Origin of the sequence: Psychrobacter sp. Rd 27.2 (genome assembly GCF_001921755.1) — a bacterium.
Lineage (GTDB): Bacteria > Pseudomonadota > Gammaproteobacteria > Pseudomonadales > Moraxellaceae > Psychrobacter > Psychrobacter celer.
In genome coordinates this window covers 57,672-139,210 of record NZ_MRYB01000008.1, presented here as the reverse complement: position 1 = coordinate 139,210, position 81,539 = coordinate 57,672, and the positions used below count along the sequence as shown (strand labels likewise).

Annotated in this window: 68 protein-coding genes and 1 pseudogene (1 of these 69 only partly in view); 37 read left to right on the top strand and 32 right to left on the bottom strand. The window is 45.2% G+C overall.

The window, feature by feature from the left end; all coding sequences use genetic code 11:
* Positions 1–744: 744 nt before the first annotated feature.
* Positions 745–1,407, bottom strand: a complete 663-nt coding sequence (locus BTV99_RS08650) for a DNA glycosylase (RefSeq protein WP_075101977.1) — start codon at positions 1,405–1,407, stop codon at positions 745–747.
* A 457-nt stretch (positions 1,408–1,864) separates the two neighbouring features.
* Between BTV99_RS08650 and upp the strand changes: the two genes are divergently transcribed.
* Positions 1,865–2,512 (top strand): uracil phosphoribosyltransferase, encoded by a 648-nt coding sequence (gene upp, locus BTV99_RS08645; RefSeq protein WP_075101966.1) that lies wholly within the window; start codon positions 1,865–1,867, stop codon positions 2,510–2,512.
* A gap of 74 nt (positions 2,513–2,586) precedes the next feature.
* Positions 2,587–3,333: an SDR family NAD(P)-dependent oxidoreductase gene (locus BTV99_RS08640; protein ID WP_075101965.1), complete on the top strand. Its 747-nt coding sequence runs from the start codon at positions 2,587–2,589 to the stop codon at positions 3,331–3,333.
* A gap of 71 nt (positions 3,334–3,404) precedes the next feature.
* On the opposite strand, the gene BTV99_RS08635 is transcribed toward BTV99_RS08640, so the two are convergent.
* Complete coding sequence (locus BTV99_RS08635; protein WP_075101976.1) at positions 3,405–4,061, bottom strand: hypothetical protein; 657 nt, start codon at positions 4,059–4,061, stop codon at positions 3,405–3,407.
* A 187-nt stretch (positions 4,062–4,248) separates the two neighbouring features.
* Between BTV99_RS08635 and BTV99_RS08630 the strand changes: the two genes are divergently transcribed.
* A complete protein-coding gene (locus BTV99_RS08630) occupies positions 4,249–5,226 on the top strand; it encodes an alpha/beta fold hydrolase (protein ID WP_075101964.1) in 978 nt (325 codons plus the stop codon).
* A 94-nt stretch (positions 5,227–5,320) separates the two neighbouring features.
* Here the strand turns inward: BTV99_RS08630 and BTV99_RS08625 are convergent, their stop codons facing one another.
* Both BTV99_RS08625 and tyrS read right to left on the bottom strand, forming a co-directional pair.
* Positions 5,321–5,551, bottom strand: a complete 231-nt coding sequence (locus tag BTV99_RS08625; RefSeq protein ID WP_075101963.1) for a DUF1653 domain-containing protein — start codon at positions 5,549–5,551, stop codon at positions 5,321–5,323.
* Positions 5,552–5,815: 264 nt separating this feature from the next.
* Positions 5,816–7,027, bottom strand: a complete 1,212-nt coding sequence (gene tyrS / locus BTV99_RS08620; protein ID WP_075101962.1) for a tyrosine--tRNA ligase — start codon at positions 7,025–7,027, stop codon at positions 5,816–5,818.
* 240 nt (positions 7,028–7,267) lie between these two features.
* Here tyrS and BTV99_RS08615 point away from each other — a divergent pair, with 240 nt between their 5' ends.
* From BTV99_RS08615 to BTV99_RS08605, 3 genes are all read left to right on the top strand, one after another.
* Positions 7,268–8,653 carry an anhydro-N-acetylmuramic acid kinase gene (locus BTV99_RS08615; protein WP_075101961.1) on the top strand — a complete coding sequence of 462 codons (1,386 nt, stop codon included), beginning with the start codon at positions 7,268–7,270 and terminating at the stop codon, positions 8,651–8,653.
* A gap of 203 nt (positions 8,654–8,856) precedes the next feature.
* Entirely contained in the window at positions 8,857–10,128 is a 1,272-nt protein-coding gene (fabF, locus tag BTV99_RS08610; protein ID WP_075101975.1) for a beta-ketoacyl-ACP synthase II, read from the top strand.
* 124 nt (positions 10,129–10,252) lie between these two features.
* Positions 10,253–11,098 (top strand): hypothetical protein, encoded by an 846-nt coding sequence (locus tag BTV99_RS08605; RefSeq protein WP_241900766.1) that lies wholly within the window; start codon positions 10,253–10,255, stop codon positions 11,096–11,098.
* Positions 11,099–11,528: 430 nt separating this feature from the next.
* On the opposite strand, the gene BTV99_RS08600 is transcribed toward BTV99_RS08605, so the two are convergent.
* The 5 genes from BTV99_RS08600 to BTV99_RS08580 form a co-directional block, all read right to left on the bottom strand.
* Entirely contained in the window at positions 11,529–13,346 is a 1,818-nt protein-coding gene (locus tag BTV99_RS08600) for an aminopeptidase P family protein (RefSeq protein WP_075101959.1), read from the bottom strand.
* 418 nt (positions 13,347–13,764) lie between these two features.
* Positions 13,765–15,327, bottom strand: a complete 1,563-nt coding sequence (locus tag BTV99_RS08595) for a peptide MFS transporter (protein WP_075101958.1) — start codon at positions 15,325–15,327, stop codon at positions 13,765–13,767.
* 271 nt (positions 15,328–15,598) lie between these two features.
* Positions 15,599–16,030: a hypothetical protein gene (locus BTV99_RS08590; RefSeq protein WP_075101957.1), complete on the bottom strand. Its 432-nt coding sequence runs from the start codon at positions 16,028–16,030 to the stop codon at positions 15,599–15,601.
* A gap of 180 nt (positions 16,031–16,210) precedes the next feature.
* Positions 16,211–17,785 carry an apolipoprotein N-acyltransferase gene (lnt, locus tag BTV99_RS08585; protein ID WP_075101956.1) on the bottom strand — a complete coding sequence of 525 codons (1,575 nt, stop codon included), beginning with the start codon at positions 17,783–17,785 and terminating at the stop codon, positions 16,211–16,213.
* A 349-nt stretch (positions 17,786–18,134) separates the two neighbouring features.
* A complete protein-coding gene (locus tag BTV99_RS08580) occupies positions 18,135–19,034 on the bottom strand; it encodes an HlyC/CorC family transporter (RefSeq protein WP_075101955.1) in 900 nt (299 codons plus the stop codon).
* A gap of 355 nt (positions 19,035–19,389) precedes the next feature.
* On the opposite strand from BTV99_RS08580, the gene BTV99_RS08575 reads away from it, so the two are divergent.
* Entirely contained in the window at positions 19,390–20,568 is a 1,179-nt protein-coding gene (locus tag BTV99_RS08575; protein WP_241900767.1) for a DUF4105 domain-containing protein, read from the top strand.
* 47 nt (positions 20,569–20,615) lie between these two features.
* On the opposite strand, the gene BTV99_RS08570 is transcribed toward BTV99_RS08575, so the two are convergent.
* The gene (locus tag BTV99_RS08570) at positions 20,616–21,089 is read right to left on the bottom strand and encodes a YcgN family cysteine cluster protein (RefSeq protein ID WP_241900769.1); all 474 of its coding nucleotides are present in this window, start codon (positions 21,087–21,089) and stop codon (positions 20,616–20,618) included.
* Between the two features lie 267 nt (positions 21,090–21,356).
* Here BTV99_RS08570 and BTV99_RS08565 point away from each other — a divergent pair, with 267 nt between their 5' ends.
* The 4 genes from BTV99_RS08565 (at position 21,357) to mutY (ending at position 27,969) form a co-directional block, all read left to right on the top strand.
* Complete coding sequence (locus BTV99_RS08565) at positions 21,357–22,094, top strand: dienelactone hydrolase family protein (RefSeq protein ID WP_075101954.1); 738 nt, start codon at positions 21,357–21,359, stop codon at positions 22,092–22,094.
* A 184-nt stretch (positions 22,095–22,278) separates the two neighbouring features.
* The gene (locus tag BTV99_RS08560) at positions 22,279–25,338 is read left to right on the top strand and encodes a DUF2339 domain-containing protein (protein WP_075101953.1); all 3,060 of its coding nucleotides are present in this window, start codon (positions 22,279–22,281) and stop codon (positions 25,336–25,338) included.
* A 220-nt stretch (positions 25,339–25,558) separates the two neighbouring features.
* Positions 25,559–26,515 carry a ribosome biogenesis GTPase YlqF gene (ylqF, locus tag BTV99_RS08555; RefSeq protein WP_075101952.1) on the top strand — a complete coding sequence of 319 codons (957 nt, stop codon included), beginning with the start codon at positions 25,559–25,561 and terminating at the stop codon, positions 26,513–26,515.
* 218 nt (positions 26,516–26,733) lie between these two features.
* Positions 26,734–27,969: an A/G-specific adenine glycosylase gene (gene mutY / locus BTV99_RS08550; RefSeq protein ID WP_075101951.1), complete on the top strand. Its 1,236-nt coding sequence runs from the start codon at positions 26,734–26,736 to the stop codon at positions 27,967–27,969.
* Positions 27,970–28,103: 134 nt separating this feature from the next.
* On the opposite strand, the gene BTV99_RS08545 is transcribed toward mutY, so the two are convergent.
* Together BTV99_RS08545 and rapA are read right to left on the bottom strand one after the other, a co-directional pair.
* Positions 28,104–29,006 carry an acyl-CoA thioesterase II gene (locus tag BTV99_RS08545; RefSeq protein ID WP_075101950.1) on the bottom strand — a complete coding sequence of 301 codons (903 nt, stop codon included), beginning with the start codon at positions 29,004–29,006 and terminating at the stop codon, positions 28,104–28,106.
* Positions 29,007–29,444: 438 nt separating this feature from the next.
* Complete coding sequence (rapA, locus tag BTV99_RS08540) at positions 29,445–32,333, bottom strand: RNA polymerase-associated protein RapA (protein WP_075101949.1); 2,889 nt, start codon at positions 32,331–32,333, stop codon at positions 29,445–29,447.
* A 311-nt stretch (positions 32,334–32,644) separates the two neighbouring features.
* On the opposite strand from rapA, the gene BTV99_RS08535 reads away from it, so the two are divergent.
* On the top strand, positions 32,645–33,595 hold the full coding sequence (locus tag BTV99_RS08535; RefSeq protein ID WP_075101948.1) for a D-2-hydroxyacid dehydrogenase: 951 nt from the start codon (positions 32,645–32,647) through the stop codon (positions 33,593–33,595).
* 193 nt (positions 33,596–33,788) lie between these two features.
* On the opposite strand, the gene BTV99_RS08530 is transcribed toward BTV99_RS08535, so the two are convergent.
* A complete protein-coding gene (locus tag BTV99_RS08530; protein ID WP_075101947.1) occupies positions 33,789–34,502 on the bottom strand; it encodes an RluA family pseudouridine synthase in 714 nt (237 codons plus the stop codon).
* 288 nt (positions 34,503–34,790) lie between these two features.
* On the opposite strand from BTV99_RS08530, the gene trxA reads away from it, so the two are divergent.
* The 3 genes from trxA (at position 34,791) to BTV99_RS08515 (ending at position 37,833) form a co-directional block, all read left to right on the top strand.
* Complete coding sequence (trxA, locus tag BTV99_RS08525) at positions 34,791–35,156, top strand: thioredoxin (protein ID WP_256713761.1); 366 nt, start codon at positions 34,791–34,793, stop codon at positions 35,154–35,156.
* A 551-nt stretch (positions 35,157–35,707) separates the two neighbouring features.
* Positions 35,708–36,976, top strand: coding sequence for a transcription termination factor Rho (gene rho / locus BTV99_RS08520; RefSeq protein WP_075101945.1), 1,269 nt, complete (start codon positions 35,708–35,710; stop codon positions 36,974–36,976).
* 617 nt (positions 36,977–37,593) lie between these two features.
* The gene (locus BTV99_RS08515; protein ID WP_075101944.1) at positions 37,594–37,833 is read left to right on the top strand and encodes a hypothetical protein; all 240 of its coding nucleotides are present in this window, start codon (positions 37,594–37,596) and stop codon (positions 37,831–37,833) included.
* Between the two features lie 465 nt (positions 37,834–38,298).
* Here the strand turns inward: BTV99_RS08515 and BTV99_RS08510 are convergent, their stop codons facing one another.
* Complete coding sequence (locus BTV99_RS08510; protein WP_075101943.1) at positions 38,299–39,186, bottom strand: neutral zinc metallopeptidase; 888 nt, start codon at positions 39,184–39,186, stop codon at positions 38,299–38,301.
* A 589-nt stretch (positions 39,187–39,775) separates the two neighbouring features.
* On the opposite strand from BTV99_RS08510, the gene BTV99_RS08505 reads away from it, so the two are divergent.
* Positions 39,776–40,135 carry a hypothetical protein gene (locus tag BTV99_RS08505; protein WP_075101942.1) on the top strand — a complete coding sequence of 120 codons (360 nt, stop codon included), beginning with the start codon at positions 39,776–39,778 and terminating at the stop codon, positions 40,133–40,135.
* A 223-nt stretch (positions 40,136–40,358) separates the two neighbouring features.
* On the opposite strand, the gene BTV99_RS08500 is transcribed toward BTV99_RS08505, so the two are convergent.
* The 5 genes from BTV99_RS08500 to rpmI form a co-directional block, all read right to left on the bottom strand.
* Positions 40,359–40,658: an integration host factor subunit alpha gene (locus BTV99_RS08500; RefSeq protein ID WP_075101941.1), complete on the bottom strand. Its 300-nt coding sequence runs from the start codon at positions 40,656–40,658 to the stop codon at positions 40,359–40,361.
* Between the two features lie 245 nt (positions 40,659–40,903).
* On the bottom strand, positions 40,904–43,321 hold the full coding sequence (gene pheT, locus BTV99_RS08495) for a phenylalanine--tRNA ligase subunit beta (RefSeq protein ID WP_075101940.1): 2,418 nt from the start codon (positions 43,319–43,321) through the stop codon (positions 40,904–40,906).
* Between the two features lie 102 nt (positions 43,322–43,423).
* Positions 43,424–44,479 carry a phenylalanine--tRNA ligase subunit alpha gene (gene pheS / locus BTV99_RS08490; protein WP_075101939.1) on the bottom strand — a complete coding sequence of 352 codons (1,056 nt, stop codon included), beginning with the start codon at positions 44,477–44,479 and terminating at the stop codon, positions 43,424–43,426.
* A 340-nt stretch (positions 44,480–44,819) separates the two neighbouring features.
* Positions 44,820–45,176 (bottom strand): 50S ribosomal protein L20, encoded by a 357-nt coding sequence (gene rplT / locus BTV99_RS08485; RefSeq protein ID WP_075101938.1) that lies wholly within the window; start codon positions 45,174–45,176, stop codon positions 44,820–44,822.
* A 131-nt stretch (positions 45,177–45,307) separates the two neighbouring features.
* On the bottom strand, positions 45,308–45,505 hold the full coding sequence (gene rpmI / locus BTV99_RS08480) for a 50S ribosomal protein L35 (protein ID WP_011281253.1): 198 nt from the start codon (positions 45,503–45,505) through the stop codon (positions 45,308–45,310).
* A gap of 511 nt (positions 45,506–46,016) precedes the next feature.
* On the opposite strand from rpmI, the gene BTV99_RS08475 reads away from it, so the two are divergent.
* The 7 genes from BTV99_RS08475 (at position 46,017) to BTV99_RS08445 (ending at position 52,526) form a co-directional block, all read left to right on the top strand.
* Positions 46,017–46,448 (top strand): thioesterase family protein, encoded by a 432-nt coding sequence (locus BTV99_RS08475; RefSeq protein ID WP_075101937.1) that lies wholly within the window; start codon positions 46,017–46,019, stop codon positions 46,446–46,448.
* Positions 46,449–46,573: 125 nt separating this feature from the next.
* Complete coding sequence (hisIE, locus tag BTV99_RS08470; protein WP_075101936.1) at positions 46,574–47,416, top strand: bifunctional phosphoribosyl-AMP cyclohydrolase/phosphoribosyl-ATP diphosphatase HisIE; 843 nt, start codon at positions 46,574–46,576, stop codon at positions 47,414–47,416.
* Positions 47,417–47,815: 399 nt separating this feature from the next.
* Positions 47,816–48,082 (top strand): Sec-independent protein translocase subunit TatA, encoded by a 267-nt coding sequence (tatA, locus tag BTV99_RS08465; RefSeq protein ID WP_075101935.1) that lies wholly within the window; start codon positions 47,816–47,818, stop codon positions 48,080–48,082.
* A gap of 62 nt (positions 48,083–48,144) precedes the next feature.
* Positions 48,145–48,789: a Sec-independent protein translocase protein TatB gene (gene tatB, locus BTV99_RS08460; protein WP_075101934.1), complete on the top strand. Its 645-nt coding sequence runs from the start codon at positions 48,145–48,147 to the stop codon at positions 48,787–48,789.
* Positions 48,789–49,661, top strand: a complete 873-nt coding sequence (gene tatC, locus BTV99_RS08455; RefSeq protein WP_075101933.1) for a twin-arginine translocase subunit TatC — start codon at positions 48,789–48,791, stop codon at positions 49,659–49,661. The genes tatB and tatC overlap by 1 nt, the downstream gene beginning before the upstream one ends.
* A 253-nt stretch (positions 49,662–49,914) precedes the next feature.
* Complete coding sequence (locus BTV99_RS08450) at positions 49,915–51,414, top strand: UvrD-helicase domain-containing protein (protein WP_075101932.1); 1,500 nt, start codon at positions 49,915–49,917, stop codon at positions 51,412–51,414.
* 59 nt (positions 51,415–51,473) lie between these two features.
* Positions 51,474–52,526: a tRNA-dihydrouridine synthase gene (locus BTV99_RS08445; RefSeq protein ID WP_075101931.1), complete on the top strand. Its 1,053-nt coding sequence runs from the start codon at positions 51,474–51,476 to the stop codon at positions 52,524–52,526.
* Between the two features lie 80 nt (positions 52,527–52,606).
* Here BTV99_RS08445 and BTV99_RS08440 read toward each other — a convergent pair whose 3' ends face one another.
* Positions 52,607–53,032: an MAPEG family protein gene (locus BTV99_RS08440; RefSeq protein ID WP_075101930.1), complete on the bottom strand. Its 426-nt coding sequence runs from the start codon at positions 53,030–53,032 to the stop codon at positions 52,607–52,609.
* A 14-nt stretch (positions 53,033–53,046) separates the two neighbouring features.
* Positions 53,047–53,460, bottom strand: coding sequence for an OsmC family protein (locus BTV99_RS08435; RefSeq protein ID WP_075101929.1), 414 nt, complete (start codon positions 53,458–53,460; stop codon positions 53,047–53,049).
* 469 nt (positions 53,461–53,929) lie between these two features.
* Between BTV99_RS08435 and BTV99_RS08430 the strand changes: the two genes are divergently transcribed.
* A complete protein-coding gene (locus tag BTV99_RS08430; RefSeq protein WP_075101928.1) occupies positions 53,930–54,448 on the top strand; it encodes an RNA pyrophosphohydrolase in 519 nt (172 codons plus the stop codon).
* A 110-nt stretch (positions 54,449–54,558) separates the two neighbouring features.
* On the opposite strand, the gene BTV99_RS08425 is transcribed toward BTV99_RS08430, so the two are convergent.
* Positions 54,559–55,389 carry an NRDE family protein gene (locus BTV99_RS08425; RefSeq protein ID WP_075101927.1) on the bottom strand — a complete coding sequence of 277 codons (831 nt, stop codon included), beginning with the start codon at positions 55,387–55,389 and terminating at the stop codon, positions 54,559–54,561.
* 113 nt (positions 55,390–55,502) lie between these two features.
* Positions 55,503–57,137 carry a DUF4139 domain-containing protein gene (locus tag BTV99_RS08420; protein ID WP_075101926.1) on the bottom strand — a complete coding sequence of 545 codons (1,635 nt, stop codon included), beginning with the start codon at positions 57,135–57,137 and terminating at the stop codon, positions 55,503–55,505.
* Positions 57,138–57,406: 269 nt separating this feature from the next.
* Here BTV99_RS08420 and lgt point away from each other — a divergent pair, with 269 nt between their 5' ends.
* The 6 genes and pseudogenes from lgt (at position 57,407) to BTV99_RS08390 (ending at position 65,800) form a co-directional block, all read left to right on the top strand.
* The gene (gene lgt / locus BTV99_RS08415) at positions 57,407–58,291 is read left to right on the top strand and encodes a prolipoprotein diacylglyceryl transferase (RefSeq protein ID WP_075101925.1); all 885 of its coding nucleotides are present in this window, start codon (positions 57,407–57,409) and stop codon (positions 58,289–58,291) included.
* A gap of 81 nt (positions 58,292–58,372) precedes the next feature.
* A pseudogene (gene thyA / locus BTV99_RS08410) lies at positions 58,373–58,999 on the top strand (thymidylate synthase); the annotation flags it as partial.
* Positions 59,000–59,098: 99 nt separating this feature from the next.
* Entirely contained in the window at positions 59,099–60,334 is a 1,236-nt protein-coding gene (locus BTV99_RS08405) for a tyrosine-type recombinase/integrase (RefSeq protein WP_075101923.1), read from the top strand.
* Positions 60,331–63,189, top strand: coding sequence for a tyrosine-type recombinase/integrase (locus BTV99_RS08400; RefSeq protein WP_075101922.1), 2,859 nt, complete (start codon positions 60,331–60,333; stop codon positions 63,187–63,189). The genes BTV99_RS08405 and BTV99_RS08400 overlap by 4 nt, the downstream gene beginning before the upstream one ends.
* Positions 63,189–65,297, top strand: a complete 2,109-nt coding sequence (locus BTV99_RS08395) for a site-specific integrase (RefSeq protein WP_075101921.1) — start codon at positions 63,189–63,191, stop codon at positions 65,295–65,297. Before BTV99_RS08400 ends, BTV99_RS08395 begins: the two co-directional genes overlap by 1 nt.
* Positions 65,294–65,800 carry a hypothetical protein gene (locus BTV99_RS08390; protein WP_075101920.1) on the top strand — a complete coding sequence of 169 codons (507 nt, stop codon included), beginning with the start codon at positions 65,294–65,296 and terminating at the stop codon, positions 65,798–65,800. Before BTV99_RS08395 ends, BTV99_RS08390 begins: the two co-directional genes overlap by 4 nt.
* 171 nt (positions 65,801–65,971) lie before the next feature.
* On the opposite strand, the gene BTV99_RS08385 is transcribed toward BTV99_RS08390, so the two are convergent.
* Entirely contained in the window at positions 65,972–66,823 is an 852-nt protein-coding gene (locus BTV99_RS08385) for a thymidylate synthase (RefSeq protein WP_075101919.1), read from the bottom strand.
* A gap of 342 nt (positions 66,824–67,165) precedes the next feature.
* On the bottom strand, positions 67,166–68,197 hold the full coding sequence (locus tag BTV99_RS08380) for a hypothetical protein (protein WP_075101918.1): 1,032 nt from the start codon (positions 68,195–68,197) through the stop codon (positions 67,166–67,168).
* A 110-nt stretch (positions 68,198–68,307) separates the two neighbouring features.
* On the opposite strand from BTV99_RS08380, the gene BTV99_RS08375 reads away from it, so the two are divergent.
* Positions 68,308–69,216, top strand: coding sequence for a competence protein CoiA family protein (locus BTV99_RS08375; RefSeq protein ID WP_075101917.1), 909 nt, complete (start codon positions 68,308–68,310; stop codon positions 69,214–69,216).
* Between the two features lie 695 nt (positions 69,217–69,911).
* Here BTV99_RS08375 and BTV99_RS08365 read toward each other — a convergent pair.
* On the bottom strand, positions 69,912–70,136 hold the full coding sequence (locus BTV99_RS08365; protein WP_075101915.1) for a hypothetical protein: 225 nt from the start codon (positions 70,134–70,136) through the stop codon (positions 69,912–69,914).
* 233 nt (positions 70,137–70,369) lie between these two features.
* On the bottom strand, positions 70,370–71,263 hold the full coding sequence (locus BTV99_RS08360) for a LysR family transcriptional regulator (protein ID WP_075101914.1): 894 nt from the start codon (positions 71,261–71,263) through the stop codon (positions 70,370–70,372).
* A gap of 168 nt (positions 71,264–71,431) precedes the next feature.
* On the opposite strand from BTV99_RS08360, the gene BTV99_RS08355 reads away from it, so the two are divergent.
* Entirely contained in the window at positions 71,432–72,409 is a 978-nt protein-coding gene (locus tag BTV99_RS08355) for a zinc-dependent alcohol dehydrogenase family protein (protein WP_075101913.1), read from the top strand.
* 259 nt (positions 72,410–72,668) lie between these two features.
* Here the strand turns inward: BTV99_RS08355 and BTV99_RS08350 are convergent, their stop codons facing one another.
* From BTV99_RS08350 to BTV99_RS08340, 3 genes are all read right to left on the bottom strand, one after another.
* Positions 72,669–73,232 carry a TetR/AcrR family transcriptional regulator gene (locus BTV99_RS08350; protein WP_143507109.1) on the bottom strand — a complete coding sequence of 188 codons (564 nt, stop codon included), beginning with the start codon at positions 73,230–73,232 and terminating at the stop codon, positions 72,669–72,671.
* A 52-nt stretch (positions 73,233–73,284) separates the two neighbouring features.
* Positions 73,285–74,664: an NAD(P)/FAD-dependent oxidoreductase gene (locus tag BTV99_RS08345; RefSeq protein WP_075101911.1), complete on the bottom strand. Its 1,380-nt coding sequence runs from the start codon at positions 74,662–74,664 to the stop codon at positions 73,285–73,287.
* 377 nt (positions 74,665–75,041) lie between these two features.
* A complete protein-coding gene (locus tag BTV99_RS08340) occupies positions 75,042–75,659 on the bottom strand; it encodes a trimeric intracellular cation channel family protein (protein ID WP_075101910.1) in 618 nt (205 codons plus the stop codon).
* 428 nt (positions 75,660–76,087) lie between these two features.
* On the opposite strand from BTV99_RS08340, the gene BTV99_RS08335 reads away from it, so the two are divergent.
* Together BTV99_RS08335 and BTV99_RS08330 are read left to right on the top strand one after the other, a co-directional pair.
* Positions 76,088–77,074: a hypothetical protein gene (locus tag BTV99_RS08335; protein WP_075101909.1), complete on the top strand. Its 987-nt coding sequence runs from the start codon at positions 76,088–76,090 to the stop codon at positions 77,072–77,074.
* A gap of 39 nt (positions 77,075–77,113) precedes the next feature.
* Positions 77,114–77,641 carry a hypothetical protein gene (locus tag BTV99_RS08330; RefSeq protein WP_075101908.1) on the top strand — a complete coding sequence of 176 codons (528 nt, stop codon included), beginning with the start codon at positions 77,114–77,116 and terminating at the stop codon, positions 77,639–77,641.
* 299 nt (positions 77,642–77,940) lie between these two features.
* Here BTV99_RS08330 and BTV99_RS08320 read toward each other — a convergent pair whose 3' ends face one another.
* The gene (locus tag BTV99_RS08320) at positions 77,941–78,858 is read right to left on the bottom strand and encodes a DMT family transporter (RefSeq protein ID WP_256713760.1); all 918 of its coding nucleotides are present in this window, start codon (positions 78,856–78,858) and stop codon (positions 77,941–77,943) included.
* A 148-nt stretch (positions 78,859–79,006) separates the two neighbouring features.
* Between BTV99_RS08320 and BTV99_RS08315 the strand changes: the two genes are divergently transcribed.
* From BTV99_RS08315 to BTV99_RS08305, 3 genes are all read left to right on the top strand, one after another.
* Positions 79,007–79,462, top strand: a complete 456-nt coding sequence (locus tag BTV99_RS08315; RefSeq protein ID WP_075101906.1) for an Lrp/AsnC family transcriptional regulator — start codon at positions 79,007–79,009, stop codon at positions 79,460–79,462.
* Positions 79,463–79,732: 270 nt separating this feature from the next.
* The gene (locus BTV99_RS08310; RefSeq protein WP_075101905.1) at positions 79,733–80,572 is read left to right on the top strand and encodes a DUF3658 domain-containing protein; all 840 of its coding nucleotides are present in this window, start codon (positions 79,733–79,735) and stop codon (positions 80,570–80,572) included.
* A 35-nt stretch (positions 80,573–80,607) separates the two neighbouring features.
* A complete protein-coding gene (locus tag BTV99_RS08305; protein WP_075101904.1) occupies positions 80,608–81,270 on the top strand; it encodes a hypothetical protein in 663 nt (220 codons plus the stop codon).
* Between the two features lie 226 nt (positions 81,271–81,496).
* Here BTV99_RS08305 and BTV99_RS08300 read toward each other — a convergent pair whose 3' ends face one another.
* Positions 81,497–81,539, bottom strand: partial view of a helix-turn-helix domain-containing protein gene (locus tag BTV99_RS08300; RefSeq protein ID WP_011512377.1) — the 3' portion only. It continues 260 nt past the right edge of the window; only the last 43 of its 303 coding nucleotides appear in the window; the start codon falls outside the window, past its right edge; its stop codon occupies positions 81,497–81,499.

Here is an 81,539-nt window from a genome sequence, read left to right as displayed (position 1 = left end):
AATCGCTTAAAATTATGTTCGTAATGAATTAACTTTGAGTTTTTCTGCTGAGTAAATGATAATTTTTATAGTTAGAATTAACTCCCGAAAAGAAGTCAAAACCAACTTTATTTTTTAGCATTCTATATCAGCAAAAATCCACACAAGTTGTTCTTTAGTTGTGCTTTTAAATAGTGTCTCTTCACTGTCGTCCAGTTAAAGAGTTATATATCTAATAACCAAGCAATGTGCTTATCGTTATTAGCGAGCCGACTATCATATCATAACGATTTGGTTTGTCAAGCTTTTTTATTTAATTTGTTTCTCAAGGTTCGCTGCGTTGTTACTATGTAATTTACCCTAGTAATGCTTGGCTCGTCCTGATGAGGTGCGTATTATAGACGTTTTAAATAAGTTGTCAAGAGATAAATTATCTTATTTTAAATTAATTTAGTAGGCTAGATAATTACTTAATAGCTGCGCTATTAATGTGTTAGTCAGTGGAAAACCACTTTCTGATCCGCCTTCCCTTTCGACTGGGTGGCATTATACGCGTATTTGGGTGGGGGTCAAGGGGCCAGACTTATTAATTAAGAGATTATTTGGCATGATGATTGATACTTGATATATATCAAACAGTTAACAGGGGAAATAATTTACCGCTAATCTCAATTTCTCTACTTTAATCTCAATTACTCTGCTTTAGCGTTTAGCCCTCTTGGTTCTCAGACGACGTTATTCTATCTATGCTTCTTTATGCATCCTTTATAGCTTGCCCATTTTTTCAAAAAAAGCTTTATAGGCGGCGATTTTTTTGTCTAGCGCCAAAGGATAAGCGCGTGAGGTGGAGGGCAGACGATATAAGGTCAGCTCTTTGACGGCAGGGTCTTTGTCATGATGCTGCCAATGATAAGGATACTGCATGCTTTGATTGGTCTTCGGATGCTTGGATTTGGCGGGTGGCTCCACTAGTAGGCTTAGCAAGACCTCAGTTGCTTTGCCGCCAGTGGTAAAGAGCGTCTTAACCTTTGGTACTTGCAGCAAGATATTATCTAAATCCACTGGGGTAACGACGGTTAGGTGTTTGTCCGACGCATTTCCGGTCTCACGAATGGCTTGCTTCACCGTCGGGCACGAGGCAATACCGCGATCAAACATAAAGTCACGAATACGCTCAGGATCAAAACGCTTTTCGCCCTCTACTCTAAAGTAATCAATATCGTCAAAAAACACGCCGCCATAAATACGCCACATATCATTATAAAAGTTTGGATAGTGAAAACGCATTGCCCATTTATCAGCGGTCGGTGGAAACGTGCCCATCATCATTACATTGGCATTTGCAGGCAGTACTGGGGCAAACGGATGGGTTTCTACTTCTAAAGCATCGTCTTTTGACAATGCTGCGTCGATTTCTGTATGAGACATGGGGTGCTGGTTGCTAGTTGGTTGATTGGTCATAAGATTCTTCATCAAAAAAGCGGTTTTTTTGGTATCATAGCAGGCCTAAACACTACTTCACCGACCCTGACGTCATATAGTCATCCATAATAGTAAAACATAGTCGATTTAATACAACATAGCATCCTCATTGATGCGCTCAATACGTGGCCGCTTACCATAACAATTCAACTTTGTTGATAATATTTTGCGCGGTAAGCATGTTGTGATAACTCTATATATGTCGCCATTTATGTAGTCAAAGAGAATCGTGCTGTCAAGAGATAAAAGCTCTAGGCGCGGTTGTTAGGCAGGCTAAGCTTACTGTGGATGCGCTAAAGGCGGGGTAACGTGTGGTAAGTGTTTGTATCTTTTATACTAATGGCAACCGCAGCGACTGCGCAAGCATCAGACCCAAAACCAAGCCAAAACCAAGAGAGTACTTATGAGTGACTTAAAAATTACTGTAATCGATCATCCGCTAGTCCGTCATAAACTCAGCCTAATGCGCGAAAAAGACTGTAGCACTTATAAATTTCGTACATTAACCAAAGAGCTTGCGCGCTTGATGGCGTACGAAGCAAGCCGTGATTTTGAAATTGAGACCTTCCCAATGGAAGGCTGGTGTGGTGAAATCACAGGTGAGCAAATCATCGGTAAGACGGCAACCATCGTACCTATCTTACGTGCCGGCATTGGCATGCTAGATGGTGTACTCGACCTGATTCCAACCGCTAAAATCTCGGTCGTCGGTCTACAACGTGACGAAGAGACTCTGCAGCCTGTGCCTTTCTTTGAAAAGTTCGTCAGCCACATGGACAAGCGCCCTGCCCTAATCATTGATCCAATGCTAGCCACAGGCGGTTCGATGGTCGCAACCATTGAGATGCTAAAGAAAAACGGCTGTACCAATATCAAGGCGTTGGTATTGGTAGCGGCTCCTGAAGGGGTGCGTTTGGTCAACGAAGCACATCCTGATGTGACCATCTTTACAGCGGCGCTAGACAGCCATTTAGATGAGCACGGCTATATCATCCCAGGTCTTGGCGATGCTGGCGATAAAATCTTTGGTAAACAGCTATTTAATAGATAAGCGCAAGCTGCCACAAAACAGCGCACCATTCATATCACAAAAGCCACATACGATATCACTTATAAGGACATAACATGAACGTATTGATCACAGGAGCAAGTGCAGGGTTTGGTAAGGCGCTGGCAGAGCGTTTGGTCGCAGGCGGTCACCAAGTGATCGGTTGTGCCAGACGCCGCGATAAGCTTGATGCACTGGCAGCTACATTGGGCGAGGCGTTTTTGCCGGTGGTCATGGATGTCAGTGATACAGCGTCTATCCCGCAAATCATTGCTGACTTGCCGGCTGGCTTTCAGCACATCGATGTTTTGGTAAATAACGCTGGGCTAGCGCTCGGCACTGAGCCTGCCCATGAGGCAGATCTCAATGACTGGATGCGTATGCTCGATACCAATATCAAAGGTCTGGTGGCGCTGACCCACGCTGTACTACCTGCGATGGTGGCACGCGACAGCGGTTATGTCATCAATGTCGGCTCTATCGCTGGCAGTTGGCCATATTTTGGCGGTAATGTCTATGGCGCGACCAAAGCCTTTGTCAAACAGTTTAGCTTAAATCTGCGCGCGGACTTAGTCGGTACGCAGGTGCGCGTCACCAATCTTGAACCAGGTAATGTCGCGGGCACTGAGTTTTCGAACGTGCGCTATCATGGCGATGATAAGAAAGCGGCCAAAGTCTATGACGGCTTTAAAACCATGACCGGTGAGGATATCGGCGATATTTTATTGTGGTTAATTGGATCGCCCGCCCATATCAATGTCAATCGCTTGGAAGTGATGCCAGTGGCGCAAACTTATAATGGTTTGACGATTGCTAAAGACTGACTATAAAAGACTAACTATAAAAAGTAAGCCTGCAAGCTCAAGCGATGTCAAAATAGCCGTAATTATTGTAGTTAGCGTAATTCATAATAACGAAGCAATATAGTCTCGGCTATATTGCTTTTTTTTATCTCGCTTGTCTCGATTACCTCTTCATTCACCAAGCGCAAATCTCTAAAATCCAGTATGAGCACTTCATTACGGGTGCGCTCGCTGGTACGCTTATTATGGCGTATCGGAAAGCCCATAACTTGCTTGCCTACTATAGTTAGCTGATTGACTACCGTCTGTGCAGGTTGCTCAGCACGGCTACTTGGCTGCGCATCGATGATAGCAGTCGCAGGATTGACCGTGGTGGTTAGCAACTTGGTTTGTCGTACCCGCTTTGGCATATCACCTGCAAAAAACAGCACTTGCCCCAGCGGTAAATACTGCGCATGCCGCGTCAGCTCACGGCGAAATAATGCGGGCATATCGGTATTAAAGCTGTCCTCGTTTTGCCGATAAAAAGCGGTAAAGTTCCGATGCAAATAGCGGCCAAACACACTGCTATTAATCCAGTCCTGATACACCTCATTGGCTAATAACTGTTGAGTAAAATCCCGAGCATCAGGCCTGCTCTCTGCGCTTAGCATCGCAACTAGTAGCGCCTGCGGGGTCGCAAAAGTTTGCTGCTGCCAGCGCTGTGGATACAAACTACTATCAAGCAAGGCTAACGTCGATTTGCTCACACACTCTCCCTTTATGTCATTGATAATCATTGATCGGCCGCTCATCCCTTAACCTGCTCGCCGCTATTACCGCTAGGCATTTTTTATGCTATGGTCAGTTTAATTGTTTTAATATAGCAGGGTTTTATCAGTGGCAAAACGTTTGCGTCAGCGCGATGCCCTGCTCTGCAACAAGGTATCATACCTGATGAAAACCAACCTATTTGCTGTGCCGCGCCCTGCTTTGTTCAATCAGTATCAGCTGCATACAAAAAACATCGAGGTGGCAAAAGGCACGCTGCTACCCATGTCAGTTATCGGCCACGGCAAGCCGGTGCTCCTGCTCCATGCGTACGGGATGGATGCACGTGAGTTTTTGCCATTTATCCTGCCTTTGCTCGGTCACTATACGTTTTATCTGCCACATTTACGCGGGTTTGGTGCCGCAAAGGATATCGAGCTGAGTGAGTTTGATTTTTTGCGGCAATACGCCGATGATCTCCATGTCGTCATTGAGCAAATTTGTTTGGCACGCAACATAGACGCATTGCCCGTCGCCGCCATCTCGATGGGTGCACAAGTGATGTGGGCGTATTTTTCGCGTTATGGCAGCGCAAGAGTCAGTCGTTATTTAAACATCGACCAAAGCCCTGCGATTCATAACCAGCCTGACTGGCAAGGCGGTTTGTTTGGTACGCGGCAGCGCGAGGTGTTTGCAGTCTTTCATGAGGTGGTGAATATGACGCTGCCGTATATTCAGCTCGAGAGTTTTACCCACCTGCCCTTTGCGCTCAAGCGCCGCGTCACTGATGTCGAGCGACAGTTTTCCTTACTATCCGTCAACCGCAGACGCTCAAAAGCGTTTATACAAGCGATGACTTATAAGAACGATCCTAAGCTTGCTCTCTATGATCACCGCATTTGGCAGCATAAGATGTGCTGTTTGCAAGCATACTTAAATCTGGAGTACGATTTTCGGGCGGTGATAGAAAAAGTCACCATTCCAGTCGTGAACTTAATCGGCGGTCGCTCACAGCTCTATGACGCTAAGTGGCAGCAGCAGGTGACGCAGATGCTACCCAACGCCACAGAAATCATATTGCCGCACTCTGGTCATGCGGTACCGATGGATGAGCCGATTGGCTTTTATAAAGCATTGAAGGGATTTTTGGAAAATGAGCTATAGGCGATATGGTAAAAATCTGGGTCAAAAACCCAGCCCACGACAGCGTCTCTTAAGCTTCTACTCAAGAGCTTCTATTCAGCCTTTCTATTTCGAACTAATCAGCTAACGCTTTCATCAGCTCAAATCTAGCTACTTCCTTACCATCAACTTCAACAGTTTCAGTAAACATCGCTAATGGTCGTACCCACACGCCATACTCACCGTACAGACAACGATAAATCACTAGTAGCTCTTCGGTTTCTGAATGCTGCGCCGTATGCAAGACTTGGTAGAGATTGCCTTTATAATGACGGTAGATGCCTTGAGGGATTTTATTGTCTGTCATCTGCATGTCCTAGTATGTCGCCAAACTATCTTAACAAAAAAATAAGGCCGACCATCATGTCGACCTTGTTTTAAATATCAATAGTTTATCCCAGTGCCTTGTTTTCAGTGACTTGTTTCCAGCCACTTATAGTCAGTTGAAAACAAAACTGTCATAATTTCCAAAGCGCTACTGGGATGAATGTTGCGCAGCCTCTGTGTATACAGCACGCAAGGAAAATTTATACCAGTAGCGCTATAACATTTTTAAATTGAATCTACTATATTAGGCCACCGTCACTTTTGCATAGGCTTTTTTGCCCGCTTGGATAACCACTGTCTGACCTGAGGTTAAGCTAAAGCCTGCATCGACCACTTCGCCATCTACTTTTACTGCGCCGCGTTTGACCATGTCTTTGGCTGCTGAGTTGTTTTTGGCAAGGGCTGCTTGGTTCAATATTTGCGTGATAAATAACGCATCCGCGCCTTCTAACTCCAACGTCACCTCTGGCAGGTCAACTGGCAGCTCGCCATCAGCAAGTACGTTGCCCGCTGACTTGTGCGCATTAGCAGCAGCGTCGGCATCATGGAAGCGCTCGATCAGCTCTTCAGCAAGGATACGTTTGATCTCTTGTGGATTGCGACCGTTTTCCATCTCTGTCATCAATGCTTCGACTTCTTCCATCGGCTTAAAGCTTAAAAACTCAAAGTAGCGGCGGATTAAGGTATCTGGCATCGACAGCAGTTTTTGGTACATGGTACCTGGGGCATCATAGATACCGACGTAGTTGCCAAGAGATTTTGACATTTTATTGACGCCGTCTAGCCCTTCTAAAATCGGCACCGTGATACACACTTGCGGCTCTTGACCATAGCGACCTTGCAGGGTGCGACCCATTAGGATATTAAAGGTTTGGTCGGTACCGCCCAGCTCGACGTCGGCTTTGAGCGCGATTGAGTCATAGCCTTGCACCAATGGGTACAAAAACTCATGGATGGCAATCGGCGTTTGCGCCGCGTAGCGTTTGGAAAAATCATCACGCTCTAGCATACGCGAGACTGTCAACTGGCTTGATAGCTGAATCATGTCCCCCGCCGACATGTCGTTAAACCACTCAGAGTTAAAGACAATCTTGGTTTTTTCTTTATCCAAAATCTTAAAGACTTGCTCAGCATAGGTCTGGGCGTTGATTTTGATTTGCTCATCACTGAGCGGCGGACGCGTGGTGTTTTTACCAGAGGGGTCACCAATCTTGGCGGTATAATCCCCGATGAGAAAATAAATCTCATGACCCAAGTCTTGGAAATGCTTGAGTTTATTAATCAATACCGTATGCCCCAAATGCAGGTCAGGCGCGGTAGGATCAAAACCGGCTTTGATACGCAGCGGACGACCCAGTTTTAGCTTGGCAACCAAGTCCTCTTCTGAAAGGATTTCTTGCGTACCGCGCTGAATCAGGGCCAGTTGTTCTTCTAGAGTGTGGGTTTGAGTGGTCATGATGCTCTCTTTATTGTCTTTATTAAAAGGGTAACGCGTTTGGGCGAATGCTCCCGAGTGCCAAAATACGATTAGCAGCGTCAAATTCGTTTAGTCTACTAGATATAGCATCTGCTCTATATTAGTACCTGCACTTGTTTTTCTTGCTACTCTATTTTTGCAAACGGGATTGGCGTTTCGTAGCCAGTAAAAGATGTTAGAATTTGAGGGATATACTAGCGTTTTTTAAGGTAAATTGCCATGGCCAACCCTGTCCAGACCACGAATGATCCAGAAAGTAATCAGATTTTAGCAGCTGACCCTTTAGCAGCTGACGAAAATGCCCATTATGCATCGCTCACTGATGCGTTAGAGCAAACGGTGTTTGAAAGCTTTGATGACGGTCTATATATCGGCATGATGTCTGGCACCAGCTTGGATGGGATGGACGCGGTGCTTTGTCAGTTTGCCGCCGACATGAGTCATGAAGAGCAGCCGATGCAGCTTTTAGCCACTTATAGCCAAGACTTCCCGCCGCGCCTGCGCGAAGTGCTGCTCGCTCTGTGTCAGCCTAATGGTATTCAAGCATTGACGCCGAGCGCTGGTGAGCCAAACAACCAGCCAAATAGCGAGCTGGACTGGTTTGGCTGGGCAAGCAAAACCTATGGCGAGTTTGCCAGCGAGGTGGTCAATAATTTATTGCAGCAGTCAAATACCGATAGCGAGTCGGTATTGGCGATTGGCTGTCATGGCCAGACGGTACGCCATCGCCCACAAATGGGTTTTAGCCTGCAATTGGTCGATGCCAATATCATCGCTGAGCGTACGGGCATCAGTGTGATCAGCGACTTTCGTCGCCGTGATATGGCAGTTGGCGGGCAAGGCGCGCCCTTGGTGCCAGCGTTTCATCAGGCATTATTTGCTGATCCTGATAGTACGCGCGTGTTATTAAACTTAGGCGGTATTGCCAATATTACCGTCTTGCCCGCCAGTAATCATGCTGACAACGATCATGCTGCCAATGATTATACTGATAGTGATACTCCTGATACTCATAGCCATGTCGTTGGCTATGACACTGGCCCTGCCAACTTATTACTTGATGCGTGGACCGCGCTGCATACCGACAATGACTATGACGCAGGCGGTGCTTGGGCTCAGTCTGGCCAAGTAATAGAGCCACTCCTAAATCAGCTGCTAGAGCATCCGTTTTTTGCCAGATCTTATCCTAAGAGCACAGGGCGTGAGGAGTTCAACCTAGAGTGGCTACAAGAGGAGCTACAAAGGTTTGATCAAGCATCGGCGCATATTCGTTACTCATCCGCTGATGTACAAGCGACCTTAACCGAGCTGACCGCCATTAGCGCCGGCGCGCAGATTCATCTGTTTGTACAGTCTCATAAAAACAGCGCGGTGTATGTCTGTGGCGGCGGCGCGCTAAATGACTACCTGATGACGCGGCTACAAGCACACCTGCCCCATTGTCATGTCACCACGACCGCAAGCTTAGGACTGCATCCAGCTTGGGTCGAAGCCGTTGCCTTTGCTTGGCTGGCGCGGCAAACCTTGATGGGCGAAACCGGCAATCTACCTGCGGTAACAGGCGCCAAAAAGGGCGTGGTATTGGGTCAGGTATGTTTTGCCTAGTCGGTCAAATTTTAGTTTACATACGTACACTTATGTGTTTTATAATGACGGTTAAAATACCTTCTTTTTAGGATCGCACGTACAGGATATATCGCATGAGCCAACATAGCAGTTCACCGAACACGCAAGCCGCCCCTTCTAATGCTGGCACTACCCAGCAAACACCGCGCCAAAAGCCGCCGCATTACCAGCGCCCAGATGAGATGCGTGTCGTGGTCACGGGTATGGGCGCTATCACGCCACTTGGCCTCGATGTCGATAGCTCATGGGCCAAGCTCATCAATGGCGAGAGTGGTATTACCCCTATCAGCCATTTTGATGCCACTGATTACCGTGCGCAAATCGCTGGGGTGATTAAAGACTTCGATGCCAAACAATACATGAACGCCAAAGATGCGCGCCGCTATGATGAGTTTATGCATTATGGTGTGGCGGCCTCAGCCATGGCGTTAAAGGATGCGGGGTTCATCGATGAGGTGAGCGCGGCCGATGCGCCGGTACAAGGCGTCGACGCTGAGCGATTTGGTATCATCTTAGGCTCAGGCATCGGTGGTATTCAGACCATCGAAAACAGCCGCGACACCCTACGCGAAAAAGGCGCTGGGAGAGTATCGCCCTTTATTATTCCAGGCTCGATCGTCAATATGGCCGCAGGATTGGTTGCGATCAAACATACCCTAAAAGGCCCAAACCTCGCCACTTCGACTGCGTGTACCACTGCCACGCATGCGATGGGACTCGCGGCACGCTTGATCGCTTATGGCGATGCGGATGTGATGCTCGCTGGAGGTAGCGAAAAAGGCTCAAGTCCACTTGGCATGGCAGGGTTTGGGGCGATGCATGCGCTCTCTACACGCAATGACGAACCAACCAAAGCCTCACGGCCATTTGATAAAGACCGTGATGGCTTTGTGCTCGGCGATGGCGCAGGGGTGGTGGTACTCGAAAGCCTCGCCCACGCCAAAACGCGCGGCGCTACGATATTGGCCGAGCTGGTCGGTTTTGGCATGAGCGACGATGCCAGCCATATCACCGCGCCCCCAGAAGACGGTAGCGGTGCCGCTCGCGCAATGAAAAACGCACTCAATGACGCGGGCATCGAGCCTGACGCAGTGGGCTATGTCAATGCTCATGGCACCAGCACCCCCGCCGGCGATGTCGCGGAGTCCATCGCTATCGAAACCGTCTTTGCGCCTGTCAAAGACAGCATCTTGGTCAGCTCAACCAAATCAATGACAGGGCATCTACTGGGCGCAGCTGGAGGTATTGAGGCCATCTTTACCGTTCGCGCGCTGCAGCAACAGCATGTACCGCCCACCATCAACCTAGACAATGTCGAGGACAACTGTAACCTCGATTATGTCGCGCACCAATCCCGAAAAGTGGAAAATTTACAATATGCCGTGTCCAACAGCTTTGGCTTTGGCGGTACCAATGGCTCTTTGATATTTGCCCGCTGGCCTATCACCGCCTAAATACGACCGTCTAATACGGCGCGTTGTAACTTTGGTGTCAGATTTGCTACGTTTGTGCACTTGCAGCCCCTTATCGTACTTGCGTATGATAAGGGGTAATTTTTGTACATTTATGGAAGATACCATGTCAAGCTACTCATTTTCTCATCAGTTTTATCAGCGCTGGACGTGTGCTCCTGAGCCTGTACGCGCCGCCATCACCCAAGAGCTAAAAGACATCATCACCCTGCTACAGACCCAGACGCCGTTTGAAAGCTTTGTATTTAGCACGCCTGATCTAGACACTCATGTCGATGAGCTCTACGACAACCACGATGCCGAGCAGGCCATTGCAAAAGCCATCGCCGATAAGCAAGCGCAAGCGGATGCCAAAGCAAAACAAGAAAAAATAAAAGCAGCAGAGGACGCAAAGCGACAAGAAGAAATAGCCTCAAAAGCACAAGCCGCACAAAAACAACCACCGCATAAGCCAGCAGCAACTGATGATAAAGAAAATAGTACCCATCCAGCCGCCCGTCAAGAGCCCCACCAAAGCACCAAATCAGACGCGCCTGACACCGATAGTAAAACTGACACAGCACAAGCTGGCATAGCAAAAACACAAAGTAATAAAGACGCTACCACCAGCGGCCAGCCGCAGACCGTCCGTGCCCCTGAACGCAGCGGTGAGGAAGCGCAAACGGCTGATCAGCAAACCACTCATGATAAAAACCATGATGCCAATGTCAACAAAGCGGTCAAAGCCATCAAAGATAAGGCCAGTACAGCCATCAAGCTGACACTAAAAGAGGAGCCATCTAGCGCCGCGCATCTAGCGCTCATCCGTGAGCTTGAGATGCAGATCGATGACTATCTCAGTGAACAGATGATGCTGATATCAGAAAACCTCAAATCATGGCTCCATGCTGAGGTGGCACAGCAATTGGGTGAGACAGAGGCTTTAGATCAGCCTATCGTTAACCCTCAATAAAAAGAGCACGGCTATGCCAGCGTGTTACTGGCTTGGTTTTATAGTGGTTTGGGTATTGGATATTGAATGTTGGTTATATGCCCAATAAAGACAGCCAAAAACTATAGATATCGGCTGATAATTTCAACAAATAAGCCCCGTAAACATTTACGGGGCTTATTTATTGGGCGTCTACTAGGGCGTGTCTTCATTTCAAAAAATGGTGATAAAAATGAGATAAATTGCAGTTAAACAAGGAAAATAGCGCCGTTAATATCGGGATATTGACCAGCTATTTGACACCGTTTGGCTAGATTTAGCCATTTTTAGCCCATTTAGATAACTATCGAGTGAATTGAAGACACGCCCTAGCGTGTGCTCATTTCAGAAATAAAGACACGCCCTAGCGTGTGCTCATTTCAGAAATAAAGACACGCCCTAAGGCTTTCGATTAAATCGATTGAGTACGCTCAGTCAGCCAATCAAGCGCTGCACCAGCAACGCGATCTTTTAGCTCAGCATAAACTTGACGATGGTAGTCGTTTAGCCACTCGATCTCTACTTGATTAAGCAATGATTTATCAAGCAAACGGGTATCAATTGGGCAATAAGTGACGGTTTCGAAGTGTAAAAATTCACCAAATTCACTCTCGGTAGGGTTCGCAACTGGGGTGTTGACCACCAAGTTTTCGATACGAATGCCCCATTTACCTTCGCGGTATAGACCCGGCTCGTTACTGGAGATCATACCTGCTTTCATGGCGCGCTCTTTTGGCGTACTGGCACTATAAGCAATGACTTGCGGGCCTTCATGGACGTTTAGGAAGTAACCGACGCCATGCCCTGTACCATGACCGTAGTCCATCTGTGCTTGCCACAATGGCGCACGGCAGATCGCATCAATGAGTGGTGAGGCGATACCATCAGGGAAGCTTGCACGCGCTAAAGCAATATGGGCTTTTAGTACTGTGGTAAAGTCGCGTTTGTGTTCATCGCTGACTTGGCCAATACCGACCACGCGAGTGATATCGGTGGTGCCGTTTTGGTACTGCGCCCCTGAGTCGATCAGCAACAATCCACCCTCACCCTCAGCGACATCAAGGTAGCTGAATTTTTCTGGCGTCGCACGGTAATGCGGCAATGCACCGTTTTCATTAAAGCCTGCAATCGTTGGAAAGCTTGGCGATACATAATGTGGCTGCTGACTACGCACCTCAATCAGCATACTATCAACGTCCAGCTCACTCAGACGCTCGCCGTTTGCTAAACGCTGCTCAAACGTGGCAAAAAACTCACACAAGGCCGCACCATCTTGGCGCATGGCTTCACGGACATGCTCGATATCGGCGTCAGACTTGACAGATTTGAGTAACGTGCTGGGAGCGATTTGCTCGATAAAGCCCACATCATCGGCCATCTTTGATAGCGTACCCACTGCGACTTTACTTGGATCTAATAACAATAAATCCTCTGGCGTCAACGCACTCAAGGCGTCTTGTACTGCATCATAATCAGCAAGCGCGATACCGCTGTCCTCTAAGGCTTTTGCGATATCGCTGCTGACTTTGCTGTTATCGACAAATAATGTCGCACTGTCTGCACTGATGAGCATATGCGCCAAAAACACGGGATTATAATCGACATCGCTGCCGCGCAGATTGGTCAACCATGCAATATCATCTAAGCTTGAAAGCAGATGATGAGTCGCGCCAGCCTCCTGCATCCCTGAGCGTACCGCAGCAAGCTTGTCGGTCGCAGACTGCGCCACAAACTGTGCATCATGCTGATATAACTTTGCTGATGGCAGCGCTGGACGATCTGCCCATATCTCGGTCAGTACATCACGCTCAGTAATTAAGGTAATATCGTTGGCATCAAAAGCGTCTAGTAATTTATCTTGCTCAGCGATAGACAACACATTACCATCGACCGCCACATTATCGCCTTCTGCTAAATGCGTCGCCAACCAATCGATATGGTTTGGCTGAGCTGGTGCCAGTTTTTCTAAGCTGATACCTGTACCCTCCAGCTGGGCGGCGGCATGTACCCAATAGCGGCTGTCCGTCCACAGACCCGCAAAATCGGCGGTGACCACTAGAGTACCGACAGAGCCTGTAAACCCTGACAACCACAAACGCGCCTGCCAATACTCTGGTAGATACTCTGATAAATGCGGATCCGCTGACGGTACGATGATGGCCGTTAGATCTTGGGCGGCCATGCGCTCCCGTAAACTTGCAATACGATCATGAATGTGTTGTTTATTCATTAAAATTTTCCTTATTGGTTTTGAAGACAGTGGGCAAGCGAGGTTGTATTAAAAAATACGACGACGCGGCGACTATGGATAGTCGTCTTATTGGCGCGGGTAAATGAGTAAGCGCGCATTGAATCGTATTGAATGGTCAATAGCCATTGATGCAAATACTGACCATGCAGAAGTGATAAATAGCCAGATATTATTAAGATGTTTGGGCAGATAACAAGCTTTCAATGCTGGAATAAAAAAATGCTTGAACAAAAATATGTCATGGCTTGAGCAAGATTGGTCACGGATAAAAACGATAAGACGTGCTACCAACCATGGTAACACGTCTCATCATCAGCCTATTTATTGATGCACAAAATTAGTACTTGGCTATCCTGACCATTTACTCAAACGCATCCGCTAACTTTTTGGGTGTCGTTTAGCTAACATGATCAGCCTGTTCGCTGTTTTTGAGCATGGTGCTGATGGGCTTGGCCAATAGCAACAAGATAACCGCCGTCACTACCAAAAAGACGGTCATGGTCGTAAATAGCGTTGGCAACCCTTCAATCTTGTCCGCTGAGACATGTCCACCGAAAAACGCGGCAACCAAGTTACCCATGGCGACAGAAGCAAAGAACAGCCCCATCATCTGACCTTGCATACCTTTTGGCGCAAGTTTGGTCATCGATGACAATCCTACTGGACTCAGTGCCAGCTCACCAAGCGTCAACAGCAACAAGCTACCGACCAGCCATAAAGGGGATGCTAGGCCAGTCTCATTGGTCAAAATGTTTTTTGAGGCAATAATCATCAAGCCAAAACCTGCCGCAGTAATCAACATACCAAGCGCAAACTTGACCATACTGTTTGGCTCGATACCTCTATTACCCAGCTTGACCCAAAGAATACTGACAATAGGAGCGAGTAATAAAATAAACAGCGGGTTTAGCGACTGAAACCAAATACTTGGTATCTCAAACCCTAAGACATTAAGGTCGGTATAGCGATCAGCAAATAAGTTAAATGAGGTCGGCTGCTGCTCAAAGCTTGACCAAAACAGCGTCGAGCCGATAATCAAAATAAAGCAAATCAATAAACGCAGCTTATCGGTTTTATCAAGGCGCGGTGAGACAAACATCACGGCAAAATAGCCAATCACCACGGCAGCGATGATATAGGTCATATACTCTGCGACCATGCTTGCCTCAAACGGCATGATACCGGTGGCGACCAGCACAATCACAGCCACCAATAATGCCACAAATCCTGCGACCCAGCGTCCGACATTATGATAGCGGTCGTTAGAGCGCTCCCACTCAGCACTGATGCCTTTGGCTTTGGCATAATGGGTCAATGTTTTTTGGGCAGAAAAACGATAGATAAGTAGCGAGATGAGCATCCCCAAACCACCGACCCCAAAGCCGACATGCCACATGCCCTTTTCTTTAAATATCCCAACGATCAGCGCGGCCAATAACGCGCCGATATTGATACCCATATAAAACAAGGTAAAACCACTATCGCGGCGTACATCACCTTTGGTATACAGCGCCCCGACCATCACCGAGATACAGGTCTTAAATAACCCTGAGCCCAAAACAATACAAATCAAACCGACAAAAAACAGCGTCATACCAAACATCGCCGAAAGCGCGATACATAAGTGACCAAGGGCAATAATGATACTGCCCCACCACAGCGCGCGCTCTTGTCCGAGCCAGTTGTCTGCCAGCCAGCCGCCAGGGACGGCTGCCAAATATAATGAGCCAGCAAAGATACCATAGATAGCAGAAGCGGTGACTTCATCAAACCCAAAACCACCACTGCCTACCGTCGCCACCATAAACAACACCAATAGCGGGCGAATACTATAATAAGAAAACCGCTCCCACATCTCCGTAAAAAATAGCGGACGCAGCGGCTTTGGATGCCCCATAAAACCGTTTTCTAGCGATTCTAATTCAGCGGCACTCACCCCTGAACTTGCTTCTTTGCTCATAAGATTATTCCTTTAAAGACCACTTTAACAATGACCAAACCCCTATTTATTCAGATAAGCGGTCATATAGGAGCAATATTGTTTCACCTGTCTATCGGCAAGTAAAGAATTAATTGGTCAATAATTACACAGTGGCTCACAAAAAAAATCGCCCTCATTAGCTGAGAGCGAGTATTTGTGGCATTGCCAAAAGACAAATATCAGTCACTATGACAAGATAACGATCCTGTCATAATGAGAAAAAAACAGCCCGTATCTAAGCAAGAACACCTTATTGTGCGGCAGTTTCACCCGCTTCCACGTCGCCATCCGCTTGCTCTGCGGTCAAATCAGCATCGGCAACCGCCGCTTGGTTGACCGTACCAGCGGCAGTGGCGGTGCCTGCTTCTGCTGCTACCACGGCACTATCTGCATCCGCTGGCATCACAGTCGCATCTGTCGCTGGCGTAGGTTCGGCCGCTTCTGCTGTTTCCGCTGGGGCTGCATCGTCCTTAGCCTCTGCACTGGCCGCCGCTACTGGCGCGGTCGCTGCTTCATCAGCGGCGACTACAGCTTCGGTCGTCTCAGCAGTGATATGCTCGCCCGCTGGACGCAAAAATCCAGAAATACCGATAAGTAAGACAATACCTAAAAACAAGGCTGTGCCGACTAGAGCATATAACAGCTCTTTTTTTGGGTTGTTATTGACGATACCTTCTGACATATCTTATCCACCTTGCACAAAATATTTGAAATATTGACCCATTATATCGCAATTTATAGCGATTTGTTAAAACCCTTAAGTATTTAAAGGATTTATTATGGGCAGTTTTTTTCATGACTTGAGCACCTTAGCGTTATTATTTGCTTTAAATGGCGCATCGACGACGGAGCAACAGCAAAACTACTTACCCAAGCGCGCTCTTGTCGTTGCCCGTTTGCCCAGATAACTCAATAACAGCAGCAGCGCCACCACAAACAAGACAGGATAATGACCAACACGCATAAACGGCGTGTTGCCTGTCCGCGCTTGTACATCACCGCGCAATACGGTGCGCTCAAACTGCGGGGCGCGCTCAACGATACGGCCTTTGTGATCGATGATGGCGGTGACACCGGTGTTGGTCGCACGCATAAACCAGCGGCCATTTTCGAGCGCGCGCATTTGTACCATCTGTAGATGTTGTAGCGGGCCTGCCGAGGTGCCAAACCACGCATCGTTTGAGATGGTCAATAAAAAGTCTGTACCGATGGCGTTTTTGCGCGTGGTATCAGGATAGGCCACTTCATAGCAGATGGCAGCACCCAAATTGTGCCCACGCACCTGTAGCGGCGACTGCGCCTCACTGCCGCGACTATAGCTCATAATCTCTTGACTACCTGCAAGGTTTGGCAAAATATCGAGCAGCCCTTCAAATGGAATATACTCACCAAATGGCACCAAGCGCTGTTTTTTGTACAGTCCCTCTGCCTCTGCACCCAGCGCAATCACACTGTTATAAAATGGCGGATACTTATCCTGAGCTTCATCAAATGCCGCTTCATCCTTATAAGGAATGCCGGTCACCCACGTGGTATTGGTGGCTTTGGCCATTTTGACCATCTCATTGATAAAGCCGATCGCATCGGTCTGAAACATCGGAATCGACGACTCAGGCCACAAAATAATATCACGCCCCCACTCACTGCGGGTCAACGTGGCATAAATCTTGAGCGTCTCTATTTGATACTCGGTCAGCCATTTTAAATCTTGCGGAATATTACCCTGAATCAATGACACCGACACATCAGGGGTGCCTTTGGGTTTGGTCCACTGCGGATTTAGTAGCCACAATAGTGTGCTGAGCGCTAGCAGGGCAATCGAAGCCACCATATAGCCTGCGCGGCGACGCAGTAGCTCGACTAAACTGGCTGCCAATAATACCGCCACAAAAGACACTGCAAACACACCCGCCACTGGCGCAAGTGACGATAGCCAATACTGCTCTGTAAAGGCGTAACCGACAAACAACCAAGGAAAGCCAGTAAATAACCACGTCTTCATCCACTCTTGCAGCACCCAAAGCGCGGCAAAAGACAGTGGCTGCTTGCCGACCATCTTATTAAACACCAGCCCCAAAAAGCCATGGAACAAGCCCATGCCCAGACCCATCAGCGCAATCATAATCAAAGCAAGCCACGCTGGCGTATCGCCGTACACATGAATAGAGGTGTAGAGCCAAAACGCCCCCACGCACCACAAGCCTGTACCGTAAGCTTGACCGATCAAAAACGCCCGTTTGCCGCTCATCTGTGGCATCAATAAGGCGTACAATATCGCAGGCGATAGCAGTGCTAGCGGCCAGATGTTATAAGGCGCAAGTGCAAAGATAAACACGGCCCCTGCCAACCACGCAATCAATACTGTCGGTGCCACGGGTAAGCCCTTTGGCTTATCGGCATTGAGACGTTTTTGCAAATCATGAGTAGACAGGCGCATAGCAGTTATCCAGAACCATATTTTTAAAATAGTAAGCATTCACTTAGCGACGCTTAAATAAAAAGATAAAAAACCAAGCTCAGACAAAGACCAAGCTCGATAAGCGTTCAGTAAAGACTCAGTAAATAAACCCGCCCATGATACCAGTCTACAGCAATTAATGGGTAAAGTTGCGTAGCAAAAGCCCACGGCAAGACACAAAAAAACACGACCGCAATCGTGTTTTTTTATCTATAGACTGGTATGAGGCGGTGCAGCGGTGCTGTCAAAAGCCTCCGAGGAGCACGTCTCACTTTATAGCCATTTTATTATAAACTGACTATATACCGATGAAGCGGCTCATCATCGATCAATGACTGCCAATCAATACCTGCTGATCGGCGTTCATATTGGTCAGCTCTAAACTATGAATAAAACGCCCTTCGACATCGGTAATGGTGATTTTCCAGTCATCTATCATTACGCTCTCGCCTTCTAAGTCGCCCACATAGCCGAGCGCCTGCATGACAAGACCGCCCATGGTATCGACATCGGTATCATCAAAATGAGTGCCAAGCTCATCATTACAGTCTTCGATGACCGTCGAGGCCTGTACACGCCAAGTATGTGGCTTATCAGGATCAGCGATAATATTATTGATATCACTGTCTTCATCAAAGTCATCATGCTCATCGACGATATCGCCGACGATCTCCTCGAGTAAATCCTCCATGGTGACCACCCCTGCAAAGTTGCCAAACTCATCGACGACGATTGCCATGTGCACTTGGGTGCGCTGCAGTGAGCGCAGCAGCGTATCTGAGCGCGCCGTTTCGCTGATATATAGCGGCTGCCGCACCAGATCTCTGAGGCGCTTGCTGTCGATTTTGTCTTCTTGGTCGCGCACCATGTGCACTAAGATAGGAATCAAGTCTTTGGCAAGCAAGATACCGATGACCGCATCATCGTCTTGGCTATCAAATACTGGGTAACGCGAGTGGGTGGTGTCGAGGATGATATCCATCACCTCAGCCAGACTTGCGCTTTCGTGCAGGCCGATCACTTGCGGGCGTGGCGTCATAATCTCGCGGACTTGAGTGGCAGGCAGATCGAGCACGCCTTCTAACATATCGACAGTATCAGGCTCTAAAAACTGACGAGAGTCCTGTACCAAACGAATCAATTCATCACGGGTTTCGGGGGCGGTCGATAGCCAGCGTTTTAAGCCGCGCATCGACCAACTACTCGGGCTGGGAGTGTCGTCAGACATGATGATGTGGTTTAACCTCTTTAGTTAATAACAATGAGAACAGCAAAAAACCTAGATGGGGATAGAAATAACAAATAAAACAGCCGTTTTATGATTAGGCCATCACAACCACGGCCAAATAATACCTATAAATAGACCAGCCTAAATTAGCTTCACTTTATCGCATGGCTCACCGACATTCAACGATAAATTCACGCAAATTGTATTGTCAGTGTGTTATAAACTTTGCTATGGTCAAAGCCTTTATTTATCAATAATAAACGCCATGTCCTTACGCTCGTTTTTTTCTCGTTTACGCCGATTATGTCCAACTAGCCTGCCGCGCTCTCATGGTACAAGCAGTCACGGCCAAACAATGACGGACGCCACAAACCCTAAAAAAAAGACATGGCGCTACTATCTTGTACAGTTGTTTATCATCACCGCGCTGTTATTATCGGCGCTGTGGTTGCTATTAGCGATTTGGTATCAGTTTGGCGTGCGCTCGCTCGTCACTTGGCTTGCGGCCATCGTCATCGTTTGCCTGCTGGCAGCCTTGCTACGTAGCCGTTACCAGCACTCATTCAAGCACCAAACCATCACAAAAAAACCGGCCAGTGCTTGGCTTATGGGTATGTACGCTGCGACTTGGTGCCTCGGGGTTGGCTGGTTTTTTTCTATCGAAGCCAAACAGCAGCGCGACTGGATGGCAGAGGTCAGCCAGCAAGTCTCCTATGAGCGAGACGCGAGCAACCCTAATATAATCACCCTCAAAAATGTACGCAATTTTGACTGGCATACCGATACAGACGCCACCGAACGCTGGGACACCCGCACCATTGATATGTCCAAACTCTCGGGTGTCGATGTCACCAACTCATACTGGATGGGGCCACTGATTGCTCATACCTTGGTCAGCTTTCGCTTTGAGGATGACAGACCGCTTGCCTTCTCATTTGAGATTCGTAAAGAAGCAGGCGAGTCTTTTTCGGCGCTGGCTGGGTTTTTTCGGCGTTATGAGCTTAGCCTGATTGCTAGCGAGGAGCGTGATATTATCTATACGCGCAGTAATGCGCGCGGCGAGCAGGTGTATCTGTTTCCTATCAGCAATTTGCAACAGCATGAAGTGAGGTCACTATTTGAATCTTATCTAACGGCGGCTGATGATTTGAACGCTAAACCCACTTGGTACAACACATTGATTAGCAACTGTACCAATATTATTTTTTATATGGCGCGTATCGTCAGTGGCGAGCGTTTGCCATGGGATTATCGGATTTGGGTCTCTGGGTGGCTGCCAAACTATCTATACGATGTCGGTATGCTCGACGCCAAGCCCAACAGCGGCGCGCAGAATTGGTCGATGGAGACTTGGTACGAGCGCACTCATATCAATCCAAAAGTGCGTGGTTTTGATAATTTAGCAGGCAGCAGCGTAGTCAATAGCCGCGAGTTCTCCAAGCAGATTCGTCAGGATATTCCTATCCCGCCATTGGCTGACTCAAAAGCGGCAGCTGAAGCCAAAGCACAATCTGCGGCGCAGGCCGCGCCATAAACTCACTACTCGCCATAAACTAACGATAAGAGTCTAAATGGATACCGCTAGGGCTGTACCCATGTCACCACCCGCTCCTCCATCTCTTCATCTGTCATACCAACCTCAGAGACACAGCGCCCTGCCACCCCTACATTGGCTGCGCGCATCTGCTGCTCGGTGCGCGCCGCATCGCCAGTCAATAACAAATGCCAACTTGGGAGCTTCTGCCCTTTATACAAGCGTTTATAGGCGCAGTGTGATGGTAGCCACATCATGTTGGGCAGGTTTTCCATCGTGAGCTGAATACAGTCAGGCACATACTCTTGACGCGTGGCATAGTGCTGACAATGACCCGTCGCACAGTCCATCAGCTGACAGGTCACATCGGTATACTCAACCAACGCTTCGGCGTCATCATCATCGATATATTTGATCAGGCAGCAGCTACCGCAGCCATCACACAAAGCTTCCCACTCAGGATGCGTCAGCTCTGATAAGGCAAATCGCGACCAAAACTGCGGCCGCAAGGTGGCCGCCAGCTCACCATCGCTATCGGCAAACAAGCTTGCATTGGCGGGCACAACAGGCTTTGGCACTGGTTGCGGCGTCGGTGACGAGCCAGCTTGTGATTGTTGGCTGTCGGCAAGTTGGTTGAGCAAATTGAGCGTCATAAAGGTGCAGTAGCATTTTGATAAAGAGCGTTACAGTATTATAGCTGTTTTTGCGAAGCATGGGCGTTAAGGTACTAAAAGTAAGAAAAACGATTTACTATAAATAAAATTCATAACATAAAAAAGGACAGCACTATGTCAATTAAGACGTTTGAACTTATCAGCACCACCAAAAATGGCGTCGAGCTCATCAGCTATGTGGCGCTACCAGAAGACGCATCGGAAGAAAACCCAGCGGCTGGCATCTTGGTCGCACCAGAATGGTGGGGCGTGGTCGATCATCCAAAATCTGTGGTCGAGCGTCTGGCAAAAGCAGGCTATGCAGCGGTGGCAATGGATGTCTACGGTGAAGGTAAATTGACCAGCGATGCGGCAATGGCAAACATGTGGATGGAGCAAGTACTCGCAGACCAAGACATGCTGATGGATCGCTGCCGCCTTATCCTCAATGATTTTAGCGATCAGTTGGCCGTTGATGGTAGCAACTTAGGCGCGATTGGCTACTGTTTCGGTGGTAAAGTCGTGCTTGATATGGCGCGCGACGGTATGCCACTAAAAGCTGTCGCGACATTCCACGGCAACCCATCAGCAAAACAGCCTGCGGACAAAAACTTTACCGCCAAAGTCTTGGTCGCGCATGGCCGTGATGATTCTATGGTATCGATGGAGGCGATAGAAGGCCTAAAATCTGAGCTGGATGCGGCCGATGTCGACTACACCATCGATGTGTATGACAATGCCAAGCACGGCTTTACCAACCCCCACGCCGATGAGCGCGCAGCCACAAACGACGTCGACCTCGGCTACAACGAAGCTGCCGCCAAGCAAAGCTGGGATAATATGCTTGAGTTTATGAAAAGTAACTTAGCATAGACGGTTATCATGAGAAGGCCGCTATCATAGGGCTTTTATAAAACCTATATAAACCGAAAAAAGAGCCGCTGATTTATAAGCGGCTCTTTTTTTGGTTGAGCAGCTCTAGGTACATGACGCTTCTTGTACTCGGACGCAAATCGCGGCATTATCACCTTATCATCAAGCAAATTGAGTGACGAGGATGCTATATCTGTTAATGAATCCGCTGGGCTGGCTGGCTTTTACCATTTTACTCATCATCGCTTCGGTGCTATATATTAGTATCCATAGCCAAATCCAGCAGTTGCGCCGTGAGATGGCAGCGCTACAAGCTGAGTTCAAGCAGTATAAAGACAGTATAGACGCTGCATCCAACGCGCACTCTGAGCCATCCTCTCAAGATACAGAGCATCAGCAGACAACATTACAACTGTCCGTGCTTTCTGAGCGGTCAGAGTTGCCAGAGTCAGCAAACCGGCCTTTATCCGAGCTACCTACACCCCTTTTACCCGCAGTCTCATCACTATCGACAGAAAATCGACAGGCCGCTGCAACCATAGAGCCTGATGAGCGCTCCCTACCTATCGTCACCTCACTGATTTATTCTATCAAAAGCTGGTTTTTTGGCGGTAACTTGGTCGTGCGTGTCGGGGTAATCGTCTTACTCATCGGTGTGGTGCTTTTGCTGCGCTTACTGAGCGACTATATCGAGATTCCGATTACCATAAAGCTTATTGGTATTGGCCTGATGGGATTGGGACTGGCGGCGTTGGGGATACAATTGGCAAAAAACCGCTTTGCTTATGGCATCACTTTACAGGGTGCGGGCTTAGCGACGGCTTATTTGACCGTCTTTTTTGCGTATAGCGTCTATCAGGTGCTCGCAAGCGCACCAAGCTTTATTGGACTTGGTCTTTTATCAGCTGTCATCATCGGTCTCGCTGTGCGTCAAAACGCCTTGCCGCTGGCCTTATTGGCCTTGTCTGGTGGATTTTTCGCGCCTATATTGACCGGTGAAGACACCGGCAGTCTGGTCGCCTTATTTAGCTATTATCTGCTGTTAAACGTCACCGTTGCTGTCATTGCTCACTACCGTACTTGGAAAATGCTCAATCTGCTCGGCGTGTTGGTCACCTTTGGACTGGCATACTATTGGGGTACAACGGAAAATTTAAGGGCTGTTATTGAGGCACAGCGCTGGACGTTGGTACTGCTAGTGGCGCTACATGTATTGCTGTATTTGTTTGTCGTTATCCGCTACGCCCAGCACATCATCGCTTATAACACATTAAATGAAGCAGATATCGCCCAAACGACTGTAGGTGGTATTTACGGTACAAACCCCAGCACAGATGCCAGTACGAACAACAGCACAAACCACAATACAAAAAACAGCGCAAACAACACCTATGTCTTCCCCATTGATACAGGTTTATTGTTTTCCGTACCGATATTGGCCTTTGGTTTATTTGCGGCGTTGTTAGACGCTATTCCTCATGCGCTGACCCTCACCAGTGCTGTTTTAGCGGTGATTTATTTGGGCATTGGCTGGGTATTTGTACAGCACAGTCAGCGATATGCCTTAATCACTGAAGGCATGCTGGCGTTAGGATTTGGATTTTTGGCGTTGATGATTCCGCTGGCTCTCAATGCTGAGTGGATTGCCTTTGGCTGGTCGGTTCAAGGGCTGGCGTTGGTATGGTTTGGTCGGCGCTCGCTACGCGCATGGTCGGTGCTATTTGGGCTAGTGTTACAGCTGCTGAGTATCGCGATGTTGATGATAACTGTGGTCTTTGCAATCAATGACTATCCAACATTGGCCTTGACGATTTCGGCGCTCAGCTACCTCGCCGCCATGTTTGTCTTACGCGCCAGCAATTCCCCTATGGATGACACAAACAGCCAGCGTCACACCGATCAGACGCTGGTGAAATACGCTAACACATTGGGCATCGGTGAACTCGCTACCAAGCAGTGGCTGGCTTCAATCAATAGCCAAAGTATGGCGTTTAACCTGATGTGGCGCAGTCCGAGGTTGAGTCGTTTTTTGACGTTCACCGCCGTGGGCTGGCTGCTGTATGTATTGGTCATCGATTTTGATCAATGGTTTGCCAACTGGCACATCGCAACGACAGCGCTGCTAGGACTGGCCGCGTTAACCAGCCTTGTCATTTATTATGCCGTCAATCAATATCGTCCTTGGTTGGAGATTCGGCAGTTTTGTCATGGTTTACTGTTGTTATTGTATGCCACGCTACTGTTTCAATTACCGCAAAGATATGAATTTGATTATCAATGGTCGACCTTTCATTGGTCGATATTTATTACTTTGCTGATAGGCGGGTTGGTCATTGGGCAGTTATGGCTAAAGACATGGCACAAAGCAGCTGAGTTAACACGTTTTGATAGCGCAAGCTGGCTTGGAGCGGGTATTATCGTTTTGGCAGAAGCCATGCATTATGGCTTACCTGATTCAAAAGGTGTCATGACTATTTTAGTTCCGGTTGCCTTTATGCTGGTTGGACTATGGTGGACACAGCGTCATGCTATGGCTAAATACCATAATGAGCAGTCAAACACGCACTCAAAAGCAGTAACCTCAACCTTGCCGCTCGCTTGGTTTGATTGGCCTCAAGCACTGTTAGATAGCGCCCAAATCTTTGTGCCTATCACCTTAGGCTGGGCAATTTTTACCAATTTTACTTATGATGGCATGATTTGGGGCCTGCCTTACGTTCCTTTATTTAATTTATATGATGTGACGTTATGGCTGGTGGTGTTGTATGTCTTGGGCGTGTATGTATTCCGCCAGCCACATGGTAGCGGTTCGAGAAATCTATTAAAAGCCATTCCTAAAAAGGATATGCTGTTAATTGTGTTAGCGCTGATTGGCCTTTGGATAGGCTCGAGTATGTTGGTCAGGACGCTGCATGCCTTTATCGGTACGCCGTTATGGACTGGCAGTGTATATGGAGTGACTGGCGGCGCGTGGAATAGCGAGCAAGTACAGACGGGATTGACAATTTTATGGACGCTCATTGCTTTGGTCGCGACCATCAGCGCTAGCCGCTATGGACAGCGCACGCTATGGTTTATGGGCATTGGACTACTGGGCGCGGTGGTGCTAAAACTGGTCTTGGTTGACTTGTCACAGACCGAGGCGATTTGGCGGGTGATTTCATTCCTTGGTGCAGGCAGCTTGATCTTAGTCATTGGCTATTTAGCGCCGCTACCACCAGCGCGTAAGGATTTAGTAGACTAGGGCGTACCAATCGATGAGCCTATAGATGGGCCAAACATAAAGACACGCGCAAATCTGCATGACAGCCTGCCTGAAGCCTGACATAAAATTGTAACGTGGCAACATGGCGACTGGATAACATTGGGTGCTGACGCTGGTTGTGTAGTAAACTGAACATCATAAAAAAGTAGACACTGATGGTCTTACTTTTAGCATTTTTTATAAAAGGTTATGAAAGCAGATGGATAAAAGAGCGAATATTCAATGGTTCCCTGGGCACATGAACAAAGCCCGTAACGAAATCAAAGAAATCATGCCGCAGATGGATGTGGTCATCGAGGTGATTGACGCCCGTATTCCTTATAGTAGCGAAAACCCCATGGTCGCAGCACTACGCGGCGAAAAACCCGTCATCAAGATATTAAACAAAGCCGATCTCGCCGACCCTGATCTGACCCAAGCATGGATGGTGCACCTTGAGCAGCAAGCGGGTGTCAAAGCCATCGCGTGTGACAATAACAAAGCCGATGACGTCAAGCGCATCATCGCTCTATGCAAAAAAATGGTGCCCAACAAAGTTGGCACGGGTCGCCAGATCAAAGCCATGATCATGGGCATTCCAAACGTTGGCAAATCGACTTTGATCAACACCTTAGCAGGGCGCGCAGTAGCAAAAACTGGCGACGAGCCTGCGGTGACCAAGTCGCAGCAGCTGATCAAACTCGATGATGACATCATGCTCTATGACACCCCTGGTATGCTCTGGCCAAAGGTCGAAAACGAAAACTCTGGCTATCGACTAGCAGCGACCGGCGGCATTCGCGATACCGCGTTTGACTTCGCCGATGTCGCCAGCTATACCGCTGAGTATTTGCTGAGCGCTTATCCTGAGCTGCTAAAAACTCGCTATAAAATTGACGAGCTGCCCAAGACTGATTGGGAGTTTTTTGAAATGGCAGGGCGTAACCGAGGATTTATCAAAAAAGGCGGAGTCGTTGATACCTACCGCATGTCTGAGATTTTGATTAATGAGCTACGTAGTGCCAAGCTTGGGCGTATTACCCTTGAGACTCCAGCGATGATCGAAGCGGAAGAAATCATCGTCGCCGAACAACGTCTGGCGGCAGAAGAAAAAAAGAAAGCTCGTGAAGAAGAAAAGCGCTTGCGCCGATTAAAAACGCGGAAAAATCGTAAATAAACTCACTTATTTATATAGCTCGCAGGGTGCGCCTAGCGCCCCTGTTTTATCGTCATGTTTATCTTTCAATATATATTATCGTTGACCACCATTGATGTTTAGACAAAAACACCCGAAACAAATCTTATCCAATACTGCTTGCAGCAATCCTCATTACGCCCCATAAACCATCTTAGTTACCCCTACAAAACACCAATTTTGCTTTACAAGGAATACTTTTGCCTACTCATTTTTCTCAGTCAAGCTCATCATTAACCACCTTCGCCCCGCGCCTACTCGATTGGTTTGCCGAAAATGGCCGTCATGACCTACCGTGGCAACAGCACCAGACTGACACCCCCAATCCTTATGTCGTTTGGCTATCCGAAGTCATGCTCCAGCAGACACAAGTCACCACCGTGTTGCCCTACTTTGCGCGTTTTATGGACTCCTTTCCCAGTGTGCAGGATTTGGCCGCCGCAGAATGGGACTTGGTTGCCGAGCATTGGGCGGGGCTTGGCTACTATGCACGCGCGCGTAATTTGCATAAAGGCGCAAAGCAACTGGCCGAGATAATTGACGAGATCGGTGACTTTCCGCAGACGCTAGCGGGCTGGGAAGCCATCTCTGGCGTTGGGCCGTCGACCGCTGGGGCGATTATGGCGATGGGCTTGCACAAGTATGGCGTTATCTGTGATGGCAATGTCAAACGCGTCCTTACCCGCTGGGCGGCGATCGATGGCGATATCACCAAGTCTGCCACCACCAAGACGCTATGGGCGTTGGCAGAGCGCTTAACGCCTGTCGATGACTCAGGACGGTTTGCGCAGGCGGTGATGGATATGGGCGCAACGCTATGCACGCGTAGCAAGCCTGCCTGCTTATTGTGTCCACTACAAGAGGATTGTCTTGCCCATGCACAGGGGCGCGAAACCGACTATCCAGTCAAAGCAAAAAAACAGCCCAAGCCCAGTAAGTTTAGCAACGCGCTTATCATCAAGGATACGGACGGCAAAATACTATGGCTACAGCGCCCTGACAATGGTATTTGGGGCGGACTATGGAGCTTGCCTTTACAGTTTGTAGAAAAAATCGCTGGCAAAGCAAGCGGTAAGCCAGCACCGAACAAACCAGACACCAGCGCCGAGAGACTACGCCTAGTGACCAGCAACGAAAAAGTCTTTGATGCAGAATTTACCACTGCTGAGCAGATTATTCATGAGTGGTTAGATAAGCATAATGTGATAGTCGCACCCATTAATCAAACCTTGCTTGATGATGCGCCTATCAAGCACTCATTGACCCACTTTCATTGGTATTTGACGCCGCGATCCGTCACTTTAGACAATAAGCAAACAACCGCATTGAGCACAGCCTTGCAAGCAGCAGAGATTAATATTCATTGGTTGACCGCAGATGATGCGCGGTCAACGCTAGGATTACCGCGGGCGATGGTGAAGATTTTAGAGATGTAAGTAAGTGTGGTCGAACCACTATAAATAAACACAGTGACAGTGCTACTGGGATGAATTTTGTGCAGCATCTGGGCACGCAGCACGCAAGGAAAATTTATACCAGTAGCACGCTGGCATAGTTTGTATTTTTTTATTTAAGATTTAGGCACCCGCAGACGCATCAACCCTTCTTGTTGCACCGTTGCGACGAGCTTACCATCTTGCCAAAACTGCCCATGATTTAAGCCTTTGGCATTAGAGGTGGTATCGCTCCACATGTCGTATAGTAGCCAATTATTTAGGTCAAAGGTACGGTGGAAGTGCATCGAGTGGTCGATACTGGCCGCTTGTAAGCCACTGGTCATAAAGCTGACCCCATGCGACATCAGCCCTGTGCCGACTAAGTAAAAATCAGACGAAAATGCCAATAGCGCTTGCTGAATCGCCACCGGCTGATTGCCCAGCTCGCGGATACGCAGCCAGTTGGCTTGTTTTGGTTTCATCGGCTCAGGATGGATAGGGTCACGCGGTTTGACAGGCTTAATCTCGACATGACGACGACGCATAAAACGCGCTTTGAGCGCATCTGGCACTTTGCCAACGTACTCTTCTTTTAAATCTTGCTCGGCGAGCAGGTCGTCTGGTGGCGGATAGACGGGCATATCTTCTTGATACTCAAGCCCCTCCTCCATCGGCGAAAACGAGGCAATCATCGAAAAAATCACTTGCTCAATAGGCGCTTTGCCGCGTACTTCTTTGTACTGAATCGCGGTCACTTCACGCGCAGAGAGGCTACGCCCATCGCGTAGACGGCGTACTCGATAAATCACTGGCTGGTTGATATCACCGCCACGCAAAAAATAGCCGTGCAGTGAATGGCAGGGTTTGTCTTTATCCAGCGTATGGGCAGCTGCCATGATTGCTTGCGCCAAGACTTGCCCACCAAAGATACGACTGCCCACATAGTCATGGCTTTTCCCCTCAAAGACATCAGGGCTCACTTCAATAAGCGATACGGTAGCAAGCAGCTCATCAATCAGTTGCGAATAATCAGACATGACGATAGGTTTCCTTATTTTTATCAAAAACGCGGCGCGCCTGCACCAACCCACCTAATGATAGCCAGATGATATAGCGGCAAACCTGCTGCGTTTGAATGTAAAATAATATGAAATCACTTGCTAAAAATACACAAGAGAGATGTTAGAACGAAATTTTAGCGTAAAAATACAGCGATAGCAGCGCCATACACGTATTTATTATCCACTGAAAGGCTAAACATATTACCCAATATCCCGCGCTTTGACCAGTTATGAGTCGCTTACCCGCCAGTCTTGACCGCCTTTTTTATCTTATGACAAAAACATCCGCTGATGGCTGATGCACACGCTTGGCTATCACAAGGTTTGAGGCAGAGGTATCTATCGCAGCATCAGTGCATCGGCCTAAAAAAAACGAGATGATCGGCGCATCTCGTTTTCATTGCTATGCTTCGTTTATGGCTTGACCGCTACCAATACGCGGATAGAGTCTGGTACCAGCGATAGGTTGCCTAATGCCTGCTCGCCTTGTGCTTTTAGCTGCTCTAAGCGCTCTACTTCTTCTGGGCGTACATTGGGGTTGATGGTTTGTAGATGCTTTAGGCGCTTGATTTCACGCGACCACTGCTGATTGAAACGGGCGCTTGCTTGCTCACCGATTTCTGCCAGCTGCTGGCGGGCGATCTCTTCGGCGTCGTAGTAACGCTGCTCGATCACATCACCGCGTACTTTGATGACTTGGCGGGCGCGGTTTTTGTCCAGTCGCTCGATGTGCGGCATGATCATATCGCTACTGATGCGCGCTGACAGATCATTGCCTTGCTCACTGATAAACACCCGAATGTTTTGCGTGGTAATGGTCGCAGGCAGATTGAGCACTCTTGGCGCGATGGCCTCGACACGGAAGTTTACCTCGAGCAGCACCATGCCTTGTGGCACGACCGCGCTTTTTAGCATCGCCACCGTGGTATTGCCAAAGGTGCTGGTACTGGCCAACTCATAAATCGCGCGCATCAGCGGATGCTCATGGGTAATAAAGTCGATATCTTCACGCAGCAATGCCTGCTCGCGATCAAAGGTCAAGGTCATCCCATCTTCATCGCCCAGTGGCAGACCATCGATGTACTCACTGATTTCAGTGCTATCGATAGGAGCGATGACCCACGAGCCATCGCGCTGGATACTATGATCGATATTGGCAGAAGCAAAAAAGCGCTCCATAAAGTGTGGCAGCAGATTGTGCTGATCAAAGTCAATCATGGCATCTTTGATACGCCCAGCGACACGTGGACGGCACGAGTTGTACTCCAGCAGACGGTCACGGCCAGCTTGTAGCTGCGCTTCTAGCCCTAGGCGGGTTTTTTTCGCTTCGGTGATGATGTCTTGTAGCATGGCACGGTTGTCGGGCGTATCAGCATTCTCTAGCACAGGTTTTAGCGTTTGAATGTATTGCTCTTGCACGCTTTGGGCGGTCGGTGATATCTGACTAAACATATTGAGCGCTTTGTCATACCAATGATATAAACGCTCCTGCGCGGTGCCCTGCACATAAGGGATATGAAGCATAATCTGCTGCGTCTGACCGATACGGTCTAGGCGGCCTATGCGCTGCTCTAGCGTGTCTGGATTGGCAGGTAAGTCCCACAGTATCAGCTGGCTGGCAAACTGGAAGTTACGACCTTCTGAGCCAATCTCTGAGCAGAGCAATATCTGCGCGCCCTCGGAATCCGCAAAAAACGCCGCCGCTTGGTCACGCTCAAGCAGTGTCATCTGCTCGGTAAAGATAGCAGTCTTAATGCCTGCATGTAGGCGCAGTACCGCCTCAAGACTCTCAACCGTCGCCCCACTACGAGCGATCAATAGCACTTTTTGATGCTTTAGCTCACCGCGCAAGATATCAATCAACCAAGACACACGTGGATCATCTTCTAGCCAGCCACCATCGGGTTGGTTTTCTTCGCCCCACAGCTGCTCACGCAGTTTGCCCTTGGTTTGGTAGCTATCAACCCATGCCTCAGGCAGGGGTAGTGGATACGGCTGACGGCTTCGTCCATAAAACCCTTTGACACTCTCACGGGTATTGCGAAATAAGATACGGCCGGTACCATGACGGTCCAGTAGCTCGTTAAGGGCATAAGTACGCAAGCGCTCATCGTCATTGATTGCGCCCAGCTCATCCATGCTAATGTCTAATAAATGGCTCAAAGCCGCGATTTGCCCATCACTTAGCGGCTTGTCTTCTATCAGCACGCCAGCGACGGCGGCGGTTTCAGCAAAGGCTTCTTGCCCATCAATAAACTCGTCCAAATCATCAAAACGATCTGGATCCAGCAGGCGCAAACGCGCAAAATGGCTTTGCGCGCCGAGCTGCTCAGGCGTTGCAGTCAGTAGCATCACCCCAGGCGTCTCTTCAGCAAAGTCAGCAATCAAGTCGTATTTGTCATTGCCGCCCTGCTCTTCATCCCAGTGTAAATGGTGCGCTTCGTCGACGACCAATAGATCAAATCCTGCCTCCATCGCCTGATCGTACAAATCAGGATGGTCAAGCAACAAATCCATACCCGCGATGATACATTGCTCGGTGGCAAAAACATTTTGTTCAGGATCATGCTCTTTGATCGCAGCAGTACGTACCAAGTCAAACAACGCAAAATTTAGGTTAAAGCGGCGACGCAGCTCGATCATCCACTGGTATTGCAGACTGTCTGGCACCAAGATAAGTACGCGCTCAGCCTTTCCTGTGATTAGCTGCTGATGAATGATCAAGCCCGCTTCGATGGTTTTACCCAGTCCCACTTCATCGGCCAAAAGCACACGCGGCGCGATACGCTTGCCGACCTCGTGAGCGATATACAGCTGATGCTCGATAATATCGACACGCGCGCCCATTAGGCCTTTGAGCGGATGACCTGCCAGCGCCGACTGCATGCGCAAGATGTCTTGGCGCAGCTCGTACCAGTCGCCACGCTCGATGCGACCAGCGAGCAGACGCTCAAGCGGCTTGGCAAGCGTGATATTGGCCGCGAGTCGGGTTTCCATGATACCGCGCTCATGCTCATCGACGCTGTACTTGAGCACACCCATCACCTCGTCTACCGCATTGACCGTATAGCCGTTGCCATCTTGGTCATAAATGCTATCGCCCGCCTTAAATACCACGCGCGACAGTGGCGCTGAGTTTTTGGCATAAACACGTGTCTCCTCGCTTTGCGGAAACAAGATGTGCACACAGCGATCATCCACATCGATGACCACACCCAAGCCAAGCTCAGACTCTGTATCAGATAAATAACGTTGGCCAACGGCGAATTCAGTACTGTGCAATGAAGCGATAGAGGTAGTCATAAGGCGATGTCTTTTTTGTACTCAGGTAATAAGAAATAAAATAGATAGCAATGGCCGCTAATGATGGCTGTGCATAGGGTAACACCCATTTAGTCGACAGCTAAGGTAGACCATTATATAACGTTAGCGGCTAGATGAGTGCGTTTAGTTGACTTTTCAAGTAGACAATTGTGACAGCGCTTGGGTTTCTCAGGTTTTTATGGTTTGGTTTTTGACTAAACCCACCGACATGCTACATTAAGCCTCAAACCCACAAAGCCTTAAAACCATAGAAAAAATCAATACAACAATCAATTCATCAGGGAGTCACTATGCGAGCGGTTTTTTTAGACAAGGGTACTTTTTCGGACGGTATCGATTTGCCAGCCCCAGCTGGAATTACAGATTACGTGACTTATCATGACACGCCAAAGGACAACCACGTCATCCTCGAGCGCTGCCGTGACACCGATATCATCATCACCAACAAAGTCCAAATAGACGCCGAGGTGATCGGTCAACTGCCCAACCTCAAGCTGATTCAGCTGACTGCCACAGGGATGAACAACGTCGATCAAGACGCTTGTGACAGACATCATGTCACCCTTTATAACGTCGCAGGTTACGCGGTCAAAAGCGTGCCTGAGCATACTTTTATGCTGATGCTCAATGCCATGCGTGCAGGCATTCATTATCATCAAAAAGTCGCCGATGGTACATGGCGCGACAATGGCAATTTTTGCTTGCTCGACATACCGCTGATCGACTTAGAAGACAAGACGCTCGGCATCATCGGCGTCGGTACTATCGGCAAGCGCGTCACCGAGATTGCACGCGCCTTTGGCATGACGGTGTTATGGGCGGAGCATCAAGGGCGTGCACCGCGCAGTGCAGACTATACCGCCTTTGATGACGTACTGGTGCAGTCAGATGTATTGAGCTTACATTGCCCATTGACCGAACAGACCCAGCATCTTATCAATAAGGACACCTTGGCCAAAATGACCAAGCAGCCCTTATTAGTCAACGTTGCTCGCGGCGGCATCGTCGATAGTCAAGCATTGGCAACTGCCATCCATAACGAGCAAATCATCGGCTACGCCAGCGACGTGTTTGAGCAAGAGCCGATCACGGCAGATGATCCGCTACTCAGCCTCAGCGAGCATCCACGGGTGATATTTAGCCCGCACAATGCTTGGGGCAGCAAAAGCGCACAACAGACCTTATGGCAGATATTAACTAAGCAGGTGAGCGACTTTATCGAACACTATCATCAACCCTAAATATAGCTGGCAGGCAAGATACTAGGGCGTGCCTTCATTTTAAAGCAGGTAAAAAACGAGGGCTCGCCCTAACCGCAAAACCGTGGCCAGTCGTCCTTTATGTTGCGATACTATTGCGATACTTCAGCATGATGCGATCATTGATATCGTTATTGGTCATGTGGTTAAGTCATCATCTGGTTGAGTGGCCAGATTAAAACGGGCACGGACTCTCCCAGTCCATCCACGCACCCAGTGTCGGGTGCTTTAGGCGTAGCTGCTGTGCGTGCAAGTTTAGCCGCGGGGCTATCATCAGTGCCGCCCCTTCGGCATAAATCGGATCACCAATCATCACATGACCGGCATGGACCATATGCACACGTAACTGGTGACTACGGCCCGTAACCGGCTTTAGTAACACGCGTGTGACGGTCTGATCATTGCACATTTCGTGAGCCAAGACCTCATATAAAGTCAGTGCCTGTTTAGGCCAATCGTGATCGACGATATGGCGCGGTTTGGTCGTGGGCTCATAACGTACCGGCACCGATATATTACCGGTCGCCCCAATACTTTCCCATTGGCCAAAGACGCGCGCTTGGTAGCTTTTTTGTGGCAACCGCTCAATAAACTGCTTACTAATATGGCTTTGGGCAGCGGCATTTTTGGCAAAAATCAGTAGCCCTGAGGTGTCCATATCCAAGCGGTGAATGAGTTTGACGGCTGGATTGACGCGCTCAAGCCGCGCAAGCAAGCTGACTTTGAGGGTTTTGCCATCGACGCTGAGGAGGCCCGCTGGCTTATCCACCACCCAAATATCGTCATCTTCATATACTGTAATATCTTGGGCAAATGTTTTAAAAAACGCCAGCGGATACGCGCGTTCTTGTTGGTTTAACGCGTTGACTTCTTCTTCAGTAAAAGGCATAAAAATCGGTTACTTATATAAATGAGAGTAAAGATGACATGATAGAGGCTATGACATAGAAAAAAAACCAAAAAGTGACAAGTGACAGCGCACTCACTGGCTGTATGGTTGTGTTTCGATTTATTGTACCAATCGTAATTGTTAAACAATTTAACCAGCCTGCATCTGTCAAGTAAGAACAAACATGTTAATATGATGGCACATTTTCACCATTTCGAAACGACTCTTTAGCCGCTTATCATTACTTTATACCGCTGGTCTTTAGCTACACAAAGCAGCGATAATTTGATAAACGACGATAAAGACAATAAAACAAGAGAGATAACTATGTCAGACCTAATCGTAAATACCACCGATGCAAACTTTGACCAAGACGTGCTGCAATCAGACCTGCCTGTATTGGTAGATTTTTGGGCGACGTGGTGTGGCCCTTGTAAAGCCATCGCGCCTATTTTAGAAGATCTAGCCAGCGAGTACCAAGGCAAAGTAAAAATCGTCAAAGTCGACGTCGACAATAACCCACAAGCCGCCAGCCGCTTTGGTATCCGTAATATCCCAACGCTATTTGTCTTTAAAGACGGCGAAAAAGTTGACTCAGTCATGGGCCTACAGCCAAAAGCAGAGCTAGCCAAAGTTCTTGATAAGCATCTATAAGCACTTCTTCAGTGTGGATACGCTTGTGTCAGTCTATCTGCTGAGAGTATCTACACATCATAATAGATGCCAATCAGTAAAAAACCATTGTCCTGCTAAGATAATGGTTTTTTGCTCGTTTTTTATGCAAAAAAACCACTAATACGACTTTTTTGGCAAAATTCATTGACAATGCCATTGTGAAGACCGTATAGTCTGCTGACAAGAGAAAACGAACCGTTTTCCTAAGTGTCTTGTCGCTATTCTCCTCGTGTTTATCAACAAAAACACAATCGTCATTATAAACACCATTACTGAACGAAATGACTAAACACAATTACTGATACTGAGTTTTTGACGCAGACTCTTATGTAGCCTTCTGTATCCTTATTTCTTATTACCTTGCACTCTATTCTTGCAACTTGTATATAAGTCAACACGCAATACCCAAACTACATAACTCTGGCTCTGTGCTCGCGCCCTCTATCGCCATACTATCGTTGTTTTAATCAATGTCGTGACTTGTGCTGCTAATGGCATCTCTCATCTGATCAATTGCTAATGACCTACCTATGAATCTAACTGAACTAAAGAAAAAATCAATCTCTGAGCTATTGGCCATCGCCAAAGACATGGGTCTTGATAATATGGCGCGTAGCCGTAAACAAGACATTATCTTCGCTATCTTAAAGACCCACGCCCGTAACGGCGAAGCCATCTATGGTGACGGCGTGCTCGAGGTCTTACCCGATGGCTTTGGCTTTTTGCGCTCATCAGAGGGCTCTTACTTGGCAGGTCCTGACGACATTTATGTCAGCCCCAGCCAAATCCGCCGTTTTAGCCTAAAGACAGGCGACAGTATCGCTGGGACGATTCGACCACCAAAGGATTCTGAGCGTTATTTTGCGCTACTAAAGGTCGGCGAGATTAACTTTGATACACCCGATCGCTCGCGTCACAAGCTGATTTTTGAAAACCTCACGCCCTTATTCCCCACCGAGCAGTTAAAGCTAGAATTAGGTAACGGTACGACCGAGGATTTGACAGGCCGTATCATCGACCTGATTGCCCCGATTGGTAAAGGCCAGCGCTCTATCATCGTCGCGCCGCCAAAAGCCGGTAAAACCATGCTTTTGCAATCGATTGCCCAGTCTATCACCCGCAACAACCCCGAATGCTACCTTATTGTCTTGCTCATTGATGAGCGCCCAGAAGAGGTGACCGAGATGGAGCGCACCGTGCGCGGTGAAGTCGTTGCCTCAACCTTTGATGAGCCGCCGCAGCGCCACGTACAAGTTGCCGAAATGGTCATCGAAAAAGCCAAGCGCTTGGTCGAGCATAAGCAAGACGTGGTCATCTTACTTGACTCCATCACTCGCCTCGCTCGTGCGTATAACACTGTCATTCCATCATCTGGTAAAGTGTTGACCGGTGGTCTAGACGCCAATGCCCTTGAGCGTCCTAAGCGCTTTTTTGGCGCGGCGCGTAACGTCGAAGAAGGCGGCAGCTTGACCATCATCGCCAGTGCTTTGATTGACACCGGTAGCAAAATGGACAGCGTCATCTTTGAAGAATTTAAAGGCACCGGCAACCAAGAGATTACCCTTGAGCGTGACTTGGCCGAAAAACGCGTTTTCCCAGCGATCAATATCAAAAAATCTGGTACTCGCCGCGAAGAGCGCCTGCTTGATGAAGATAAGCTACGCAAAGTCTGGATCTTGCGCAAATTGCTACAGCCAATGGATGGTGTCCAAGCCACTGAGTTCTTGCTTGAGCGCCTAAAAGAAGCCAAAACCAATGATGAGTTTTTTGAACAAATGAAGCGTAAATCACAAAACTAATGTGCGATGACAAGCTTTATTCATACCAATAGCACCATGTCATTTTTGACATGAATTGATTATAGATATGAAAGACAAATACCAAAAACCGCCTTAGGGCGGTTTTTGTACGTTGGGTCGTAGCAATATAGCCAGACGACAAGCTATAGTAAGTGCTAAATAGAAAATTGCAGCCTCTATAGCGGATCGCCTATATCACACGAAGCAAATATAGCTGCCCTATTTTTAAACATAGATAGCGCTGGCAGTGACAAAAACAGTTAGCGTATTATCAATACAAATACAATGACACTAAGCAAAACCCCTACCAAGGATACAGTGGGGAAACATCTTTTACAGCTTGCTTGCAAAGCTTAGCGCTTTTACTACGCCTAGAGACGAATTGATGGGTTACTATAAGCGTTAGTATAGATATACTCTGCTATCGGGTGCGATAGCAGTACACGTATTGAGATATTGAAAACCCTTAATATAATCTTATGTCTTGCGATAGCAATACAGATTATTCTAAGACAATTGCTGGATTCGCTTGGTATGGTTTATTTATATCAAACACATAGCACTAAAAATCTCGTATTCTTCTTTTGACCCAACTTGATAATTTGACAGGTGATATTATGAAATTTGCTAAAACTATCGCAATGACTGCCATTACTAGCTCTGCTTTGATCATGGGCGGCTGTGCGACCAATGGCTACAACTCTGGCTTGAGCAATACCGCTAAAGGTGCAGCAGCGGGCGCAGCAGCGGGCGCTTTGATCAGAAGTGGCGGCGACAGTAAAGATATCGCTCGCGGTGCACTAGGCGGTGCTGCTGTAGGTGGCGCTGGCGCTTACATCCTAGACCAAACCAGATAATTTGGTTTATAACGGATAGACAGCACTTCTAGACAACACTTCAAGCAGTTTGGTTAGACCAGTCTTTTCAAAGACATATCTTCTGAGTGTTTTAAGCTTAGATAAGTAAAGACGCTTTGAGCTTAAAAGACAATGAGGTGAACTTTCTCATAAGCTGTCTAAATAGTATGTAAAGACAAACAAAAGGCCTGCAATCATTGCAGGCCTTTTGCGATTAGCAGGCATGTATTTTTATTTTAAACAACGATCAAATCAGAATACATCAGATATATGGCTAAAAAATCGTTCAATTAAGTATAGCCCATTCACAACAAAAGGATGATACCGTTAAGTGCGCGACTCAGATACTGTCTTTAAATGTAGGTTGCACCGCTACTGGCCGCGTAGACGACCCAGCACGTAAGGCAGACTGATACCAGTAACGTCATATACTTTTTAGAGTGCGTCAACTCTAACCTATCAGCGTTATAGAGCGCCACTAAAGGTATCACATGCCTGTACATTGCCACTCTGCAGACCGCGGGTAAACCATTGCACACGTTGTTGGCTGGTACCATGCGTAAAATTATCTGGTACAACCGCGCCGCCGCTCGCGCGAGCGAGGCGATCATCACCGATTTGGCCTGCAGCATTAATGGCCTCATCGATATCACCTGCTTCTAAGAACTGTACGCGCTCCTGATTACGCTGCGCCCATACCCCAGCAAAACAGTCCGCTTGTAACTCTTGCATGACCGACAGCTTATTGGCCTGTGCGCGGCTGACTTGACGACCAGCCTCATTCACCTGCTGAGTGATACCAAGCAACGTCTGCACATGATGGCCCACCTCGTGCGATATCACATAGGCTTGCGCAAAGTCGCCTGCCTTACCTTGGTTATCTTGATCCCCTGAGCCTTGCTGATCGCCTGAGATACCTAGGTTTTGACGCATTTCCACAAAAAACGACGTGTCCAAATAAATGGTTTGATCCCCCGGACAATAAAATGGCCCTGTTGCAGCGCTGGCACTCCCACAAGCAGAGCTGACTTGACCATTAAACAATATGAGCGACGGCTCTTGATACGTACTGCCCGCTTCATTAAATATCTGATGCCAAACGTCTTCTGTATCGGCCAATACGACTTTGACAAACTGCGTATCGCGGTCGTCACTGGTGGCAGGCTCACTCGCCGTACTGCCGCCACCGCCTGCCACCACTTGCCCTGTCTGTAATGCCGTCATGGGGTTGACCCCAAAAACCAACCACAAAATACCCGCGATAATAATACCGCCGATACCACCCCCTATCATCTTACCGCCGCCGCGACTGCTGCGCACGTTTGAGCTACCTCGCCTACCTTGCCACTTCATACCTTCTCTCCTTAAATATATGATTTATACCATCATACTATCGACCATTTATACAAGTATTTTTAGGTCTTTATTGTCTGACTCATTGTCGTACCTAGCTTTTACGGTGTCCCCAAGCTTTTTGCTTATTATGTTTTATGACTTTTATATGCCTATCAGTAGCCTTTAACAGATACAGCACAAAAACAAAGCCGAAATTGATTACGTTATCGTAAAATTTACTGACCGCAATACGCCAATTACCGAATACCAGCCATCTTCAATGAAAGCACTACACAACACCAACAGTTAAAGAATATCAAGACAGCAAATATGCTTTTATAATAAGCCGATCTTATTGATTATACGCATATTATTTTGTGTCATTTTCTAAGAGATGATGAGAGGTTTGAGATATAAAATTACATTTACAATTTTATTGTTACTTAATTGTACAGCCTCTTTCCATTCAGAAAGAAAACATATAGAATGCGTGAAAGCTGAGTAGTTGTAACTAAGATTAGTTGAACTCTGAAAAACATCAGATTTCGACCTTTTTTTTGGCTTTTGTTACTACTACTGCTCATTTCATTTTTTCGGAGAAACAACTATGAACCTTAAATTACTTGCTCTAGCTGGTATCATGACTGCATCTATGGGCCTAACTGCCTGTGACAGCAACACTGAAAACGCTGCTGAAGATTTATCTGACGCACAAGAAGAAGTACAAGACGCTCAAGAAGAGCTAAACGAAGCTGCTGCTGACGGCGAAGCTGTACCTGCTGACGCAGAAGCTGCTGCTGCTGAAGCTGAAGCTGACATCGCTGATGCACAAGCTGCAACTGCAACTGACGAAATGGACGCTGAAGTACCTGTAGACGGTACTACTACTAGCGTTGATGTAGCTAGCGAAACTGACACTGCAGCTGTTGATGCAGCTGACGAAGTGGTTGTTGAAGAAGCTCAGTAATTTTATTGGTCACACAATAAACACTGTAGTAAAAAAGAGAGCCTATGCTCTCTTTTTTTATATCTGCTATTTAAGCAAAATGATAGCAGGATAGCCTGCTAACTAGATGGACACCGATTTTTTGTGCTAAGCTAGTAGATAAGAGATACCCAAAAAAGTCCCTATTAAACAGCGTTATCTTTGGTTCTTTTTCTCTGAGCAGGCCTATGTGTATAGACAAAGACTAAGCATCAAACAAACGCTCATCAACCTGCTGGCGAAATTTCTGACCTGTCTTAAAGGTCACCACTCGGCGCGCAGATACGGCAACGGGCTCCCCTGTCTTTGGATTGCGACCAGGGCGGCTATTTTTGTCTTTTAGCTCAAAGTTGCCAAAGCCTGAAAGCTTGACTTCTTTGCCATCGATCAAACTCTCTGACAATTCCTCAAAAAAGCGCTCTACCAAACAGCGGCTATCTTGGCGCGTTAGGTTTAGGTGGCTCATCAAGTGCTCAATCATGTCAGATTTGGTTAAAGTGCTCACAGTACGACTCCTATGCTATGTCGTGATGTCGAATATCATGGTTTAGCGGTATGAGGGGATAGCAGTTATTATAAAGGTTTTTTGTGGTCTTTTTAATATAGACGTTATAAAATCTCTTTTATTAATAACCACTTACCATTTTTTAGACAAAAAACGTCTCGATCATAATTTTTTTGACAAATAAGACACCACAGCCTTTTAATTAAAAAAGGCCATGATGCGTTATTAGTTTTCGGGTATAGAGGTTAGCTGTCACGCAGCTGTACTGAATGCTGCTCAATCAAAGCGTGAACGACTTTATCAGTGGCAGTTTTTACTGCCTCGTCAGATAGGGTTTGTGACAAATCTTGCCATATCAGAGCAAATGCAAGCGAGCGCTGACCTGTCGGTACTTTGTCACCTTGATAGACATCAAATAACCACATATCACTCAATAAGGCTCCAGCAGCACGGCGCACCGTCGACTCTAGCGTCTGTAGGCTAATCTCGGTATCTACCAAGATGGCGATATCACGGCGCACTTGTGGAAACTTACTTGGCGTGGTGATGTCATGCTGCTCGCGGGCCAAGTTAAGCAGCGGCGCAAGCGATAGCTGGGCAACCCAAGTGGCAGGCAGATCCAGCTGTTTTGCGGTGCTCGGATGCAGCTGACCCAACCAGCCGACATAGATATCATCGATATATAGCTTGGCGCTTTGACCAGGGTGCAAAAACGCTAGCTGACTGCGCTCATAGCGTACGCGCGCACGATCGATTTGGGCTGGAAGTAGCTGCTCGATATCGTGCTTGAGATCATAAAAATCTAAAGCTCGGTTTTGGTAAGCTTGTTCATCCCAAATATCGCCAACTGCGACCAGCGCCATGCTCGGCGTCTGCACCAAGTCACTGACACTCTGACCGACAAAGCTCAGACCCGTTTCAAAAAAACGTACACGCGGCTGCTGACGATTGAGGTTGTATTGTACACAAGGCAACAAGCTTGAAAGCAAAGTACGGCGCATGACCGCCAGATCGCTTGAGATCGGATTGGCCAATGCCAACACTTCACCTAACGCTTCATCATCAAGTAGCGTCTCAAGTTTGGCATCACTAAAGCTAAAACTAATCGCTTCCATATAGCCATTATTGACGAGTGCCAGCTTCATCTCATGCGTCAAATCAGCCGTATCATCATAATCCATACTGACTTGCAGATGCGGCAGGACGCTTGGAATATTGTCATAACCATAGATACGGGCAATCTCTTCGATAAGATCCTCGCGAATACTCATATCAAAACGATACGACGGCGGCGTACAGATTAGACTCTCTGCTTGCTGCGCGACCTCAAAGCCCAGCTGGGTTAAGATACGCACCATGACCGCAGGCTCTATCTCGATACCGACGACTTCACGGACTTTGCTGATTGGCAAGGTAATCGGCGTACGGGCTGGCAAGTGCTCGCTGTTTTCTACTTTTACTATTTGCCCAGCTTGTCCGCTTGTGACACTAGTAATCAAATCAACAGCACGCGCCAAAGCAAGCGCTGGCAGCTCAAAGTCTACCCCGCGCTCAAAACGCTGTGAGGCATCGGTATGCAAACCAAAACGACGCGCGCGCGCCGCGATAGCCAACGGATTGAAAAACGCACTTTCTAAAATAATATTGGTGGTGCTATCGGTGACGCTACTGCGCTTACCCCCCATGATTCCCGCTAAGGCAAGCACGCCCTCATCGTCGGCAATCACCAGCTCATCACCAGTTAGGGTAATGGTTTGCTCATTTAGTAGCGTCAATGTCTCTGCAGGCTGCGCCAAACGCACCACGATATCACCTTGAATGGTATCGGCATCAAACGCATGTAATGGCTGACCAAGCTCTATCAATACATAGTTGGTCACATCCACCAAAAAGTTATGCGAGCGTAGTCCTGACTGCACCAAGGCATCAGCCATCCATTTTGGCGTATCGATACTGCGATCAATATTGCTAATTGATTGTAAGAGATAGCGTGGGCAAGCCTCAATGGCACTAACGGTGACCGCAGGCGTTGCATCATTGTCCGTTACCGCTACATCAGTGGCAATCTCCGGCTGCTGCATCGGCAGATCATTGATCACTGATATCTCACGGGCAATACCGCGGACGCTAAAGCAGTCGCCGCGGTTTGGCGTGATAGAGATATCGAGTATTTGATTGTCTAAACCTAGGTAGTCACGGATATCAGTGCCAATTGGGGCATCTTCAGGTAGCTCAAGTAGGCCATCTATATCATCGACTAGGTCAATTTCAGAAGCACCGCATAGCATACCATTTGAGGCCACGCCGCGTAGTTTACTTTTTTTAATCTTAAAGCCTGATTTACCATTACTGACATCATCACTCGGCAGTACCGCCCCAACGGTAGCAACAGGCGCTTTCATACCGACCGTCACATTCGGCGCGCCGCAGACGATTTGTAATGGCTCAGACTCACCAATATTTACCTGCGTGACGCGCAGCTTATCGGCATCAGGATGCGGCTCGACACTGATGACTTCACCGACCACCACACCGCTAAAGGCTCGGGCAACGGCAAAGCGATCATCAATCTCAAGCCCTGCCATGGTCAGCTGTTCGGCCAATTGCTCGCTGGTATTATTGGGGTTCACCCATTGACGTAGCCACTGTTCGCTAATTTTCATAAATATCTCGGATCAGAATTTTGTAATAAAGATGTTGGAGTAAAGCTTGGCACATACACTTGTTATATCAACAAGGCGCGCTTTTTATATAAAAAAAGCACTCTAGCCAAATTGCTTTAAAAAGCGCACGTCATTTTGGAAAAACAAACGCAAGTCATCGATGCCATAATACAACATGGCAAAGCGCTCAATACCCATACCAAAGGCAAAACCGGTGTATTTATCGCTATCGATACCGCAGTTGGTCAGCACCTGCGGATGCACCATACCGCAGCCCATCACTTCTAGCCATTTGCCATTGTCATCGAGGATATCCACTTCAGCAGAAGGCTCAGTAAATGGGAAAAATGACGGACGAAAACGTACAGTCAATTCTTTGGCAAAAAACGCCTCTAAAAACTCACTGATCAAACCCTTTAGCTCAGCAAAGGTGCTCGACTCGGTCACCATCAGCCCTTCTAGCTGGTGAAACATCGGCGAATGCGTTTGGTCTGAGTCGTTACGATAGACGCGGCCTGGGCAAATGATACGAATCGGCGGCTCGTTCTTTTCCATGGTGCGAATCTGTACCGGACTGGTGTGCGTACGCAGCAAGTAGTGCGCATCAAAATAAAACGTATCGTGCATCGCGCGCGCAGGGTGATGGGAGGGAATATTAAGCGCTTCAAAGTTATAGTAGTCGCTCTCAACTTCAGGGCCTGTCGCGACGTTAAAACCAGCCTGCACAAAGTACTGCTGCATACGCTGGGTCACCATCGTCACTGGATGCAAATGGCCTTTTTGACCACCGCGCGCCGGCAAGGTGATATCGATACTCTCGCTTGCAAGCTTGGCATTCAATGCAGCGACTTCTAGCTGCTGCTGCTGCTCGGTGAGCGCCTGTCCGATACGGCTACGCACACTGTGCAACCAGCCGCCGTAGGTTTTTTTGTCATCGCTACCAAGCTTACCCATCTGTTTTGACCAGCCGGTAAGCGAGCTTTTTTTGCCCGTTAGCTGTACACGCAAGTCTTGTAGGGTACGCGCGTCATTTACTTGCAAAATTAGCGCTTCAGCAGCACTGGCAAACTCATTGAGCTGTGATTCATTTAGCTCATCAAGCTCTGAGGACAAGGTCGGTAGCGCCGACAAATCGGTGATAGCAGCAGGGGTAGTCATAAGACGCATTATTCCTGATTTAAACGGACTATTAAGTAAGTATGGTGCTTGGTAATTGTAGGGATTTGACCAAATATTGCAAACCATTTGCTCGGTTATCTCACGATGATCATGAGTGATGCTAATGGCTTGAATATGTAGACATATATATCTAGCAAAATAGATATTTAGCAAAAATGCGTGTGTTTAACCGCAATAGTGATGACGCCAAAATAATTTACTATAAAAAAAGCCACCGACCAGCGGTAGCTTTTATTAATATCGTACTATTAATCAATATTAGTCCGATCCATCTAGGTATTTGCTAAAAAAGCAAGCCACCTAACGGAAAGGGTAATATTTAGGCCAATTCCGCTTTTGCTTTTTCGACCAATGCGGTGAAAGTAGCTGCATCATGCATAGCGATGTCAGCTAAGACGCGACGATCGATTGCGATGTTTGCTTTTTTCAAGCCATTGATAAAGCGGCTATAGCTTAAGCCGTTGATGCGAGCACCAGCATTGATACGTGCGATCCAAAGACGACGGAAAGTACGTTTTTTGTTGCGACGGTCACGATAAGCATATTGACCAGCTTTGGTCACTGCCTGTACCGCTACGCGGTAAACACGTGAACGGGCACCGTAGTAGCCTTTAGCACGCTTTAAGATTTTTTTGTGACGGCGATTTGCCTGTACACCACGTTTTACACGGGCCATAAATTACTCCAAGATTTTTTAATCATTATGAAACGAATCACGATGTCATTATATAAGTGAATACCAGACATCGTTATCAGATTGCAAAGTCAAATACCTTTAATACATTAAAGCTAAGTGACCATAGGCTATTAGATGTATGGGCACATACGACGAACTGCTGCTTCGTCAGACTTGTCCACCATCTTTAGACCGCGCAACTGGCGAATACGCTTAGCTGATTTCTTGGTCAAGATATGGCTTTTGAAGGCTTGCTTACGCTTAAAGCCATTCGCTGTTTTTTTGAAGCGTTTAGCGGCACCGCTTCTGGTTTTCATCTTAACTTTCATGATGAGTTGCCTCTTTGTCTTTGATAGAACCTGGTCGTCAAATCGTCAGTCATAAATAGTGGCTTTAAAAACAACCACTAAACTGTTATTTGCCTCGAGGTGGGAGGCGCTATTTTAGCAGATAGCGCTCTGTTTTGCCAAGTGAATTTTCGCCCAAGCGCTCAGCTGTTTATATAGCCAGCGCTTTTAGTAAGCGTATATCACTATGGCTCCCCTACACTCCGCCCAATAGCCTGCCGCAAAGACGGCGATACACTTTATAGGATCGGGTCATAAAGTCGGGTCATAAAATCGGGGATTTTTTTGCAAATAGATTGAATGTGAGACAAAGCTGTGCTTAAGTAGAGGTTTGGCTTGACTGCTTATCGTGCACGAATTGTATGCCAGTAACGATAGCCATTGACTCGGTATTATGCTCATCCGTTTTATGACCATAATCCGTTCTGACGCTGTACACCTATAACATGATTGGCAACCCCCATCATTGCCTGCCATCACTCTAGGAGATAACGTGTCAAATCAAGAGTTAGACTTTGATGACAGCCTATTTGTATTTGAGACAGTGATGCGAGTGCGTCATACTGAAATCGATAGGAGTCAGCATATCTCGTTTGAAGCGTTGACCGCTCTGCTTTGTGAGGCGCGGCATCGGTTTTTGCATGCAAAAGGTATACAAGAGATCAATGCGGACCATCGAGGACTGATCATCGATGGCATACAGCTAACCACCAATAGCCGTGTACGGGCGCGCGAAGAGCTGTTGTTTGAGGTGGGGGTCGAGCCGCTGTATGATAACGGCGGCCATATGATCATCAAAATATCGCGTATGTATGGTGGCGAGGTGGTGGCAAAGGCACGGATCCATTTTATCAACTACGATTTTCACCTCAACAAAACCGCCGCCTTGGATAAAGACACAAAAGCGGCGCTATATCCGCATTGATTTAGGCTGTGATGCCCTTGACGCTCTGAACCCCTATCACCATTAGGCCAAAATGTCACATAGAGGGTCGAGCACAGCCCCACTAACTATCTATTTCCTATTTCTCATCACAAGACAGACATATTATGACTTTACCTGCTTGGCTTGCCGCCATAAAATTTAATGCTGATGGTTTGATTCCCGCTATTGCTCAAGATCATAAATCTGGGCGTATCCTCATGATGGCATGGATGAATAACGAAGCCCTCCAGCTTACCGCCGAGACAAAGACAGCGGTGTATTTTTCGCGCTCGCGTGGTCAGTTATGGCACAAAGGAGAATCGTCAGGTCACACCCAGACAGTCCATGATATCCGCTTAGACTGCGATGCAGATGTGATTGTGCTGAGCGTGACACAAGCGGGCGGCATCGCCTGTCATACAGGACGTGAGTCTTGTTTTTATCAGCGTTTAGACTTATCAGGCGCGCAGCCTCAATGGCAAACGGTGGATAAAGTATTAAAAGATCCGGCAGAGATTTATGCGTCTACTTCGGCTGCCGAGGCCGTCTCTAACCCCCAACGTCACGATGCCAGCACTAAAGGGACTACTAAAAAAGAGACTACTAAGATCGATACCAACTCGATTTTACAGCAACTAGATCAGGTATTAGCAGAGCGCAAACACGCCGATGCTGACAGCTCTTATGTGGCAAGCTTGTACGCAAAAGGCCTAAACAAGATATTAGAAAAGGTGGGCGAAGAGAGCACCGAGAGCATCATCGCTGCCAAAGACTTGGCTATCTGTGACGTTTCTGGCGATCAAGCACACTATGATGCCGCGCGTCATGAGCTTGTCTATGAAGTGGCTGACGTGTGGTTTCATACGTTGGTCGGGCTGGCATGGTTTGATATCGAGTCAGACGCCATCTTACACGAGCTGGGCCGACGCTTTGGTCTCTCAGGCATCGATGAGAAAGCGTCGAGATAACCTATCATATAGTGAGTTCAGTATAAAAAAGATACAGTAGGACTGGGATAAATTTTTCGCAGCCTCTGTCTGCGTAGGCATAGCACGCAAGGAAAATTTAGACCAGTTCCACGTTGATATATAATGTCTCTGTTTTATTTAGGATTGACTATATGTCGAAAACAAAAGTGCCACTACCTATTTACTCTGTGTGATTGTTGCGACTTTCACCTTTTTGTCATAAGGGCAAGGTATAATAGTATTTTTACGTCAGCGTTATGTCTGTATTTTTGTCAAATAGATCAGTATTCTATAAAATAACAGTAGCGCGGTGGCGGCAATACTGATGCCAACAACTAAAGAGCAGCATTCACACTCAGAAATCTCAGACATGAGGTCTCAGACATTAAGGATATCATTATGGGCAGTTTTTCTATTACGCATTGGCTGATATTACTGGTGGTGGTGGTGGTGGTATTTGGCACCTCAAAGCTTAGAAATGCCGGCAAAGACTTGGGCGGTGCGGTCAAAGGCTTTAAAGACGCAGTCAAAGACGAAAATGCTGAGCATGCCAAAAAGCAAGTGGTACTCGATCACGACGGCGCAGCTCATCCAGCAGAGCGCCAAGCACCTAATAAAGTCGATGAGCATAGCAGCACGCTCCCTACTGACGATAAGCATCATTGATCATAGCAAATACCATGCTAGGTATAATGCCGCTAGCATCTAGATAGTGACAATCCACCATTATGTTTGATATTGGGTTTTCTGAATTACTGCTCTTTGGCGTGATTGCTTTGATCGTCTTGGGCCCCGAAAAGCTGCCGCAAGCGGCGCGCACGGCTGGGCAGTGGTATGCCAAAATTCGCCGTACTGTCTCTACCCTACAATCGGAAATAGAGGCTGAGCTTGACTTGGCCGAGACTCGGCAACAAATGCAAAAAGAGCTGGCAAAAATCCGTCAGACAGAGGCGGAGATGAGACGTGAAATGGCAGAGATGCGCGGCAGTATGCAAGAGTTTGAGTCGTCACAGAACCGCGCCCTAACAGCCTATCCGCATGCAGAGCATCAGCCTGTGATTAACGATGATACAGCGCGTCACAAGGCTGATACTGCGCGCAATACCGTAAACGAGCAGCCTGAGGTGGCAACAGCATTTGCGCACGCCTATGAGCATAATGAGCCTTCTGACGGCATCGATCAGCAAACAGCACCGCCCATCATGACCAAACCTTGGGAAAACATGTGGTTTCGCCTCGGTGATTATGATAAAGCACGCCGCCTACCCGCTGCCCCCTATCTCCCCAATTATCAAGCAGATATCCTATTAAATAGCGCGCCTGCCAATCCTAACGCCTCACAAGCGTCTGCCCAGATGCAGGAGGCCGACTGATGGATTTGTTTAAACGCAAAAAAAGCCGACAAGAAAAAATCGGCGATACAGGGACAGAAAAAACCCGCTCAGCCGATATGGCTTATGATAGCGATGATGGGGATATGTTAAGCTCGCTTGGCGATATGCCCATCACCGAGCATCTCATTGATTTACGCCGTCATCTGATCAAAATATGCGTGGCGGTGCTGGTGGTATTTTTGGCCTTAGTTGGGTTTTCACGCGAGCTTTATAACCTGTTATCGGACCCATTGGTCGCGCAGTTACCTGCCAACTCGACAATGATTGCTACCGATATCACCTCAAACTTTATGGCGCCGATACGCTTGAGTATCTTTGTCGCCGCCTTTGTGGCCATGCCTTATATCTTGTATCAAATTTGGTCATTTGTCGCCCCAGGTCTGTACAAAAAAGAAAAAAAAGTCGCCATTCCAGTGCTGATGTCTTCTATCGTATTGTTTTATGCTGGGGTGGCATTTTCTTATTTTATTGTGCTCAAAGGGGTTTTGAAATTCTTTATTACCTTTGCGCCGCAAAACGTCTTACCCATGACAGATATCGACAGTTATTTGAGCTTTGCATTAAAGCTTTTTATGGTATTTGGCTTGACCTTTGAGATACCAGTCGTCACCTTACTGTTGATATTGGCCGGTATCGTCTCCATTGACAGCTTAGAGGATAAACGCCGTTATATCATCGTTGGCTGCTTTGCCATCGCGGCCGTGGTGACACCACCTGATGGGGTGTCGATGTTGATGCTGGCTTTTCCGATGTGGCTGCTGTTTGAGCTGGGGCTGTTTTTGGCGAAGATTTTGATTAAAGAAGAGCGCCGCCCTGCTTTGGCAAATGAGAGTCAACTGGATAAAAAGTAATACCTTGGACAACAAACAACGCCGTTGATGATAAGCTACGCCTCTGACGACTATCGGTATTTGACAAGCGCCATCGACCTCATCGCCAGCCATTGTTTATGCAGTGGCTTTTTTTGCCTTTATGGTTTTTGACCCTATGGCTTTGCCCTTATAGCTGTTGTCCTGTCTTGTTTGTCCGCAGATTTTTCGATCGTTTTTTACTCATCCATCGTGTCAGCAGATGTTGACACCGTTAGTATTTTAGGTAGCTTTTATGTCCGCATCTATGCCCGCTTATATGAGCGACCCCACCGATGAGCAGCTAAATGCGCTAAATATGGCGATGGACCACAAGTCGTTTAAAGTGGTGGCGTATGCGGGCGCGGGTAAAACCACAACGCTCAAGCTCATCGGCGAGCGTCTGCGGGGGCGCGGCTTGTATTTGGCCTTCAACAAAGCGATCGCCAATGATGCTCGGCAAAAATTTCCCAGTCACGTGGACTGCCGTACGTTTCACTCGCTTGCCTATCGCCATGTCGCACGTGATATCACTGCCAAATTGTCCTTACCACGGTTTTCACCCAAGCGTTTGGGCGATGACTTGGGGCTACAAGCGGTGCAAGTACGTCGGCAAATGGATGGGGTAAATAAATACATCACTTTGACCCCAGCCCGCCTTGCGCGGTTTGTCAGCGATGCGGTCAGTCATTTTTGTAGCACCCATGCCAGCTACCCTGCGCCCCGGCATTTATTGTTTCCCAGCTGGCTCGATGCGTCAGATAGCGAGCAGCTGCGTGAGATGCTCTACCCTGCCGTCGAGCAGCGCTGGCTACAGTCTATCGATGCCCGCCATCCTGCTGGTATCGGCCATGATATTTATCTCAAATTATGGGCACTCTCCAAGCCCAGTATCCCAGCGGATTTTATCTTGTTTGATGAAGCGCAGGATGCTGATCCGTTGATGATGGGGATTTTGACCCAGCAGCCACGGCAAGTCATCTATGTGGGCGACGCTCATCAGCAGATTTATGAATGGCGCGGCGCGGTGAATGCGATGAAAAAGCTACCACTACCACAAACCCTATTGACACAGTCGTTTCGCTTTGGAGAGCCCATCGCTGAGGTGGCCAACACCCTACTAAAAGCCTTACAAGAAGAAGTACCGCTAAAGGGCAATCCTGCCAAGCAGTCCTCTACCGATAAAGGCATGGTCCATAGCAAAAAAGACGCCATCCTCTGTCGCACCAATGCCGCTGCGATGGCGCAGTTATTGACGGGACTCAAGCTTGGGCACCGCGTGGCACTGCAAGCCGATACCGATCGTATGCTAAAATTCTGTCAAGCGGCTGAGAACCTAAAAAACGGCAAATCAGCTTATGGCGTGCCAGAGCTGGCGTATTTTTATAATTGGGGCGATGTGCAAGAGTACTCTGAAACCAATGAAGGCAGCGACCTTAAAACATTGGTCAAGCTGGTCGATGATCACGGTACCAACGTCTTAAGCCAAGCGGTCAATAGTTTGACCAGCATCGATAACGCCGATTATGTCATCTCTACCGCGCACAAGGCCAAAGGGCTTGAATGGGGGCGCGTACAGCTCGATGACGATTTTTATTATGATGTGACCACCAATGCAGTCAAGATCAGCCCAGAGGAGCTGCGCTTGCTCTACGTTGCCTGTACACGCGCGCAGAGCAATCTCGACATTCATCATATCAAAGACTTGATCATCGGATTGCAAACGGGGAAAAAGGTCATCTTTGGCAATACCTAACACCGCTCCGCTCTATTCGATCACGTTATCGCCTTTCATTTAGATACTAAGCCTCAATCATGACTCAACATTCATCCCTCGAAATACGCCAGCGTACCCTGCAGCAACTATTTGCCCATCCTGTGCGCCTACTTGCTCCAATGGAAGGTTTGACCGATCCATTAATGCGGCAAATTTTAACGCAAATTGCCGCCGACTTAGGCCGCCCCTATGATTGGTCTGTCAGTGAGTTTATACGGGTGACTCAAACGCTGCTGCCCGCACATGTGTTTTATAAATATGTGCCAGAGCTACATCAAGACACCAAAACGACTGCTGGTACGCCCATACATATCCAGCTACTCGGCAGTGACGCTAGCCTAATGGCAGAAAACGCCGCGTACGCCTGTGAGCTTGGCGCGCCAGCGATTGATATCAATTTTGGCTGCCCTGCTAAGACCGTCAATAGCCACCGCGGCGGCTCGGTACTGCTCGATGAGCCAGAGGTCATGTATGATATTATCAGTGCCGTACGCCGCGCGGTGCCTGCCCATATTGCCGTCTCAGCAAAGATTCGCTTGGGTTACACAGATACCAGCCGTATGGACGATATCCGAGGTGCGATTGGGGCTAGTGGCGCAGACTGGCTGACCATTCATGCCCGCACCAAAACCCAAGGCTACAAGCCGCCCGCTTATTGGGACAAAATCCAAAATTTTAATAAGCTTGATATCCCAGTGATTGCCAATGGCGAGATTTGGAATAGTGAGCAAGCACAGCAATGCATGAGGCAGGCAGGCACGCCGCACCTGATGCTAGGACGCGGCGCTGTGACCCGTCCTGACTTGATTGCCCGTGTCGATAGTAGCCATGATGATGAGAGCGCGGCGGCCAGCGTTAGAGCAGATAGCAAGACCTTGACGTGGCACGCACTCATACCGCATCAAATTAAGTTTTTGGAAGGGGCAGCAAAAAACGATGTGGTACTGGTGGGCCGCTATAAACAGTGGCTGGGGATGCTGACCAAAGGCTATGATGAGGCGCAACCGGTGTGGGAGCGCATCAAGCGTGAAAAAGACAAAGCCGTCATCATCGATGCTCTTATCGCCAGCGTCTCATCAGCGACAGCATAAACAGCAAAGACAATAACGGCTCGTCTTTTATCATAAAACAGAAGCTCGCCGCGGTGGCTAGTTGTTCATAAGCCCTAGCGCTAGACGCTCACACGTATTGCTAAATAAAACAGCATGAGAGGACACGCCATCGATAACGTCCAAAGTATCGAACGAAACGTCGCCAAATTGCTGATATAAGCGATGCAAAAGCCAATACGAATCAGTACGTACAACCAAGCCAACACGTTGACAATCAGCTGAGGCACAAAAAACAACATCGCCACCAGCACTGCTGCCAAAAATACCGGCAACGTCTCATAGCTGTTTTGCTGAGCGGCATTGGCGCGCGCAGCGGCGCCCGTTGTCTCTTGCAAAAAACGGCGCGGATGGGCGTTGTCAGCCAACCGAAAACCGCCAAGGGCTTTTGCACTCAGCGCCATCACGAGTGGCAACAAGCTTGCCACCACCATCGCCCAAATCGCGGATGCGGCGGTATCAGGAATCAACCCAAAAAATACATTCATGCGCGCTCTCGCCCCTACCCTGCAATCACTTCAAAATCATGAGTCACATTCACCCCGCCCTGTACCAGCATACGACTGGCCGAGCAGTATTTTTCTGCTGATAGGTTCACCGCTTTTTCGACCTGCTTATCCTTGATGTCTTGACCGGTCACGATGAAGTGCATATGAATATCGGTATAGACAGCAGGGACGGTCTCAGCGCGATTTGCGCTCAGCTCACAACGTACATCCGTGACCTCTTGACGTGATTTTTGTAAGATAGACACCACATCATAGCTGGCACAGCCGCCCAAGCCGAGCAAAATCAGCTCCATCGGGCTTGCGCCATTTTCTTTGTCGGCGTCGATTTGCACATGATGCCCTGAGGGTGACACGCCCAAAAATGCTTTTTTCTCTTGCCACGTGACACTTGCTTTTGATTCTGACATGTTCGTTTTTCCTTATTTTGATTGGCAGATGATCTGATTATTATTTTCAATAATACACGCGATAAGGTTAGTGTAGCACAAGCCAAAACCAGATTTTATAAAGACCTGATAAAGCAGTAGCCATCTGTATTTATTTGACGGCAACTTATCGTCATAACGTTGCATACCTTATTAGCAAACAACCAAAACCAATAAGCAACCCAACTCTAGTTTGGTTATATTTATCAAAATCACCTTAAGAAACTAACTTACAAAAGTCTATTTATAAGCTATTGATTTTAATAGGTAAAACTCGTGAAACATTTTATAGCAAAATACTGTTACACATTTTGCTTGTTTCTTGGTTTAATAACGGTAATGAATCTTATTTTGGCCAGATATAGGTGGCAATCGACTTATAATAATTAAGATTGTCATCATGGTATCGGTTTGAAATAAGCTATTTTTAAACAAATTAAAAGGGTTAGTCATGATAGATGCAGACGGCTTTCGCGCCAATGTCGGCATCATCTTGGCAAATACACAAGGGCAAGTACTGTGGGCAAAACGTATTGGTCACAACGCTTGGCAGTTTCCTCAAGGCGGCATCGACCGCGGGGAGACGCCGATGGATGCGATGTATCGCGAGCTCTGGGAAGAGGTCGGCCTACATCCGCGTCATGTAGACTTATTGGCCGTCACTCAAGACTGGCTGCGCTATCGTCTGCCTAAGCGTTATGTACGCCATGGACAGCACCCTTTGTGTATTGGGCAAAAACAAAAATGGTTTTTGCTGCGCTTAGATGAGCCGAATACTCAACACATTCGCTTTGATGAAGGTAAACCAGAATTTGACCACTGGCAATGGGTCAGTTATTGGTACCCTCTGGGACAAGTGATTCATTTTAAACGTGGGGTATATCGCCGCGCCTTGCAAGAGCTAGTGCGCGAGCTTCCCCTAAAACAAGAGCTGATCCTTCCGGAACAGGACAACCATTTGCTGGCATGACTTTGATAGAGTCTTGATAGCGTTTTGACATAGTTTTGGTGTGATTTTGGCATCGCTAATTAACTATATATGCTCACCGTGATACTGTTATGGAATCACCGTGAGCATTTTTATGCGCCGGTTGCAGCCGCGCTTGCCTCGCGGCTAACGAGCGTGGCGGTGGTTTTTTTACTACTTGCCCCTTTATGCTTGTCTTGGCGCAAGGTTAAGATGCTTTGAGTACGGGTACCATAAGTAGGGAGAGGTGCCTGCCGCTGATCAAATGCCACAGGCTCGATATAGACAGAGGACAGCATCTGCTCAACCTCTCTACTCATGCCGGTATCGGGTAGCTGATCGGCGGGGGCTTGTCGGTTGTCAGATAGCACCGCATAGGCAGCGTCCTGCCAGTAAGCAGGCGAGCTGTCTTCGGCGATAAGTGGCAGCACTTCTTGACGCAGCCTACCACGCAGTTTTTCGGTTTTGAACCAACCGTCGTCTGGCTGACCGTTTGAGATCACATGCAATCCTGCATACAGTGGCGTGGGCGCATGGCCGCGATTATTGACCATCACTGCTTGCAGCGCATCACCAATGATCAGGTTAAAACCTGCATAGTCTTGCAACTCAATTTGCCGAGCAAAGTCCATCGGGCTTCTATCACTGGTCAAAAAATCTGTAACCAGTGCCCCACGCGAGCGCTCATCTGCCCCTGCCTGCACCCCATCACGAAAGTTTAGCACCGCCGCCCAGCGTCCATTTTGCTCATAAAGACCGTCGTGCATGACTTGGTGAATACCCAGCCAAGTACCGCCACTTTGCTGATCGCGACCTGCATAAATCGGCTTATCAGGCCACTGGTGCAGCGGCTCAGTCGGACGCTGCAAAAACTCATCTCGGTTGGATAAGAGCACCAGCGGCACCTCATCAAACAACTGCCAAGCGATGGCGACGATACACATAGTTTTCCTTTTATGGGATTGGTAGTTTATGGGACTGGTCGTCTTTTTAATAGGTAATCTTTTCAGTACAAAATAACGTCGTTCAAAATAGCCTGCATCTTTCTATTCTTATATTAATTGGTGCGGAGTTTTTTATCAGCAGGATAGCTAATCTGTGTGGTCGATTGAATCACTTTTGATTGTTTACTTGGCAAGTCAAACTCCCAAGCGACCATGCCGGTATTGTCATTCCAGTCGCGTTCAGTGACGGGCGGGGTATGCACCGTGGTTACTTTAAGACTGTCATCACGGCTGATAGTCTCACTGCCCAGTACCTGCAAGCGTCTGGTGCGGCTATGCTGATTGGTCAATTGATAAGCTTCGGTACTACTTAAGGTTTGCTTACGATTAAACGCGCCCTTATCGCCTTGTTTATCTTCGTCGGTTATTTGCTTGATGAGGATATTTGGATCAACGCCAAAGCCGATACCTTGCTCTTTGAGCGTTTGATACTGATAGCGCGCTTGACCAATATAGTTATCATCACGGTAGAGCTGAAGTGCTCCATCGGCCCATTCAGGTGTCAAAAATGGTGCCGACGCATACCAATAAGCCGTTTGCTCAACACTTGGCGTACTGCGGATCCAAAGCTTACTACGACCAGACTGCTCATCGACGACCGTACGCACGTGCCTGCCATCGCTTGGCAGGCTCACGCGCTGCGGCAACCGGTACTCGATGATGCCGTTTTTGTTTTGACGACTCACGCTAAAGCTTGGCAGCGGTGCCATCGTCGGTGCCGCTGCTTCCCTGTCATCGCTACTTCTTTCTGAGACGACGATGGGAGAAGGCTCCATCAGGGATGATGCAACCCTAGCACGTGATGCTGGCTCTTTTTCATATAAAGACAGGCGCGCCACATTTGGCAGCTGGCCTGTGGTGCGTTGATTGGGGTTGACTGAGCTGAGTACGACAGGGACGTTTTGCCAATTCTCTCCGGTCTGCTGAGCGATGATGGCGGATGCGGTAATGCTAAGCTGCTCGGTATTGGTATCGAGACGCGCCTGATAAGTCGGCTGCCAACCTGCGCCGCGCACTTGATAATGAAGCTTTACCGCGGCGGGCTTGCGGCTGGCAGTACGCACACTGACCTGTGTTACGCGATTTTGCGTCGATGTGCTACTGCCCGCCATCGTTTGATTAAGCGTGGCCTGTGCCCGTGCTTGCCGCTGCTTGATATCCCATATGCGTTTATTGATACTTGCCGCTTGTGTTTCTATATCACGGGCGTTATTGGCCACTGTGCCCTCTGTACTGAGTTGACTGACCTTGGTGAGGTTTTGTAGATAGGCTTTTGCTAGATTGGCGGCTTCTAGCTCGGCATTGATTTTAGCAAGCGCGGCTTGTTGCGCTTGTACATTGGCATCGCCCTCATACTGACACTGCGCTGCTTGCTCACCGCTTAGCGTCTCGATACTGACTTCACCGAGATTGACGCTTGTGACGGCCTGCACGCTCACGCTGTCTTTGTCGATATAAGGAGACAAGCAAGAAAACACCAGCGTCTGCTCTCCATTACCCTTGACAGGTAGCACGCGGGTGACACTGGCCAAGCCTTGATAAATAGTGACTTGCTCGATACTGCTACTTGCTGCATATGCAGGCGTCAGGGATAGTGCCAGCAGACTGGGTAGGCTGAGCAAGATCGGGCCTTTTTTTGCCCAATGGTACTCAGTGGCTGCTGCTACTTTTGATACATCAGCTTGCATAATCTATCCTTAAAATACGGTTTATCCATTCATACGGCCTATCAGCGCCAGCCCATATCCGCTCATGCTTCTGAAAATATTGAGGTATTTATCATTAGCAGCTTTTTTATATCTTAGCGGTTTTCTGTCGTGGTTTCTAGCGGCTGGCAGGCGCAAATCACATTTATGCAGTCTCTGTGATGCAATTGTCTAACCGTAATTTGGTATGCCTGCCAAGCTATTTTTGCTATTATGACCCCCATTCTATTATCAATAATTATGATGTCCTTATGATGATTCATCCTCAGTACGATCCCGTAGCGCTGTCCTTGGGCCCTGTAGAAGTACATTGGTATGGCTTGATGTATCTGCTGGCATTTGCCGCCGCGTTTGGTCTGGCATGGTACCGCAGTGGCCAGCGTGAGAGCTGGAACACTGACATGGTGTCAGACCTTATTTTTTATGGCGCGCTCGGTGTCATTTTGGGTGGCCGTATCGGCTATGTGCTGTTTTATCAATTTGGTGAGTTGCTACAAAACCCCGCTTATTTATTTAAAGTGTGGGAAGGCGGTATGTCGTTCCACGGCGGCATGATTGGGGTTTTACTCGGCATGTTGTATTTTGCCCGTAAGTACAGAAAAACGCCTTTTCAAGTGCTGGATTTTATCGTGCCGTGTGTACCGACGGGGTTATTGTTTGGCCGTATCGGCAACTATATCAACGGTGAGCTGTGGGGGCGCGTCTCTGATGGCGGCTATAATTGGCTGACCTACTTCCCGCAGGCCGCGGCTTTTGATATGCAGCAGTTGCAAGCCAATCCTCAATTACAAGAGTTGATGATAGAGGTCAACGGCCAGTATTTACTGCCCCGCCACCCATCACAGCTCTATGAGGCCTTTGCTGAAGGTCTGCTGCTATTCTTGTTTTTGTGGTGGTACTCTGCCAAGCCGCGTCCACGTATGGCGGCATCGGCGATATTTTTATTAGGTTACGGTATCAGCCGCTTTATCATCGAGTTTTTCCGTCAGCCAGATGCCGACCAAGGCTTTATCTTACTTGGCTGGATGACCAAAGGCCAAATACTGAGCACACCAATGATTATCATCGGCTTTGTACTATTGGTTTATGCCTATAAACGCGGTATCTATGACTGGGGTAAGCAAGCGGCTTATTAAGCGCGCTTGCACTATAAACGTCCGAAAAACAGATTAAGACTTATTTAATGACGCGCTTTGATAGCGTAGAAGAGCAATATTATGAGCAGTTACAGTAGTAAAAACGAGCAAGCTTATTTGGACTTGCTGCGTCACGTCATGAATGAAGGCAGCGAAAAAGGCGATCGTACGGGCACAGGTACGCTAAGCCACTTCGGCGCGCAGATGCGTTTTGACTTATCAGACGGCTTCCCGTTACTGACCACCAAAAAAGTCCACTTTAAATCCATCGTGTATGAGCTATTGTGGTTTTTGAGCGGTAGCACTCATGTCGATTATCTACAAGAGAACGGCGTACGTATCTGGAACGAATGGGCCACAGCGGAGCAGACGGCGCGCTTCAATCGTCCTGCAGGCGATTTAGGACCAGTATACGGTCACCAATGGCGCAACTACGGCGCGACCAAAGACGAGAATGGCCGCTATAACAATGATGGCGTCGATCAAATCGCCCAAGTCGTGGAGCAAATCAAGACCAATCCCAACTCCAGACGCTTGATCGTCTCTGGCTGGAACCCAGGTGAAGCCGAGCAAGTCGCCCTGCCGCCTTGTCATACGCTGTTTCAGTTTTTTGTCGCGGACAACAAACTCTCCTGCCAGCTTTACCAGCGCTCAGCGGATTTATTCCTATTATTCCCCTATAATGATAATTCACAGTATGAATTATTAGCAGCCTAGGAACATCTCATTTCTCTATACTTATAGTGAACATCAGGTCATGCATAATATGATATACAATTTAATCTATGTATTACTTTGGCTTGTATTATGGATATTAAGATTTGTTCCAATAGAGAATTAGACCTATCAAAATCTTATTTAATTAGTGAAATACCAGACCTATTACTGGATCAGAAAGTCAAAGTGAATGGGGTTGGTGTATTTGATGATAGTGGTAAAATTCTCCCTCTTATCTCTGAGTATCTATCATATCAATTCAAGCACGAAAAGATTGCTCATGAAACAGCAAATACATATGGCAAAAACCTAACTTACTTCTTAAAGTATATCCGTAGTCGTCCAGACTATAGCGATGATGAAACTGATGAGGTCTTCATTACAGTCCCAGGGTATGTAATTCAGGAATACTGTACTTTTCTAAGTGTTGAAGAACATAGAAGTTCAGCTACTATTAGAAATCGTGATGGAGCAATATACGCTTTCCTCCATTTCCTCTGCAGTCGCACAGAAGACCGTCAGCCGCTTAGAGAGGACAATCCATATAGTAATGGATACTTTTCAAAACTACCAAAGCGTACACCAATTACTTCATGCACTCTTGATGATCTTTTCATATTGATTCAATCTACTCGATTAGAACGAGAACGAGTACTACTTCAGTTTTTATATGACTCTGGCGTGAGGCGTTCGGAGTTGATCAGGGTTACTCTTAAAGATTTTAGAGATACTGTCAACTTTAACTCTGAAAAGTTCATTTCAGTAGAGTCCGATCAACCTATTCATGCAGACTACGTACCTTTAGCCATTAAAGGTAGCAAGGGGCGTGGAAATCAAATCAAACCACGGTGGACGTTAGTTAGTTCGGCTACCATTAAACGTATACAGAAATATCATGCGTCTCCGCTCTACAAAAAACATGCTCGCAAATATGTAAATCCAGATGAAACCCCAGCATTTTTTAATGCTAAAGGTACTCCTTATACACGTAAAGCGATAAATGAGTTACTTGAGCGTATCAGCAAACGTGCAATAAAGAAAGGTCGCCTCGATAGAATAATCTCTCCTCACAAGCTACGGCATGGTAATGCCTATGCAATATTGCAATCAAATGACCTAGGATCCGACTACCTAGATCGGCTCGTTATCGTACAAAAAAACTTAGGTCATAACCACCTCAGTACTACCCAAATGTATACCAGCATCCCTCAGGAAATTTATAATACTATTTGTGATGAGAACGGGGACTTACTAACTAGAGCTGAGAAGATGAGCCGCTTATCAGAACAGACAAAATTGAAAATTGGCATTAAGGACATCAAATGAAAAAAGATGGAATAGCCACTGATCAATTGGTAAATACATGGGTAGAGGGCTTATTAAAGAGTCCAAACCAACTCTTAGCCTTGCCACTTAGCAGCCATTTAAAGAGCTCTTGGAGTGTCAATATCACGTCTGAATTTTTAGCGAAAGAGACATCTATCACGATCAATGAAGCTAATAAACGAAAGCACCTCACCGTTTCATTGATAGAGAAAATGGCTGAGATGAAGGTTGTCGCAAAAGGAGCTTCTAGTAGAGAAAATATAACTCGACAGAGAATACTATATTGGTATAGCAATCTAAGTTTTAATGATAAGAAAAACCTTCCTCGTTTGACTAAATCTATAAACAATGTTTGCTTCAAATCAATAGGACACGAGCAGGGCTACTGGAATGTTTTAGCAACTCAATATGAATTGGTAGCAAAAACAATCGATGAGATTCATGAAGATCTCTGTAAACTGGGAATTATAAGTACTGATTATAATACAGTCGAATCTAGAAAGCGTCTCATTAAAGACGCCGAAACTGCTATCTTAGAGTGGGTATCAAGAACAATTGAAGATACAGAAACATTGTGGGAAATACCAATTAGTAAGGCTGAGAGTGCTCTAGGCTTTGGTATAGCCGTCAAGCATATTCAACATGCTGTAGTAGGTGTCTCAAGTTCTGCTGCACAACGTTACAGGGAGCTTACGAACCCTTTGATCGAAAAGATGATCAAAGAAGGGATTCTAGTAATACCAGATGGGAGCTATGAAGCTGCTGGCATCGAAAGCAGGAGGAAGCTACTGAATTGGTACAGACAGTTATCTGAAAAAGAAAAGCATACTTTACCTATTTTTGGTAATAAGATTTCGCTAAGAAGAATGTCTTCAGAACAATTACCTATAACGAAAGCCTCTTTAAGATTTAATGTTGTTAGAAGTGCTTGGGACTTCATTCACAAAGATCTTGAAAAACTTGGAATTATTGACCCAGATTATAAAAGCGTTGCTGAAAGAACAAGTGAAGCGAACGTTAATAGAAAAAACTATAGTGAAAGTCAGATAGAACGTTTTCATAGACTGGCAGCCAGAGAGTTAAATGCTGCTGATGACTTCTTCTTTCCTTCAAAACTAGAACCGTTTATTCAGATTGAGCAACTGTTTGCTTGTACTAGCAAAACTGTCTCTTCAGAATCAGGCAAGAGTAACTATAGAATTGCGAGTAATTCCTTTATATATTTCTTATCTGAACTATATGGTAATTCACCTTTAAAAATTGTCACAGTTTTTGATGAGCATCTCCTATCTAGATATCGAAAATATTTAGAGAAAAAAATAATAAGTAAAGAAATATCAAGTTATCATGCAAATACACTTTTGAGTTCAGTACGCAGAACACTGTGTAGGCTGACCCAAGTACGTGACATGGAGTATAGCTTTTTCGATATAAATGGCTTTACTGTAAGTAGAGAAACAGATGTTAAAAAGCCATTTACAATGAACGAGCGAATTCAGGTATTAGATGCTATCGAAAAAGGATTGTGTCAATCTAGAGCAGCTCTCATACCTTATAAAAAAACTGGTATAGGGAAAAATCCTTTGAATGAGAAAGGTCGTATAATAAGAGGCCTTTCTACATTAGATAATGCGAGATGGCTGTTTGAAAACCCCTTGATGTGTAAGCCAGTTCATTACCATACAGCAGAATCCCCTATCGAGATATCTTTCTTGAAAATTACTGCCCGTTCAGACAAAGGACTGAGCGAGATATATAACGAATGGGGTGTTACTCCAATGATAAATATGGACATACTAACGCCCTACCTCTTAAGGCTTGCTCAAATTACAGGCTTAAATACAGATTCTTTACTTTCTCTCAACGTGAACGATTATCTAGAATCTCATCCAGCAACATCGCGACCTTGTCTTAGATATTGGAAAGAACGCTCTGATGGCTACAAGGAGTATCATCTCGATCTTTTCAATGCAGAACTGACATGGCTTACATCATCTCAAGCTAAATCGATAAAAATTATTTTTGAAGAATTAGTCCAATTAACTAGTGGGATTCGGCAAGACATTGAAGATGATGCTTTTAAAGATAGGTTGTTCATCTATCAGTCGGATAGTACAAAAAAGCACGGCAGAGTGTCTCCAATATTAGGAAACAAAGAAAGAAATACAAAAGCATTAAAAGCTAGTTCATCTAAGTTTGTTGATAAATATAACTTAAAAAATGATGCAGGAGAGCCGTTAACTCTTACAATAAGCAGATTTAGACCAACCTTTGTTAGTGAGATGTTAGACAGTGGAGTGACTTTACGCGAAATTCAGCTCATGTTAGGGCACTCCTCAATTCAAACGACTATTGGTTACCTCGACTCTTTTGACTTCAATACGATAAGTAGAGTAAAGTTAAACGATAAACTAAAAGAAATACATCAATCTACTTTGAATAAACAAACTCAAGAAGTACAAACTAGAGATACCAACGAATTAGCAATAACCTTCCATACCCCTTTAGCAGAATGCAGGAATATTTTTGATCCGCCGGATTTTGTAAAAAACCTTTCATCGTATATTCCTGGTACTCCATGCTCACAATATAATAAGTGTTTAGGTTGTGACAATGTCATTATTACGGCTAAAAACCTCCCTGAAATCTTTGCAATGAAGCGTGACTATACGCTTTTGACAGAGCACACTCGGGTTATGGATACCCCCTACGGACATGTCATTTCGGAGAATATGGAACTAATAAAAGGCATTACAGATCCAGCATTGTCTGACTTTTCCTTAGAGGATCTAAAGCATGGACAGCGTTTAGCAGAGTACATTGAAACCACTACACTAGTTGATGGAGTAATTTGATGGACTATGAAAAAAAATTAGACGTGTTGACAGCTTTTGCAAAACATCGTTTCTATGTTTTAGAAGCCTTAAATCCTATTACGGATCAGAGGAATGAGTGCCTTCAGCATAAGCACACATTTGATATAGAGTATATGACGTCTCTTATGGACAAACCCATATCAACACTATCAAAGTTTTCTGATAGCGTTTGGAACTTTAATAAAGATTATCCTAATGCTGCAAGAAATGTTCAAGGTGCAAAGCTACGAATCAATTTTTCAAAATATACAGCGATTCCGGCATTTGTTTTGATAGAAATGAAAATTATATTCGAGTTGGCTTTGCTCAATAGTTCCATCTTCAAGCTGCAGAAAAACGAGGGTAAAAGCCGATCAAAAAAAACATTAAAAGCCAACTCCTTGATTAAAACTTTTGAAAGTGGTTTAACATTTATCAATGAACTATTCAAACAAGCATCTCATGAACTAGGTTATGAGTTTGTTCAGGAAAAGATTAAAACATTATCCGATATAACACCCGAACTGTATCCCATAGCGGCTAAAAATTATGATCGTGTAAGAGGTGTAGAGTTAGATAGATTCTTTAAATACTTACGCAGCCCAGCTTCTGTTAAGTATGTATTCGAAAAGCCTATTGCTCATGTAGAGTTAGATAGCCTGAAATGGAAGAGAATAGCGAATGTTGGTAAAGAAAAGAAAGATCAAGTATTACCAGACTTGGTCTTTGAATCTTTATCAAAGATTGCATCTTTTATTGTAGTAGATTTTTTAGACGCTATAGGAGACAGTGAGAGGATATCAGATACCAACTCTCTAAAACGTTTCAATACGAGCGAATATTTATCATGGGCTAGTCAAGAACGTGTTACGCATGAAGCTCTACATGGGTACATTGCTATGCGATTAAGAACCAAAAATTATTCTTCAAATTTTGTTATGAATGTAATCGAGCCCTATGATTGGATGCTAGATAAAGATTCTAAAGTTATGACTGGGATAACTATACGTAAAAAATTGAGAGAACGCGGTTATAAAGCAGATAACCTTAGGAAATACTTTAACCTCGTAGCGTATGCCTGCACGTATTTAGTGGGTCAGTATACTGGTATGAGACCATCTGAATTATCAGAAGTAAGAGTTCAGAATTGTTCGTGCTTAATTCAAAGTGATGCCGTTTGGCTAATTGAAAGTACGGTCAAAAAGCATAAAGATGAAGTTAGTACAGGTTTGTTTGACGATAGATGGGTAGCTATACCAATTGTTAAGGACGCAGTATTAGCAGCTTCGTATATTTCAAAAATCAAGGCCTCACCATACCTACTTTCTAATGTAGATACTGTTAGACCTGGTAGTTTCCCTAAGTCTGTGTATAGTAGCAGCCTTACACATCAAATGAATATTTTTATCAGCCAACTATTAGGCGAAAAAACTGCTAAAGAACTAAAGTTCAATCCATATATGTTAAGACACACCTTAACATATCAACTATTTAAGGCTGAAGTAGGTCTACCTCTAATATCGTTTCAATTGAAGCATTTTGTGGATAGCGTCTCTAACTATACCTCTGCTGGGTCTACTTCATTAGTAACGCTAGGGTATGGTGATATAGGTGAAATGCTATCAAAAGATGGGAACCGAAAAGGTGATAAGAAATCATTGCGCCGAGTAGCTGAATTAGAGGCTATTAAAACAGCCCATAATCCAAATGGCACGTATTACGGCGGTAAAGCGAATGAGCATAAAAAAGGTCTAATTAAGACGTTTAGCGGATATATGGCTGAAGGCTACACGGAAGAGGAAGTATATGAGGCTATGGTAGATCAAGGTGTTGCAATAGTATATATGGGCCAAGGGATTTGCTATGGTAATAGAGCAGAAGAATATGATTCAAGCCTACCATGTATTGGTTCACTACGTTGCAATCCAGCTCGATGCAAACAAGCCGTTGTAACTACTAAACATGCGCCTAAATGGCGTGAAGTTTATACGTTAAACAAGCTTAATCTCAATAAACCAGAATATTTGCATAATCGTGAGCAAGTTCTAGCAGCAATGAACGAAGCGAGAATGGTACTGGAAAATCTTGGTGAGGAAGTTGAACTATGAATGCTTATGATCAAAAGAATAGCGATGATTATGATGCAAACACATTGCTATTGGAAAAGGCATTGTCGGATATTAAAGGCAACAAGAGGTTGAAAGCCACTGTAGCACAACTTTCAGAAATGACTGGTATTCATCGGAACACCATCTCAAACCGCGTTTGGCCTGTCCAAGAGCTTAAACAGATCAGAGACTCTCGGAAAACCGAAGAGAAATCACGTAAAGAACAAGTACGTTTAAGCACTGCCAATGTAAAAAATGCGCTAGAAGCAAAGCTAAGCCGAGCACAAAGTGAGGTTATCTACTGGTTTAATGAATATCAAGATATAAAAAGGGTCGCTGAGCACTCAGATAAACGGTTACAAAAGATGAGAGAATCAAGAGATTATTATAAAACACTATCTGACACAGATAAGAGATCCCTATCAGAAGCCAGACAAGAAATTGAGAAATTGAGAAAAATGTTAGTTTTAGAAGATACAAGATCGAAACAGCTTATGCACTAGTCTGTCAAAAATTATCTATTCTATAAAGAGCATAATCTTAATTTCCTCTTGCTTAAAAGCTAGCGAGAGCTTAGCTAATAAGCATATACCCTATAGCATAAATCACATATATTGATACTTTATGCCTAATAGAAATTTATCACTTTTCTCAGCTTTCACTTTATGCTTATATCAAACTGAGAATGGATAGGCAATAGACTCATGATACTGGTATCCTTCAACTTTAAAGTCATCCAATGTTACCCATGTTTCAATATCTTCGAGAGACTTAATTTCAGGGTTAATATGAAGCTTAGGTGCCGGATAAGGTTCGCGTTTTAATTGCACGTCACGCATTAATTCTAATTGATCTTCATAAATATGTGCATTTACGATCTTATGATAAGCTTTTCCGGCCTCGTGGCCCGTAATTTGAGCCATGAGAGCTAGTAAGGTAAACACTTGAATCTGATTAAAATTTTGACCTAATGGTACATCACATGAACGTTGTGATGAAGTCAAATAAAGCTTTCCACCTAACAACGAAAATGTATGAGTATGCATACAAGGACGTAAACATCCCATATGAAACTCACCTGGATTGTAGAAGGTTAGAATTTCACCTCGGTCATCAATACCGTTTCGCAAGTTATTATAAGTCTTACGAAGTTGGTCAAACTCCTCTCCTACTGAATTACGCCATCTGCGTCCCTGTACACCATAAACTCGGCCCATATCATCCTTACCTTTACGATAAGGATTAGCTAACCAAGCTTCATTTTCATTGGCATTAGCGTTCCATGTATTACATCCAATAGCTCGAAACTGATCTGCGCTATCATAACCACGTAGATACCCTAATAACTCTGCGATAGCTGCTTTCCAATAACTCTTTCGAGTAGTTACTAAGGGAAACTCATTAGCTCCTACATTGTAGTTTAAATCAGCATTAATAACGGTTAAGCAGCGTTTTCCAGTTCGTTCATTCTCGACCCATACACCCTCATCAACTATACGTTGACATAAATCTAGATACTGTTTCATTCAATAACCTTAGTTGGACTACAAACTTATCTCAAAAGGTGATTTTTGTTGAACTGCGTGGACAATACATTTTACCTTTTGATTTCATTGAGCATTATAAAGTTTCAAGGCTCAATTGTACAAACCTGTTCGTAACAACTAATTGTCTTAATAACTTATCAACAGACTATGCCCCAATGGAGCCAATGAAACCGAATCATTCTATCTAACATCATTTACCATAATGCACCTTTATGGGAATAGTCGGCTATTTGGGCTGTACTTTTAACTAAGAAGGACTACAAAGAATTGATTTAACTATTTAGTATGAAAATATTCGATTTACTTGATTAATGCCTTCCATTACTTCAAATAACCTTTATGACCTGAAAAATACCCCTTCAAAGTCATCCTATCAAAGCTATAAACATGGGCATGAGGTGCTTCTCTGCATCGACCAACTAACGGCTGCTTTTGATCAGGTTTGCCATCAGCTAGTTCAATAGGGGCTGTGCAAATTGGACAAATGGAAGTGAAGGCCGTTATTCTCGCTATTCTATAGCCATCAGCTCCCTTATACATCTCAATATCAGCATTGTCTGTATTTATATTTGCAAACAACAAAGGCGCTTTACTGATACGGTGGGTCATTAAATGATGTAAGGGTTTAAAGAACCATATAAAATTCATATAAGCGAATGGTATGAACGCTAATATAATTAATGCTGTTGTTAGGCTTAATGATGGCAAATCCTTTATGAATATAATAAATAAGACTGCGAACAAGACGATCAGTATATCTACAAGAAGACTAATAAGCATTAAAGCAGTCAACAGTAAGCCTTTAGGGCTGTACATCTTTAATTCACCATTCTTAAAAAAAATTCGAGTGAGAATTGAGGGTTTTATTGTTGAGCTATGTTCTCTCACGTAAATTATCTCACCATAGTCGTCAGGTGAATCTTCATCTTCTAATGCCTCAGACGGTAGCAATAGTTCAACAGGTTCAATATCCAACCAAAATGCCTTTTCATTACCTCGACCACCTCTTGAAGACTCAACCTTAATTACAGGTATATAGCCAACACGATTAAGTATTTCGGAGTCCATTTGAGTTCGAACAAAATCGGATAAATACTTTTGGATCTTCCTAATATTTATCTGCTGTTGGGCTTCTTTGCTATCGATATCATCTAGACTGACATTCTTATCAATGGCATAAATTATTTTACGAGTAATTTTGTCAGGCTCGTAAACATCACCTTCATTTTCTGGCAGGCTCTTTAGCCTACGCTCTAACATTATCTGTACATAACGCTGGTTTTTAGTTTCGTTATGATACAAGTCAAGACGATTGCTTAAATTCTCAAATAATTCTAAGTATTTGTTTTTCATTAGTATTAAACCGACTCAAACCCGTTTGTTACCCCTTTTAGGGGTGTTTACGCAAAATACTCAGCTCATACTAACCTCAGTTTTTACAAACCCTAAAGAGGATAGTAACCATGCTAATGAATATTGCTATTAATGATCTAGATCAAATTGTTGGTATTAAACAAGTAGAAAGAGGACTCGCTTGTAACTGTTATTGTTTTGAATGTAGCGAACCCGTTGTTGCTAGAAAGGGAGAGAAAAACGAGCATCATTTCGCTCACTCTAGTAATAAAGAAAGTTGCCATATCAACCCTGAAAGTATCCTACACAAGTTTGCTAAGCAAGTCATTATGGAGAAAAAATGTGTGGTATTGCCACCCTTGCCAGAAACAGATGAGACTGAAGCAAAAAATTGGCAATTCTCAAGCTTAGTAGCAGAGCAGGCTGTTGGCTCAATTCGTCCTGATTTATTAGCAAGTATTGATAATGAGATGCTGTTTATCGAAGTTGCCGTGACATCTTTTGTAGATACTCACAAACTTAATTTCATCAAACAATTAAGTATCAAGACCATTGAGATAGACTTGCGAGAACTACTAAAGCGCAAGGTCTGTATTCCTAGTGATGAAGCAAAACAGTTCATTCTAGAACAAGTAGATAATAAAAAATGGTTATACCCTGAAGCTAAGAAACCTGACGACCCGTTGGCAGATTGGTTAAGTACGACGCCTTTACCTGAAATCAATACGAACCATGTTGCTGATGATAGTGAAAAAGCTCAATCTAAGCTCCCCAACAGTTATGTTAAACATCGCTTTATTATTAATAATGTATGGGTAGATGCATGGGTGTTTAACGATGGGGGTATTTCAGTAAAAACGGTCAGTTATAATCCAGAGATTATAGCTTTACTGAAGCAATGGAGCAAAGAAGGTGGTGGTAGATATACACCAAAATTCAAAGCTTGGAAGTATTGTAATCCTTTCTCTCATACGGTGTTACTACGTTTGCGAGAAATGGATACTACACCCAAACTCTAATTTCTTTGCGATGGATATATCAATACTACTGCAATCTGGATGAAAAACACAATGAACATGAAAAGATTTACAAACCGCAAATTTAAATTTTGTTCTACTTGTAGCTCTAAACAGACACTTAGAGTGATTGAAAAAGATGACTGGAAGCTAGGTGGTTACCATTGTCCAAAGTGTAATGCCGATACTGTTGATAGCTTCGTGCTTGTTGATTATTATGAAAATGGGTGCAGGATTGTCGCTAAGAAGATGAAAGCCTATGATTTATTTAATAGAAAGTAACGCTTTAACAAACTACAGTGGAATTATTGGAGACTCAACAATCTGAGAGCTAGCTGCTAGTTCGATACCTGTATAACGCACCAACCCAATAATTAATGAGGTGGTAATTGCCGAACTGATTCAATTGGTTCGGTTCCCTAGTGAGGACTTGAATCTTCGGCTGTGTGCTAATGACACCAATAGTTTGGATTATTGAGATAGTAGTGATGTACTTCACAGTATACATAACGTTAATATTTTAAGGTTAAAGAGAGTTACTTTTGATTTGATATTCATCATATCCATTTTTGTCACCAAACGTCAGCCCCCAACAGAGACTGACCAAAATAAAAACGTCAGATCCAGTGTTAATGCTCTGACGTTGAAAGCGGGCGAAGAGATGACGCTGGTTGATAATGTGGTTGTGGAATAAGCATTTAGTTCATTTGAGTACCTGTCACGCTTGTTTTTACCTGCATGATGAGTGATAAGCAATAAAGGATTAATGCTAAGGCTAAAAAAATAAAAGCCAGAGGTAAAAACAAGCTTTCTTGAAGCACGCCATCAGAAGCAATGCCACCATAAAATAAGCTTTCCATCAGTCCAGACAGTGTAGCGAGGGCCAACATAATTGAACCACTGATAAATAATTTAGATGTCATGAAAGCTCCATAGGCTGATATTTAAGAATAATAAGTCATTTTAAATTTAGAAGCATTCATCAAGTCATGAGTGCCTAGGCCTATATCGTATATGAAATAATCTTCGAATTGGGCGCGCTCCTATTTTTTCATAAACTATTCATACTCGATTTTTAAAAATATCAATATTCGTTAAAATGTATTTAGCAGTCGTTGACTATAAAAATTCGTGCGATCAAGCTGTAGACCCAAACTCAAATCGCTATCATCTGTTCTACCAAAAAATCTAAAAAAACGCGTGTTTTTGGTGAAACCATATCTCGCTTTAAATAAATAGCGTAAGTAGCACTAAGCTCTTCATAGGGACTAAAAATATGATCTGGCATGACTTGAACCAATGACCCGTTCGCCAATTCACTTTTAACAGCCCACAGTGGTATTAGCGTTAGGCCTGCATGACTCAATACTAGCTGCTTCTGACCATTCACCGAGTTCACTGAAACCTGACTATTAATCACCAACTTTTTACGATCTTCTGCTATCAAAAACCACTCTTTCCAACCGTTATAGCCATATCGGATACATTGGTGATCAGCTAGTTCGTCAATGCTAAGAGGCGTGCCATTATTTTTTAAATATTGGGGGCTTGCACACAGTAGAAAATCATTAAATACCAAGCGTCTGGCAATCATGGTCGAATCAGATAGGCGTCCACTTCGAATAGCCACGTCAATATTTTCTTCTATAAGATCTACAACCCGCTCTGTTAACTCAATTTTTATATCAATATCTGGATATAACGACATAAATTTCGGTATTAACGGCAATACCATGCTTTCACCAAAACCGACTGTCATGCTGATTTTAAGCTTACCCTGTGGCGTTATTTGTAAATCATTAACGGCTCTTTTGGCATTATCAAACTCTGACACAATTCGCTGAGAGTATTCGTAATATTTGTGCCCCGCTTCAGTCAAACTGGTGTTTCTGGTCGTTTTATTGAGCAGACGTACGCCCAACTCTTTCTCAAGCACTGCTAACTGCCGTGAAATAGAAGACGGCTGTACATCAAAGATGCGGCTGGCTTCTGAAATGCTACCAGTTTCGACAACACTATTAAAATATGCCAATCGATTTATTGAGCTCATTGCCACTCCTTTATTAAGTTGATAGATATTCCATTTAACTGTAACCATGGCTTGCTCAAAAAGCAAAAGTAATTTGTTTACTGGGTAATGGTTTGCTGGATTAGCAACGTCTAAACTGATTGTCCTGAAACAAACAATAAGACATTCACACCAGTAAAGGGTAATAACATGAAAGCGATGATCATTAAAGAAATCGGTACAACTGCAGTTTTTCAATTGGCAGAAAAACCAAAACCAACGGCAACACTAGGTCACATGGTTGTGGAAGTGAAAGCCACTAGTGTGAATCCTATTGATACCATGCTGCGCTCAGTCGAGCTGCCTTGGTCGGAGAATTTGCCAGAGATACTACACGGTGATGTAGCTGGCATTGTGAGCGAGATAGGTGCCGACGTCACTGAATTTAGTGTTGGTGACGAAGTTTATGGTATGGCTGGTGGCCTCAACGGTATTGATGGTGCACTTGCTGAATTCATGTTGGTCGATGTGCGTTTAATGGCTAAAAAGCCTAAAACACTCAGTATGAAGCAAGCCGCAGCCCTGCCGTTGGTCGCACTCACTTCTTATGAGGCACTCGTACAAAAAATGAATGTCAAAGAAGGCGATAATGTCTTGATTCATGGTGCAACTGGGGGCGTTGGTCATATTGCCGTTCAGCTAGCAAAAGTACTTGGCGCGACAGTCACCGCTACCTACTCTCCTGCTAATAGTGCACTAGCACAAACACTAGGCGCGGATCATCTAGTGGATTATACAACGGCGGAGGTTGATGACTATGTGGCGACGTATACTGACGGCGTGGGTTTTGACAAAATTTTCGATACGGTGGCTGGTGATAATATTCAAAAATCTTTTCAAGCCGTTAGATTCAATGGCCATGTCGCCACTATTTTACCCATTGCTGATCCATTGCAAATTGCTCTCAAAGCCTTATCCTTTCACGGTGTTTTGGTGCTCATTCCATTATTTCATGGCATCAACCATGAATCGCACGGTCGTATCCTGACAATGATTGCGGAGCTGGTTGATACTGGCAAAATCACGCCTATCATAGATGATAGTAACTACTCTATTTGGGAGGTAGCGCGCGCGCATGACCATCTTGAATCAGGTAAAGCAGTAGGTAAAATTACGCTTACTATATAGTAGTATTCGGACGTGTCCTCATTTTGAACATGACGATAAAAATGAGATAAATTGCTGGCAGACTGTATTAAATAACTGCGTCAAATAGCTGTGTTAAAAATGAGGTGTTCACAGATAATAACGACTCTCTAAAATAACACAGCTCGCTCGTAGACATCCTTATAATGGTAGGGTCATATTTTATTTAGAAGTTTCTAACACTTTAGGAAATATACCAACAGGTACTCCGAAGACTTTACTCCAGACTCACTGTAATTTTTTATAGCGACCTAACTACAGTAAGAATTAATTTTCGTAAAAGGCTTTCAGCAGCTTCATAACTTAACCCCTCCATCATTACTGCATCTGAAATAGCATCGATTGTACCGTGGATAGCGTATAACACCCCCTTGTTTTCTTGGAAAGACCCTGTTAAATGAGGCTGTAAAATCTGCCAATAGGCTTTAGAAAAGTAGTATCGAATATCAGCTTTGAGGTTTCGGTAGCCAGGGTAAGCTTGTAAAGCGGCAATAATTTCCTCGTATTGAGATCCGCAATGTACTACGCAAGCAAGATATGACTTAACAACACTATCGACGGTGGCTTCGAGAGAGACTGGGTGCTCAGCCACCGCTTGCTCAATAGCTTCAATTACACGTTGATCATAGCTTTGATAGAGGGCCGAAAGTAACGCTTCTCTTGAGCCGAAGTGTTCATATGTGATGGGCTTGCTAACTCCTGCGTAATCAGCTAATGAAATTAATGTTAAAGCCTCTGTACCTGACTCCTGAACAATTTGATTAGCCATGGCCAATAACTGAATACGACGTTCTTCTTTTGTCATACGCTTACCCACCTCTCTCTCCTTCTTTTATTCATACGTATTGATTAACACTTTAAGCGATGAAACATGCTTTTGCATCCATGCTTAAATAAAAGAGTAACTCGCTGTATCCCGGATAAGGATGTATGCTCTCCTGCAGTTTCTGTAGGGGGATTTGATTCTGCTTTAATAGCTGTAACTCACCCAACAATTCACACGCCCGTTCTCCTAAAATAGAAGCCCCTAGTATTAATCCTTTGTTGTCACAAATTACTTTTGCTTTACCTATTGTTTTTTGATCCACAACGGCACGATCTAAATCTTCATAGTCAAACGTAAAAGTCTTGATATCATTATGCTCCGTGCTTGCTTCAACTTCAGTTAAGCCACAACGAGCAAACTCGGGGTCTGAGAACGTACACCAAGCGACACCTGATAAGTCAATAGGCTGTGTTCCTACACCATATAAATTATGGATTACATTTCGTGCTTGATACCCAGCCATATGAGAAAAAAGGTAAGGCCCTACCACATCTCCAGTTGCATAAATATTAGAGACGTTGGTTTGACAGTAGTCATTCACCGTGATTCCTTGCGAGGTAGCTTTAATACCAATATCGGCTATATTTAGCGTCGTTAGATTAGGTTGCCGTCCTAAAGCAAACAAGATTTTTTCCGCACAAACGATGGCTTCTCCCTCAGGCGAAGAAAGTGTTAGCTGAATACCTGTAGCATCCTCTGAGACAGCAATAGCACGTTGATTTAGAAGAATATCTACCCCATCTTTTTCTAAGGCTTCCTGTAGTAACTTAGAAAGCTCTACTTCTTCTCGATAAAGAATATGAGGAGCCATTTCTACCAGTTTAACTTCTACGCCCAGCGCTTGCATTGCTTGTGACAGCTCAACACCAATAGCCCCAGCGCCCAACACAATGATGCTACTAGGCAGGTTTGGCAAAAGAAAAATATTTTCATTTGTTAGATAATCAACTGTGTTAATACCAAAGATATCTGGAACGACAGGCGATGAGCCTGTGGCAATCATTATATTCTCTGCTTGCAAAGTATTTGTACCTACTTGAACAGTATCTTTATCCAAAAACACGGCTTCACCGTAGAAATATTCGATTCCAGCAGCTTCTAAAACAGGTACAGCTTCTGCTTGATGTGCCTTCTGAATTAATGCTCGTACTTTTGATAAAACGTCAGCAGAGTTTATCTCTATAGAACCATATTTTTTTGAGATTTTAATCTCTTTTGCCATTTGTATCATCGCTTTACTAGGAATGCAGCCAGACCATGTACACTCTCCTCCTGGCTGATTACGCTCTACTAAAGCCACTTTTTTCCCATATTCCATAGCAGTCAATGCTGCGTTCAAGCCACCAGCCCCTGCACCAATGACCACTAGGTCGTATAACAATTTGGATTTACTATAGTCACTTATGCTCATAAAAGAACCCTTTTATACCAAAACTTATTTCACTAAAGAAACCTGTTACTAAGCCAACCTACTTAAGGTAGGTTGGCTTAGTAGGTTAATGGATTTACTCGAAAATAACCAGTATTTTTTAAAGTATTCGTTTGGACTTTTTTGAATAAATGTACTAGATCATAAAATAGATCTCAGAGGTCTTGTGAGCATCTAATAGGCTATACATACCATACTTACTAAGCCCTAATGAGGCTTATGAACATGTTAAAACTTAGCTAGATCGTCATATTAGTGGCGTTAAGTCAGTATGATGGTAAAAAAATAGAGAGCCTTAACGACTCTCTAAAATAACCCAGCCCGCTCGTAGACATTCTTATGACGGTGAGGTCTCTATTTTATTTGGAAGTTTCTAACAAATGGAATACGGGTAATCGCCACTTTGCTCTAACCGCTGCCATACGGATTAAGTAACCAGCAACCAAACTAACAATGATACTGATATTACTACTAACAGCAAAATGCTGAAGTATTAAATATAAACAAGCAATGATTAAAGAAACTGAAGCGTATAACTCATGATGTAAAACCAATGGGGTTTGGCGACATATTAAATCACGCAGCAATCCACCAAACACACCTGTTGCAATGGCCGCAACCACACAAACACCGTAATGGAGTCCCATGTTAAGCCCTACTTGACAACCAATAATGCTAAAGGCCGCTAGTCCTAAAGCATCCAAACGTATGAAAATGCCATTAAGTTTAACAACCCATTTAGCCAACCAAGTCGTTATAAGGCCAGCCACACAAACAATTAATAAATATTCAGGATGTTCTACCCAAGTTAAGGGGTAATTACCAAGTAAGATATCTCTGACACTACCACCACCTATCGCCGTTACACTTGCGATAAGCATAACGCCAAACCAATCCATATTTTGTCGTCCCGCGCTTAGTGCCCCCGTCATTGCCTCTGCTGTAATACCAATAATGTAAACTATACTCAAAAGCATGGAATACTCACCTTAAATCTATCTGATAGTGTAAATGATGTGAGATTGTAAAGATAAAACTGGTGTATTACGAATGATAATTTGAATCGTTTTGAAAGCATCTAGTACTACTCTATTCTAGCAACGGGAAAGCAAAAAAGAATGCAACGTTATTGTCACTTTATATGCAAAAGCACTGCTTTTCCCAAGCATAAATCGCGGCTTATGCGTAAGCATCAAATTTTCATAAACAAGTAAAAAAATTACTGAATACACATGGTCACAGGCTTTGAACTCCTCTATCCTAGTGCCCTGACTTAGACCCCATCGAGAGAAATGGGTACAAACCAATATTCCACTACAAGAATGGATAATGGTTTTTTAAATTGCTAAATGATGTGGGCTGTTATGAATGGCCCATATAACGATCTTCTGAAGGAATAAAAATTATGATGAGAAAAACGTTACTGCCCAGCATGCTGTTATTAAGTCTGACTGCGTGCCAGAACACTAATACACAGGGCCTTGAGACAACAACGGTTTTACATAACGACCTACCTATAGCAACCTCAACCGATAAGTATACTAACAATATAACGGGCGATTACGTCACAGACGGCTATACAAAACGTAACGAGGGTTACGACTGGTTTGCGATCAGCGTACGTGATGCTGGTCAAGATGCTATTAGTGTGTCTATTCGTTCTCGCATAGACAAAAAGAAACCTACTTGTACATTAGACACCGTACTTCATAAAGCTCATGATGGACGGTATCAGTTTTGGGTAGATAATAACCCCGTTTATTTGCGCTTTAATGACAATAGCTTATCCATTGAAGGTGAAGAAGCCTATCTACAAAAAACAGCTTTTTATTGTAGCGGCGGTGCAACGCTTGGTGGCGTATATCAAAAATTAAGCGATACGCTGGACACTCAACAATTGGACAACTCGCTATACGCTACCTCACTCAACTATGGTGATTTTTCTACTCAAGTGACCAGCACCTCTGACGGCAATGGTGGTTATATCTTGCAGATTCAGCCAATGGGCGAAGACATTATCGAGCGACCAATTAGCGATCCTGTTGTTAGTGCCGATGTGGGTGATATAAATGGCGATGGATATCCTGAAATTCTAGTATTCACTCAAAGTGTGGGTAGCGGTTCATATGGTGATGTGATTGCTTATTCGAGCAATAAAGGGCTGTCGTGGAGTCAAGTCTCTTATCCAGAGCTGACTGATACACTCAAACAAGGTTATATGGGTCATGATGCGTTTGCATTGGTTGAGAATATATTGGTTAGACGTTTCCCACTCTATTTAGAAGACGATAGCAATGCCAATCCACAAGGTAAAACACGCCAAATTCAGTATCGTATGATAGAGGGTGAGGCTTCTCGTCAGTTTGTGGTTGACACGATTAATGAGTTTTAAGTACTTCTTAACAACTTACTGGATAATAGGATAAAGCAAGTGCTATACAAAAACTTTAAAATACAGTTAATTTTAGCATTAACTGTATTAACTAGTGCCTGTACAAATATGGACCTTGTTCAAACTACAGCTATTAATACTGTATTTGAAGAGACGGCGCTGGTAAAAGCTAAACCAATAGCTATTGAAAAATCGAATATAAATTTCGACAGTCATCCAATTGCAAAACGTTATAGAACTGTGATTAGTGGGGAATATGCGAAACAGGACGTGAATTTTGCAAACCATTACGTAGTAATAACATGGGGCTGTGGTTCAGGCTGTGTCAGTGGTGCGATGGTCGATAGCCGAAATGGAACGGTTTACCCTTTACCAGAAGATAAAGAATGGGGTGGTAATGGCACATATGTTACATTTGAACAGGAAAGCAATATTCTAACGTCAGTATGGGTAATTCCGACCCCAACAGGCGATACTGAAGAAACGCAAAAATACTGGAAATGGGATGAGCAATCTAAAGTATTTGCACATATTTCTGCACTTCCAACATATCTTGAGAGTAAATAAGAGAGAAGACCTGTGAAAAAAATTACCAAAGTGCAAATGGCAACGATAATCGCCATAGTCTTTTGTATTATATGGGAAATTTATATAGGTATATGGTCTAGAACACAAGTTGGAGCGATAATAAGAGTAGATATATTCATTATTTATCCAATATTGATAGCTCTAATTATTATTTCCGTCAAACAATATATAAAAAATAAGCTAGGCAATCATAGATAAAAAGGATTAAGAGTAGTACGTGATGACATATTAGGCTTTTATTTTCGACACTCATTTTTAAAATGAGGACATATCTTACTTTACTTCACTCGATTGGATAAAATGACGCCAATTGTGCTTAACACGATGCCGCACATCATTGCGATTGATAAAGACTCATTAAGTATTAATGCTGCGAGTAAAGCGGTTAGTCCAGGAGACAGAGAACCAAGCAGCAAAGTGCGAATGGAACCGAGTTTGTTGACTGCATAAGAAAATCCAATGGTTGAGACGATACCAACGCCCACGCCTTGTATTAAGATAAAAGGTAGGGCCTCATCAAAAGAAACAGCGCCGAGGTTGGTCTCTAAAAAACCCGATAGAACCATCATCAATGTCATGAAAAATGCAGTGTAAGAAAGGACGATAGCAACCGCTACTGGACTCAAACTCGTACTTTTTAAACCTAAGGTGTAACCCGCCCAAACCAAACTCGCAATCATTAGAAAGGCCATCCCCTGTAGCAGACTACTAGGTGTTGGTTCTGCGTTCCCTACCATCATCGTGGCTACGCCAAAGAAAATAATCATGAATGCCAAAAATTTCTTTAGTGATATACGCTGACGATAAAAAATAAAGGATAAGAGTGCGGCAAAGAACACTGGCGTCCCTGTCAAAATAGTACCAACATAAGCTGCAGGAGCAGTGCTCGCGCCAACAGTGGCGAGCAACAGAAAAGGAACACCGCCAAATAAAATAAAAATGATATCAGCCCCTCTCATGTTTTTGATTTCCTTCAAACTAGAGAATACCCAAGGCGTCAATAAAAGTAGTGGCACGCTAAATCGAATGAGCATGACATCAGCCATGCTTAACGACGATGCTCCAACCGCTCGTACAGTCAATGCAAAGCCTGACCAAATCAATATCACAACAATCATCGCCACATAGCCTTTCATCAGCGGAGACAGGGTGAACAAGGGATTTTTGCGTGAGGAAGGCTGAGAAATGGTATTCATATTGATGTCTTATGCTTGTATATAAAGCCTAATTATCAATCAAAAATCGCGCTTTTATCTCTATTCTTTTATTGAAAATCTATAGTTATTTAGTGGATAATGCCAAATAATATATAATTATTGGCTGGAAACACCAGAAAGGCAATACATGGATAAAATCGACCGTCATATTTTGGAAGTGCTTCAGAAAGAAGGACGCTTATCAACAGCTGAATTAGCCGAGCGTATTGGTCTGTCACCCTCACCTTGTGCTAGGCGCCTGAAACGTTTAGAAGATGAATTTTATATAGAAGGCTATCAAGCGAACATAAATAGAGCTAAAGCTGGCATTGCGATGAGCTTTTTTGTGGAAGTCAGTCTGAGCAACCATCAAGAAGGATCGATTACAGCCTTCGAAAATGCTTTATCTGAGATGGATGAGGTAATCAATGGACATGTTGTTTCGGGCCCTTATGATTACTTATTGGAAGTAGTCAGCGCAGACCTCAACGGTTATGAAGAATTTACTCGTAAATTGCATAAGCTTACTAGCGTTAAAGACATACATACCCACTTATCAGTGAGAAGAGTGATTAATAAAACAACGTTGCCTATTTTTATGTAATACCTTTTAACGCTTATTATGCAATATGCCAACAGCTGCCTTACAGGCCTTGCTACAGAAGCTTTGTGTTTCTTTTATATAAACTTAAATATCAATAGTGTTTGATGTATTCATTATTTATCCAATTTTGATAACTCTAACTATTATTTCCATTAGACAATACATAAGAAATAAGCGAAACAACCATAGATAAAAAGGCTTAAGAATAGTACGCGATGACATATTACGTCGTTCTTTTCGACACTTATTTTTGCAAACAGGACATACGTCATGCTTACCCTTCATATTGCTAACGGCGCATCAGCTTCTGGCACTTTAAAACATTATTTCGAACAAAATAAGCTTGATGGTACAAACGAAGTATTGTGCTTTGATGACTATTTGGCCATTGGCCCTTTATATGACGGTAATAAAGTCAATGATCATCAATTGTTAAACCAACGAGCCAACTATCTATTTGATATGTTACAAATAGCGCATCTCGAAGAATTCGCTGACGTAAATGTTGAAGATCAATGGTTGGTAGATATTACTAAAGACATCAGTAAATTATGTCACTTTGACTTTACTCCTTACCACAAAGTGGTTATATGGCATGGAGATAATGCGCCTGAACGGTCGTTACTCTATTTGTGTTGCCATATAATTGATGAGCATAAACTCTACCATATCAGTATTAACGACTATAACCTCTCCACTCATATGCTACGTGGAGTGGGTGCCTGTTCTCTTGAAATGTTAGACTTCCTGCATAATCAAGAAAAAAAGATCAAGCCCGTAGATTGCGTGCAACATGCACAATTATGGCAAACGCTCGTTAAGTCCTCGAAGCGACCTGATAGCTTATTGCGAATTTTTGAGAGCAACGAAGTCAAATCTGTTGGTGAAGATTATTTTGATAAACAAATACTGACGCAATGCCAAGAACAAGGTCAAGGAAATTTTGTATTAATGATGGCATTGGTTGGCCGTGTTCTGGGGTTAAGTGAGCAGCTTATTACAGACACTTTCATTATCGCTCGAGTCTACTATTTAATCCAAAATACCAGTCTTGAGTATCAAGGAGATTTGGATCAGCCGCGTCAGTTACAAGTTCGAGTCAGAGATTAATCATAATCACCAGCCCTAAATTCTAGGAAAATATCATGAATGTTTTGAAATTTAGCTCAATCATCGCGTTAGTGACATTAATCACGCTAAGTGGCTGCCAGTATGCTGACACAAGACTAGAGAATCCATTAAAGAAAGAGCAATCTAAAGTCATGCAAAAACTGTTTAATATCGAAACTGATAGACAGTTTTATATCACTTTTCCTGACCACAAGAATCAAGTGGCGTTAACTGAGTTTGTCGGTGCCAATGACAGTCAAGATAGCAAACCGTATGTGAGAGGTGTATTAGCAGATAATAAAAATTATTCAGCGTCGCTGGACTATAGCAATATCACCGCACTAAATAGCTCAAAGGATAAAAACATTGTTAAATTTATCGCTCCTTATACACTAACCAATAGTAACGCTGTGTCAGATGAAACACTGTCTACTCTAGACAATCCAAATCTACCCAGCAACTCACTGTATTTAGGATTTTTTGAGCTAGACCCTAATATCAATAACATCACTCAATATGATCAACAGCTCCTAGGCAAGTACAGCACGTTGACTGCGATAAGCTATGATGGACAAGATACTGTTAATGTCACTATAAGTCAGTACCCAACAGAGACTGACCAAAATAAAAATATCAGATCCAGTTTTCATGACTTGACGTTTAAAGTGGGCGATGAGATGACCGTGATTGTAGAATAAGCATTTATTATCTTTGGGTATACCCTAGCAGAACCACCTAAAAAGCCCCGAAAACCTATTAACAGACTACTTAAAACAGACTGCTATAATGGAACCATCTATAACAGGTTTTTGAATTAAGGGACGGGCTGCTGTGCTTTTCTAATAACATTAGCCTATTCTTAGTAATAAAAAAGCCACCTATAAGAAGGTGGCTTATTAGCGCTTGAATCACTTGAATTTATTATTACACATTAAAGCCTATGTGCTTCCCTGTTGGCAGCTCAACG

Bases quoted from the DNA above. Each gene is read 5' to 3' on its own strand.
- BTV99_RS08650 (WP_075101977.1), bottom strand. From the start codon at position 1,407: ATGTCTCATACAGAAATCGACGCAGCATTGTCAAAAGACGATGCTTTA.
- upp (WP_075101966.1), top strand. From the start codon at position 1,865: ATGAGTGACTTAAAAATTACTGTAATCGATCATCCGCTAGTCCGTCAT.
- BTV99_RS08640 (WP_075101965.1), top strand. From the start codon at position 2,587: ATGAACGTATTGATCACAGGAGCAAGTGCAGGGTTTGGTAAGGCGCTG.
- BTV99_RS08630 (WP_075101964.1), top strand. From the start codon at position 4,249: ATGAAAACCAACCTATTTGCTGTGCCGCGCCCTGCTTTGTTCAATCAG.
- BTV99_RS08625 (WP_075101963.1), bottom strand. From the start codon at position 5,551: ATGACAGACAATAAAATCCCTCAAGGCATCTACCGTCATTATAAAGGC.
- tyrS (WP_075101962.1), bottom strand. From the start codon at position 7,027: ATGACCACTCAAACCCACACTCTAGAAGAACAACTGGCCCTGATTCAG.
- BTV99_RS08615 (WP_075101961.1), top strand. From the start codon at position 7,268: ATGGCCAACCCTGTCCAGACCACGAATGATCCAGAAAGTAATCAGATT.
- fabF (WP_075101975.1), top strand. From the start codon at position 8,857: ATGCGTGTCGTGGTCACGGGTATGGGCGCTATCACGCCACTTGGCCTC.
- BTV99_RS08605 (WP_241900766.1), top strand. From the start codon at position 10,253: ATGTCAAGCTACTCATTTTCTCATCAGTTTTATCAGCGCTGGACGTGT.
- BTV99_RS08600 (WP_075101959.1), bottom strand. From the start codon at position 13,346: ATGAATAAACAACACATTCATGATCGTATTGCAAGTTTACGGGAGCGC.
- BTV99_RS08595 (WP_075101958.1), bottom strand. From the start codon at position 15,327: ATGAGCAAAGAAGCAAGTTCAGGGGTGAGTGCCGCTGAATTAGAATCG.
- BTV99_RS08590 (WP_075101957.1), bottom strand. From the start codon at position 16,030: ATGTCAGAAGGTATCGTCAATAACAACCCAAAAAAAGAGCTGTTATAT.
- lnt (WP_075101956.1), bottom strand. From the start codon at position 17,785: ATGCGCCTGTCTACTCATGATTTGCAAAAACGTCTCAATGCCGATAAG.
- BTV99_RS08580 (WP_075101955.1), bottom strand. From the start codon at position 19,034: ATGTCTGACGACACTCCCAGCCCGAGTAGTTGGTCGATGCGCGGCTTA.
- BTV99_RS08575 (WP_241900767.1), top strand. From the start codon at position 19,390: ATGACGGACGCCACAAACCCTAAAAAAAAGACATGGCGCTACTATCTT.
- BTV99_RS08565 (WP_075101954.1), top strand. From the start codon at position 21,357: ATGTCAATTAAGACGTTTGAACTTATCAGCACCACCAAAAATGGCGTC.
- BTV99_RS08560 (WP_075101953.1), top strand. From the start codon at position 22,279: ATGCTATATCTGTTAATGAATCCGCTGGGCTGGCTGGCTTTTACCATT.
- ylqF (WP_075101952.1), top strand. From the start codon at position 25,559: ATGGATAAAAGAGCGAATATTCAATGGTTCCCTGGGCACATGAACAAA.
- BTV99_RS08545 (WP_075101950.1), bottom strand. From the start codon at position 29,006: ATGTCTGATTATTCGCAACTGATTGATGAGCTGCTTGCTACCGTATCG.
- rapA (WP_075101949.1), bottom strand. From the start codon at position 32,333: ATGACTACCTCTATCGCTTCATTGCACAGTACTGAATTCGCCGTTGGC.
- BTV99_RS08535 (WP_075101948.1), top strand. From the start codon at position 32,645: ATGCGAGCGGTTTTTTTAGACAAGGGTACTTTTTCGGACGGTATCGAT.
- BTV99_RS08530 (WP_075101947.1), bottom strand. From the start codon at position 34,502: ATGCCTTTTACTGAAGAAGAAGTCAACGCGTTAAACCAACAAGAACGC.
- rho (WP_075101945.1), top strand. From the start codon at position 35,708: ATGAATCTAACTGAACTAAAGAAAAAATCAATCTCTGAGCTATTGGCC.
- BTV99_RS08515 (WP_075101944.1), top strand. From the start codon at position 37,594: ATGAAATTTGCTAAAACTATCGCAATGACTGCCATTACTAGCTCTGCT.
- BTV99_RS08510 (WP_075101943.1), bottom strand. From the start codon at position 39,186: ATGAAGTGGCAAGGTAGGCGAGGTAGCTCAAACGTGCGCAGCAGTCGC.
- BTV99_RS08505 (WP_075101942.1), top strand. From the start codon at position 39,776: ATGAACCTTAAATTACTTGCTCTAGCTGGTATCATGACTGCATCTATG.
- pheT (WP_075101940.1), bottom strand. From the start codon at position 43,321: ATGAAAATTAGCGAACAGTGGCTACGTCAATGGGTGAACCCCAATAAT.
- pheS (WP_075101939.1), bottom strand. From the start codon at position 44,479: ATGACTACCCCTGCTGCTATCACCGATTTGTCGGCGCTACCGACCTTG.
- rplT (WP_075101938.1), bottom strand. From the start codon at position 45,176: ATGGCCCGTGTAAAACGTGGTGTACAGGCAAATCGCCGTCACAAAAAA.
- rpmI (WP_011281253.1), bottom strand. From the start codon at position 45,505: ATGAAAGTTAAGATGAAAACCAGAAGCGGTGCCGCTAAACGCTTCAAA.
- hisIE (WP_075101936.1), top strand. From the start codon at position 46,574: ATGACTTTACCTGCTTGGCTTGCCGCCATAAAATTTAATGCTGATGGT.
- tatA (WP_075101935.1), top strand. From the start codon at position 47,816: ATGGGCAGTTTTTCTATTACGCATTGGCTGATATTACTGGTGGTGGTG.
- tatB (WP_075101934.1), top strand. From the start codon at position 48,145: ATGTTTGATATTGGGTTTTCTGAATTACTGCTCTTTGGCGTGATTGCT.
- tatC (WP_075101933.1), top strand. From the start codon at position 48,789: ATGGATTTGTTTAAACGCAAAAAAAGCCGACAAGAAAAAATCGGCGAT.
- BTV99_RS08450 (WP_075101932.1), top strand. From the start codon at position 49,915: ATGTCCGCATCTATGCCCGCTTATATGAGCGACCCCACCGATGAGCAG.
- BTV99_RS08445 (WP_075101931.1), top strand. From the start codon at position 51,474: ATGACTCAACATTCATCCCTCGAAATACGCCAGCGTACCCTGCAGCAA.
- BTV99_RS08440 (WP_075101930.1), bottom strand. From the start codon at position 53,032: ATGAATGTATTTTTTGGGTTGATTCCTGATACCGCCGCATCCGCGATT.
- BTV99_RS08435 (WP_075101929.1), bottom strand. From the start codon at position 53,460: ATGTCAGAATCAAAAGCAAGTGTCACGTGGCAAGAGAAAAAAGCATTT.
- BTV99_RS08430 (WP_075101928.1), top strand. From the start codon at position 53,930: ATGATAGATGCAGACGGCTTTCGCGCCAATGTCGGCATCATCTTGGCA.
- BTV99_RS08425 (WP_075101927.1), bottom strand. From the start codon at position 55,389: ATGTGTATCGTCGCCATCGCTTGGCAGTTGTTTGATGAGGTGCCGCTG.
- BTV99_RS08420 (WP_075101926.1), bottom strand. From the start codon at position 57,137: ATGCAAGCTGATGTATCAAAAGTAGCAGCAGCCACTGAGTACCATTGG.
- lgt (WP_075101925.1), top strand. From the start codon at position 57,407: ATGATGATTCATCCTCAGTACGATCCCGTAGCGCTGTCCTTGGGCCCT.
- BTV99_RS08405 (WP_075101923.1), top strand. From the start codon at position 59,099: ATGGATATTAAGATTTGTTCCAATAGAGAATTAGACCTATCAAAATCT.
- BTV99_RS08400 (WP_075101922.1), top strand. From the start codon at position 60,331: ATGAAAAAAGATGGAATAGCCACTGATCAATTGGTAAATACATGGGTA.
- BTV99_RS08395 (WP_075101921.1), top strand. From the start codon at position 63,189: ATGGACTATGAAAAAAAATTAGACGTGTTGACAGCTTTTGCAAAACAT.
- BTV99_RS08390 (WP_075101920.1), top strand. From the start codon at position 65,294: ATGAATGCTTATGATCAAAAGAATAGCGATGATTATGATGCAAACACA.
- BTV99_RS08385 (WP_075101919.1), bottom strand. From the start codon at position 66,823: ATGAAACAGTATCTAGATTTATGTCAACGTATAGTTGATGAGGGTGTA.
- BTV99_RS08380 (WP_075101918.1), bottom strand. From the start codon at position 68,197: ATGAAAAACAAATACTTAGAATTATTTGAGAATTTAAGCAATCGTCTT.
- BTV99_RS08375 (WP_075101917.1), top strand. From the start codon at position 68,308: ATGCTAATGAATATTGCTATTAATGATCTAGATCAAATTGTTGGTATT.
- BTV99_RS08365 (WP_075101915.1), bottom strand. From the start codon at position 70,136: ATGACATCTAAATTATTTATCAGTGGTTCAATTATGTTGGCCCTCGCT.
- BTV99_RS08360 (WP_075101914.1), bottom strand. From the start codon at position 71,263: ATGAGCTCAATAAATCGATTGGCATATTTTAATAGTGTTGTCGAAACT.
- BTV99_RS08355 (WP_075101913.1), top strand. From the start codon at position 71,432: ATGAAAGCGATGATCATTAAAGAAATCGGTACAACTGCAGTTTTTCAA.
- BTV99_RS08350 (WP_143507109.1), bottom strand. From the start codon at position 73,232: ATGACAAAAGAAGAACGTCGTATTCAGTTATTGGCCATGGCTAATCAA.
- BTV99_RS08345 (WP_075101911.1), bottom strand. From the start codon at position 74,664: ATGAGCATAAGTGACTATAGTAAATCCAAATTGTTATACGACCTAGTG.
- BTV99_RS08340 (WP_075101910.1), bottom strand. From the start codon at position 75,659: ATGCTTTTGAGTATAGTTTACATTATTGGTATTACAGCAGAGGCAATG.
- BTV99_RS08335 (WP_075101909.1), top strand. From the start codon at position 76,088: ATGATGAGAAAAACGTTACTGCCCAGCATGCTGTTATTAAGTCTGACT.
- BTV99_RS08320 (WP_256713760.1), bottom strand. From the start codon at position 78,858: ATGAATACCATTTCTCAGCCTTCCTCACGCAAAAATCCCTTGTTCACC.
- BTV99_RS08315 (WP_075101906.1), top strand. From the start codon at position 79,007: ATGGATAAAATCGACCGTCATATTTTGGAAGTGCTTCAGAAAGAAGGA.
- BTV99_RS08310 (WP_075101905.1), top strand. From the start codon at position 79,733: ATGCTTACCCTTCATATTGCTAACGGCGCATCAGCTTCTGGCACTTTA.
- BTV99_RS08305 (WP_075101904.1), top strand. From the start codon at position 80,608: ATGAATGTTTTGAAATTTAGCTCAATCATCGCGTTAGTGACATTAATC.